Genomic DNA, 113,684 nt, shown 5'->3' with positions numbered 1-113,684 from the left:
CGGCCTGTGCCGCGTGTGCCTTCGTGAGATGGCTCACCGTGGCGAGCTGCCGGGCGTGACCAAGAGCTCCTGGTAATCCCCCCAATCAGGGATTAGCAGGGCTCTCGGTAAGCATCTGGGGCGGCAGGACGTCCAGCTCGCATGCCTTAGGCTTGTGGGGTTGGGCGTCTGCCGCCGCCCTTACGACTTACTACGCCGTAGGTCCACCGCGCCGCACCCGTCCCGTCTCGGATCGGGGAGAGGGATGGCGCACCAGGAAACCCCGGCGAGAGAGGCCGAAGGCCAATTCATGACCATGACTGATCCGATCGCAGACATGCTGACGCGTCTGCGGAACGCGAACTCGGCGTACCACGACTCCGTGGCGATGCCGCACTCGAAGATCAAGTCGCACATCGCGGAGATCCTCCAGCAGGAGGGCTTCATCACGGGCTGGAAGGTCGAGGACGCCGAGGTCGGCAAGAACCTCGTCCTGGAGCTGAAGTTCGGCCCCAACCGTGAGCGCTCCATCGCGGGGATCAAGCGGATCTCCAAGCCCGGTCTCCGGGTATACGCGAAGTCCACCAACCTGCCGAAGGTTCTCGGCGGCCTGGGCGTGGCGATCATCTCCACGTCCCACGGTCTCCTGACCGACAAGCAGGCGCAGAAGAAGGGCGTGGGTGGGGAAGTCCTCGCCTACGTCTGGTAGTTCGGGAACGGAGGAGAGACAACATGTCGCGTATCGGCAAGCTCCCCATCCCGGTTCCCGCCGGCGTGGACGTCACCATCGACGGCCGTACGGTCGCGGTCAAGGGCCCCAAGGGCGAACTGACCCACACCGTCATCGCGCCGATCGACATCGCCAAGGCCGAGGACGGCACCCTTCAGGTGCTGCGGCCCAACGACGAGCGGCAGAGCAAGGCCCTGCACGGCCTGTCCCGCACGCTGGTGGCGAACATGATCACCGGTGTGACCCAGGGATACGTCAAGAAGCTCGAAATCAGCGGTGTCGGCTACCGCGTCGTGGCGAAGGGCTCCAACCTGGAGTTCTCCCTCGGCTACAGCCACCCGATCCTGGTCGAGGCCCCCGAGGGCATCACCTTCAAGGTGGAGTCCCCGACCCGTTTCTCGGTCGAGGGCATCGACAAGCAGAAGGTCGGCGAGGTTGCGGCCAACATCCGCAAGCTGCGCAGGCCCGACCCGTACAAGGCCAAGGGTGTCAAGTACGAGGGCGAAGTCATCCGCCGCAAGGTCGGAAAGGCGGGTAAGTAAGCCATGGCATACGGGCAGAAGATCCTTAAGGGCGACGCCTACAAGCGCGCCGCGATCAAGCGCCGCCACATCCGTATCCGTAAGCACATCAACGGTACGGCGGAGCGTCCGCGCCTGGTCGTTACCCGCTCGAACCGCCACATCGTGGCCCAGGTGATCGACGACATCAAGGGTCACACCCTGGCGTCGGCGTCCACCCTGGACAGCTCGATCCGCGGTGGCGAGGGCGACAAGTCGGCGCAGGCCAAGCAGGTCGGCGCCCTGGTCGCCGAGCGTGCCAAGGCCGCCGGTGTCGAGGCCGTCGTGTTCGACCGTGGTGGTAACCAGTACGCGGGGCGCATCGCCGCCCTGGCGGACGCCGCCCGCGAGGCCGGACTCAAGTTCTGAGTCCTGGTTCCGTAGCTAGCGGAGACAGAGAGAGGTAATTCCAATGGCTGGACCCCAGCGCCGCGGTGGCGGTGCCGGTGGCGGCGAGCGGCGGGACCGGAAGGGCCGTGACGGCGGCGCAGCTGCCGCCGAGAAGACCGCGTACGTTGAGCGCGTTGTCGCGATCAACCGCGTCGCCAAGGTTGTGAAGGGTGGTCGTCGCTTCAGCTTCACCGCGCTGGTCGTGGTGGGCGACGGTGACGGCACCGTGGGTGTCGGATACGGCAAGGCCAAGGAGGTGCCGGCCGCCATCGCCAAGGGCGTTGAGGAGGCCAAGAAGCACTTCTTCAAGGTCCCGCGTATCCAGGGCACCATCCCCCACCCCATCCAGGGTGAGAAGGCTGCCGGCGTCGTCCTGCTCAAGCCCGCGTCGCCCGGTACCGGTGTTATCGCCGGTGGTCCGGTGCGTGCCGTGCTCGAGTGCGCCGGTATCCACGACGTGCTGTCGAAGTCGCTCGGCTCCGACAACGCGATCAACATCGTGCACGCCACCGTGGAGGCCCTGAAGGGCCTGCAGCGTCCCGAGGAGATCGCGGCCCGCCGTGGTCTGCCCCTCGAGGACGTCGCTCCCGCGGCTCTCCTGCGTGCGCGTGCCGGGGCGGGTGCGTAATCATGGCGCAGCTCAAGATCACGCAGGTCAAGTCCTACATCGGCAGCAAGCAGAACCACCGTGACACCCTGCGCTCCCTTGGTCTCAAGGGCATCAACACGCAGGTCGTCAAGGAGGACCGCCCCGAGTTCCGCGGCATGGTGCACACCGTCCGCCACCTCGTGACGGTCGAGGAGGTCGACTGATCATGGCGGAGAACAACCCGCTCAAGATCCACAACCTCCGTCCCGCCCCGGGCGCCAAGACCGCCAAGACCCGTGTCGGTCGTGGTGAGGCGTCGAAGGGTAAGACGGCCGGTCGTGGTACCAAGGGTACGAAGGCCCGCTACCAGGTTCCGGAGCGCTTCGAGGGTGGGCAGATGCCCCTCCACATGCGTCTCCCGAAGCTGAAGGGCTTCAAGAACCCGTTCAAGACCGAGTACCAGGTCGTGAACCTCGACAAGCTGGCCGCCCTCTACCCCGAGGGTGGCGAGGTCACCGTCGAGTCGCTGGTGGCCAAGGGCGCTGTTCGCAAGAACAGCCTCGTCAAGGTCCTCGGCCAGGGCGAGATCTCCGTGGCGCTGCAGGTGACGGTCGACGCCGTCTCCGGCTCCGCCAAGGAGAAGATCACCGCTGCCGGCGGTTCCGTCACCGAGCTCGTCTGAACACCACAGGCGTCTCGATGACCTGAGCGATCCCGACCGGGGATACCCCACAAATGGGGTATCCCCGGTTGGTCGTTCCTAGGGCGGCAGTCCCGCCGGTAAGGTGGCCTGCACTGCCCTCTTTTCACGGGGTGCTGCACTTCCGGCACTCTGAGCGGCAGTTGCCCGTTACCTATTCGTCGAACCTCAAGACCGTCACCCTTGACGCAGTTGCGCGGGGGTCGCAGGAGGCACCGTGCTCACCGCGTTCGCCCGGGCGTTCAAGACGCCCGACCTGCGCAAGAAGCTGCTCTTCACGCTCGGCATCATCGTGGTCTACCGGGTCGGTACGCATGTCCCGATCCCAGGCGTCGACTACCGGAACGTCCAGACCTGTATCGACAACGCTCAGGCCAACCAGGGCCTGTTCGGCCTGGTCAACATGTTCAGCGGCGGTGCGCTGCTGCAGATCACGATCTTCGCGCTGGGCATCATGCCGTACATCACGGCGAGCATCATTCTGCAGCTGCTGACCGTGGTGATCCCGCGCCTGGAAGCCCTGAAGAAGGAGGGCCAGGCCGGTACGGCGAAGATCACGCAGTACACCCGCTACCTGACGGTGGCCCTCGCCATCCTTCAGGGCACCGGCCTCGTCGCCACCGCCCGCAGCGGCGCCCTGTTCTCGGGCTGCCCGGTGGCCAGCCAGATCGTCCCCGACCAGTCGATCTTCGTCACCATCACCATGGTCATCACCATGACCGCCGGTACGGCGATCGTGATGTGGCTCGGCGAGCTCATCACGGACCGCGGCATCGGCAACGGCATGTCGATCCTGATGTTCATCTCGATCGCCGCCACCTTCCCGTCCGCCCTGTGGGCCATCAAGCAGGAGGGCTCGCTGGCCGACGGCTGGATCGAGTTCGCCACCGTCATCGCGGTCGGCCTCGTCGTGATCGGCTTGGTGGTCTTCGTCGAGCAGGCTCAGCGCCGCATTCCGGTCCAGTACGCCAAGCGCATGATCGGCCGCCGATCCTACGGCGGTACGTCGACGTACATCCCGCTGAAGGTCAACCAGGCCGGCATCATCCCTGTGATCTTCGCCTCGTCGCTGCTCTACATCCCGGCGTTGGTCGCCCAGTTCGCCGGCGGAAACTCCGGCTGGAAGGTCTGGATCGAGAAGAATCTTGCGCTGCCGGACGCCCCGATGCACATGGTTCTTTACTTCATCCTGATCATTTTCTTCGCCTTCTTCTATGTGGCTATCTCGTTCAACCCCGAGGAAGTCGCCGACAACATGAAGAAGTATGGTGGCTTCATCCCGGGCATCCGGGCTGGCCGACCGACCGCTGAGTACCTGTCGTACGTGCTCAACCGGATCACCTGGCCGGGTTCGCTGTACTTGGGGCTGATCGCTCTCGTGCCGACGATGGCGTTGGCTGGTTTCGGGGCAAACCAGAACTTCCCGTTCGGCGGGACCAGCATCCTGATCATCGTGGGTGTGGGTCTCGAGACGGTGAAGCAGATCGAGAGCCAGCTTCAGCAGCGCAATTACGAAGGGTTCCTCCGCTGATGCGTATCGTCCTCGTCGGGCCGCCGGGTGCCGGTAAGGGAACGCAGGCCGCGTTCCTGGCTCAGAACCTGTCGATCCCGCACATCTCCACGGGCGACCTGTTCCGGGCCAACATCAGCCGGCAGACGGAACTCGGCAAACTGGCGAAGTCCTACATGGACGCGGGCAATCTCGTGCCCGACGAGGTCACCATCGCCATGGCCAAGGACCGTATGGAGCAGCCGGACGCGGAGAACGGTTTCCTGCTGGACGGCTTCCCCCGCAACGTCTCCCAGGCCGAGGCGCTCGACGAGCTGCTCGAGACCGAGAGCATGCAGCTCGACGCGGTGCTGGACCTGGAGGTCCCCGAGGACGAGGTGGTCAAGCGCATCGCCGGCCGCCGCATCTGCCGTAACGACTCCGCGCACGTCTTCCACGTGACGTACAAGCAGCCGGCCAAGGAGGGCGTCTGCGACGTCTGCGGCGGCGAGCTGTACCAGCGGGACGACGACTCCGAGGAGACCGTCCGCAAGCGGCTGGAGGTCTACCACACGCAGACCGAGCCGATCATCGACTACTACAAGGCGCAGGGCCTGGTGGTCACGATCTCCGCGCTCGGCAAGGTGGAGGACGTCACGACGCGCGCCATGGAGGCGCTCAAGCGTGACGAGGACGGCAAGTAGTCGTTCATGCACAGCTACGGCCGCGGTTCCCCCAGGGGAGCCGCGGCTGCTGTGTGGGCGGGGTCCTCGCGCGGCCCCGTATCGTTGAAGGCGTCCATGTTCTCCGAAGGTCCAGAAAGGCCGTAGCCCCCATGGTGCAGATCAAGACCCCCGAGCAGATCGCCAAGATGCGTGAGGCGGGGCTGGTCGTCGCCGCCATTCACGCGGCGACCCGCGAAGCCGCCGTGCCGGGGGCCACGACGAAGGATCTGGACCAGGTCGCCCGCAAGGTGCTCGCCGAGCACAACGCCAAGCCCAACTTCCTCGGCTACGGCGGTTTCCCCGCGACCATCTGCACCTCGGTGAACGAGGTCGTCGTCCATGGCATCCCCTCCGACGACGTGGTCCTCAAGGACGGGGACGTGATCTCCATCGACTGCGGCGCGATCATCGACGGCTGGCACGGCGACGCCGCGTACACGGCCTTCGTGGGCTCCGGTCACTCCCCGGAGCTGATCGAGCTGTCCCGGGTGACCGAGGAATCGATGTGGGCCGGCATCGCGGCCATGAAGCAGGGCAACCGGCTGGTCGACGTCTCGCGGGCGATCGAGACGTACATCCGCCGCCAGCCCAAGCCCGGCGGCGGCCGGTACGGGATCATCGAGGACTACGGCGGTCACGGCATCGGCACCGAGATGCACATGGACCCGCACCTGCTGAACTACGTGGACCGCCGGCGCGGCAAGGGGCCGAAGCTGGTGCCCGGGTTCTGCCTCGCGATCGAGCCGATGGTGTCGCTGGGGACGCCGAAGACGGAGGTCCTGGGGGACGACTGGACGGTCGTCACCACGGACGGTACGTGGTCGTCCCACTGGGAGCACTCCGTCGCGCTGACGGAGGAGGGGCCGCTGGTGCTGACGTCTCCCGACGGGGGTAAGGCGAAGCTCGCCGAGCTGGGGATCGTCGCCGCGCCCGATCCGCTGGGCTGAGCAACTTCCGGGGAGAGTGGCCCGGATCGTCGGCGGCTGCGGGGACGTGGGGGTTGCTCGCGCAGTTCCGCGCGCCCGTTTCGGGGGCGCTTAAAGATCTCTCCGCAGGGGCAGACTCTCGATTCGTGTTTCCGAGAGGCCTGACGTAGACTGACTCGTCGGCTCTTGTGCATCCGCATGTCTGCATGCGCTCGCACTGATGAGTCGATCAAGGTAGTCGATTCGAAGGGCGAAGCGTGGCCAAGAAGCAAGGTGCCATCGAGATCGAGGGCACTGTCGTCGAGTCTCTTCCGAACGCCATGTTCAAGGTCGAGCTCCAGAACGGCCACCAGGTCCTGGCACACATCAGCGGCAAGATGCGCATGCACTACATCCGCATCCTCCCTGACGACCGGGTCGTGGTGGAGCTGTCTCCGTACGACCTGACGCGTGGCCGGATCGTCTACCGCTACAAGTAGATCTTGCCCGCGCCCCGGCTTCCGGGGTGGTGGCACTGACCCGGAGAACCTCACCCATGAAGGTCAAGCCGAGCGTCAAGAAGATCTGCGACAAGTGCAGGGTGATCCGCCGTCACGGCCGGGTCATGGTCATCTGCGACAACCCGCGCCACAAGCAGCGCCAGGGCTGACGCACGACCGATCCCTCTGCCTTCATCGCAGGGATTCGCGCGACGCAAGCTGAATATGTTCATACGCAGGGCCCAGACCCCCGGGTCTGACACCCCCGGTCGGAGGCCGGGGACCCAGTTCGTACCTCATACGGCGGCTGGGAGTCGGTTCTGTGGAAGACCTCCGTCAAGCAACTGGAGCCATTGAATGGCACGCGTTTCCGGTGTTGACATCCCGCGCGACAAGCGCGTGGAGATCGCCCTCACCTACGTGTTCGGCATCGGCCGGACCCTCTCGCAGCAGACGCTGGCCGCCACCGGCGTCGACCCGAACACCCGCGTTCGCGACCTCTCCGAGGAGCAGCTCGTCGCGATCCGCGAGTTCGTCGACAACAACATCAAGACCGAGGGTGACCTCCGTCGCGAGATCCAGGCCGACATCCGCCGCAAGGTCGAGATCGGTACCTACCAGGGTCTGCGCCACCGCCGTGGTCTGCCGGTCCGCGGTCAGCGCACCAGCACCAACGCCCGCACCCGCAAGGGCCCGCGTCGCGCCATCGCCGGCAAGAAGAAGCCGGGCAAGAAGTAGTCCTCAGCGGACGCTCGTCAGCGGTCTTCGCTGCAGGACCGACCACCTCCCGTAGGAGTTATAGATGCCCCCCAAGGGTCGTCAGGGCGCTGCCAAGAAGGTGCGCCGCAAGGAAAAGAAGAACGTCGCTCACGGCCACGCGCACATCAAGAGCACGTTCAACAACACCATCGTCTCGATCACGGACCCGTCCGGCAACGTGATCTCCTGGGCCTCCGCCGGCCACGTCGGCTTCAAGGGCTCCCGGAAGTCCACGCCGTTCGCCGCGCAGATGGCCGCCGAGTCGGCTGCCCGCCGCGCCCAGGAGCACGGCATGCGCAAGGTCGACGTGTTCGTCAAGGGCCCGGGTTCCGGTCGTGAGACCGCCATCCGTTCGCTCCAGGCGACCGGTCTCGAGGTCGGCTCCATCCAGGACGTCACCCCGACCCCGCACAACGGCTGCCGTCCGCCGAAGCGCCGCCGCGTCTGACGCTCCGGCTCAGGCGGACTGGCCTCCGGCTGGAGATGTGGGGGTTATCCCCCACATGTCGCAGCACGGCTGCCGTCCGCCGAAGCGCCGTCGCGTCTGACGCGACGCCTTCGGGTTCAGGTTTCCGGGCGGTACGGCTCCTTCGGGCCGTATCGCCCGTACCCTTGCAGTACCCGTCCCTTTTCGTCGGGGACGGTCGAGTCGGGCGTCATATAGCGGGCGCCCCCGACTGAAGGATCTGATCCACACATGCTGATCGCTCAGCGTCCCTCGTTGACCGAAGAGGTCGTCGACGAATTCCGCTCCCGGTTCGTGATCGAGCCGCTGGAGCCGGGCTTCGGTTACACCCTCGGCAACTCCCTGCGCCGGACCCTCCTGTCCTCGATCCCGGGTGCGGCGGTCACGTCCATCCGCATCGACGGTGTCCTGCACGAGTTCACCACCGTGCCGGGCGTCAAGGAGGACGTCACCGACCTGATCCTCAACATCAAGCAGCTGGTCGTCTCCTCGGAGCACGACGAGCCGGTCGTGATGTACCTGCGCAAGCAGGGCCCGGGTCTGGTCACCGCCGCCGACATCGCGCCGCCGGCCGGTGTCGAGGTGCACAACCCCGACCTCGTCCTCGCCACGCTCAACGGCAAGGGCAAGCTGGAGATGGAGCTGACGGTCGAGCGCGGCCGCGGTTACGTCTCCGCCGTGCAGAACAAGCAGGTCGGCCAGGAGATCGGCCGGATTCCGGTCGACTCGATCTACTCGCCGGTGCTCAAGGTCACGTACAAGGTCGAGGCCACGCGTGTCGAGCAGCGCACCGACTTCGACAAGCTGATCGTCGACGTCGAGACCAAGCAGGCCATGCGTCCGCGTGACGCCATGGCGTCGGCCGGCAAGACCCTGGTCGAGCTGTTCGGTCTGGCCCGCGAGCTCAACATCGACGCCGAGGGCATCGACATGGGCCCGTCCCCGACGGACGCCGCCCTCGCCGCCGACCTGGCGCTGCCGATCGAGGAGCTGGAGCTCACCGTTCGGTCGTACAACTGCCTCAAGCGTGAGGGCATCCACTCCGTGGGTGAGCTCGTGGCGCGTTCCGAGGCCGACCTGCTCGACATCCGCAACTTCGGTGCGAAGTCGATCGACGAGGTCAAGGCGAAGCTGGCCGGCATGGGCCTGGCCCTGAAGGACAGCCCGCCCGGATTCGACCCGACCGCCGCGGCGGACGCCTTCGGTGCGGACGACGACGCGGACGCCGGGTTCGTCGAGACCGAGCAGTACTGAGAGCTCGGGCCTTTTCGGTCCGTACTCGGGCGCGGGTGCGCTGTGCTTGATCGCGCAGTTCCCCGCGCCCCTTCCGGGGCGCACCCCGGATCTCCGACGGGCAACCGCTCGCTCGGATACTGACCCCGGTACCTGATACGGCCGGGGCAGACACCTAGGAGAAACACCATGCCGAAGCCCACCAAGGGTGCCCGTATGGGCGGCAGCGCCGCGCACGAGAAGCTGCTCCTCGCGAACCTCGCGAAGGCGCTGTTCGAGCACGGTCGCATCACCACCACCGAGGCGAAGGCGCGCAAGCTGCGTCCGTACGCCGAGCGTCTGGTCACCAAGGCGAAGAAGGGTGACCTTCACAACCGCCGTCAGGTGCTCCAGGTCATCACGGACAAGAGCATCGTCCACACGCTCTTCACCGAGATCGGCCCGCGCTACGAGAACCGTCCGGGTGGCTACACCCGCATCACCAAGATCGGTAACCGCCGTGGCGACAACGCGCCCATGGCCGTCATCGAGCTGGTCGAGGCGCTGACGGTGGCGCAGGAGGCGACCGGCGAGGCCGAGGCCGCGACCAAGCGTGCCGCGAAGGACGCCGAGGGCTCTGAGGCTCAGGTCGATGTGACCAAGGCCGAGGGCGCCGAGGAGTCCAAGGACGCCTAAGCGTCTGCCGGGGATTGTTTGTTGGCGGCTGCGGCTTCGTCGTGGTTGTTCGCGCCCACGCGGCGGAGCCGCAAGTCGACACAGCCCCGCGCCCCTGAGAGGGCGTTGGCGGGTCCGTTCCTTTTCAGGGGCGGGCCCGCTTTTGTGTTGCTGAGAGGATCTGTACGTGAGTGATGAAGCAGCAGCCGGTTACGTGCGTGTGCGTCTTGATCTGTCGTACGACGGGAGTGAGTTCTCCGGGTGGGCCAAGCAGGCCGGGGGGCGGCGGACCGTGCAGGGGGAGATCGAGGACGCCCTGCGGACCGTGACGCGGTCGGGGCAGACGTACGAGCTGACCGTGGCGGGGCGCACCGATGCCGGGGTGCACGCCCGGGGGCAGGTGGCGCATGTCGATCTGCCGCGTGAGGTGTGGGCCGAGCACAACCAGAAGCTGCTGAAGCGGCTCGCCGGGCGGCTGCCCCGGGACGTACGGGTGTGGGCCCTCAGGGAGGCGCCCCGTGGCTTCAACGCGCGGTTCTCGGCGGTCTGGCGGCGGTACGCGTACCGGGTCACCGACAATCCCGGTGGCGTCGATCCGCTGCTGCGCAACCATGTGCTGTGGCACGACTGGCCCTTGGACGTCGACGCCATGAACGAGGCCGCCCGGCGGCTGCTCGGGGAGCACGACTTCGCCGCCTACTGCAAGAAGCGGGAGGGGGCCACTACCATCCGTACGCTCCAGGAGCTGAGCCTGGACAAGGGAGCCGACGGGATCATCACGGCGACCGTGCGGGCCGACGCCTTCTGCCACAACATGGTGCGCTCGCTCATCGGGGCGCTGTTGTTCGTGGGCGACGGGCACCGGCCGCCGGACTGGCCCGCGAAGGTGCTGGCGGCCGGCGTGCGGGACTCGGCCGTGCACGTCGTACGGCCGCACGGGCTGACGCTGGAGGAGGTCGGCTACCCGGCCGACGAGTTGCTGGCCGCGCGCAACAAGGAGGCGCGCAACAAGCGGTCGTTGTCGTCGTCGCCGTCGGCGGGGTGCTGCTGACCGCCTTGCGCTGTTTCCTCACCGGCGGGCGGAGTTCCAGGCCGAGACCAGCCCTGAGAGGGCCCTGGTGGCGGCGTCGGCGTCGGAGCCGTCGCCGCGTGCCTTGGGGGAGAGCTCCACGTGGACGAACCTGGCGTGGTGGCGCTCCGCGGCCTTGCCCTGGACGTTCGTGGTGCCTTCCAGGGGGCAGCGAGCCGCCCAGCCCCGGCAGACCCGCAGCCCGTCGGCCTGCATGCCGTCGGCCAGGGCGACGGCCTCGGTGAGGGTGCTGCGCGCGGCTCCGGTGGAGAGGACCGCCTCGTAGGGGCGGTCCGAGTCCTTGGCGAAGCCGTGCAGTTGCACGCCCGGGACATCGCGTTTCTGGAGCTCCACGACGATGGCGTGGAAGACGCTGTCCTCCTCGTGGGCGACGTCGGCGGCGTCGCCCCGGCCCGCCTCGCGGTGCGCGCCGGCGAGGACCAGGGAGCCGCCGGGGTTGTCCTCCAGGAGCCGCACGCCGAGGCGTTCGGTGTCCCGGTCGGAGACCGGGTGCGGCACCTGGGCGTTCCAGCGGACGTCGGAGTCCGCGGTCAGGTAGAGGCGCCCCCAGCGTGCGGCCCGGCCCGGGCGGGCGGCGGCGATCTCGTCGTACCTGCGGCCGGACTCGGTGTCGGTGAGGCGGGTGAGCTTCAGGCCGAGGGGGGCGAGCAGCCGTTCGGCCTGCGTGGCGTCGCCGTCCAGGAGGTGGCCGACGCTCTCGGCGACGCGCTCGCGCTGGGTGTCGCCCGGCGGGGTGTACGCGGCGTCGGGCTCCAGATCCGCCGTGTACGCGAGGATCCTGCTGCGGAGGTCCACCAGTTCCCGGGCGCCCGGAGTGGAGTCGTCCGTTGACCGTTCTGGTGCCGACTGACAGCCGAACAAGGCGAGGACGAGTCCGAATTGGATCAAAATACGAGTCAAATGTGACTGTCTTGTGACGGTAACTTCCGTGGTGCTTGTGTGCTTCATGTGAATATGATGCGGTGACACTTCGTAATCCTCTCCGGATCGCTCGGGCGGCAACCGCTTTCGTGGCCACCGTCGCCGTCGCGACCGCGTGCAGCTCCGCGGCCTCCGCGCCGCAGGTGAAGCCGGGCGGCCGCTCGTTCACCGTCGCCGCCGCCGGTGATGTGCTGATCCACCCCGAGCTGGTCGACCAGGCCGCCAAGGATGCCAAGAAGACCGGCGAGGGCGAGGCCGGGCTGGACTTCAAGCCCTTGCTCGCCGGGATCAAGCCGGTCATCAGCAAGGCGGACCTGGCGATCTGTCACATGGAGACGCCCGTCGGAAATCCGCGGGGCCCCTTCGAGGGGTACCCGGAGTTCCTGGTGCCGCCGCAGATCCTGACGTCGCTCAAGGATGTGGGCTACGACACCTGCTCGACGGCCTCCAACCACACCTATGACCACGGTCTGGGCGCTGTACGGCGCACCTTGAACGCCATGGACAAGGCCGGCCTCGGGCACACGGGCTCCGCCCGCACGCCCGAGGAAGCGGAACGGATCAACATCCGTGACGTCAACGGCGTCAAGGTCGCCCACCTCTCGTTCTCCTGGATGTCGTTCCTGAACCCGACGCCGGAGAAGGAGAAGTGGGCGTTCAACCAGATCGACACGGACGCGATCAAGGACGCCGAGGCCCGTGCCCGCGAGAAGGGCGCCGAGGTGGTCATCCTCTCGGTCCACTGGGGCCTTGAGCACTACAACGAACCGAGTGTTCCCCAGCTGCAGCTGGCGGAGCGGCTCACCGAGGAGACCGGCGTCGACCTGGTGATCGGGCACCACGCCCACGTGGTGCAGCCGATCCAGAAGGTGAACGGCACCTGGATCGCCTACAGCCTGGGCAACCAGGTCGCCCGGCACTCCTCGCCCACCGGGCTCACCGAGGAGGGCGCGATCGGCTGGTTCGAGTTCCGCGAGACGACCGACGGCTGGGACGTCGCCGCCCGCTACGCCACGACGCTGGTGGACATCCCGCCCGAGGTGGAGGCCGGCGAGAAGCCGCCCGCCGGCGCGGTCGAGGACCACCGGGTGGTGGACGTACGGCGGGCACTCGAGACGCCGGGCGACCTCTCCGAGGAGCGGCTCGCGCGCTACCGGCTGGCGGCCGACCGCACGCGCGGCTTCCTGTACAACCGCGGGGCGCCGGGAGGCGACGGCCTGAAGGAGCTCGCGCTGGAGCGTGACTAGCGCCACAGCGCATCCGGGGCGACCGGCACAACTTCGTCGCTCCCCAACAGTCTTGTATACGGCGGTCCCTCACCCCTCCCGCGGGAGCGGTGTTCTGAGCGGCCGTTCTTCACCCAGAGAGGCCGGAGGAGACCACCGGTGACACCCACCCGCGCCGTGCGCCCCGTGAAGGGAGGACGGCGGCGCAGCCGGAGACGCGCGGACATGCCGCTGCTGGGCGGCGTCCGCCCCCCGATCGCGCTGCTGTGCGTGCTGGTGCTCGCACTCGCGGGCCTGACCGCCCAGGTGCTCGGCCCCGCCGGCGAGCAGGCCGTACCGCAGGCGGTGCTCTCCTCGCAGCAGCACTTCGCGGAGGACGGTGCCATCGCCCTGCGTGCCTCCATCGACGAGCGGGTCACCGACCTGAACCGCACCGCCGCCGCGCTGAACGCGGGGCCGCCGGTCAAGCCCGAGCGCGTCCTGTCCGACCTGGGGAAGACCTACCAGAAGTGGACGGGCACCACCGTCCTGGACCTGGAGAGCGGCAAGGTGCTGGCCGCCAGGGGTGAAACGATTCCCCTCGGATGGCTGGACAAGGACGTCCTCACCGGGGACAAGGCCCTCAAGCCCCGCATGGTGCGGCTGGAGACCGGCGACGTCCGCCTGATGACGATGGCGGTCCTGGACTTCGAGGACGGGCCGCAGCAGCTGCTTCTCGCCTCCAACAGCCTGTCCGTGCCCGCCATCAACCTGGGCCAGTTCCGCTCCATGGCGGTCGTCGCCACCGGCGGCGAGATCCTGGCCACGGCGGGCTTCGAGCAGTCCGAGGCGCTCAACTCCGACCAGGAGCGCAAGGAGCTGGGCTTCCTCCAGAAGCAGATGAGCGGGCTGTCCGCCCAGGCGGCACGGGAGACCGAGCAGGACCCGGTCAGCGCCAGGGAGCCGGGTTCCCGCGGCTACCCCGGTGTCAGCGGGACCCTGGTCGGCGGGAGCTACAACGGCCGTGTCGCCACGGCCGGTTACGCCTCCCTCTCCTCCGCCGACCCGGAGGAGAAGAAGAGCGTCGGCGCGGGCCTCGGGCTCACCGTCGTCGCCCTGCTGCCCGTGGTCCAGCAGCAGGGCGCCGCTGCGGACCGGGAGCTGTACGGGCTGCTGGCGGCCGGAGCGCTGGTGGTGCTCGGACTGCTCGCCGCGGCCGTGCTGTGGGCGACCGTGCAGCGGCCGCTGCTGCGGCTGTTCCTGGAGTCCCGCCGACTGGCCCGGGGCGACCTGACCCGCCCGGTGGACGTGCCCCGCTGGGGCGAGGCCGCGCGCATCGGCTCCGCACTGGAGAGGCTGCGCGCGCAGCTGGGCGGCCCGAGCGAGGACCCCGGCGGGCGCCAGCGCGTCAAGGGGCGGTTCGGGGTGCGCGGGCCGCTCGCACTGACCGCCGTCCTGCTGTTGCTGTGGTGTCTGCCCGTCGGCCTGCTGCTGAACCGCACCGACGACTCCGTCAGCATTCCGGCCAGCATGGTCGCGGACCAGCGGGACCGCACCGACCTGGTCGCCGACCGGGTGCGCCGGGCGCTCAACGAGGCGCAGGCGGACCTGGTGTCCACGTCCCGGCTGATCGACCCGGACGACGCCGACGCCGGCCGCACGCTGCTCGAGGAGACCCTGCGCGAGCACACCCGCTACGAGGCGCTGTACCTCCTCGACGAGGACGGCGAGGTCGTCGCCCGCGCGGGCGAGGAGCCGCGCGCCGACTTCGCCGACGGGGACGACCTGCCGCTGGTCCGGGTCGCCGGCAAGGGCGGGAAGAAGCCGGTCGTCCAGGCCGCCGCGCCCCTGCCGGGCGACAAGGGCATGACCCTGGTCGGCGAGGTCCGGGTCGAGTTCCTCAACTCGCTCCTGAAGCGGCCGGGGCTCGGCGAGGTCCGCGTGGTCGACTCCAGGACGCAGACCATCGCCGCCAGCGACGGCTTCCTGGCCTTCGAGGACCTGCCGCGCGACGCGCTCACCGACCTCGTCCGGGCCGGCAGCGTCCACGTCGGCGCCGGGCCCGTCGAGAACGGCCTGCTGATCCGCGAAGGACGCGGGACCACGGTCGCCGCGGCCGCCCCCTTCTCCGGCGGCGGTGTGGCGGCCGACATCGGCTGGACCGTGGTCAGCTGGCAGAACGCCAAGGACTTCCAGATCACCCCGTACGAGCGCGAGGACCGCAGCGTCCTGGCCGGGCTGCTCGGTCTGGCCCTGATCGTCGTCTGCCTCGGCTGGGTGTACCTGGTCGTGGCCCGGCCGATGCGGGCCCTGGCGGCCAGTGCGGAGAAGCTGGCCGACGGTGACCTCAAGTCCGTGCTCTACCCCCGCTACCAGGACGAGGTCGGCGCCGTCGTGCGCAGCCTCGAACTGCTGCGCCAGCAACTCCACGCCCGTAAGCAGACCCAGGCGCGCCGGCTCGTGGAGCCGGAAGCCGGCGTTCGGGGAAGGTGACCCAGCCGTGCTCTATCTGTACTTCGTCCTGCTCACCGGCAGCGCGCTGCTGCTCGTGGCGGGCATCGTGGAACAGCGCCGGCACTACGCCAGCCTGCACAGCATCCCGTCGCGCGTGCTCGTCAACGGCATCCGCGGCAAGTCCTCCATCACCCGGCTGTGCGCCGGTGCCCTGCGCGGCGGCGACCTGGTCACCGTCGCGAAGACCACGGGCACGGCGGCCCGGTTCATCCACCCGGACGCCACCGAGGAGCCGGTCTACCGCAAGTTCGGCATCGCCAACGTGGTGGAGCAGATCGGCATCGTGCGCAGGGCCGCCACCTACCGGCCCGACGCCCTCGTCATCGAGTGCATGGCCGTCATGCCGGCCCTGCAGGAGGTGAACCAGAGCAAGCTGATCCGCTCCACGATCGGCGTGCTGTGCAACGTCCGCGAGGACCACCTCGCCGAGATGGGGCCCACCCTCGACGACGTGGCCCGGTCGCTGTGCCGCTCCATGCCGGAGGACGGCATCTGCGTCACCGCCGAGAAGGAGCGCTTCCACATCCTCCAGGAGGAGGCGGACGCCCGTAACTGCCAGTTGATCTACGCCGACCCGGAGACCGTCACCGACGAGGAGCTGCGCGGCTTCAGCTGGTTCACCTTCAAGGAGAACGTCGCCATCGCCCTCGTCGTGGCCGAACTGCTCGGCGTGGAACGACAGGTCGCCCTGCAGGGCATGTACGACGCCCCGCCGGACCCGGGCGTGCTGTCCGTCGAGCGCTACGCGACGCCCGAGGGCAAGCGGCTCGCCTTCGCCAACGTCTTCGCGGCCAACGACCCCGAATCGACGCTGATGAACATCAACCAGCTGCTCGACCTCGGCGCCATCCACCGGCCGCTGAACGTCGTGATCAACTGCCGGCCCGACCGCGTGGAGCGCAACGGCCAGATGGGCGAGATCATCCCCGACCTCCAGCCGGACCACGTCTTCGTCATCGGGCACCCCGCCAAGAGCGCGATCGACGCCATCCCCGCCGAGTGGCGCGACCGCGCGGTCGACCTCGGGGGTGAGCGCCGGTCGGCCGAGGAGTTCATGCCCGCCCTGCTGGACCGCCTGGCCGCCGACTCCTCCCTGGTCGCCATCGGCAACATCCACGGCCAGGGCGAGGAACTGCTGGAGTACCTGGCCGAACTCCCGGCGGACGAATCCGCCCCCGCCGACACCGCGCGGCCGTCCGCCACGGCCGCACCGGCCCAGCCGGGCCGACTGGACCCCTATGCCTCGTACCCCATGGCCTACGAGGAGCGCTACCAGGCCTCCCAGACCCAGGAGATCCCGGTGGTCCGCATCCCCGCCCAGCCGTCGGGGCCGTACGCCGGCGCCGGGTACCCCGAGCCGGCCCCCTACCAGCAGGGGCCGTACGCCGCTGACGCCCAGCAGGGCCGGCAGTACGCCGACGAGCCCTACGGCTACGGGTACGTCCCGGCCGACGAGGGGGGACAGCCTCCCCGTCCCTGACGTCCACGGGCGGGACCCACGACTCACGCCCACCGCTCGCCCCGCACCCGCACCCGTGCCCGGAGACCTTCGTTGACCACCGCCGCCCTGACCCCCGAGATGGCCGCCCTCGGCATCGCCATCGGCCTGTTCTTCTCGCTGCTCTGCTACCTGACCACCAACCTGTCGCCCGGCGGCATGATCACGCCTGGCTGGCTCGCCCTGACCCTCATCGAGGACCTCCAGCGGGCGGCCATGGTGGTCGGCGTCACCGCCCTCACCTACGCGGGCACCAAGGTCATGCAGCGGCTGGTGATCCTCTACGGCAAGCGGCTGTTCGCCGCGGTGGTCCTGCTGGGCGTGCTGCTCCAGGCCACCGTGATGATCGTGCTGTCGATCGAGTTCCCGCTGCTCTACGGCAACCAGACCCTCGGCTTCATCGTGCCCGGCCTGATCGCCTACCAGATGGTCCGCCAGCCCAAGGGGGCGACGCTGCTGGCGACCGGCACCGTCTCGCTCATGGCCTACATCGTCGTCGCCGCCGGACTGCTGCTCGGCATCATGCCCACCGTCTGAGACCGGCGTCCCGGCGACTGAGAACCCAGGAGAGAACACATGGCAGGGAAGAAGAAATCGAGGCCGGTCCTGTCCGGCCTCGTGGTGCTGGGGCTCGTCGCGACCTCCGGCTACCTCACCGTGGAGCTCCGCAAGCAGGAGGAGAAGGGCGTCCCGGAGATCACGAACGTCGGCGTGCTGGACGGCTCGGACCGGGCCGGGGGTGCGACCAAGACCCGCGACCAGGGCGGGGAGACCTGGTCCCGGCTGGAGAACCCCGCCCGCTCCGTGCTGCGCGGGTCCGACGGCCAGGTCAAGGCGGTGTTCACCGACGGGGCGCGCACCGCGACCCTGACCGGACCGGCCCGCACCTTCACCGAGCCCTCCTCGACGAGCTCCAAGGTCTCCACGACGGACTGGGTCCGCCTCATGCCCGAGCCCTGGAAGAAGGGCGCGGACAAGGAGAAGTGGTTCAAGGACTGGTACAAGGAGTACCAGGCCAGCAAGGAGGACGACCTCCTGGCCATCTCCTTCCAGTACGTCGCGGGCGCCAAGCAGAAGAAGGACGAGCAGGGCACCGTCATCGCCGGCGACGCCAACTTCGGGCCTCTCAACACGGCCGGGGCCGAGGGCGGCGACCTGCGCCTGGAACAGTCCGACTTCTACGACTACCTCGGCGTCCAGTACCCCTTCCGGGACGGCGTGATCGGCCAGCCGGAGACCGCGCGCGCCCGCTCGATCGACTGCTCGGGCTACATGCGGATGGTGTTCGGCTACCGCGCCCGCTACCCGCTGATGTCCTCGGACGAGTCGGGCGACGGTCTGCCGCGCACCGCCAACGGCATGGCCCGCTCCAAGCAGGGTGCCGACATCCTGCCGCTCACCGGCATCTCGCCCAAGGACCGGCCCACCGGCATCGACCAGCTCCAGCCCGGGGACCTCGTCTTCTTCAAGCTCGACACCCGGACGAAGCAGCGCCTGGACCATGTCGGCATGGTGCTCGGCTACGACACCGAGGGCCACCTGCTCTTCGTCTCCAGCCGCGAGGAGGTCAACGGACCGACCATCGGCGACGTCGGCGGAGTGTCCCGGCTGGACGGCAACGGCTACTACGCCAAGACGCTGCGCAGCGCGAAGCGGCTGTGACCGGGCGTGCCGCGGCCGGTCACCCGTTGGCCGCGGCCGACGCCTGCGCCTGGCCGCGGCGGTGGATCTGACGGAACGTGAACAGCTGCAGGTTGTCGCCCGCGGCGAACACCTTCGTGTCCTTCTCCGTCACGTCCTTGCCGCTGGTGAAGCCGGCGTTGGTGAAGTAGGCGTAGCGGCCGTAGGAGTTGCTGGTCGTACGGCAGAACCCGGACTCGCAGAAGGGCTTCACGCCGCCGCCGGAGAGCGACTTGACGAAGCTCTTCTTGTTGGTCTGGCCCTTGGCCTTGGCGGCCTGCGCCTCGGTGTCGAAGACCGCCACGCCGACCGTCACGGCTATGCCGTCCACGGAGTAGGTGACGCGTATCAAGCGCGTGCAGTCGTTCGCCGTGAGGATCTTCCGCAGCGTGCCGCCCGAGGCCGAGGCGCAGTTCTCGGTGTCGGCCGTGGGGCCCTTCTTGTACGTCGTCTCGCCCATGGTCAGCTGCGTGCCGGGGAAGAGGGTGTCCGGGCTGAGCTCAGCCGTGTCCTTCTTCGCGCTGGCGATGAAGTCCTTGGGGTCCAGCGGGGGCGGGGCGCTGGTCGGGGCGAAGGACGGGGCTGAGGCGGACTCGCTCGGGATGTCGGCCGAGGGCACCTGGGAGGTCGGGCTGCCGGCCTGGTTGTCGCCGCCCGCGGAGACCACGGCCACGGCGACGGCGGCACCGATCGCGACGGTGGCGAGCGCGCCGCCGCCGACCAGGAACAGCCGGCGTCGTTTGTTACGGGCCTCGGACGCCTCGGCGAGCGCGGCCCAGTCCGGAGACTGGCCGCCCCCGCTGCTCCAGGGCTGCTGCGACTGCGGTTTCCATGGATCCCACTGGGACTGGGGTCCCCCCTGCCCAAAGCTCATGGGGCGCATCTTAGACGGGACATGGGGCGTGCTGGTCCGCCTGGTTGGACCCTCGAACCCCTAGCGTTCCTCCCATGCGGACGGGCAAAGGCGACATCTGCGGGTGGTTGGGGCGACTGCTGCCGGCCGGGGTGCTGCTGGTGTGCCTGTGGTCCTGGCCGTCGGCCGCGGCCGCGATCGGGGTGTGGCCGTCGGTCGGGCTCGGGGTGCTGCGGGCGCTGCGCGGGCCGCGCGGCGGCGGCTCCCTGCCGCGCCGGTGCGCCGCGGTGCTCGCCGATGTGCTGCTGCCGGCGGTGTTTCCGTACGTACGGCCGGTGCGGCGCCGGACGCTGCGCAGGGCCGTGACTGTCTGTGCCGTCCTGTGCGTCTCCGTAGCCGATCGTCGGCGATGATCCCGCGTTTTGACCCGTGTCGTGAGCCCCGGTATTCTGCTCTTTCGTTGTGTATTGGCTTGCTCATTCTCACGGGACGGGCCCTTACACCGGTCCACCGGGCCGATGACCAGCGACCAGCACGCGGTTTGCGTCACCGCAGTGCGGTCAAGGCTGTCGTGATCGTTTCGGTGACCTGTTCAGGACCATTCACTCGAAGCGAAGGCTACGAACCGTGCGTACGTACAGCCCCAAGCCCGGCGATGTGACGCGCCAGTGGCACGTCATCGACGCCCAGGACGTTGTCCTGGGTCGTCTCGCCACCACCGCAGCGACCCTCCTCCGGGGCAAGCACAAGCCGATCTATGCGCCCCACGTCGACGCTGGTGACTTCGTCATCATCATCAACGCGGACAAGGTGCACCTGTCCGGCAACAAGCGGACCCAGAAGATGGCGTACCGCCACTCCGGCTACCCGGGTGGTCTGCGCTCCGTCCGTTACGACGAGCTGCTCGACAAGAACCCCGAGAAGGCCATCGAGAAGGCCGTCAAGGGCATGCTCCCCAAGAACACTCTGGGCCGTCAGATGCTCTCGAAGCTGAAGGTCTACAAGGGTGACCAGCACCCGCACGGCGCGCAGCAGCCGCAGCCGTACGAGATCACCCAGGTCGCGCAGTAAGTCCGGCCACCCCCTAAGACTGAAGAGAATCTGAGGAGAATCGTGGCCGAGACCACTGCCGAGCAGCCGCTCGAAGAGCTTGACATCGACAGCTACACCACCGAGTCCGAGGTGCCCGTCGAGGGCGAGTACACCTCGGAGTCCATGGCCTCCCGCTTCGGCGAGCCCCAGCCGGCCGCCGGCCTGGGCCGTCGCAAGAACGCCATCGCCCGCGTCCGGATCATCCCGGGCACCGGCAAGTGGAAGATCAACGGTCGCACCCTCGAGGACTACTTCCCGAACAAGGTGCACCAGCAGGAAGTCAACGAGCCCTTCAAGGTGCTCGAGCTCGAGGGCCGCTACGACGTCGTCGCCCGCATCGCCGGTGGCGGTGTCTCCGGCCAGGCCGGTGCGCTCCGTCTCGGTGTCGCCCGCGCGCTGAACGAGGCGGACGTCGACAACAACCGCGGCGCCCTCAAGAAGGCCGGTTTCCTCCGCCGCGACGACCGTGCGGTCGAGCGCAAGAAGGCCGGTCTGAAGAAGGCCCGCAAGGCCCCGCAGTACAGCAAGCGCTAATCGCGTCGCTGTCGTTGCGACTGTCTTCGCAACGTTGCGCCTGATTTCGCAACGATCGCCCCGGCGGCACGTTCTGTGCCGCCGGGGCGTTCCCGTACACAACCCCTGCGGATGTCGGACCGTCCCCGGGGATGTACTGGAGCCGCACTCTCTCGCAATTCGGAGGACACCACAGTGGGACGACTCTTCGGCACGGACGGCGTGCGCGGTGTCGCCAACGCGGACCTGACGGCGGAGATGGCCCTCGGCCTCTCCGTGGCCGCGGCGCACGTACTGGCCGAGGCGGGCACGTTCGAGGGACACCGGCCGACCGCAGTGGTCGGGCGGGATCCGCGTGCGTCCGGGGAGTTCCTGGAGGCCGCCGTGGTCGCGGGCCTCGCCAGCGCCGGCGTGGACGTCCTGCGGGTCGGCGTGCTGCCGACGCCGGCGGTGGCGTACCTGACCGGCGAGCTCGGCGCCGACCTCGGTGTGATGCTCTCCGCGAGCCACAATGCCATGCCCGACAACGGCATCAAGTTCTTCGCCCGCGGCGGGCACAAGCTCGCCGACGAGCTGGAGGACCGGATCGAGTCCGTCTACGAGGAGCACCGCACCGGCGCCCCGTGGGACCGGCCGACCGGGGCCGGAGTGGGCCGCGTGCGCGACTCCGAGGAGGGCGCCGACCGGTACGTCGAGCATCTGCTGCGCGTTCTGCCGAACCGGCTCGACGGGCTGAAGGTCGTCCTCGACGAGGCGCACGGTGCCGCCTCGCGGGTCTCGCCCGAGGTGTTCCAGCGGGCCGGTGCCGAGGTCGTCACGATCGGGGCCGAGCCGGACGGGCTCAACATCAACGACGGGTGCGGCTCCACGCACCTGGACAAGATCAAGGCCGCCGTCGTCGAGCACGGGGCCGACCTGGGCATCGCGCACGACGGGGACGCCGACCGGTGCCTCGCCGTGGACCACACCGGCGAGGAGGTGGACGGCGACCAGATCCTGGCCGTGCTCGCCCTGGCCATGCGCGAGGCCTCCACCCTGCGGTCCGACACGGTCGTGGCGACGGTGATGTCCAACCTCGGCTTCAAGCTCGCCATGGAGCGCGAGGGCATCCGGCTCGTGCAGACCGCCGTGGGCGACCGGTACGTGCTGGAGGAGATGAAGGAGCACGGGTTCGCCCTCGGGGGCGAGCAGTCCGGCCACGTGATCATCCTCGACCACGCGACGACGGGCGACGGCACGCTGACGGGGCTGCTGCTGGCGGCGCGGGTCGCGCAGAGCGGGCGTCCGCTGCGGGAGCTGGCGTCGGTGATGGAGCGGCTGCCGCAGGTGCTGATCAATGTGCGGGACGTCGACAAGTCCCGGGTGACGACGTCGGCCGAGCTGTCCTCGGCGGTTGCCGACGCGGAGCGGGAGCTGGGCGCCACCGGGCGGGTGTTGTTGCGCTCCTCGGGGACCGAGCCGTTGGTTCGCGTGATGGTGGAGGCGGCTGATATCGAGCAGGCTCGGGCCGTGGCGGGGCGGTTGGCCGATGTGGTGAAGTCCGCGCTGGGGTAGTTGGTCCTTGCAGGTAGGGGGTGGGGGTTCTGCTGGGTGCGGGCTGCGGGTTGTTCGTGGCTTGTCGCGCCCGCGCGGCGGAGCCGCACATGGATACAGCCCCGCGCCCCTGAGGACGCTGCCCCTACGGCGTTTTCTTGCGCTGCGTGGACCAGAGCCATTTCTGCACCAGCAGGGTCAGTGTGCCGGCGACGATGATGCCCAGGAGGTTCAGCAGGAGTTGCTCCGTGGAGCCCCAGGTCTGTTTCATGTCGCCGTAGCTCAGGGCCACGGCCGCGTTCGCGGCGGCCGGGACCGTGGTCACCGAGATGGCCACGCCCACCAGGGCACCCGACTTGCTGGATGTCAGGGAGAGCGTGCCGGCGATGCCGGCCAGGACCGCCACGACGAACGAGAACCAGTCGGGGGCGTAGATGAAGCCCGTGTTGGGGCGGTCGCCCATGAGCTTTCCCTCGCTGAACAGGTCGACCGCGTCCATGAAGAGGCTGAAGCCGACCGTCACCGCCATCGCCACCGCGAAGCCCACCAGGAGGGCGATCAGCGAGCGCAGGGCCAGGCGTCCCCTGCGGCGGACGATCGCGGTGCAGATGCCGGCGAGCGGGCCGAACTCCGGGCCCACCGCCATGGCGCCCACGATCAGGATCGCGTTGTCCAGGACCACGCCGCAGGCCGCGATCATCGTGGCGAGCGTGATGAACGCGAGGTACGTGGCTGAGAGGGTCGACTCCTCGTGCGTCGCTTCGGTCAGCTGCTCCCACAGGACCGCGTCCGCGCCCTCGCCGGGTGCGTCGGCCGCTGCCTGGTCGGCCCGCTCGGACAGCGACAGGTCGATGGCCTCGACGGCGATGGAGCCGCTCGTGTCGATGCCGAGCTCCCGCAGGCCGGTGAGCAGATCGTCGCCCGCCTCGCGTGCCACGTCACACATCACGACGTCCCCGGCGGGGTCGCGGGCGGTGTCCGGCAGTACGACGAGGTGGGTCGTGCCGACCGTCTTGTCGATCAGCCGCACCACGTCGTCGGTCTTCTCGGACGGTGTGATCAGGCGCAAGTGGAGCATGGCGGCTATCTAACCGGTCTTTCCCCCGGGCGTCACAGCTTGCGCAGGCTGAGGCGCTGCACCTTGTGGTCCGGGCCCTTGCGCAGGACGAGGGTGGCGCGGCCGCGGGTGGGGGCGATGTTCTCGACCAGGTTGGGCTGGTTGATCGTGCGCCACATCGTCCGGGCGTAGTCGAGGGCCTCCTCCTCCGAGACCTGGGTGTACTTGCGGAAGTACGAGGACGGGTTCTGGAAGGCGGTCGCGCGCAGCTTGCGGAAGCGGTTGAGGTACCAGCGCTCGATGTCCTCGACGCGGGCGTCGACGTACACGCTGAAGTCGAAGTAGTCGGCGAGGCCGACCCGGGTGCGGCCGTCCTTGCCCGGGAGGGCGGGCTGGAGGACGTTCAGGCCCTCGACGATCAGGATGTCGGGGCGGCGGACCGTGAGCTTCTTGTCGGGGACGATGTCGTAGATCAGGTGGGAGTAGACGGGGGCCGTGACCTCGTCCTTGCCGGCCTTGATGTCGGCGACGAAGCGGGTCAGCGCGCGGCGGTCGAAGGACTCGGGGAATCCTTTCCGCGACATCAGGCCGCGGGCCTGGAGCTCCTTGGTGGGCAGCAGGAAGCCGTCGGTGGTGACCAGTTCGACGCGCGGGTGCTCCGGCCAGCGCGAGAGCAGGGCCTGGAGGAGCCGGGCGACCGTCGACTTGCCCACGGCGACCGACCCGGCGACTCCTATGACGAACGGGGTGCCGGACTGGGAGCCCTGCTCGCCCAGGAACGTGTTGAGCGCGCCTCTGAGGCCGTCCGTGGCACCGACGTAGAGGTTGAGAAGTCTGGACAGCGGGAGGTAGATGTCCCGCACCTCGTCGAGGTCGATGACATCGCCGAGGCCGCGCAGCTTCTCGACCTCCTCGGCCGTCAGCGGCAGCGGCGTCTTGTCACGCAACGCGCTCCACTCGGCTCGGGTGAGGTCGACGTAGGGAGTCGCCTCCGGCCGCTGCCGGTGGGCGCTCCGGGGCATCGAGGAAGCCGGAGAGATCACAGTCCATTGTTACGGGCGTACGAACGGACGGTGAGGTGGGATCCGTCACGCAGCGTCCTCGGACCCTCTGATTTGGGAGAAAAGCGACCAAGGGGAGGAATGTCAGTGGCGTGCGTCACGGTTGTGGGAGAAATGGGCCCAGGCCGGGGTCCAGGAACGCCGAGGGGTGACCCATGACGTATGCGATAGAAGCGGAGGGCCTGGTCAAACGGTTCAAGGAGACCGAGGCGCTGGCCGGTGTCGACCTGGCGGCCCGCAAGGGCACGGTGCTCGGGCTGCTGGGGCCCAACGGCGCCGGGAAGACGACCGCGGTGCGGATCTTCGCGACGCTGTTGCGCCCGGACGGGGGCACGGCCCGGGTGGCCGGTCACGACGTGGTCCGCGAGGCCGGGGTCGTACGGGCCATGGTCGGGCTGACCGGGCAGTACGCGGCGGTCGACGAGAACCTGACCGGCACGGAGAATCTGCTGCTCATCGGCCGGCTGCTGGGCCTGCCGAGACGGGAGGCGAAGGCGCGGGCGGGGGAGCTGCTGGAGCGTTTCCAGCTGACGCACGCGGCCGGCCGGGCCGTGAAGACGTTCTCGGGAGGCATGCGCCGGCGCCTGGACCTCGCGGCCAGCCTGGTGGGGCGGCCCCGCATCCTCTTCCTCGACGAGCCGACCACGGGCCTCGACCCGCACAGCCGTGGTGAGCTGTGGGACATGGTGCGCGCCCTGGTCGCGGACGGTGCGACCGCCCTGCTGACCACGCAGTACCTGAACGAGGCCGATGTGCTCGCCGACGACATCGTGGTGATCGACAAGGGCCGGGTGATCGCCGAGGGCGCGCCGGACCAGCTGAAGGCCCAGGTCGGCGGCCAGGTGCTGGAGCTGCGGCCGATCCTCGGGCAGGACCTCGCGCGGGCGCACGCGCTGGTGGCCGGGGCCGCCGGCTCGGAGACGCGGATCGAGGGCGACAGGATCACCGCTCCGGTGAAGGACCCCGAGCTGATGCCTGCGGTCGTGCGCGCGCTGGACCGGGAGGGGATCGCGGTGGGCGAGCTGGCCCTGCGCCGCTCCTCGCTCGACGAGGTCTTCCTCGCCCTGACCGGCCACCGCGCCGAACCGGGCGAGCCCGAGCAGAACGGCGGCGCGGCAGTCCGGGACAAGGACGAGGGCGAGCTGGAGAAGGCGGTGAGCCGCTCATGACCGCCACCACCGTCACCGCGCCGGTCACCGCGGCGGGCCGCGTGCCGCCCCTCGCCGGGGTGCGGCAGACCTTCACGATGGCCTGGCGGAGCCTGGTCGCCGTCAAGCACAACCCGCTCGAACTGGTCGACTACAGCATCACGCCGATCATGTTCGTCTTCCTGTTCACCTACGTGCTGGGCGGGCAGATGGCCGGATCGCCCGACGCGTATCTGAAGTACGCGCTGCCCGGGATCATCGTGCAGAACACGCTGTTCATGACGATGTACACGGCCATGGCGCTCAACACCGACCTCACCAAGGGCGTCTTCGACCGGCTGCGCAGCCTGCCCATCGCGCGCTCCGCCCCGCTGATCGGGCGGATCACCGCCGACCTCGCGAAGCATGTCTGGGCGATGCTGCTGATGATCGGCCTCGGACTGGCCCTCGGCTTCCGCGTCACCGGCGGCTTCGGCGGGTTCCTGCTCGGCACGCTGCTGCTGGTGGTGTTCGCCGCGGCCGTGTCGTGGAGCGCCGTGCTGATCGGGATGCTGGCCGGTGACGCGGAGAAGGTGCAGGCGTTCGCCTTCACCCTCATCTTTCCGATCACCTTCACCAGCAGCGCCTTCGTGGTCGTCGACACCATGCCGGGCTGGCTCCAGGCGTGGAGCGACGTCAATCCGGTCACGCACCTGTCAGACGCCTTCCGCGGGCTGCTGCTCGGCGGGGCGGTGGCGGAGCCGGTGCTGTGGTCGCTGGTGTGGGCGGCGGGGATCGCGCTCGTGTTCTATCCGCTGGCGATGAGGGCGTATCGCGCGAAGGTGTGACGGCAGGGGGCGGATCTTCGCGGGTCTTCGCGAGTCTTGCGGGTCTTCGTCAGGGGGCAGGCCTTCGTACCCCGGTGGGAATTTCCGATTTCGGGCACGCAACGGCCGGTTCGGCGACGGAATGGACCCTAAGCTGCGGCCCATGTGTGGAATCGTGGGATACGTGGGGCCGCAGGCGGCGCTCGAGGTCGTGACGGCCGGCCTGAAGCGGCTGGAGTACCGGGGGTACGACTCGGCGGGCGTCGCCGTGCTGGCCGACGGCGGGCTGGCGACGGCCAAGAAGGCAGGCAAGCTCCTCAACCTGGAGAAGGAACTGGACGGCAGGCCGCTGCCGACGGGCACGACGGGCATCGGCCACACCCGGTGGGCCACACACGGCGGCCCGACCGACGCCAACGCCCACCCGCACATCGACAACGCGGGACGGGTAGCGGTCGTCCACAACGGCATCATCGAGAACTTCGCCCTGCTGCGGGCCGAGTTGGAGGAGCGCGGGCACGAGCTGACCTCCGAGACCGACACCGAGGTCGTCGCGCATCTGCTCGCCGAGGAGTTCTCGTCGTGCGCGGACCTCGCCGAGGCGATGCGGCTGGTGTGCCGGCGGCTGGAGGGTGCGTTCACGCTGGTCGCGGTGCACGCCGACGAGCCGGACGTGGTGGTGGGCGCGCGGCGGAACTCGCCGCTGGTGGTGGGCGTCGGCGAGGGCGAGGCCTTTCTCGCCTCGGACGTCGCCGCGTTCATCGCCCACACCCGGTCGGCGATCGAGCTGGGGCAGGACCAGGTGGTGGAGCTGCGCCGGGACGGCGTGACGGTGACAGGCTTCGACGGCCGCCCCGCCGACGTCCGCTCGTACCACGTCGACTGGGACGCGTCGGCCGCGGAAAAGGGGGGCTATGACTACTTCATGCTCAAGGAGATCGCCGAGCAGCCCAAGGCGGTCGCCGACACGCTGCTGGGCCGGATCGACGGCTCCGGGGCGCTGACCCTGGACGAGGTGCGGATCCCCGCGGGGGTGCTCCGGGAGATCGACAAGGTCGTCATCGTCGCGTGCGGTACGGCCTTCCACGCCGGGATGATCGCCAAGTACGCCATCGAGCACTGGACGCGCCTGCCGTGCGAGGTGGAACTGGCCAGTGAGTTCCGGTACCGGGACCCGATCCTGGACGCGCAGACGCTCGTCATCGCCATCTCCCAGTCCGGCGAGACCATGGACACGCTCATGGCGCTGCGGCACGCCCGCGAGCAGGGCTCCAAGGTGCTGGCGATCTGCAACACCAACGGCTCGACGATCCCGCGCGAGTCGGACGCGGCGCTGTACACGCACGCCGGTCCCGAGGTGGCCGTCGCCTCCACCAAGGCGTTCCTGACGCAGCTCGTCGCGTGTTACCTGGTCGCCCTGTATCTGGGCCAGGTGCGGGGCACCAAGTGGGGCGACGAGATCCGGGCGGTGATCCGCGACCTGTCCTCGATCTCCGGCGCGGTGGAGCAGGTGCTGGGCACGATGGAGCCGGTGCGGGAGCTGGCGCGCACGCTCGCCTCGAAGAACACGGTGCTGTTCCTCGGCCGCCATGTGGGGTATCCGGTGGCGCTGGAGGGCGCGCTGAAGCTCAAGGAACTGGCCTACATGCACGCCGAGGGGTTCGCGGCGGGGGAGCTGAAGCACGGGCCGATCGCCCTGATCGAGGACGATCTGCCCGTGGTCGTCGTGGTGCCGTCGCCGCGCGGGCGGTCCGTGCTGCACGACAAGATGGTGTCCAACATCCAGGAGATCCGGGCGCGGGGGGCGCGGACCATCGTCATCGCGGAGGACGGGGACGAGGCGGTGGCGCCGTACGCGGACCACTTGATCCGGGTGCCGGCCACGCCGACCCTGCTCCAGCCGCTCGTGACGGCGGTGCCGCTTCAAGTGTTCGCCTGCGAGCTGGCGACGGCTCGTGGGAACGAGGTGGACCAGCCCCGGAATCTGGCGAAGTCGGTGACGGTGGAGTAGCGCAGCGACAGAAAAGGGGCGAACGGACGGTCGCCGTTCGCCCCTGTGCAGCCGGCGACTACCAGTTGATGCAGGTCTTCGGGACCCAGCCGTTGACCTTGTCGCCGCCGTAGTACCACATGTTGCTCTTCTTGCCGCAGGCCGTGTACGAACCGCCCTTGTAGGCCTTGCCGTCGTTGCAGATCCCGCCGCGCTTGCCCTTGCCCCAGATGCCGAGGGCGGTGGCGGACGTCTTCGGCGAGGTCCGGACCTTGACGGTCTCCTTGGCCTTGACGTTGACGATCGCCTTGCTGCAGTCCTTCGGCGGGGCCGCGGCGGCGGTGCCGGCGGTCGCGACGGTGCCGGTGAGGGCAGTGGCGAAGAGAGCTATCGAAGTGGCCGCGGTTCCCAGCGACTTGAACTTCATGGTGGTGCGTTCCTCCCGTTGTGTGCGATGCCGTTTGCACATCGCGGTCATCGCGAACTGTACAAGGGGGAGGGGGAGTTCGAGATCGGGGGTTCAGTACGGGTAGCTCCAGGGCGGCGGCGGCTGGGGGCTGTAGGGGAGCTTGGTCCAGCCGTCGGGGGTCACCCGGTAGAAGTCCCCGTTGTCGCCGTCCATCCGCGAGCTGCCGTGCACGTGCACGACGTCCGCGTGGAGGCGGTAGTGGAAGCCGCCCATCATGCCGACCACCCGGAAGAAGATCCGCACGTCCAGACCCTCCGTCAAGGGGGACAGCGGTGGCAGGAGGTGCTCGATCTCGTCGAAGCAGCTGCCGGTGCGCTCCCGCAGCATCGCGTGGAAGTGGCGCTCCAACGCTTCGGAGGGAGCGGGGAGTTGCCGCACCGCGACCGGCTCCAGGAGCTCCAGCAGATGAGTGTGACCCCGCTCACGCGCGATGTCCACCGGGCGCCGTCCGTCCCGGGTGCGCTGCGTGCGCCAGGCGCCGTGCGCGATCAGCCGGGAGACGACCGCGATCGTGGCGCCGTGCCAGGCGGCCTGGTGCAGCGGGGCGAACCCGCTGCGGTTCCCGGGGCGGGCGAGATTGACCCGCTCGGGATGCTTCACCACCTCGTCGAACACGCCGTCCCAGTCGGCGTCCCGGGCCAGGTCCGAGAACCGGTCCCGTTCCTTCAGGTACCAGTCCCCGTAGCGCTCGCGGTCGGTGAGGCCGTCCCATTCCATGCCGATCATGCTAGTCACGCCGTCGAGGCCGAAGGCGGGGGGAGTCTCACCGTAGGGTGCTGCGCATGAGCATCATCGGGGTCGGGATCGACGTCGCCGAGATCGATCGGTTCGCGGCGTCGCTGGAGCGTACGCCCGCGTTGGCCGGACGGCTGTTCGTGGAGCGGGAGTTGTTGCTGCCCAGTGGGGAGCGCCGGGGGGTCGCCTCCCTGGCCGCACGGTTCGCCGCCAAGGAGGCCCTGGCGAAGGCGCTCGGTGCGCCGCCCGGGCTGCTGTGGACCGATGCCGAGGTGTGTGTCGAGGACAGCGGGCAGCCGTGGCTGCGGGTGACCGGGACCGTGGCCGCGCGGGCCGCCGAGCTCGGCGTGCGGTCCTGGCACCTGTCCCTGAGCCATGACGCGGGTGTCGCCTCGGCCGTTGTGATCGCTGAGGGCTGACAGGGGGCCGCGTCCCGTCCAGGAGGCGTCCAGAAGGGAAGGGCATGACCACGGTGAAGGGCGTCGACCCGCGCGGTACGCAGCACTGCGAGACGTCGGCTCTGGGTGTGCTGCTGCGGCACCAGGGGATCGACCTGTCCGAGCCCATGCTCTTCGGCCTCGGGTCCGGCCTGTCCTTCATCTACTGGGACAGCAAGAAGATGGACTTCCCCTTCCTCGGCGGGCGCGTCAAGCCCTTCGAACTCACCAGGAACCTGGCCGCCCGGCTGGGGCTGGAACTCGCGGTCCAGGAGACCGGCTCCGCCCGTAAGGCGTGGGAGAACGTGGCGACCGCCATCGACGCCGGACTGCCCGTCGGGCTCCAGCTCGACAGCTACCACCTGGACTACTTCACCTCGAAGGTGCACTTCGGCGGTCATGTCGTCGCCCTGTACGGCTACGACGAGCACGACGCCTACCTGGTGGACACCGACCAGCAGGGCGGCGCGGTGTCCACCAGCCTGAGCAGCCTCGCCCGGGCCCGGGCCGAGCGCGGGCCGATGACGGCCAGGCAGCGGTCCTTCACGCTCACCGCCGGCGGGAAGGCGCCCTCCTTGGAGAGTCGGATCATCCCGGCCGTCACCGCATGCGCCGACGCCTTCCTGAATCCGCCGATCGCCAACCTCGGTCATCGGGGCATCGAGAAGGCCGGCAAGCTCGTACCCGGCTGGCTCCGGCGCACCGACGACCCGCGGCGAGACCTGCCGCAGGCGGCCCTGCTGATGGAGAAGGCCGGCACCGGCGGCGCCCTGTTCCGGAACCTGTACCGCGACTTCCTCGCAGAATGCGCTCAGGTGGTCGACAGCGGCCATCTGCGCACCGGGCACGCGCTGTACTCGGAGGCGGCCGGGCTGTGGACGGACGTGGCCGCGCTCCTCACGAACGCCGGTGAGTCGGGCGATGAGCAGTGCCTCGTGGAGGCGGGTGCTGTTCTCGCCGATATCGCCCGTATCGAACGCGAAGCCATGGAGGCGCTGAGCCACCTCCGTGCCGAAGCCCCCGCCGGGTGACGGCGAGGGCTTCGCAGGGTGCGGGCGTCAGCAGATCGTCTGGCTGCTGTTCACCCGCGTGATGTTGCGGAACGTCGTGTTCTCACCACACGGGCTCTCCCTGATGGCCGAGTTGGTGACCGTCAGGTTCTGGATGGTGATGTCCTTGTTGTTCGGGAACTCCGAGCGGGCGGCCAGGCGCAGTTCGCCGCCGCCCGAGATCGTGCCGCTCTGCGCCGCGAGGTTGACGTTGTAGCAGTTCTCGATCAGGACCGAGTTGTTGCCGGTGTTGGAGATCGTCACCTTGTTGATCGTCGCCCCGCCGCTCTCCGAGACGCAGAACACCCCGCGGCCGCCGCCGCGCGCGATGACCTCGCCGACGCGGATGTTGGTCGGGTAGCCGCTGCCGACCCGGCCGTTGCGGTTGGCCATGCGGAAGGCGGCGTAGCCGGTGCCGGTGCCGGCGTTCTCCGCGTCCACCTTGGTGACGTTGGCGTTGATGGTCTGGTTGAGCAGCAGGCCGGACTCGCCCACGTTGCGGGCGGTGACGGTGCCGATGGTGATGCCGTCGACCCCGTAGGTCTCGACCGCGTGGCTGGACGCGCCGGAGACGTAGACGTTGTCGATGCGGACGTTGCGCGTCCACTGGCTGGTGTCGCCGCGGTTGTCGATGCGGACGCCCAGGCCGCGAGAGAGGCGCATGTCTATCTGGCCGAGCACGACGTTCTGGACGTTGCGCAGGAAAATGCCGTAGAGCGGGGTGCCGGTGAGCTTGAGGTTCTGGACCTCCACGTCGCGGGTGCCGCGGGAGTAGACCGGCGCCTGGTCGCCGGAGCCGCTGCCGGTGACGTTGATGGTGCCGCAGACGTCGAGGACGGTGTAGCTCGGGAGCGAGATGCGTGAGCCCGCCGAGATCGAGCCCGAGCCGCGGACCACGACCCGTTCCTTCGAGGTGCGACCGGAGCTGAGGCTGTTGACGGCCGCTTGGACGGCCGCGCGCATGTCGGTTCCGGTGTAGACCGTGCTGCCGCCGCGCCGGGCGGTCCAGTTGCTGCCGTTCTGTACGGCTTCGGCCTGGAAGGAGCCGTCTCCGCAGGCAGCCGCTCGCGTGGGGGCTGCGGTGGCGGGGGCGGTCAGGGTGCCGGCGGCGGTGAGGACGGCGGTGGCACCGGCGGCGGCGAGGAAGGCGACTCTGCGTCCCATGGGGGCCTCGGATTCGTCGAATGTGGGGGGTCTGCAAGCGCTTTCTGCACGGCCGGTGAGTCTGGCAAAGGGCAGGCAAAGCGTCAATGGATGCGACACGGTCCGCAGTTGCCCGGGATACGGGGGAGTGGCCGGGCGGTCCTACGGGAAACTCGACCGCATGCGTAGTGCGTACAGCGTGGACACGGTCAGGACCGCCGAACGGGAGCTGATGGCGCGGCTGCCGGAGGGGGCGCTGATGCAACGCGCCGCCGCCGGACTCGCCGCGGCCTGCGCCGACCTGCTGGGGCGGGTGTACGGGAGCAGGGTCGTGCTGCTGGTCGGGAGCGGGGACAACGGCGGTGACGCGCTGTACGCCGGGGCCCGGCTGGCCCGGCGCGGGGCCGGTGTCACGGCGGTGCTGCTCGCGCCGGAGCGGGCTCACGCCGGGGGGCTCGCGGCGCTGCGGCGGGCCGGGGGGAGGGTCGTGAGCGCCGGTGGAGCCGAAGGCGTCGAAGGCGCAGGCGGGGGCGGGCAGGGTGTCGAGGGGCTGGTCGAGCGGGCGGACCTCGTCGTGGACGGGATCGTCGGGATCGGCGGGAAGGGCGAGCTGCGGCCGGACGCGGTGCCTCTGGCCGCAGCCGCCGAGCGGTCGCGGGGCGCCGTGGTCGCCGTCGACCTGCCGAGCGGGGTCGACGCCGACACCGGGGAGGTGCGCGGCGCCGCGGTCCGGGCCGATCTGACGGTGACGTTCGGCACGCACAAGCCGGGGCTGCTGATCGATCCGGCGCGGGAGTACGCGGGGTCGGTGCGGCTGGTCGACATCGGTCTCGAGCTGCCGGCCGAGCCGGAGCTGGAGGCGTTGCAGCACGCGGACGTGGCGCGGCTGCTGCCGGTGCCGCGGGCCGAGAGCGACAAGTACCGGCGTGGTGTCGTGGGCATCGCCGCCGGGTCCGCTCGCTACCCCGGGGCCGCCGTGCTCGCCGTCGCAGGGGCGCTGCGGGGCGGGGCCGGGGCGGTGCGGTACGTCGGGCCGGCCGGTGACGCCGTCCTCACACGGTTCCCCGAGACGCTCGTGTCGGACCAGGGGCCGAAGCACGCCGGACGGGTGCAGGCATGGGTCGTCGGGCCGGGGGCCGGGGACGACGCGGCGACGGTCGGGGAGGTGCTGGCGGCGGACGTCCCGGTGCTGGTCGACGCGGACGGGCTGCGGCTGGCCGAGGCGGGGGTCGTACGGGCGCGGCGGGCGCCGACGCTGATGACGCCGCACGCCGGGGAGGCGGCGGCGCTGCTCGGGGTCGACCGGGAGGAGGTCGAAGGCGGGCGGCTGGCCGCTGTGCGGGAGCTGGCCGGGCGGTACCGGGCGACCGTGCTGCTGAAGGGGTCCACGACCTTGGTCGCCGACTCGGGGGGCGGTGCGGTGCGGGTCAATCCGACGGGGACGTCCTGGCTGGCCACGGCGGGGAGCGGGGATGTGCTGTCGGGGCTCGCGGGGTCGTTGCTGGCGGCGGGGCTTTCGGCGGTGGACGCGGGGAGTGTGGGGGCGTATGTGCACGGGCTGGCCGGGAGGCTGGCGGCGGACGGGGCGCCGGTGGGGGCGCATGACGTGGCGGAGGCGGTTCCGGGGGCTTGGCGGAATGTTCTGGGCTGAGGGAGAGGGAGTGCTGCGGGCCGGTGGGGGGTGCCGTGGGGGTGAATCGCCCCCTCCTCCCCTTCCCGTCCCGAATCCGGGGGCTGCCGCCCCCGGGCCCCCGCTTCGGCTTGGACGGCCTCGTCCTCAAGCGCCGGACGGGCTGGGAGTGGCTGGGCGTCGCCGTCAGGTGCAGGCCGTCCGGGGCCCCCGCCGCGCGGCAACCCCGGGCCGCCCCGGTGTCCCGTTTCTCTGATCACATGACCAGCAGTCGCGCCGGGGTCCGGGCAGCGCCTGGTCCGTCGACACGCCCGACCAGGCGCTGCCGCCGGTGGTGTACACGCCGTCGGCCGAGGAGGAGGCCGTCGAGCCGCGCGCGGCGGTGGAGGGGACGTACGCGCTCGTCGAGTACGTGCCGTTGGGGGAGGCGGTCGCGCGGGTGAGCTGCACCGGGAAGGCCGGGCCGTATCAGCGGCAGGTCGAGCGGTGGCTGGGGCTGAGGGTGGACGGGGCGCAGTCGGCGGCCGACTGCCGGGTCATCCGGGCGTTCCAGGTGAGGCAGGGCATCAAACCGGCCATCGGATTCGCCGGGCCCGTGACATGGGGCCGGATGCAGTACCTGTCGGCGCGCCGGAACCCCAATGCCGCCGGTCGCTGCCCGGTGCGGAGCTACCCCGTGGCCTGTGTGGATCTCAGCCGGCAACTGACCTGGGTGCAGAAGGGGCGGAAGGTCGTGTTCGGGGCGGTGCCGATCCGTAGCGGGCGGGCCGGGTACCGGACCCGCGGCGGGTGGCACAAGGTCTATTGGCGGCACAAGAACCACTGGTCGACGCTGTACAACACGCCCATGCCGTACGCCCAGTTCTTCAGCGGCGGACAGGCCTTCCACGGCGTCTACGGCAGCCTCACACCGCCGTCGGCTCCAGGGGCTGCGTCAATCTCTCCGTCCCCGACGCGCGGAGGCTGTGGAGCGTGCTGAAGCAGGGGGATCGCGTGTTCGTGTGGGGGCGCAGGCCCGGGACGTAGCGGTTGCCGTCGGGGGCCGCTGCCTCGGGCGGGTCGGGCCCCTCTGAGACACTGGGCGCGATGAGCGAGAGAACAGCCCCGCGGACCGCGCCCCTGCGGGCCCGCGCGGAGATCGACCTGGCCGCCCTGCGGGCCAATGTGCGGGCGCTGCGTGCCCACGCGCCGGGCGCTGCCCTGATGGCCGTGGTGAAGTCCGAGGCGTACGGCCACGGGGCCGTGCCGTGTGCCCGCGCGGCCGTCGCCGCGGGAGCGGACTGGCTGGGCACGGCGACGCCGGAGGAGGCCCTCGCCCTGCGGGCCGCCGGGCTGCCGGGCCGCATCATGTGCTGGCTGTGGACGCCGGGCGGGCCCTGGCGCGAGGCGATCGAGGCGGACGTCGACGTGTCCGTCAGCGGGATGTGGGCCCTGGCGGAGGTCACCGAGGCCGCCCGGCGGGCGGACCGGCCCGCGCGGGTGCAGCTCAAGGCCGACACCGGGCTCGGGCGGGGCGGCTGCCAGCCCGGGGACGACTGGGCCGATCTGATCCGGGAGGCGCTGCGTGCCGAGGCCGAGGGGCTCCTGCGCGTCACGGGGCTCTGGTCGCACTTCGCCTGCGCCGACGAGCCCGGCCATCCCTCCATCGCCGCCCAGCTCGGCCGCTTCCGGGAGATGGTCGCGTACGCCGAGGAGCGGGGCGCCCGCCCCGAGGTGCGGCACATCGCCAACTCGCCGGCCACGCTCACGCTGCCCGAGAGCCACTTCGACCTGGTCCGCACCGGCATCGCCACCTACGGCATCTCGCCCAGCCCCGAGCTGGGCACCCCGGCCGACTTCGGGCTGCGCCCGGTGATGACGCTGTCCGCCTCGCTCGCCCTGGTCAAGCACGTGCCGGGCGGGCACGGCGTCAGCTACGGCCACCGGTATGTGACGCCCGGCGCGACCACCCTCGGCCTCGTCCCGCTGGGGTACGCCGACGGCATCCCGCGGCACGCCTCCTCGGCCGGGCCGGTCCTGGTCGAGGGCAAGTGGCGCACGATCGCGGGGCGGGTCGCCATGGACCAGTTCGTGGTCGACCTGGGCGGCGACGAGCCCGTACCGGGTGCCGAGGCGGTGCTCTTCGGCCCCGGGGACCGCGGCGAGCCCACCGCCGAGGACTGGGCGCAGGCGGCCGGAACCATCGCCTACGAGATCGTGACCCGGATCGGAACGCGCGTTCCTCGCGTCTATGTGAATGAGGAACAGGACGGGTAACTCGCACAGAGGACCGGTCACGCGCAGAACAACAGGCACCCTGACAACACCAGCATCATCAGCACCACCACCACGAGCAGCAGCATCGGCAGCAGCCCCGGCGAAGAGGAGCGGTACGTGAGCGAGAGCAGTGCGGAGGTCGTCGCGAACGCCGCCACCGCGGCCGTCGCGGCCTCCGCCGCGGGGGCGGCGGGAGGCTGGCGCCGGGCGACCGGCATCGCCGGTGTCGCGATAGGCGTGGTGGCCGCGGGCGCGGCCGCCGGCGTCGCCCTGGAGCGGATGACGGTCGGCCGGGGCATGCGCCAGAAGGCCCGGCTCGCCCTCGACTCCGCGGGGCCCTACGGCTCGCTGCGCGGCATGCCCGGCAAGGCCTTCGCCGACGACGGCACGGAGCTGTACTACGAGGTCGACGAGCTCGACCCGGAGGCCGCCCCCGCCGCCATCGGCCCGCGCCGCCGCAGGCTCTTCGGCCGGAAGGCCCCCGCCCCCGTCACCGTCGTCTTCAGCCACGGCTACTGCCTCAGTCAGGACTCCTGGCACTTCCAGCGGGCGGCGCTCAGAGGCGTCGTACGCACCGTGCACTGGGACCAGCGCAGCCACGGCCGGTCCGGGCGGGGCGTGGCCCAGGGGCGGGACGAGCCGGTCACCATCGAGCAGCTGGGCCGCGACCTGAAGGCCGTCATCGACGCGGCCGCGCCCGAGGGGCCGCTCGTGCTGGTCGGGCACTCGATGGGCGGCATGACGGTGATGGCGCTGGCCGACCAGTACCCCGAGCTGGTCCGGGAGCGGGTCGTCGGGGTCGCCTTCGTGGGGACGTCGTCGGGGCGGCTCGGCGAGGTCAACTACGGGCTTCCGGTGGCCGGCGTCAACGCGGTGCGGCGGGTGCTGCCCGGCGTGCTGAAGGCGATGGGGCAGCGGGCCGAGCTGGTGGAGAAGGGACGCAGGGCCACCGCGGACCTGTTCGCCGGGGTCATCAAGCGGTACTCGTTCGCGTCCCGGGACGTCGACCCGGCCGTCGCCCGGTTCGCCGAGCGGATGATCGAGAGCACGCCCATCGACGTGGTCGCCGAGTATTACCCGGCGTTCAACGACCACGACAAGACCGAGGCGCTCGGGTGTTTCGCGGACATGCCGGTACTCGTCCTGGCCGGGGTGCAGGATCTGGTCACGCCGAGTGAGCACAGTGAGGCCATCGCCGATCTGCTGCCGGACGCCGAGCTGGTGCTGGTGCCGGACGCGGGGCACCTGGTGATGCTGGAACACCCGGAAGTGGTCACCGACCGCCTCGCCGACCTGCTCACCCGCACGGGTGCCGTGCCCGCAGGAGCTACCGTGAAGGGCTATGGAAGCACCAGCAGCACCGCACAACCCGGCTGAGCCCGGATCCGTTCAGATCGTCGTCACGTCCCCCGAGCAGATGCGGGAGCTGGGTCGCAGGCTCGCGAAACTTCTGCGCGCGGGTGACCTGGTGATGCTCAGCGGGGAGCTCGGGGCGGGCAAGACGACACTGACGCGTGGGCTGGGCGAGGGGCTCGGCGTGCGCGGGGCCGTCACCTCGCCGACGTTCGTGATCGCCCGGGTGCATCCCTCGCTGGGCGACGGCCCACCGCTCGTCCACGTCGACGCCTACCGGCTCTCCGGCGGTCTGGACGAGATGGAGGACCTCGATCTCGACGTCTCGCTGCCCGAGTCCGTGGTCGTCGTGGAGTGGGGCGAGGGCAAGGTCGAGGAGCTGACCGAGGACCGGCTCCAGGTGGTGATCCACCGCGCGGTGGGCGACACGACCGACGAGGTCAGGCAGATGACGATCACCGGTGTGGGGGCACGCTGGGCGTCGGCGGACCTGAGTGTGCTCGCGGCGTAGCTCCCGGCGCGTGGTGTTTTGATGAACGTTCCGACAAGGCGTCGGCAAAATGTTGCGTTCGGCGTCTTGTGCGTGGTCACATGGTATCCAGTCCGTAGTTAGGTCTACCTAACTACGTCCGCCCCGCCTTCGGGAGGCGTCCATGTCGGCTACAGAGAGCAAGGGGCAGCCGCTGCCGTTCGCGGTCGCCGGGGTGACCATGCGCGACCTGCTGGCGGCGGGCGAGGCGGCGGCCCTGATCTCCACGCCCCCACGGGCACCCGAGCCGGAACTCACACAGCCGACGACAGACCACCGCGAAGCGGCGTAGAGGCCTTTGGCCTGGCAGCCCGGCGGAGCCCAGCGGAGGGCCACGACTCTGCGGCCGATCGTCGCGAACGCCCACATCGCGTTGCCGTCCCCGCAGGACTCCGGCCCGTCAGACGCTCGTGACCTTGCGGCCCGGCGGCCCGGCGGCCCGGCGGCCCGGCGGCCCGGCGGCCCGGCGGCCTAGCGGCTCTCCGGCTCGGTGGCCTAGAGGCCGATGGGCTTGCGGCCTGCGGTCCTGCGGCCCTGCTGCCCGGCGGTCCGGCGGCCTGGCGATCTGCGGCCCCAGCGGCTGGCGGCCCAGTAACCCAACCCCCAGCACCCGGCCGTCTAGCGGACTACGACCTCCTTGTGGCCGATCGTCGCGAACGTCCCCATCGCCTCGCCGCCCGCGCGGGACTCTGGCCCGTCAGACGATCGCGGCCTGCGCCTGCGGCCTGCGCCTGGGCCCGATGGCATTGGGGCCAGGTGGCCCTGGCTGCCGTCCCGGCGTCCCGCTGGTCTGGCGGCCTTGTGGCCCGATCCCCGCATCCCGGTAGCCTTGCCCTCCCGGTGGCCTGGCGGCCTAGGGGGACGGTGGCCTGGGAACGGCCTAGCGGCCCCGCGGCCCGGCGGCCCAACCGCCCGACGACCCGGCGGCCCGGCGGCCCAACCGCCCAACCGCCTACCGGACCACCACCACCTTGCGGCCGATCGTTGCGAACGTCCACATTGCCTCGCCGTCCGCGCGGGACTCGCGGATGCCGCCCGTGCGGGTCTTGGGGGCCGGGGCGGGGGGTGAGGCGTTTACTGCTGCGCTGAAGCCGATGACCACGCCGTCCACGTTGGTGAAGCGCACGACGTGTTCGACGGGGACGCCGTCGGAGCCGGTGACCGCGTTCGAGCGGGACGTGACCGAGTAGGAGCCCGGGGACGGGTCCACCGTGCTCGGGGTGACCTTGAACGTGCGGGTGACCGTCTCGTCCCCGCCGACCAGCCACACCCGGTCGCCGCGCAGGGAGTACACGACCCGTGCGCCCTTGCCCGAGTCGTCGGGCAGTGCGGCGGGGTCCTTCCGGGCCTGGGGCGGCGGTTTGGAGACGCCGGCCGCCGGTGCGGCGTCCGCCGGTGACCGGCCCAGGCCGGCCGGGAGGGTCTGTGAGGCCTGGTGGGCGAGGTAGCCGACCGTCGCCAGGGCCGCGGCGGTGAGCGCGGCCACGATCCCCGAGCTGCTGACTGCCACCGGCTCCCACCTCCGTGTCGTACGTCCCTGTCGCGCACGGTGCGTACGCGACGCCGTGACGGAAGGTGACGGTAGCAGCATGTGACGGCCCGACAGGTACGTCCGACACGGGGCCCGGGGAGCCGTAGGCTGTTTGCGTGCTCTTGCTCGCTCTGGATACCGCCACCCCCGCCGTCACCGTCGCGCTGCACGACGGCCGGGACGTCATCGCCTCGTCGAGTCAGGTGGACGCGCGCCGGCACGGGGAACTGCTGCTGCCGGCGATCGACCGGGTGCTCGCCGAGGCCGGTCTGAAGCTCGACGCCGTCACCGGTGTCGTCGCCGGAATCGGGCCGGGCCCGTACACCGGGCTGCGCGTCGGTCTGATGACCGCCGAGACCTTCGGGCTCGCGCTCGGCGTCCCCGTGCACGGCGTGTGCACGCTGGACGGCCTGGCCTACGCCGCCGACCTGGAGGGCCCGTTCGTCGTGGCGACCGACGCCCGCCGCAAGGAGGTGTACTGGGCCCGCTACGCCGACTCCCGCACCCGCGTCACCGACCCGGCCGTCGACCGGCCCGCCGACATCGCGGCGCAGGTCGCGGGCCTGCCCGCGGTCGGCGCGGGCGCGCTGCTGTACCCGGACACCTTCCCCCAGGCCTACGAGCCCGAGCACGTGTCCGCCGCCGCGCTCGCCCGGCTGGCCGCACAGCGGCTGGCGGCGGGCGAGGAACTCCCCGCGCCCCGGCCGCTGTATCTGCGCCGCCCCGACGCCCAGGTCCCCAAGAACTACAAGGTGGTCACCCCGAAGTGACCGGGTCCGAGACGTGTGTGCTGCGCGAGATGCGCTGGTGGGACATCGACTCCGTACTGGAGCTGGAGCGGGACCTGTTCCCCGACGACGCCTGGTCGCGGGGCATGTTCTGGTCCGAGCTGGCCCATGCGCGCGGGCCGGAGGCGACCCGGAAGTACCTCGTGGCCGAGGCGGGGGAGCGGATCGTCGGGTACGCCGGTGTCGCCTCCTCCGGCGAGCAGGCCGACATCCAGACCATCGCCGTCACCCGGGAGTACTGGGGGACCGGGCTCGGCGGCCGGCTCCTCGCCGAACTGCTGCGGGCCGCGACCGCCTTCGAGTGCGCCGAGGTGATGCTGGAGTGCCGGGTGGACAACGTCCGCGCGCAGAAGCTCTACGAGCGCTTCGGCTTCGAGGCCATCGGCTTCCGGCGCGGCTACTACCAGCCGGGGAACGTGGACGCCCTGGTGATGCGACTGACCACGAAACCCGACAGCGGCTCCGCCGCGGGTTCGGCTCCCGTACAAGGAACCCAGACCAATGACTGACTCTCGCGACGAGCCGCTCGTCCTCGGCATCGAGACCTCCTGCGACGAGACCGGCGTAGGCATCGTCCGCGGCACCACCCTGCTCGCCGACGCCGTCGCCTCCAGCGTCGACGAGCACGCCCGCTTCGGCGGTGTCGTGCCCGAGGTCGCCTCCCGGGCGCATCTGGAGGCGATGGTCCCCACCATCGACCGCGCGCTGAAGGAGGCGGGCGTCAGCGCCCGCGACCTCGACGGCATCGCCGTCACCGCCGGTCCCGGCCTCGCCGGTGCCCTGCTGGTCGGCGTCTCGGCGGCGAAGGCGTACGCCTACGCCCTCGGCAAGCCCCTGTACGGCGTCAACCACCTCGCCTCGCACATCTGCGTCGACCAGCTGGAGCACGGCCCGCTGCCCGAGCCGACCATGGCGCTGCTGGTGTCCGGCGGCCACTCCTCCCTGCTGCTGTCCTCGGACATCACCTCCGACGTCCGCCCGATGGGCGCGACCATCGACGACGCGGCCGGTGAGGCCTTCGACAAGATCGCCCGCGTGCTGAACCTGGGCTTCCCGGGCGGCCCCGTCATCGACCGGTACGCACGCGAGGGCGACCCGGGCGCGATCGCCTTCCCGCGCGGCCTGACCGGTCCGCGCGACCCGGCCTACGACTTCTCCTTCTCCGGGCTGAAGACGGCCGTGGCGCGCTGGATCGAGGCCAAGCGGGCGGCGGGGGAGGAGGTCCCGGTGCGGGACGTGGCGGCCTCCTTCCAGGAGGCGGTCGTGGACGTGCTGACCCGCAAGGCCGTGCGGGCCTGCAAGGACGAGGGCGTCGACCATCTGATGATCGGCGGCGGGGTGGCCGCCAACTCCCGGCTGCGCGCCCTGGCCCAGGAGCGCTGCGAGGCGGCCGGGATCCGGCTGCGGGTGCCGCGGCCCAAGCTGTGCACGGACAACGGCGCGATGGTCGCCGCGCTCGGCGCGGAGATGGTGGCCCGCAACCGGACCGCGTCGGACTGGGACCTGCCGGCGGACTCGTCCCTGCCGGTGACGGAACCGCATCTCCCGGGCCACCGCCACGACCACGACCATGTGCACGAGGTCAGCAAGGAGAACCTCTACTCGTGACGGTCGCCATGATGTGGGAGGCGCGGGCCGTGCCCGGCCGGGGCGAGGACCTGCTGGCCTGGGCACGGGCGCAGGAGCTGCCCCGCGCACCCCTGCGCCGGGAGACCCTGCGCGCTCCGCAGGACCGGGTCCTCGTCATCACCTGGTGGGACGCCGCCTACGACGCCGAGCTGCCGGAACTGCCGGAGCCGGACGGGGATTTGGTCATACGGGCGGTGCACCGGTGGCGGTTCGAGTCGGTGGGCGCCGACTGACCCGCACCGTCACCCGGCGTCCGTCACCTCCGTCTCGCAGCGCAGCCGCCGGTCGGTGCCGAGGACCCGGACCGGGCCGGTGAGCGTGAGGTGGGCGGTGTGGCGTACGTCCGCGCTGGACGCCGCCAACCGTAGTTCCAGGGCGCCCGGTTCGACCACCCTGCGCCCTGAACGGTCGGTGAACGCCGACAGGTCCGTGTGGAAACGGAACAGCACCCGGGCCGCCTCCCCCGGTGCCAGCCGCACGCGCTGGTAGCCGATCAGCCGTACGTCGGGGCGGGTCACCGACGCCACCGGGTCGTGGAGGTACAGCTGCACGACCTCCGCGCCCTCCCGGTCGCCGGTGTTGCGGACGGTCACCGAGACGTCGTACGTCCCGTCCGTGCCGATCTCCGCCGGCTCCGCGCCGCCCGTGCCGTCCTCCCACGCGAACGTCGTGTACGAGCGGCCGTGCCCGAAGGCGTACAGCGGGGTCGGGTCGAGGTTGCTGACCTCGCCCGCGAGACCGAGGGGCGGCTGGAGGTAGGTCCAGGGCTGGCCGCCGGGGACCTGCGGGACGCTCACGGGGAGGCGGCCCGACGGGTTCACGCGGCCCGACAGCACTCCCGCCACCGCCGGGCCGCCCTCCTCCCCCGGGAAGAACGCCTGGACGACCGCGCCCAGGCGGCCGTGCCAGCGGCCGAGGGCGTAGGGACGGCCGGTCAGCAGCACCAGCACCACGGGCACGCCCGTGGCCACCAGCGCGTCCAGCAGCTCGCCCTGGGCGCCCGGCAGGGCGAGGTCCGTCGCGTCGCAGCCCTCGCCCGAGGTGCCGCGGCCGAACAGGCCCGCCCGGTCACCCAGGACCGCCACGCACACGTCCGCCTCGGCGGTGCGGGCGACGGCCTCCTCGAAGCCGGAGGTGTCCGGGTCCGTCACGTCGCAGCCCGGCGCGAACGTCACCTTGGCGTCGGGCAGTTCGGTGCGCAGGGCGTCGAGGACGGTCGGGATCTCGATGCCGGTCGGGACGCCGGGGTGGTGGGTGAGGACGTGGGAGGGGAAGGAGTAGCAGCCCAGCATGGCCAGGGCGTCGGCCGCCCGGGGGCCGATCACCGCGATCCGGGTGTCGGGGGCGAGCGGGAGCAGGCCGTCGGGGTTGTCGAGCAGGACGACGGACTCCTCGGCCACGCGGCGGGCCAGGATCCGGTTGCCCGTGGAGTCGAGCTCGACCGTGCCGGCCGGTTCGGGGGTCCAGTCCTCGTCCAGCAGGCCCAGTTCGCACTTCTGGAGCAGTACGCGGCGGGCCGCGCGGTCCACGAGCTCCTCGGGGATCTCGCCCGAGCGGACCGCGTCCACCAGGGGATCGCCGTAGCACTTCAGGCTCGGCAGTTCGACGTCGATGCCGGCCACCAAGGCCGCGTGGGCCGCCTCGGCCGGGGTGCCGGCGACCCGGTGCAGGGTCTGGAGGAAGCCGATGCCGAAGTAGTCGGCGACGACCGTGCCGGCGAAGCCCCACTCCTCGCGCAGGAGCCCGGTCAGCAGCTCGGGGTCCGCCGAGGCCGGCACGCCGTCCCGCTCCGTGTAGGCGGCCATCACCGAACGGGCCCCGCCCTCGCGCAGCGCCATCTCGAAGGGCGGGAGGGTGACGTCCGCGAACTCGCGGGTGCCGGCCCGTACGGGCGCCAGGTTGCGGGCGCCGGCCGAGGAGGCGTACCCGGCGAAGTGCTTCAGCGTGGCGACGACCCCGGCCGACTCCAGGCCCCGCACATAGGCCGTACCGACCGTGCCGACCAGATACGGGTCCTCGCCGATCGTCTCCTCGACGCGGCCCCAGCGCGGATCGCGTACGACGTCCAGGACCGGCGCGAGCCCCTGGTGCACGCCGACCGAGCGCAGGTCGGCGCCGATGCGGCGGGCCATCTCCTCGACCAGCGGGGGATCCCAGGTCGCTCCCCAGGCCAGCGGGACCGGGTAGGCCGTGGCCTGCCAGGCGGTGAAGCCGGCCAGGCACTCCTCGTGCGCGACCGCCGGGATGCCGAAGCGGCCGGCCTCGGTGATGCGGCGCTGGGCGCGGGCCAGTGCCTGCGCGCCCAGCGCCGGGTCCACGGGGGCGGTGCCGAAGGAGCGCGTGAGCTGGCCCAGGCCGCGGGTGATCAGCTCGGCCCATGCCTCGTCGGAGTACTCGACCGTCATGTCGTGCTGATGCGGAGCGACTCCGTCGCCGTCCGTCGCGGCGCCCACCCACACGCCGTACAGCTGGGCGGCCTTCTCCTCCAGAGTCATCCGGGAGAGCAGATCGTCGACGCGGGCGGCGGCGGGCAGGGCGGGGTCACGCCAGGGCGCGGTGGTCATGAAGCTCCTGTCGGGTGGACGGACGGCCCTCTCACGAACGGTGCTCACGAGCGTTCTCACGCCCGCTTCAGCGAATGTTTCGGTAAGTATGTCGAATGTTCCGGGAACCTATGGCGCCCGGGAGACTTCGTCAAGGGGGCCCGCAGGGATACGATCGCCGCCATGACATCCCCGGAGCCGGTTGAAAGCCGGACGCAAACCCGGACGCAGGGGCGCAGCGCGCAGACCGCGACGCTCGCCGAGATCGCCCGTGAGGCCGGTGTGTCGGCGCCGACTGTTTCGAAGGTGCTGAACGGGCGGGCCGACGTCGCCCCCGCCACGCGTGCCCGCGTCGAGGATCTGCTGCGGGCCCACGGCTACCGGCGCCGCCGCGCCGAGGCGACCCGCTCACCCCTCATCGACCTGGTCTTTCACGAGCTGGAGAGCGCCTGGGCGCTGGAGGTCATCCGGGGCGTGGAGAACGTCGCCCGGGACGCAGGGCTCAGCGTGGTGCTGTCCGAGAGCGCGGGGCGGCTCACCCCCGGGCGGACCTGGGCCGACCAGGTCGCCGCGCGCCGCCCGCACGGTGTGATCCTGGTCCTGTCCGGGCTCGACGAGTCCCAGCGGGCCCTGCTGACCAGCCGCGCCATCCCGTTCGTGGTGATGGACCCAGCCGGTGACCCGGGGGCCGACGTGCCCTCGATCGGCGCGACCAACTGGCAGGGCGGTCTCGCGGCCACCCGGCATCTGGTCGAGCTGGGGCACCGCAGGATCGGCGCGATCAGCGGGCCGACGCAGATGATGTGCAGCCGCGCCCGGGTCGACGGCTACCGGGCGGCGCTGGAGACGGCCGGGCTGCCGGTCGACCCCGCGCTGATCGCGAACGGCGACTTCCACCACGAGGCCGGTTACCGGCTGGGTCTGGAGCTGCTGCGCCGCCCGGACCGGCCGACCGCCGTCTTCGCCGGGAACGACCTCCAGGCGCTCGGGCTGTACGAGGCCGCGCGCGAGCTGGGGCTGCGCATCCCGGAGGACCTGAGCGTCGTCGGGTTCGACGATCTGCCGGTGGCGCCCCTGGTCGGGCCGCCGCTGACGACCGTACGGCAGCCGCTGACGGAGATGGCGGAGGCGGCGGCCAAGCTGGTCCTCGACCTCGGCCGCGAGGCCGGCACCCCGGCGGCCACCCGGGTGGAGCTGGCGACGAGCCTGGTGGTGCGCAGCAGTACGGCGGCGGCGCCCGCGGGCGGCTGACCGCCGATGCTGTATTGACGGGTGTTCCGGGCACCTCCACACTGCACCGAAGCCAATCGGTTGCACCACCGAAACTTTCGGAGGCACCCGCAATGAGATCGCTGAGATCGGGCTTACTCACCTCCCTGCTGGCCGGAGTCGTCACGGCCGGTTCCCTGCTGCTCGCGGCCCCCGCGTCCCACGCCGCCGACGCCCCGCTGCGCGACCTGGCCGACGCCAGGGGCAAGGCCATGGGTACGGCGGTCACCGGTTCGAAACTCACCGGCACCTACGGCGAGATCACAGGCCGCGAGTTCAACTGGCTCACCCCCGGCAACGCCATGAAGTGGGGCTCCGTCGAGCCGAGCCGGGGCAGCCACGACTGGGCCGAGGCCGACCGGATCGTGGACTTCGCCGAGGCCCACGGCCAGCAGGTGCGCGGCCACACCCTGCTCTGGCACCAGCAGAACCCGGGCTGGCTGACGAACGGCAGCTGGACCCGGGACCAGCTCAGCGCCGTCGTCCAGGACCACATCGCCACCGAGGTCGGCCGCTACAAGGGCCGGCTGGCCGCCTGGGACGTGGTGAACGAGCCCTTCAACGAGGACGGCACCTATCGCCGGACCCTCTTCCACGACACCCTCGGCCAGGACTACATCGCGCAGGCCCTCACCTGGGCCCGGGCCGCCGACCCGGGTGCCCAGCTCTACATCAACGACTACAACGTCGAGGGCGTCAACGCGAAGAGCACGGCCCTGTACAACCTCGTCAAGTCGCTGAAGGAGCGCGGAGTCCCGATCGACGGAGTCGGGCTCCAGGCCCATCTCATCGTCGGCCAGGTGCCCTCGACGCTGCAGCAGAACATCCAGCGCTTCGCCGACCTGGGTGTCGACGTGGCGATCACCGAGCTGGACATCCGGATGCAGCTGCCTCCGACGCAGGCGAAGCTGACCCAGCAGGCCGCCGACTACAAGGCGGTCATGAACGCCTGCGTGGCGGTCGCGCGCTGTACCGGTGTCACCGTCTGGGGCTTCACCGACTCCGACTCCTGGATCCCGGACACCTTCCCGGGCGAGGGTGCGGCGACCCCGTACGACGAGAACTACCAGCCCAAACCGGCGTACCACGCCATCGCGGAGGCCCTCGGCGGGACGACGACCCCGCCGACGGGCGCCTGCTCGGCGACGTACAGCGTCACCAGTCAGTGGAGCACCGGCTACACGGGCCAGGTGCGGATCGCCTGCTCGGGGGCCTCGCTGTCGTCGTGGAAGGCGGACTGGACGTTCGGCGCAGGGCAGCGGATCACGCAGGCCTGGAACGCGAACTGCACGCAGTCGGGCGCGGCGGTCAGCTGTACGAACGCCCCGTACAACGGGTCGGTGCCGGACGGTGGTTCGGTCACCTTCGGCTTCAACGGCTCGTGGAGCGGGAGCAACCCGGTGCCCGTGGTGACGCTGGGGTGAGGCGGTGAGAGCGGACCCAGAAGTCTGAGAATTTCCGAAGAAAAAGCGCCCTGGGGTCCCTGCTCGTCATAATTCGGACTTACGTTCCTGCCCGTGACGGGACGTGGGCACGGGGACGGGAACGGGGACGCGGGCGAAGCGGTGGGCCGGCGGTCGAGAGCGCTGCGGATCGCCGGCCTCGCCCTGGCGGGTGCGCTGGTGCTCGGCGTCGGCTCGGCGGGCTGGGCCTACTGGCATCTCAACGACAACATCAAAAGCGTCGACATCGACAACGCGCTCGGCGACAACCGCCCGGCCAAGCCGGTGGTCACGCCGTCCCCCTCGGCATCGGCGGCGCTGCCCGGCGAGGCTCTCAACATCCTGGTCCTGGGGTCCGACTCGCGCAGCGGCGAGGAGAACCGGCGGCTCGGCGGCGGCGACAGCTCCGGCGCCCGCTCCGACACGGCGATGGTCGTCCACCTCGACGCCGGGCGCACCAGCGCGACGATGGTGAGCATCCCGCGAGACACCCTGGTCACCCGCCCCTCCTGCCCGCGCCCGTCCGGCGGCTCGACGGCCGTCGCCCACCACTCCATGTTCAACGACGCGTACGCGGTGGGCGGACCGGCCTGCGCGGTGAAGACGGTCGAGTCGATGACCGGCGTCCGCATGGACCACTACATCGAGATCGACTTCTCCGGCTTCGCGAAGCTCGTCGACGCGCTCGGCGGCGTCACCGTCACCACGGACGAGGACATCGCCGACGACGACAGCCATCTGCACCTGAAGGCGGGCACCCACCACCTGGACGGCACGCGGGCCCTCGCCCTGGCCCGCACCCGGCACGGCATAGGCGACGGCAGCGACCTGGGGCGGATAGGCCTCCAGCAGAAGCTGGTGAAGGCCCTGCTGGACCAGATCGCCGCGCAGGACCTGCTCACCGACCCGGCGAAGCTGTACCGGGTCGCGGACGCCGTGACCGCCGGCCTCACCACCGACACCGGCCTGGACTCCCTCGGCGAGCTGACCCGGCTCGGGCAGAGCGTGCAGGGCCTTTCGGCGAGCGCGGTGCGGACGGTGACGATGCCGGTCGTGCGGGCGCCGTCGGATCCCAACCGGGTGGTGGCCGAGGAGCCGGAGGCCCGGAAGCTGTGGGAATCGCTGCGCTGACCTGCGCAGACGCGCCCCGCGAAAAATCCGTGAGAAAAATCCGGCGAGCGTGTCGATCCGGAGGTCTCCCGATCGACGCAGCGGTGAGAGCGAGGAAGGACCTCGCTCCGCACAGCCCCGAGGAGTCACCATGCCGCGCTTTCTCACCCTGATCCGCATCGACGAGAAGAACGCCCCCGCCGAGGGCCCGAGCCCCGAACTCCAGGAGCGCATGGGCAAGCTCCTGGAGGAGATCATCAAGGCCGGGGTCATGCTCGACACGGCCGGTCTCACCCCGACCTCGGACGGCAGCCGGGTGACCTGGGAGGACGGGAAGCTCTCCGTCACCGACGGGCCGTTCACCGAGTCCAAGGAGGTCATCGGCGGCTACTCGATCAGCCAGTGCAAGGACAAGGCCGAGGCGATCGAGTGGACCAAGCGGTTCCTGTCTCTGCACGAGGACTACTGGACGATCACCGCCGAGGTCCGGCAGATCGCCGAGGGCTGACCGGTTCTCCTTGGCCGGGCGGCGCCGGGGGTGTCTGATGGTGGGTTGTGACCCCGCAGCCCACCTCCTCCCCGGCGCCCCGGCCCGACCGGACGGCCGAGGCCATCGAGACGGTCTTCCGCATCGAGTCGCCCCGCATCATCGCCGGCGTCGCCCGGGTCGTCCGGGACGTCGGCATCGCCGAGGAACTCGCGCAGGACGCACTGGTCGCCGCGCTGGAGCGGTGGCCGCGGGACGGAGTGCCCGACAACCCGGGCGCCTGGCTCATGACCACCGCCCGCAACCGCGCCGTCGACCTGGTCCGGCGCCGCGAGAACTACGCCCGCAAGCTGGCGGAGATCGGCCGGGACCTGTCGGCGGCGGCTCCCCCGGAGGAGCCCGCCGACCCGGACGACATCGACGACGACCTGCTCCGCCTGGTCTTCACCGCCTGCCACCCGGTGCTGTCCACCGAGGCCCGCACGGCCCTCACCCTGCGCCTCCTCGGCGGCCTGACCACGGCCGAGATCGCCCGCGCGTTCCTGGTCCCCGAGCCGACCGTCGCGCAGCGCATCGTCCGCGCGAAACGCACCCTGGCCACGAAGAACATCGCCTTCGAAGTGCCCTACGGCCCCGACCGCGAGGCCCGCCTCGGCTCGGTCCTCGACGTCATCTACCTCGTCTTCAACGAGGGCTACGCCGCGACGGCCGGCGACGACTGGCTCCGCCCGTCCCTGTGTGAGGACGCCCTGCGCCTGGCCCGGGTGCTCTCGGCCCTCATGCCGAAGGAACCCGAGGTGCACGGCCTGACCGCGCTCCTGGAGTTCCAGGCGTCCCGCACGGCGGCGCGCACGGGCCCCTCCGGCGAACCCGTCCTCCTCAAGGACCAGAACCGGGCCCGCTGGAACCGCATGCTCATCGCCCGCGGTGTCGCCGCGCTGGGCAGGGCGGAGGCCACCTCCTCCGGCGCCCCGGGCCCGTACCTCCTGCAGGCCGCCATCGCCGCCTGCCACGCGCACGCCTACACCTACGAGGAGACCGACTGGCCCCGCATCGCCACGCTGTACGGCCTGCTGGCCGCCCGTACCCCGTCCCCGGTGGTGGAGTTGAACCGCGCGGTGGCCGTCTCGATGGCCGAGGGCCCGCAGGCCGCCCTGCCCCTCATCGACGCTCTGCGCGACGACCCCGCCCTGCGGGACTACCACCTGCTGCCCAGCGTCCGCGGCGACTTCCTCGCCCGCCTCGGCCGTTCGGCGGAGGCCCGGGCGGAGTTCGAACGGGCGGCTTCGCTGACGCGGAACGAGCGGGAGCGGGAGCTGCTGCTGCGGCGGGCGGCGGAGCAGTCCTGAAGGTCAGGCCGGGTGCCCGATGAGCATCGCCGGCGCCCCCGCCACCCGGGTCAGGAACACCGTCGCCGCGTGCGGCCCCTGGGGCTTGACCTTCCTGCGGAGTTCCTCCGGCTCGACCGCCGAGCCCCGCTTCTTGACCGTGAGGTTCCCGACCTCCCGCTCCCGCAGCAGCGCCTTCAGCCTCTTGACGTTGAAGGGGAGATGGTCGGTGATCTCGTAGGGGGTGGCGTACGGGGTCGGGCGCAGTTCGTCCGCGGTGACGTAGGCGATCGTCGCGTCCAGCAGCCCGCCGTCGAGCTCCTCGGCCACCTCGGCGACCAGGTGGGCCCGGATGACGGCGCCGTCGGGCTCGTACAGGTAGCGGCCGGGAGGGCGGACCTGCGGGTCGGGCAGGCCGCGGGAGAGCAGGGTTCGGGGGCCCGGCAGCAGGGTGGCCCGTACCGCCCCGGGCTCGGTGCCGAACCACAGCACCGCCTCCTTCACGTCACCGCCGTCGGAGATCCACTCGGCCTCGGCGTCCTCGGGGACCGCCTCGTGCGGGATGCCGGGGGCGACCTTCAGCGCGGCGGCGCGGGGGGCGTGGCGGGCCGCCAACACCGCCCAGGACAGCGGCGGCGAGTACGCCTCGGGGTCGAAGATCCGGCCCCGGCCGCCGCGCCTGGCCGGGTCGACGAACACGGCGTCGTAACCGGCCGTGCCCACCTGCGTGACGTCCGCCTCCCGCACCTCGATCAGGTCGGCCAGCTCCAGCGCCTCGGCGTTCGCCCGGGCCGCCGCGGCCGCCGCCGGGTCCCGGTCGACGGCCAGGACCCGGATCCCGGCCCGGGCCAGGGCGATCGCGTCACCGCCGATGCCGCAGCACAGGTCGGCGACCGAGGTCACGCCCGACTCCGCCAGCCGCCGCGCCCGGTAGGCCGCCACGCTCGCCCGGGTCGACTGCTCCACCCCGTTCGGCGTGAAGAACATCCGCCCCGCGTCCCGCGCCCCGAACTTCACCACCGCCCGCTGCCGCAGCCGCGCCTGGCCCAGCGCCGCCGACACCAGCTCGGCGGGGTGCTCACGGCGCAACCGGGTCGCGACGGCCAGCTCCCGCGCCGGATCGGTGTTCCGCACCTCGTCGAGGAGGGCGCGGCCTTCGGGGGTGAGGAGGAGGGCGAGGTCGTTCACCGGATCATTGTGGGCCACGGGGCGGTGCGGGCGGCCGTCCGGCCCGACCCGGACCGCGTGTGGGCCACTCGGTGGATGCTGCGCCGTCCGTCGCGGTGTCGGGTCCGGTCCGGGGGAGCCGGCTGCGAGGATCCCGCATCATGCGAGCAGTCGTACAAAATGACAAAAGGCGGGCGTCTGGCGGTGTGCGGATCGGCCTCGCCGTCCTCACCCTCGCCGCCATCGCCTCGGGCTGCGCGCAGGGCGACAACGGCCGGGTCACCGCGGCCGGCGGCCAGCAGCCCCTCGACGCGCCCCCGGCCCGCGCGCTCGACTCCTACGCCTCGAAACTGCGCGCCGCGCACGCCGCCCGGGTCGCCGCCGCGCAGCGCTGGGGGCTGCGGACCGTCCCGCTGACCGCCCCGCCGGCCCCCGCGAAGAAGCCGAGGATCAGGACCCGCGAGGGCTTCGCGGTGAAGGGCCACCGGAGACTGAACCTCCCGCCCGTCTTCACCACCGTCCCCACCCGGGACAAGGTCGTCTTCCTCACCATCGACGACGGCGCCGAGAAGGACCCGGCGTTCCTGCGGATGATGAGCGACCTGAAGGTCCCGTACAGCGCCTTCCTCAGCGGCTACCTGATCCGGAACGACTACGGCTACTTCGAGAAGATGCAGGACCGGGGCGTGGTCCTGAACAACCACACCCTCCGCCACCGCCTCATGCGGGGCCTGCCCTACCGCACGCAGAAGCGCGAGATCTGCGGCATGCAGCGCCTCATCGAGAAGCGCTACGGCACGCGCCCCACCCTCTTCCGCCCGCCCTACGGCAGCTACGACAGGGCGACCCTGCGCGCCGCCAAGGCCTGCGGCATCGAGTACGCCCCCCTGTGGAACGAGGAGGTCTTCGCCGACCACTGGGAGTACCGCGAGCGGGACCGGAGACTGCACCCGGGCGACATCGTCCTCACCCACTTCCGCGGCCGCGACCACTGGCAGGGCACGATGCCCGACATGATCCGCCGGTTCCTGGACAAGGTCACGGCCGAGGGGTACGCGGTGGGCCGGCTGGAGGACTACCTGTGAGGCGGCGGTCGCCGACCGCCGTGGTGTGCGCGGGCGCGATCCTGCTGGCCGGCTGCACCGCGGCCGCGGGGGAGCACACGGGTGCGGACGGCCGGGGCCGGTCCCCGGCGCACGCGTCGAGCGACGTCCGCGGGCCGGAGCGAGGCGACCGAGACGGTCTCCCGCCCGTCGTGGACCACGTCCGCACCCGCGACCGGGTGGTCTTCCTGACCTACGACGACGGCGCCGAGCGCGACCCCGGCTTCGTCGCCCTCGTCCGCGAACGGCGGCTTCCGGTCAGCATGTTCCTCACGGACAGCGTCGTGGGTCCCGGCTACGGCCACTTCGCCCGCCTGCGCGCGGTCGGCGCGTCGATCCAGAACCACACCCTCGACCACCCCGCCCTGCGCGGCCTGCCCTACGCCGGCCAGCGCGCCGAGATCTGCGGCCAGCAGCACAAGCTCCGCTCCCGCTTCGGCATCCGCCCCCGTCTCTTCCGCCCGCCCTACGGCACGTACGACACGACGACCCTGCGCGCCGCCGCCGACTGCGGCATCCGGGCGGTGGTCCTGTGGCGGGCGTCCGCGAACGCCGAGGGCGAGCTGACGTACACCAGCGGCCGCCCCGGCCTGCGGCCCGGCGACATCGTCTCTGTGCCGTCGGGCGAGACGGCCTCCCCGACCCTGACCGAACGGACGGAGCGGCTGTTGCGGGAGATCGAGAGGAGCGGGCTTCGCGTGGGGCGGCTGGAGGACTACCTGTAAAGAGCACCTGGCCGACGCGCCGCGGCGAATTAGCAGTCCGCTTGACCGAGTGCTAATCGCAGTCATAGTCTCGGCTCTGGCACTCCCCACTGGAGAGTGCCAACACAGCGACGGGCAGGTCCGGCACCCGCGACGACGGATCCACCTGGTCGCCACCTCAGACAGTTAACCCCGTGAGATCTCCGAAGGGGGAGGTCGGATCGTGACGACCACCAGCTCCAAGGTTGCCATCAAGCCGCTCGAGGACCGCATCGTGGTCCAGCCGCTCGACGCCGAGCAGACCACCGCCTCTGGCCTGGTCATCCCGGACACCGCCAAGGAGAAGCCCCAGGAGGGCGTCGTCCTGGCCGTGGGCCCGGGCCGCTTCGAGGACGGCAACCGTCTTCCGCTCGACGTCTCCGTCGGCGACGTCGTGCTCTACAGCAAGTACGGCGGCACCGAGGTGAAGTACAACGGCGAGGAGTACCTCGTCCTCTCGGCCCGTGACGTGCTCGCGATCGTCGAGAAGTAATTCACCCCAAGCACATTGCTTTGAGCTGCGCCCCTGGCCCCCCGCGATCGATAAGAAGCCGGGCGCCCGGGGCGCAGTGCCGTTAACCCTGATTCCGGAAGAGGGCTCACGCTCCCATGGCGAAGATCCTGAAGTTCGACGAGGACGCCCGTCGCGCCCTCGAGCGCGGCGTCAACAAGCTTGCCGACACGGTCAAGGTGACGATCGGCCCCAAGGGCCGCAACGTCGTCATCGACAAGAAGTTCGGCGCCCCCACCATCACCAACGACGGTGTCACGATCGCCCGCGAGGTCGAGATCGAGGACCCGTACGAGAACCTCGGTGCCCAGCTGGTCAAGGAGGTGGCGACCAAGACCAACGACATCGCGGGTGACGGTACGACCACCGCGACCGTGCTCGCCCAGGCGCTCGTGCGCGAGGGCCTGAAGAACGTCGCCGCCGGTGCCTCCCCGGCCGCCCTGAAGAAGGGCATCGACGCCGCCGTCGCCGCGATCTCCGAGGACCTGCTCGCCTCGGCCCGCCCGATCGACGAGAAGTCCGACATCGCCGCCGTCGCCGCGCTGTCCGCCCAGGACCAGCAGGTCGGCGAGCTCATCGCCGAGGCGATGGACAAGGTCGGCAAGGACGGTGTCATCACCGTCGAGGAGTCCAACACCTTCGGTCTGGAGCTGGACTTCACCGAGGGCATGGCCTTCGACAAGGGCTACCTGTCGCCGTACTTCGTGACGGACCAGGAGCGCATGGAAGCCGTCCTGGACGACCCGTACATCCTCATCACGCAGGGCAAGATCTCCGCCATCGCGGACCTCCTGCCGCTGCTGGAGAAGGTCATCCAGTCCAACTCCTCCAAGCCGCTGCTGATCATCGCCGAGGACGTCGAGGGCGAGGCCCTGTCGACCCTCGTCGTGAACAAGATCCGCGGCACCTTCAACGCCGTCGCGGTGAAGGCCCCCGGCTTCGGCGACCGCCGCAAGGCGATGCTGCAGGACCTGGCGGTCCTCACCGGCGCCACGGTCGTCTCCGAGGAGGTCGGCCTCAAGCTCGACCAGGTCGGCCTGGACGTGCTCGGCTCCGCCCGCCGCGTCACCGTCACCAAGGACGACACCACGGTCGTCGACGGCGCCGGCAACAAGGACGACGTGCAGGGCCGTGTCGCCCAGATCAAGGCCGAGATCGAGACCACCGACTCCGACTGGGACCGCGAGAAGCTCCAGGAGCGCCTCGCGAAGCTGGCCGGCGGCGTGTGCGTCATCCGTGTGGGTGCCGCCACCGAGGTCGAGCTCAAGGAGCGCAAGCACCGTCTGGAGGACGCCATCTCCGCGACCCGCGCCGCGGTCGAGGAGGGCATCGTCTCCGGTGGTGGCTCCGCTCTGGTCCACGCCGCCAAGGTCCTCGAGGGCAGCCTCGGCAAGACCGGCGACGAGGCCACCGGTGTGGCGGTCGTCCGCCGCGCGGTCGTCGAGCCGCTGCGCTGGATCGCCGAGAACGCCGGCCTGGAGGGTTACGTCATCACCTCCAAGGTCGCCGAGCTCGACAAGGGCCAGGGCTTCAACGCCGCCACCGGCGAGTACGGCGACCTGATCAAGGCCGGCGTCATCGACCCGGTCAAGGTCACCCGCTCCGCCCTGGAGAACGCCGCCTCCATCGCCTCCCTCCTGCTCACGACCGAGACCCTGGTCGTCGAGAAGAAGGAAGAGGAGGAGCCGGCCGCCGCGGGCCACGGCCACGGCCACGCCCACTGAGGCACCGACCTCTGCGAGAGGCCCCCGTTCCGCCGCGTGCGGAACGGGGGCCTCTCCCTTGTGGCGGTCCCGTCATGAGGGTGAGGTCCCCTCACAACTCCAGCGGATCCAGCGCCCCGAGCTGCTGCATCAGCCCCAGCCGGTCGTACTGCCACCAGCCCTCGGCGAGCTTCCCGTCCGGCGTGCAGCGGTGGATGGTCGTCCCGGTCATGGTGACGTCCTTCCCGGTCGGCGGAATCCCGAGGAAGTCACCCTTGTGCCTGCCCCGGAAGGTCCACCGGGTGCAGACCCGGTCGCCCTGGGCGATCTGGTCCTCGATGGTGAACGAGAAGTCGAACCCGCCCCGCCACACCTCCACCTCGCGCCGCAACGCGTCCAGCCCGATGACGTCCTGCACATTGGCCGGATCGTGGTCGTGGTAGTCCTCGATGAACACGTCGTTGAACGCGGGCGCCGCACCCTGCCCGGGCGCCAGCTCGAAGAACCTGCGCGCCGTGGCCGCGTTCAGCTGCTCGTCCCGCACCACGTCCAGGTCCGTGAACGTCGGCGCCTCGTCGCAGAGCGCCACCATGTCCTGGAAGATCCGGTCGGTCTCCGGAAGCCCGGAGTTGCGCATCGCGTCCTCGTACGACGGGAACTCCACGATCTCGACGATGTGCGAGGAGTCGGCCCGGTCCTTCGCCACGACACTGTGCGTAGCGGTCCGTTTCCCCTTGGTCTGCTCGACCCACCTGTCCATCAGCCGGTTCATCTCGTCGAGCCGGCTGGTCCTGCATTCGATGAGCTGTACGAAGGTCATGGCCTCGCCTCCGGCCCCCCTGGGTCCGGCTGAACAGTTCCATTGTCCCCACGCGAGCCGCTCGTCGCCTCCCGGCCCTTTGGCATCATGAGGCCATGCGCTGGTGGGGGAAGCGGGGGGAGCGGTCGGTGGCCGCGGGTGGGGACATCGCCCTGGCCGTCACGGGCGATCACAACCGCATCCTGCTCGTCCCGGCGGTGCGTTCGGCGTACTGGGAGCAGGTCCGCCGCATCGCCCCGCCCCGACTCGTCGACCGCGAGGAGGAGTTGGCCGACCTGTCCGCCTTCGGCACGGCCGACTCCGGCCCCGCGTACGCCTGGTGGCGCGCGGGCGCCTGGGCCGGCAAGACGGCACTGCTGTCGTGGTTCGCCCTGCACCCTCCGCAGGGCGTACGGATCGTGCCGTTCTTCATCACGGCCCGCCTGGGCGCCCAGAACGACGTCGCGGCGTACGTGGACGTCGTACTCGAACAACTGGCGGAGCTCGCCGGAGAGGCCCTGCCCGCCCACCTGACCGTGGCGACCCGCGAGGCCCACCTCCTGTACCTGTACGGCGCCGCCGCCCGCGCCTGCGCCGAGCGCGGACAGCGCCTGGTCCTCCTGGTCGACGGCCTGGACGAGGACCGCGGCGTCACGACCGGCCCGGACGCCCACAGCATCGCGAGCCTGCTGCCCGCCCGCCCGGAGGCCGGCATGCGGGTCCTGGTCGCGGGGCGGCTCAACCCGCCGCTGCCCGGTGACGTACCCGAGGACCATCCGCTGCGCGACCCCGCGATCGTACGGACGCTGTCGCCCTCCCCGTACGCCCGGGCGATCCGCGCGGAGGCGGAACGCGAACTGAAGCGGCTGATCGGGACGGGCGGCCTGGAGCACGACCTGCTGGGCCTGGTCGCGGTGGCGCGCGGTGGCCTGACCGCCGAGGACCTGGCCGCCCTGACCGGCGCGGTTCCGTACCGGGTGCGGGACGTCCTGAGCACCCGGGCGGGACGGACCTTCGGCCTGCGCGTCGACGTCTACCTGCTCGGTCACGAGGAGCTGCAGTCCCAGGCGGAGGAGATGCTCGGCCCGTCCGAGACGGACCTCTACCGCGCGAAGCTGCACGCCTGGGCGGAGGAGTGGCGCGGGCGGGGCTGGCCGGAGGGCACGCCGGACTATCTGCTGCGGGGGTACTTCCGGCTGCTGAACGTGACGCGAGACGTGCCACGGGTGGTCGGCTGGGCGACGGACGCGGCACGGCACGACCGATTGCTGGAGGTGACCGGCGGCGACGCCGTGGCACTCGCCGAGATCCGGGTCGCCGAGGATCTTCTCATCGAGAGCGGCGTCCCCGATCTGACGGACAGTGTCCGGCTGGCCATCCGGCGTGAACAGCTCGAATCCAGGAACGAGGCGATCGACCGCACCCTGCCCTGGGCTTGGGCCGCTCTCGGGCACTTCCACCGGGCGGAGGCCCTCGCGTTGAGCATTCCGAGCCTGGCCGACAGAGCACTCGCCTTGGTCGACGTGGCGGCGCAGTACGTCGCTTGCGCGGAGACCGGCGACGCCGTACGGCTTCTGCTGCATGCCGAGCGTGCGGCCCTCGAAACGCCCTACAACATCGAGGGCGAGCAGGACCTGGCCCTGGCCGCGACGAGCCGCGGTTGGGTGAGCGCCGGCCTGTTCGACCGGGCCGAGAAGCTCCTTGGCTCCGTCGCTGACGAGGAGGTCCGAGCGGAGCTGCTGTCGGACCTGGTTCGCGCACGGGCCCGCGTCGGCGCTTTCACGGAGGCCCGTCGGCTCTGCAGCGACGAGCCCGAGCTTCGCGTACAGGCCCTCGGCAGCGCGGCCCTGGCCGTCGCCCATACCGAGGCCGGGGACGACGAGGGTGCGCGGACGCCCGCCGAGGACGTGGGCGGGGAGGCCACAGCCCTGGTGCTGGCCCACGTCGCCGGAGCCATGCTGAGCTCCGGGCGCAGGGCAGCCGCAGGCCGTTTGCTCGCGGCCGTCGACCAGGAAATGCGCCCCGGTCCGTTGCTGACGGACGTGGTCAGGGCACTCGCGCAGGCCGGCGAGACCGGCCGTGCCAAGGCGGCCGCCCTGCTGCACGAGAACAGGCAGGAACGGGACCGGGCACTAGAGGCAGCCGTAGTGGCCTGCGCGACGGCGGGCGATCCCGAGGGCGCGGCAGCGCTCGCCCAGGGCATCGAGGATGCGGAAGCCGGTGCAGCGGCGCTCTGGGGCCTGGTCACCGGACTGGTGAAGACAGGCGCCGTCGAACGGGCCGAAGAGCTCGCCCAGCGCATCGAGCAGCCGGAGTACCGGGTTCTCGCGGTGTGCGACGTGGTACGGGCGCTGACGGACAGCGGGGAATACAACCGGGCCGAGGCCCTCGCACGAGGGGAGACACACATCGGCGTCGACGACGACCCGATGGCCGTGGTGGTCGAGGCGCTGGCCCGTTCAGGAGACGTCTCCCGTGCCCGTGAACTGGTCGGCTCGGTCAAGTTCAACGCCGGATACTTCGCCCTGGTGCGGGGCGTCGTGGCCACGGCGACGGACCCGGAGTCCATGGGGAAGGCCGCCGAGGTGGTCGCCGAGGTCGAGTCCGAACTGCGGGCGCACGGCGGCCCACCGCTCCTGGACGCCGTCCACGCTGCGAAGATGCTGGCCGAAGCCGGACACATCACCGCGGCACGGCGGCTGCTGGACGGTGTCGAGGACCGCGTCCTTCCGGCTCCCGGACACGACTCGGACCCCGACGATGTGGGCCCACAGATCTGGGCGGGCGTGGCAGCCGAAGCCCTGGCGTGGGCAGGGGAGGTCGACCGCGCAGAGAGGCTGACGGACCGTATGGCGACCTCCCATGTCGTGTTCCTGGCGCAGAGCGCGCTCGTCGACAGGCTCGGGGAAGCCGGGGAGTTCGAGCGGGCCGAAGCCGTGGCGGAGCGCGCGGATCCCGGAGCTCGCGATCTCCTGTGGTGCGACATCGCCGGAAAGGCCATGGCCGCCGGTGACACGGCGAGAGCCGAATCGCTGGCCGGGAAGGTGGCCGCACCGACCGACCGGGTACGGGTCTGGGCCCGGATCGCGGCGGCCTTCGCCCGGTCCGGTGACCATGAGCGGGGGATGGAGGCTCTCAGGGAAGCACTGTCGCACTACGAGCCGGTACCGGAGGCGTCGTGGGGCATCGACGACGTGCTGCGCGCGTTCCTCCTGCTGGGACAGGAGGAAGCGGGCGAGAAGCTGTTCGCCGACATCACCGACAGACCCGAACCCGTGCCCGCCTTCTTCGACGGGATCGCTCGCGTCCTGGTGGAGGCGGGACAGACCGAGCGCGCGCAGGAATGGATCGCGGGTCTGGCCGGCGGGCGCGGCGGCGGGCTTCGTCAGCTCTCGCTGGCCACGGCACTGCTCGAAGCCGGTCACATCGACCGGGCCGAGGACGTGGTCCGCAGCCTCTGGTCCCCCGACGGGGAGCCGAGTCAGGAGGAGACGCGGGCCTGGGTTGCCCTCGCTCCCGTGGTCGAGGCCGCCCGTGGGCGCCTGCTTGCCGCGCGGGCGATGCGGCACGAGAGGCTGCTGGACACCCTGCCGGCCGTGGTCCGGATCGAACCCCGCGCCATCCCGCTGGTGATCGAGGCTCTGCGCGGGCCGGCGGCGAGCGCCGAGCCGGACCCTACTGAGGCCCGTACTTCCGACCCGTCCTAGACGACACCGCCCCGAGCACCCCCCGCGGCACCAGCTTCGCCGCGCCCATCAGCGCCTTGTAGCGCGGGTCCGGGATCGACACCGTCTTCCCGCGCGCCAGGTCGTGCAGTGCCGCCGCCACCAGCTTGTCCGCGTCGAGCCACATCCATGCCGGGATGTTGTCCGTGCCCATGCCGGCCCGCTCGTGGAACTCGGTGCGCACGAAGCCGGGGCACAGCGCCATCAGCCGTACGCCGCTGCCGGCCAGGTCGCGCGCGGCGCCCTGGGTGAACTGCACGACCCAGGCCTTGGACGCGCCGTAGGTGCCCCGCGGGACGAACGCGGCCACCGACGCGACGTTCACGACGCCGCCGCGGCCGCGCTCCCGCATGGCCTCCGTCGCCGCGGACGTCAGCCGCAGCACCGCCTCGCAGTGCACCTTGAGCATCCGCAGCTCGTCGGGCATGGGCACGTCGAGATAGCGGCCCTTGTTGCCGAATCCGGCGTTGTTGACCAGCAGGTCGACGGGGTTCTTGCGGTCGCCCAGCCGGCCGGCCACCGACTCGATGCCCTTGTCCTCGGCGAGGTCGGCCGTCAGCACCTCCGCCTCGATGCCGTGCCGGTCGTGCAGCTCGGTCGCCTGCTCCCGGAGTCGCTTGGTGTCGCGGGCCACCAGCACCAGGTTGTGCCCGTCCGCCGCCAGTCGCCGCGCGAACGCGGCCCCGATGCCTGCCGTCGATCCCGTAATCAGAGCCGTTGTCATGGCAGCAGGTTAGTGACCTGGACCATGTGCATCCGCTTGCCTGCGGGGGTCCCGCCGGTGAAGGGTCGGTGCAGACCCGCGCGGCGAGCGGCCCGTGAGGGCCGAGCGGCGAGCAGCCGTCAGACCCCGTGCTTCTCCGCGTACTCCCTCGCCAGCCTCAGGGACTCCGGGTGCAGCGCCTCACCCGCCGGCAGCAGCCGCGGCAGCAGCGTCCGCTCGGTGGTCACCGCCCGGAACTGGAGGGCCACGGTCACCTCGTGCCCCGGCCGGTGCACGATCTCCACAAGGTCGCCGGCCTGAATCTCGCCGGGCTCGATCACCCGCAGATACGCCCCGGGCGCGCCCCGCTGCGTGAACCGCTTCACCCACTGCTTCTCACCCAGATGGCTCTGGAACGTGCGGCACGGGATCCGGCCGCAGGTGACCTCCAGCACCACCTCGAGCCCGACGCGCCAGCGCTCGCCGATCCGCGCGCCCGACACGTCGAGACCCTGTGTCGTGAGGTTCTCGCCGAACGACCCGTCGGGCAGCGTCCGGCCCAGCTCGCGTTCCCACGCGTCCATGTCCTCGCGCGCCATCGCGTAGACCGCCTGGTCGTCGCCGCCGTGGTGCTCCAGCTTGCACACCGCGTCCCCGGCCAGCCCGCTCCCGCCGACGCCCTTGGGCCCGGGCGCCGAGACCCGCACCGGCCCGTCCACCGGCCGCTTGTCGATTCCGGTCACACCCTCCGGGTTGTCCGTGTACGGCACGGGCTTGGCGTGGCCCAGATTCACAGACAGAAGCTCCATGCCCGCACGGTAGGGGAACCGGGCCCAAAGCGTCGACGCATTATTCGGAGCGGCTTCAAAGGGTCGCTTATCCTCGAAGGGTGATCGAAGCCCGTCATCTCCGTGTCCTGCGCGCCGTCGCGGCCACCGGCTCCTTCTCCGCCGCGGGCCGCGAACTGGGGTGCACCCAGCCCGCCGTCAGTCAGCAGATGAAGGCCCTGGAAGCCTCCGTCGGCACACCTCTGCTGATCCGTACGGGACGCGAGATGCGCCTGACCCAGGCCGGTGAGGCGCTGGTGCGGCACGCCGCCGGGATCCTCGCCGGGCTCACGGCCGCGGAGGAGGAGGTCGCCGCCATCGCCGGGCTGCGCGCGGGCCGGGTCCGGCTCGTCTCCTTCCCCAGCGGCAGCTCCACGCTCGTGCCGACGGCCCTCGCCGCCCTGCGCGACGCGCACCCCGGCACCCGGGTCTTCCTGGAGGAGGCCGAACCGCCCGCGTCCGTCGGCATGCTGCGCGAGGGTGACTGCGACGTGGCGCTCGCCTTCCGCTACGAGGGGGCGGCGGGCGCCGAGGAGTGGGACGACCTGGTCGTACGGCCGCTGCTGACGGACCGGCTCGTCGCGCTCGTTCCGGAGCGGCACCGGCTCGCGGGCGCACAGTCCGTCGCGATCGGCGAACTCGCGCGGGAGCCGTGGATCGCGGGCTGCCCGCGCTGCCGCGGCCAGCTCGTCGAGGTGTGCGCGGCGGCCGGCTTCACCCCGCGCATCGACTTCGCGACCGACGACTACCCGGCGGTCGCCGGCCTGGTCGGCGCCGGTCTGGGCGTGGCCGTGCTGCCCCAGCTGGCCATCGAGTCCGTACGGCCCCGGGGAGTTCGGACCGTGACGCTGGAACCGGCGGTGCGCCGGGAGATCGTCGCGCTCACCCTGCCCGACCTCGCACAGGTCCCGGCGGTGGCGGCGACGCTCGGCCAACTGGCACGGGCCGCCCGCCGCTAGCCACAGCGCAGGCGCCGGCCGCGGCGCAGGTGCGTCCAATCACAGCGCAGGCGCGTCAAAAACCGACGGCACGCGTGCGCGTGCCTGCCTCGCAGAAACGTTCCTTCAATTGTTCGACGCGGCGTGCCCGCCCGATGCCGACGCCGACACCAGCCGGTTGCGCGCCCGTCCCATCAGCTCTTCGCGCTCGTCCTCGGTCAGCCCGCCCCACACGCCGTACGGTTCCCGCACCGCCAGCGCGTGGGCGGCGCACTCGGCACGCACAGGGCACCTCATGCAGACCTCTTTGGCCGAGTTCTCGCGAGCACTCCGAGCCGCACCGCGCTCGCCCTCCGGATGGAAGAAGAGCGAGCTGTCCACCCCGCGACAGGCGGCCAGCAGCTGCCAGTCCCACAGGTCCGCGTTCGGTCCGGGAAGGCGGGAGAAATCTGCCATTACGTGACCCCTTGTAGCCGTTCTGGGCGGATCTGGTGTCCACGACCGTACAACTACGATCTAAGGAGATGAAAATATGACTCATTGCGAATCTAGCTCCAGACACTGGCAAAGCGGAAGAAATGGGTCCGAACGGGGCATAGGTTGTGATGAAAGTTCGAGGGTCTGTTGCGCATGTCTGCACCGTGTCCGGACCCTCACGTAGAGTGCCGAAGATGTCAGCCGCCCCCGTAACTCTTTCGAGTGACCGTCGTTGAGAGTGCGAGGCGGTTGACGGAACAAGCGCTCGGGCAGGCGTCCGAGACGGTCGACCGCACAGGTGACGATTTCGTACCAGCCTGGAGGCTCAAGGTGACGCGCATCAGCTGCGGAGGGCGGCCATGACTTCCGTCCTCGTCTGCGACGACTCCCCGCTTGCCCGAGAGGCGCTCCGCCGCGCGGTCGCGACCGTGCCCGGCGTAGAGCGCGTGACGACGGCGGCCAACGGCGAGGAAGTCCTCCGCCGCTGGGGGGCCGACCGCTCGGACCTGATTCTGATGGACGTACGCATGCCCGGCCTGGGCGGCGTCGAGACGGTCCGGCGGCTGCTGTCCGCCGACCCCGGTGCGCGCATCATCATGCTCACCGTCGCCGAGGACCTGGACGGTGTGGCCCTCGCGGTCGCCGCCGGTGCCCGCGGCTATCTGCACAAGGACGCCTCCCGCGCGGAGCTCCGCGCGACGGTGACACAGGCGCTGGCCGACCCGACCTGGCGGCTCGCCCCGCGCCGGCTGCGCTCGGCCGAGATGGGCGCCGCGCCGACGCTCACGGCGCGTGAGATCCAGGTTCTCGAAGGCATGAGCCACGGCCGCTCGAACGCCGAGATCGGCCGCGAGCTGTTCCTCTCCGAGGACACCGTCAAGACGCACGCCCGGCGCCTGTTCAAGAAGCTCGGCGCCTCGGACCGGGCCCACGCCGTGGCGCTCGGCTTCCGGTGGGGTCTGGTGCGCTAGGGGATGTCCGCAAAGTCCCGCCCGCCCCGCGACGCCCGGCACGCCCTCCCGCCGCACCGGCCGAACACCCGCGTACAACCGGTACGCGGGCGTCCGCCCGGCCCGCCGAGAGCACGCACCGGATGCCGCAGGGCCCGCCCTCCGGGCGGACGACGGGACTTCACGGACACCCCCTAGGGCCTGTCCTTCGGATCGGGCCGGCTTCGACGCGCGGGCTCCTGCCGGGGCCGCGGAGCGGGGGCACGCGGATGCCCCCGCGCGAGCCGTACCCGCGGGTGCCGTGGCCGGCGGCCGACGACAACCCCGGAGGGGACCCGCCCGGGCGGGGACGAGGGCGCGGTGGGGTGCACGCGAGAACCCACGGCCCCCGGACGATCCGAACGACAGGTCCCAGCGGTCGCAGTGGGGGCACGGAAAGCCAGGTCGGCGGGGGTGGACCCGGGGTCCGCCGGGAGCCCGCTGCTCGTTTCGCCGCGGATGCCGCATCCTTGAGGGTGTGGAGTTCCTCGGGGACGAGTCGGTCGAGCGGAAGGGGAGGGCGCAGGGGATGAGTTCCGGCGCACCTGCTCATAACGCTTCGGTGCACAACAACGGGCGCGGTGCCACGGACCCGGCGGCCGCAAGGCACCATGGACCGATGCGCGACGACGAGGCGGTCAATGCCCAAGGGGCGATCGGCGCGCTCGTCCACCGCGCCGTCGACGGGGACGAGCAGGCCACGCACGACCTGCTCGCCCATGTCCACCCCCTGGCCCTGCGCTACTGCCGCACCCGTCTGTCCCGCCTCCCGGGCGACGCCCGGCACTTCGTGGAGGATCTCGCCCAGGAGGTCTGCGTGGCGGTGCTCCTCGCACTGCCCCGCTACCGGGACACCGGGCGCCCCTTCGAGGCGTTCGTCTTCGCCATCGCCGCCCACAAGGTCGCCGACCTCCAGCGCGCGGCGATGCGCCACCCCGGCTCGACGGCCGTCCCCTCCGACGAGATGCCGGAACGGCCCGACGACTCCCTGGGACCGGAAGAGCGCGCCCTGCTCAGCAGCGACGCGGAATGGGCCAAGAAACTGCTGGCCAACCTGCCCGAGAACCAGCGGGAGCTGCTGCTGCTGCGGATCGCGGTGGGCCTCACGGCCGAGGAGACGGGTCAGATGTTGGGAATGTCACCCGGCGCGGTCCGGGTGGCGCAGCACAGGGCGCTGAGCCGGCTGCGGGCGCTGGCCGAGCAGTAGCCCTCGGGAACAACCCCCTTTGTTGAACAGGCAGTGCGCTGATTCCGTACGAACATACGAAGCCCGGAGCCAGGCGGAACCGTGGAATGAGACAGCTGCGCTTCCCGTTAGCATGGACATCCGCACCGATCAAGGCCATTTGGGGAAGGTGTCATGACTGCCAACGTCGACGGAGTGCCCGGTAAATTCGCGACACTCGGGCTGACCTACGACGACGTGCTGCTGCTGCCGGGTGCATCGGAAGTGCTCCCCAACGCGGTCGACACCTCGTCCCGCATCTCCCGCAACGTGCGGGTCAACATCCCGCTGCTGTCCGCCGCCATGGACAAGGTCACCGAGTCGCGCATGGCGATCGCCATGGCCCGACAGGGCGGCGTCGGCGTCCTGCACCGCAACCTCTCCATCGAGGACCAGGTCAACCAGGTCGACCTGGTGAAGCGGTCCGAGTCCGGGATGGTCACCGACCCGATCACGGTGCACCCGGACGCGACGCTCGGCGAGGCCGACGCCCTGTGCGCGAAGTTCCGCATCAGCGGCGTCCCCGTCACCGACGGCAACGGCAAGCTGCTCGGCATCGTCACCAACCGTGACATGGCCTTCGAGACCGACCGCTCCCGTCAGGTGCGCGAGGTCATGACCCCCATGCCCCTGGTGACCGGCAAGGTCGGCATCTCCGGCCCCGACGCCATGGAGCTGCTGCGCCGCCACAAGATCGAGAAGCTTCCGCTGGTCGACGACGCGGGTGTCCTCAAGGGCCTCATCACGGTCAAGGACTTCGTCAAGGCCGAGCAGTACCCCAACGCGGCCAAGGACGCCGAGGGCCGTCTCCTCGTGGGCGCCGCCGTGGGCGCCAGCCCCGAGGCCCTGGAGCGGGCCCAGGCGCTCGCCGCCGCCGGTGTGGACTTCCTGGTCGTCGACACCTCGCACGGCCACAACAGCAACGCCCTGAGCTGGATGTCGAAGATCAAGTCGAGCGTCGGCGTCGACGTGATCGGCGGCAACGTCGCCACGCGCGACGGCGCCCAGGCGCTGATCGACGCGGGTGTCGACGGCATCAAGGTGGGTGTCGGTCCCGGCTCGATCTGTACCACCCGGGTGGTCGCCGGTATCGGTGTCCCGCAGGTCACCGCCATCTACGAGGCGTCCCTCGCCGCCCGTCCGGCCGGCGTGCCGCTGATCGGTGACGGCGGTCTGCAGTACTCGGGCGACATCGGCAAGGCGCTCGCCGCGGGCGCCGACACGGTCATGCTGGGCAGCCTGCTCGCCGGCTGTGAGGAGTCCCCGGGCGAGCTGCAGTTCATCAACGGCAAGCAGTTCAAGTCGTACCGCGGCATGGGCTCGCTCGGCGCGATGCAGTCCCGCGGCCAGGCCAAGTCGTATTCCAAGGACCGCTACTTCCAGGCCGAGGTCGGCTCCGACGACAAGCTCGTGCCCGAGGGCATCGAGGGCCAGGTGCCCTACCGCGGCCCGCTGGCCAACGTGCTGCACCAGCTCGTCGGTGGTCTGCGCCAGACGATGGGCTATGTGGGCGCCGCCTCCATCGACGAGATGGAGACCAAGGGCCGCTTCGTCCGGATCACCTCCGCGGGTCTCAAGGAGAGCCACCCGCACGACATCCAGATGACGGTCGAGGCGCCCAACTACAGCCGTAGTAAGTAGTCCCCAGGCCTGCCGAGGGCGGTTCCGGAGCATCCGGGGCCGCCCTCTCCATGCCCGTCGGCGATACTGGAAGACGCTGAAACGCAAAGGGAAAGGCCACCAACGTGACTGAGATCGAGATCGGGCGCGGCAAGCGCGGCCGCCGGGCGTACGCCTTCGACGACATCGCCGTCGTCCCCAGCCGCCGTACGCGGGACCCGAAGGAGGTCTCGATCGCCTGGCAGATCGACGCCTACCGCTTCGAGCTGCCGTTCCTGGCCGCCCCCATGGACTCGGTCGTCTCCCCGGCCACCGCCATCCGCATCGGCGAACTCGGCGGCCTCGGCGTGCTGAACCTCGAGGGTCTGTGGACGCGCTACGAGGACCCGCAGCCGCTGCTCGACGAGATCGCCGAGCTGCCCGCCGAGGCGGCGACCCGGCGCCTCCAGGAGATCTACGCCGCGCCCATCAAGGAAGAGCTGATCGGCGCGCGGATCAAGGAGGTGCGCGACTCGGGCGTGGTCACGGCCGCGGCGCTCTCCCCGCAGCGCACGGCCCAGTTCTCCAAGGCCGTCGTCGACGCGGGCGTGGACATCTTCGTCATCCGCGGTACGACGGTCTCGGCGGAGCACGTCTCCGGTTCGCACGAGCCGCTGAACCTGAAGCAGTTCATCTACGAGCTGGACGTCCCGGTGATCGTCGGCGGCTGCGCCACGTACACCGCGGCCCTGCACCTGATGCGCACCGGCGCGGCGGGCGTGCTGGTCGGCTTCGGTGGCGGCGCCGCGCACACCACGCGCAACGTGCTGGGCATCCAGGTCCCGATGGCGACGGCGGTCGCCGACGTGGCCGCGGCCCGCCGCGACTACATGGACGAGTCCGGCGGCCGGTACGTGCACGTGATCGCGGACGGCGGTGTCGGCTGGTCCGGCGACCTCCCCAAGGCGATCGCCTGCGGCGCCGACGCGGTCATGATGGGCTCCCCGCTCGCCCGCGCGACCGACGGGCCGGGCAAAGGCCACCACTGGGGCATGGAGGCCGTGAACGAGGAGCTGCCGCGCGGCCAGAAGGTCGACCTCGGCACGGTCGGCACGATCGAGGAGATCCTCACGGGCCCGTCCCACACCCCCGACGGTTCGATGAACCTCTTCGGCGCACTGCGGCGGGCGATGGCCACGACCGGGTACAGCGAGCTGAAGGAGTTCCAGCGGGTCGAGGTGACGGTGGCGGACTCGCAGCACCGGCGGTAGTCGGTAGCCCCCAGGACGAGGAAGGGCCTGGTCACTCATGTGAGTGATCAGGCCCTTCTGCGTGCCCAACTGGCCCTGGCGGGGCGCGTGTTGGCGTATGGGGGCGCGCGGTTGCCTTCGGGCCGGATGGCACGGTGGAGGGCGGTTCCGAGGCACTAGTGTCCGTGATCGGCGCCCCAGGTTCTTCTGGGTGCCCCCTTCCAAGGACACGGTTCCGGACCCCGGCCCCTCGGGGCCCGGCCCGATTCCGACGTGCTGCCTACCGGGCCAATGGGTGGCGTCGTGGAAGGGGGCGCTCATGGGACGCCACCGCAAGCCCACCCGCTGGGACCGACTCCGTCTTCGGATGGTGCAGTGCCGGAGGAGGTGGATCTTGCGACTTTTCGGATGGTGAGCGGCCGCCCCCAAAGAACCTAGGGGCGGACACTCCGTGATCCATCCAGGAGCCTGCCGCAGTGGCCGCTGCGGTGGGCTCCGCCGTCTCCCAAGGTACTGGCGGCGGGGTGCCCCGCGCCACCAGCCCAGGGGGCTCAGCGCCCCCACGCGCCCCTCTTCACAACCGATGCGCCGCCCCCGTGGGCGCGGCCCCCCGGGTGTCCAGCAGCAGCTGTGCCTTCACCGACAGGCCTTGCAGGTCGTACGTGCGGTGCTGCTGGAGGAGGATGGTCAGGTCCGCGTCGGCGACCGCCTCGTAGAGGGAGTCCGCGCGGGGGACGGGGCGGTCCAGGACGCTCCAGGCGGGGACGTACGGGTCGTGGTAGCTGACCGACGCGCCCAGTTCCATCAGGCGCAGGGCGATCTCCTGGGCGGGCGTGCCGTGCAGGTCGGCGAGGTCGGGCTTGTAGGTGACGCCCAGGAGCAGCACGCGGGCGCCGCGGGCCGACTTGCCGTGCTCGTTGAGGAGCGTGGCCGCGCGTTGGACGGCGTAGCCGGGCATCCGGCTGTTGACCTGCTGGGCCAGTTCCACCATGCGCAGGGTGCGGCCGCCGTGGGCGGTCAGGTCCTGCGGGACGGCGTGGCCGCCGACGCCGGGGCCGGGGCGGAAGGCCTGGAAGCCGAACGGCTTGGTCTCCGCGCAGCGGACGACGTCCCACAGGTCGACGCCCAGGTCGTGGCAGAGGACGGCCATCTCGTTGACGAGGGCGATGTTGACGTGCCGGTAGTTGGTCTCCAGGAGCTGCACGGTCTCCGCCTCGCGGGGTCCACGCGCGCGTACCACCTTGTCGGTGAGCCGTCCGTAGAAGGCGGCGGCCGACTCCGTGCAGGCCGGGGTGAGGCCGCCGATGACCTTGGGGGTGTTGGCGGGCGTGAAGTCGCGGTTGCCGGGGTCGACGCGGTTGGGGGAGTAGGCGAGGTGGAAGTCGCGGCCCGCGCGCAGACCCGATCCCTCCTCGAGGAGGGGGCGCAGGAATTCCTCTGTCGTCCCTGGGTACACAGGGGACTCCAGGATCACAGTGGTGTGCGGGCGCAGGTGCGCGGCCAGGGTGCGGGCGGCCGCCTCCAGCTGGCTCAGGTCGAGTCCGCCGTCCGCGCCCCGCGGGGTCGTCGCGCAGATGACCGCCGTGCGCACCCGGCCGAGCTCGGTGGCGTTCGTGGCCGGCCGGAAGCCCCCCGAGAGCATCCGGCGCTGTTCGGCGGCGCTGAGGGAGCCGTCCTCGGGGCCGGTCCGATAGCCGATGGTGGCGACGCCTGCGGCGACGGCGGCCTGCGCCAGAGGCAGGCCGTACGGGCCGAGTCCGATGACGGCGAGATCTGCGGGCATGGCGTGGCCGTCCTTCCCGATAGCCGAAGTGGGACAGGTGCGCAAGCCCTGTGGACAGGACGGGCGAGCGCAATGTCAGACTAGGAGTAAATATGACCGATATGCGGGATTGCTCGCCCGAGTTTCGGTGAGTGTCCCGTGGACGTTGTCCACAGGCTGATGGCCCGTGGTGGCTGAAGTAGGGCAACACGGTCAGAATTTGGGCATGGGATACGGACGGGGTCTCACCCGACGGGTGCGGCCGGCGCGACCGAGGCGGCACCAGCCGTCGCGATGAGCGGGAGGCAGCGGTGAGGACAGCGACACTCGGGCCGGCGCAACGCGCCGAGTCACTCGCATCTATGGCCGAGCGCGAGCTGGACGTGCTGGTGGTGGGCGCAGGCGTGGTCGGTGCGGGCACCGCCCTCGACGCCGCGACCAGAGGCCTGTCCACGGGACTGGTCGAGGCGCGTGACTGGGCGTCGGGCACCTCCAGCCGGTCCAGCAAGCTGATCCACGGCGGCCTGCGCTATCTGGAGATGCTCGACTTCGCGCTCGTCCGGGAGGCCCTGAAGGAGCGCGGCCTGCTGCTGGAGCGGCTCGCCCCGCATCTGGTGAAGCCCGTGCCGTTCCTGTACCCCTTGCAGCACAAGGGCTGGGAGCGCCTTTACGCCGGGTCGGGCGTCGCGATGTACGACGCCATGTCCATGGCCCGGGGTCATGGCCGCGGCCTGCCCACGCACCGCCATCTGACCCGCTCTCACGCCCTGCGCGTGGCGCCCTGCTTGAAGAAGGACGCGCTGGTCGGGGCGCTGCAGTACTACGACGCCCAGATGGACGACGCCCGCTACGTGGCGACCCTGGTGCGCACGGCGGTGGCCTACGGCGCGCAGGCCGCCAACCGCGCCCGTGTGACGGGCTTCCTGCGCGAGGGCGAGCGGGTCGTCGGCGCGAAGGTGCAGGACGTGGAGGGCGGCGGCGAGTACGAGATCCGCGCCAAACAGGTCGTCAACGCGACCGGCGTGTGGACGGACGACACCCAGGCGATGGTCGGGGAGCGCGGCCAGTTCCACGTCAGGGCGTCCAAGGGCATCCATCTGGTCGTACCGCGCGACCGGATCCACTCCACGACCGGGCTGATCCTGCGCACGGAGAAGTCCGTGCTGTTCGTCATCCCCTGGGGCCGGCACTGGATCGTCGGCACCACGGACACCGACTGGGATCTCGACAAGGCCCACCCGGCCGCGTCCAGCGCGGACATCGACTACCTGCTGGAACATGTGAACTCGGTGCTCGCGGTGCCGCTCACCAGGGATGACGTCCAGGGTGTGTACGCGGGCCTGCGGCCGCTGCTCGCGGGCGAGTCGGACGCCACCAGCAAGTTGTCGCGCGAGCACACGGTGGCGCATCCGGTGCCCGGGCTCGTCGTCGTGGCGGGCGGCAAGTACACGACCTACCGGGTCATGGCCAAGGACGCGGTGGACGCGGCGGTGCACGGGCTGGACATGCGTGTCGCCGAGTGCGTCACCGAGGACGTGCCGCTGCTGGGCGCCGAGGGCTACCGGGCGCTGTGGAACGCGCGGGCGCGGATCGCCGCCCGGACCGGACTCCATGTGGTGCGGGTGGAACACCTGCTGAACCGGTACGGCACGCTGGCCGAGGAACTCCTCGCGCTCATCGCCGAGGACCCGTCCCTGGGCGAGCCCCTGCCGGCGGCCGACGACTATCTGCGCGCCGAGATCGTCTACGCGGCCTCGCACGAGGGGGCGCGGCATCTGGACGACGTGCTGACCCGGCGGACGCGCATCTCCATCGAGACCTTCGACCGGGGCACGCGCAGTGCACGGGACGCCGCCGAGCTGATGGCGCAGGTCCTCGGCTGGGACAAGGACCAGATCGAGCGTGAGGTGCAGCACTACGAGAAGCGGGTGGAGGCCGAGCGGGAGTCTCAGCGCCAGCCGGACGACCTGACGGCGGACGCGGCGCGGCTGGGGGCGCCGGACATCGTGCCGCTCTAGGCGGCTGTTCCCGCGAACCGGGCGCGCGTTCGACACCACCCGAACGAGTGTCAGAAGCCGGGATCTCTGTTCGGAGCCCGGTCGTTCTACGAGGTGCGGGGGCAGAACTCGGCTGCGAGCACCGCGGGTTCGAGACCGGGATCCGCTATCGCGTCCGTGTTCACGCGGAAGGTGAGGGCACGCCGGCCGTCGACGGTGGCTGCGGTGCGCACGTAGCTGCCGGATATGTGCCCGTTGTGTCCCCACACCGTCGTGCCGCACGGCAGTTTCTCGGGGAACAGGCCCATGCCGTACGCGCCGTGTGCGGCACGGGTGTCGAGCATCTCGCGCAGCCAGTGTGGGGGCAGCAGCCGCCCGCCGAGCAGGGCCGAGTAGAAGCGGTCCAGATCGGCGAGCGTGGACACCAACTCGCCCGCGGCGCCGGCCACCCGCGGGTCGAGATCGGTGACGTCGGTTCCGTCGGCGGCGTAGGCGCGGGCGTGCGGAGAGGGCAGCGAGGAGCGGGATCCGGGGAAGGAGGTGCCCGTCAGACGCAGGGGAGTGATGATGCGGCGCTCGGCCTCGGTGGCGTACGAGCGGCCGGTGACCTGCTGGACGACCAGACCGAGCAGGACGTAGTTGGTGTTCGAGTAGGAGAAGCGGCCGCGTTCGGCCGGGGGGTGGGTGAGTGCGATGCGTACGGCCTGACGGGGTGTGACGGGTGCGGTTCCGCCGGTGTCCCTGGTGTAGTCGTACAGGCCGCTGGTGTGGGTGAGCAGGGAGCGCAGGGTCAGCGCGCGGCCGTCGTTGCCCGTTCCCCGCACCAGGCCCGGCAGGTGCTGCTCCAGGGTGTCGGACAGTGACAGCCGGTGCTCGGCGGCCAGTTGCAGCACGACCGTCGCGATGAACGTCTTCGTGACGCTGCCGGCGCGGAAATGGTCCGACCGGGCGATTCCCTGCCCGGCGTGGGCATAGCGGGTGGTTGCCCCCTCCCGGGCGAGCAGGGCCGCGGCCGGTGCCCTGCCCTGGGTCACCAGCAGCGGGAGCACCGCGTCCGTCGGCGGAGCCGAGAGAGCCGACGAGTCGGCCGGAAGCAGGCCGAGGAGGGCCACGGACACCGGCAGGGCCAGCAAGGTCCGAAAGGACGGCACGCGGGCTCCTCCCTGGTCGGGGCGTCGGGGGCCCATCATGCAAGGTGGCGCGCCGGGCGCCGCGCCCGGGTTCCGGGCGGGCGGGGCCGAGGGGGCGTTTCCCCAGGGGGCCCCTGGGGCGCTGGGCACTTGTCGGGTGAGAGACAATGGAGGCTCTGTCAGGGCGGGTTGTATGAGGGGACGCATGTCGGAGGCGGAGCGGGCGGGCACATCTCGTCAGGACACTCGTCAGGACAACAGGGAGCGTCTCCTCGCGGGGCGTTACCGGCTGGGCGAGGTGCTCGGCCGCGGTGGCATGGGCACGGTGTGGCGAGCCCAGGACGAGACCCTGGGGCGGACGGTCGCCGTCAAGGAGCTGCGGTTCCCGTCGAACATCGACGAGGAGGAGAAGCGGCGGCTGATCACGCGGACGCTGCGCGAGGCCAAGGCGATCGCGCGGATCCGCAACAACAGCGCCGTGACGGTCTTCGACGTGGTCCAGGAGGACGACCGGCCCTGGATCGTGATGGAGCTCGTCGAGGGCAAGTCCCTCGCCGAGGTCATCCGGGAGGACGGCCTCCTCGAACCGAAGCGGGCCGCCGAGGTCGGGCTCGCCGTCCTGGACGTGCTGCGCTCCGCGCACCGCGAGGGCATCCTGCACCGCGACGTGAAGCCGTCGAACGTGCTGATCGCCGAGGACGGCCGGGTCGTGCTCACGGACTTCGGCATCGCCCAGGTCGAGGGCGACCCGTCCATCACCTCGACCGGCATGCTCGTCGGCGCGCCCTCCTACATCTCCCCGGAGCGGGCGCGCGGGCACAAGCCGGGCCCGGCGGCCGACCTGTGGTCGCTCGGCGGGCTGCTGTACGCGGCGGTGGAGGGCACGCCGCCGTACGACAAGGGGTCGGCCATAGCGACTCTCACGGCGGTGATGACCGAGCCGTTGGAGGAGCCGAAGAACGCGGGCCCGCTGAAGGACGTCATCTATGGGCTGCTCACCAAGGATCCCGCCCAGCGGCTCGACGACGCGGGCGCCCGGGCGATGCTGAACTCCGTCATCCACGCCCCCGCGCCGGCCGAGCCGGAGCCGATGGACGCGACGAAGGTCGTGCCGCTGCCGGCGCAGCCGGACAAGTCCTCGCGCAAGGGGAGTCCGGCGGCCTCCGGGAGCAAGCGGAGCGAGGAGCCCGGCGAGCGGCTGCGCGGGGCGCTGCGTTCCGTGCGCAAGGCCGCCGTGGGGACGGCCGGGGCGTCGGCCGCGTCCCGGACCCGGTCCGAGGAGGGCACGGCCTCTTCCGGACCGGAGGGTGCGAAGGCCGGGGCCGGGGACGCGGGTGCCTCCGGTTCGACGTCGGGTTCGGCGTCGGGTTCGGCGTCGGCCTCGGGGGCGGCTGCCAGTGCCGGGGCCGGTGCGCAGGGGGCGAAGGCGACGTCCGAGGGCCGGAGTTCGGGGTGGCCCGTCATGCCTCGGCCGGACCTGCCGCCGAGGCCCGCGCCCAGGGCGCCCCTGACCGACGTGGTGCCGCGGCGCACCATGGTGATCATCGCGGCGGTCGTGGTGCTCGCCGTGATCGGCACGGTGCTCGCCATCGCGCTCAGCGGAGACGACAAGGGTTCGAAGAAGTCGGCCGGAGGGAACGGCGGCAAGTCCGTCGCCACAGCGCCCAGCAGCGCCGACACCAAGGGCGACGAGAGCGACGGCACGCGCACCGACAGCGCGGCGACGCAGCCCACGCCGTCGGCGCCCGCCTCGAACGGCACGCCCGGTGACCGGGCGAGCGAGTCCTCCACCGGCGGCAAGGGCACCACCGCGGTGTCGACGCACCAGGGCAGCCAGGGGTACTCGATCGGTCTGCCCAAGGGGTGGAAGTACGGGTCCACGGGCGCCGCGGGCGACCGGTTCACGGGGCCCAACGGGCAGAAGCTGCTCATCGCCTGGACCTCCACGCCCAAGGGCGACCCGGTGGCGGACTGGAAGAGTCAGGAGCGCTACATGCAGCGCGCGCAGTACAAGAAGATCCGAATAGAGCAGGTGGACTACCGCGGCTGGAACACGGCCGACTGGGAGTTCACCTACGTGGAGAGCGGCACCAAGTACCGGACCATCGACCGGGGTTTTGTCGTCGACGACCGGCAGGGCTACGCGCTGATGTACACGGCGAAAGCGGCCGGCTGGGGCGATGAGCTGCGCAGGGAGACCTGGCGGACGCTGACCAAGACCTTCGAACCCAAGTCCTGAGCATGAGCGGCCCCGGGTTTGGGGAGTGAGATCTGGCATCCCCACATTGCGGGTTGCCTGCGGCACGTATCGTAAATGTTTGCGGACCGTGCGCAGCCGGAACGGACCGTGGGGCGAACGGATGTGACCGACCAGGCTGCCGGGGGAGGCATCGTGGACGACTATGCGGGACGGGTGCTCGCCGACCGCTACCGCCTGCCGCTGCCGCCGTCCGACGAGTACGAACTCACCGAGTCCCGGGCCTTCGACACCTACAGCGGACAGGAAGTCCTGGTCAGGGCAGTGCCGTTGCCGGAGGTGGTCGAGGCTGAGGTCCTCGACGCGGAGGGGCTGCCCGACGGCTTCACGGCCCGTGACGGTGGGGCGCGCAGGCCCGGCGCCCGTGCGGGCATCCGGCGGCCCACGGACCCGGTCGTACGGCGCGCGGTCGAGGCCGCGCAGGCCGCGGCGGCCATCCCCGACCATCCCCGGCTCGACCAGGTCTTCGACGTGTTCGCCGAGGGCGGCTCGCTGTGGATCGTCAGTGAGCTGGTGGCCGCGCGTCCGCTGGCGGCGCTGCTCGCCGAGAAGCCGCTGACGCCGTACCGGGCGGCCGAGGTGGCCTCCGACGTCCTCATGGCGCTGCGGGTGCTGCACGCGCACGGCTGGGTGCACCGGAACATCACCGCGCGGACGGTCCTCGTCTGCGACGACGGCCGGGTGATGCTGACCGGACTGGCGGTGGGCGCTGCGGAGGAAGCGCTGTGCGGGTACGACCCCGTTCCGGCTCCGGCCCTCGGCGAGCCCGGCCAGGAGACCGGTGGCGCCGGGACGGCCGAGGGCGCCGGCGGTCCGGGCGGTGCCGCAGGCTCAGGAGGCGTCGGCGGACCGGGTGTCGCCGGTGTACCGGGCGGCGGTGGCGCGGGTGATCCCGAGGCCGCGCGGCGGGCCGCCATAGAGGCTCGGGAGGCGCGGGGACTGCCGCCGGTCGGAGCCAACGCGGGGAGCGGGGTCTCGCCCCTGCCGGCCCGCAGGAGCGAGGACGACAGCGCGGACCCGCGGGCCGCGCGAGCCGGGGCGATCGCGGCCTACCGGGCGGGTGCCCGGGCCGCGGCCCGGGTCCATGAGACGCAGCAGAACGGCCGGGCGGCACTGCCCGGCGCCCGGCCCGCCCCGGACGGCGGACCCGGGCCCCACGTCAACGGCTCGGCGCAGTCGCCGTACGTCCCCGGGCAGAGCACCGGACCCGGTGGGACCGCGCCGGGGCGGATAGCCGACCCCTACGGCGTGAGCGGTGCCCCCCGGACGACCGCCTGGCACGGCGCCACGCCCCGCGGCGGAACGGGCGGCGCACCCTCACCGGGGCAGGAGCAGACGGCGCTGCCCCCGGCCCCGGAGCCCGCCGCCTCCAGCGAGCCCACCCGGTGGGACGACCTGGTCGCCCACACCCCCGCGCCCCGGCGCGGCCCGGCCACGGCGCTGGCCGCCGAGCGGGCGCGGCAGGCGCGGATGGCCGTGGTGGGCCCCGTGACGGAGCGCTGGGCGCCGGAGCAGGCCGGGCCCGTGCACGAGAACTGGCAGTTGGCCGCGCCGATCGGCCCCGCCACCGACCTGTGGGCGCTCGGCGCGCTGCTCTTCCGGGCCGTACAGGGACATGCGCCCTACCCGGAGGAGTCGACGGCCGAGCTGGTGCAGATGGTGTGCGCGGAACCGCCCGCGTACGCCGAGGAGTGCGGGCCGCTCCGGCCGGTCGTGGAGTCGCTGCTGCGTCAGGACCCGACCGAGCGTCTCGACTTCGAGGAGCTGCGCGGCTGGCTGCGCTCGCTGGTGCGCTCGGCGCCCGAGCCGGAGGCCGGTGTGCATGTCGTCGCGGCGCCGCCCGTCGACGCGAGCCGGCTGCCCGTCGTACGGCGCCGGGGCGAGCTCGTGCGCAGGCGGCGGGCCGGACTGCCCGCGCACCACGGGCGGCACAAGCGGGCCAAGAAGGAGTCCCGGTCGCCGCACCGCCTCGGCCGCACCCTGCTCCTGCTCGTCCTGCTCGTGATGGCCGCGGCGATCGCCTACGCCATGCTCTTCATGCCCAAGTCGCAGACGGACGGCGCGCAGGGCACGGACCGCACCGGTGCCGCCGGTGAGGTCAGCCAGGCGCCCGAGCCGGAGGCCAGCGGAGAGCCCCGGCCCGACCGGGCGTCGCCCGAGCCGGAGAAGAGTCCGTCGACATCGGCCGGTTCCACGCAGACGCAGACCACCGGCCCGGAGGTCGCCGACGGCTTCACCCTGCGCAAGGACTCGGCGGGCTTCCAGGTCGCCGTCGCCAAGGGCTGGGACCGCACGCCGCGGGGCGGGAGCGGCCAGGTCGTCTACGCCAAGGGCGACTTCGAGCTCATCGTCGTACCGGGCCGGGACAGCGCGTCGGAGTACGGCAGCGATCCGATGGTCTACCAGCGGGAGAAGGAGCGCGAGTTGCAGCCCTACCGCGACTCCAGCTGGGCCACCTCCACCGGGCTGAAGACGATCGAGGTGGGCGGGCGGACCATGGCCGAGGGGCAGTTCACCTGGAGCGGCGACGACGGGGGCGAGCTGTATGTGCGCAACCTGGCGATACTGGTCGACGGGCGGTACCACGTGGTTCAGGTGCGCGGACCGGAGTCGGAGCGGGACGAGGTGACGCGGCTGTACGAGCAGGCGGCGGCGACGTACAAGGCGACGAAATGACCTTCTGACGTGACGGCCGTGCACCGGCGTTCACCTCACCGTTCCCTCCTGTCCCAGGCGGCGACAACCGTCACAGTGCGGTCACCGTGGTACCCCGCTTGTTCCCTGGGGAAGGGCGGGTCCTTACGCTGACCCTGTCAAGACCATTGCGGGGCAACGTGAATCAGATGCAGGGCCTGCTCGTCGCGGGCCGCTACCGGCTCGCCGACTCCATCGGCAGTGGCGGCATGGGCCGGGTATGGCGAGCACATGATGAGGTGCTGCACCGGTCCGTCGCCATCAAGGAGCTGACGGCCGCCCTCTACGTCTCCGAGAGCGAGCAGGCCATCCTGCTGGCGCGCACCCGGGCCGAGGCCAGGGCCGCCGCGCGGATCAACCACTCCGCGGTCGTCACGGTGCACGACGTGCTGGAGCACGACGGCCGCCCGTGGATCGTGATGGAGCTGGTCGAGGGCCGCTCCCTGGCCGACGCGGTCAAGGAGGAGGGGCGCGTCGAGCCGCGCGAGGCGGCGCGCATCGGCATGTGGGTGCTGCGGGCCCTGCGCGCCGCGCACACCGCCGGCGTCCTGCACCGCGACGTCAAACCGGGCAACGTCCTCCTGGCCCGGGACGGTCGTGTCCTGCTCACCGACTTCGGCATCGCCCAGATCGAGGGCGACACCACCATCACCCGGACCGGAGAGGTCGTCGGCTCGGTCGACTACCTGGCGCCCGAGCGCGTGCGCGGCCACGACCCGGGCCCCTCCTCCGACCTGTGGGCGCTCGGCGCGACGCTCTACACGGCGGTCGAGGGCCGCTCGCCGTTCCGCCGCACCACCCCGCTGACCACCATGCAGGCCGTGGTCGAGGAGGAGGCCGCCGAGCTTCAGCACGCGGATGCGCTCACGCCGGTCATCACCGCCCTGCTGCGCAAGGATCCGGCCACCCGGCCCGACGCGTCCGAGGCCGAGCAGATGCTCGCCGAGGCGGCGGAGGGGCGGCGGCCGAGCGGGGCGCAGGCGTATGTGCCGACGCAGTACGGGGGACCGTCGGGACCGTCGCCGTACCGGGACGCGCACAGCGGCACGGGCACGTCCGGCACGAACCCTTCCGGCACGTACCCGTCCGGCACGGGAACGTCCGCCTCTTCCGGCATGTACCCGTCCGGCACGGGTACGTCCGCTACCGGCTCGGGTTCGCACACCGGGACGCCGCTCCCGCCGCTGGCCGGGACGCCCGCCGGCGGGACGCCGACGACCGGTGCCGCCACGGCCGGCACCGCGGCAGCCGGGGCCTTCGCCACCGGGCACGGGACGCCCGATCCCACCCTGGTCGGCCCGATGGCGGCGGGTCCGCAGCCGGCCGGTCCGGGCCGGCGCCGCCGGCTTCGCACCCTCGCCCTCGTGGTCGCTCTCGCGGCCATCATCGGCGGAGGCACCGCGGTGGTGCTCCAGCAGTGGAACGAGAGCCGGCAGGCGTCGGGCTCCGCATCCGGTACGACCCGCACGGAGCGGCCCGGGGGCTCGGTGCCCGACGGCTGGACGCGCCGCGACGACCCCGTGGGTTTCAGCCTCTACCTGCCCAAGGGCTGGAAGCGTCAGACCTTCGGCCCGCAGGGCGAGCTCAAGCAGATCGACTACACGCCCGACGGCGGCCGGCACTTCGTCCGGATCGCCGTGGACACCTCCCCGGACTTCGCCGACCCCTACGCCCACCAGCTCGACCTGGAACAGCAGTTGCAGCGGCTGGTCCACTACAAGCGCGTGAAGCTGGAACGCAACGTCTACCGTGACCGGGACGGCGCGCTGTGGGAGTACACCTGGACCGCGCAGGCGAAGGACACCAAGTTCCCCGGTCCGCGCCGGGCCATCGAGGAGACGTACGTCGCCCGCGACGGCACCGAGTACGCGCTCTACATGTCGGCGCCCGCGCAGGACTGGGCGAAGGCGCGCAAGCAGTTCACGGCGCTGTTGCAGGGCTGGCACGAGAAGACCCCCTGACGCGGGAGCCCCTGACCGCCCCTGACCCAGGGCCGTGTGTTTCGGCCACCCGTCGGCCGCTGCCCCGGAGCCCGTCCCTCCGTTGGGGCATGATTGCCGCATGGGGACCGAGGGGCACAACATGCGTGTCATCGCGGGCCGTTACCGGCTCGAGGCGAGGCTCGGGCGCGGTGGCATGGGCGTGGTCTGGCGGGCGACCGACCAGCTGCTCGGCCGGGGCGTGGCCGTCAAGGAACTCCCCTTCGACGAGACGCTCTCCGCGGCGGAAGCGCGTCGGCAGCGGGACCGTACGCTGCGCGAGGCGCGGGCCGTCGCCCAGCTCAGCCATCCGCACATCATCGTCGTCCACGACGTCGTCGAGGACGACGAACGCCCGTACATCGTCATGGAGTTGATCGAGGGCGGCTCGCTCGCCGACCGGCTCGCCACCGAAGGCCCGGTCGACGCCGCCGAGGCCGCACGGATCGGCATCGCCCTGCTCGGCGCGCTGCGCGCCGCGCACGCGGCCGGGGTGCTGCACCGCGACCTCAAGCCCGACAACGTGCTGCTGGAGGACGGTACCGACCGGGTCGTCCTCACCGACTTCGGCATCGCCCAGGTCGCGGGCGCCCCGACGCTCACCGAGAACGGCTCTTTCGTCGGCTCGCCCGAATACACCGCGCCCGAGCGGATGTCGGGAGTCAGGACCGGGCCCGAGTCCGACCTGTGGTCGCTGGGCGCGCTGCTGTGCGCGGCCCTCAGCGGCGAGTCGCCGTTCCACCGCGACTCGCTGGGCGGCGTGCTGCACGCGGTCGTCGTCGGCGACATACGCCCGCCCGCGCAGGCCGGCCCGCTCCTGCCCGTCGTGCACGGCCTGCTGGAGCGCGACCCGGACCGGCGGCTGGACGCGGACCGGGCGGAGCGGATGCTGCGGGCGTTCCGCGAGACGGGCAGTACGCCACAGGCTCCGCCGCCCGGGTACGCGCCGACGGTGCGGGACGCCTCGTACGGACGGCCGCAGGACGGCGCCGATCGGCAACCGCCTAGGCCGCCGATGCCGCCGATGGACCTGCCCGGCCCGGACCAGCGGTACGAGCAGGTGCTCCGGCAGCCCACGCGCCGGGTGCTGGTGGCCGCGCTGCTGGTCGCCGCGATGGCCGGGGCCGGAGTGTCGGCGGCGGCGCTGCTCATGGACGAGGGCGGCGGGGACGGTGGCCGTACGCCGAAGAGCTCGGCGCCGAGGACGCCGTCGGCCGGCCCGTCGTCCCACGGGACGCGCACGCCCAGCACCTCCGTGGCCACCAGCGCCACCACGACCGCCGCCCCCTCACGCTCGCCCTGACGTGGGGTGCAGCCGATGAGCCACGTACCGGACAAAGGGGAGATAGCGCTCGGATCACGTCACGGGTCTGTGACCGGGACGCGTCCGTGCTGGATGCGCAAGCGCTTGGCGCGATAGGGATGACCTCATGAGCAGCAACGGGGGAGCCCGATCCGGGTCCGACGAGCCAACGAGTTTCGCTCTGCAACCACCGAACCCACCGGCGCCGGTACCAGGGAACCCGTACGCGACGCCCACCCGGGTCGTGTCCACCGAGGCCGTGCCGCCCCAGTCGGCGGCAGCGGTCCAGGATCCCGGAGCCGGGCGGCTCATCGCCGGACGTTACCGGCTGATCGCCAAGCTCGGGCACGGCGGCATGGGCACGGTGTGGCGCGCGAAGGACGAGACCGTGGACCGGGAAGTCGCCGTCAAGGAACCCCGCGTCCCGGAGCACCTTCCCGAACGCGAACGTGCCAACGCCTTCGAGCGGATGCGCCGCGAGGCACGTGCCGCGGCCCGGCTCGACCACCCGGCGGTGGTCGACGTCCACGACGTCGCGGTCGTGGAGGGACAGCCGTGGATCGTGATGGAGCTCGTGCGGGGCCGTTCTCTGGGCGACGCCCTCCAGGAGGGCACCCTGTCCGCGCGCGAGGCGGCCAGGATCGGCCTGGAGGTGCTCGGCGCGCTGGAGGCCGCGCACGCGGCGGGCATCCTGCACCGCGACGTGAAACCGGACAACGTGCTGCTCGGCCGCTATGACCGGGTCGTCCTCACCGACTTCGGCATCGCACAGATCGAGGGCGAGACCAGCCTGACCGACACCGGCGGCTTCGTCGGCTCGCCCGAGTACATCGCGCCTGAGCGGGTGCTGGGCCAGCGCCCGGGCCCGGCCAGCGACCTGTGGTCCCTCGGCGTGGTGCTGTACGCGGCGACGGAGGGCGTGTCGCCGTTCCGCCGCAGCAACACGCCGGCCACGCTCCAGTCCGTCCTCAACGCCATGCCCGCGCCGCCCGCCTCCGCCCAGGGCCCGCTCGCCGAGGCCATCACCGGCCTGCTGCACAAGGACCCGGCCCGCCGCCCGGACGCCGCCCGGGTGCGTGCCCTGCTGGAGGCCGCCGCGAACCCGCCGGCCGTCCAGGCGACGCAGGTCGTCCCCATGACGGGCGGTCAGGACCGAAGACTCCGGCTCGGCCGCAAGGGGTGGGCCGGACTCGGTGCGGCGGTCGTCGCGGCGGCGGTGACGGCGTACCTGGTGCTCGCGAACCCGTTCGCCGGGCCGCTGCCCGAGGGCTGGACGACACGCCAGGAGAAGGACCTCGCCGCGTCGCTGGCCGTCCCCGGCGACTACCAGCGGACCCTGCCCGACCGGCAGTCGGACCAGGACCACTGGGTCAGGTACACCGACTGGAGCGGCAGCATCTGGATCGGTCTGACGCTCGACAAGAAGTCGGAGGACACCGGCCGCGCCATCGCCGGCTCCGCGGCCGCCGAGATGTACGACGACGACACCGGGTTCAAGGACACCGGCAACTACGGCCTGGACATGCCCGAGAACCCGAAGACGGCTCCCAAGGACACCACCTACAGGGGGAAGAAGGCCGCCGAGAACACCCTCGAGTACTTCACCGACGACACCGAGAACCCCCGTCCCCGCGAGCTCAGGATCTTCTACTACCGGACCTCCGGCGGCGACATGTACAAGCTCACCGTCAGCTACCCGGGCAAGGGCGACTTCACCAAGCGCGGGCGAGAGGTGGCCGACACGGCGATCGCGAACCTGGACATCGACGGGACCTGAACCGGCGTCCCGCCACGGCCTCGCGTCGACAAGGTGCCGCCCCGCGGGGTACTGATGGGGCATGAGCAACGACGGGGGCGGGACGGGCGCCCAGGGCCGGTCGGTCGGTGGGCGGTACCGGCTGATCGAGCGCATCGGCTCCGGCGGGGCGGGCACCGTCTGGCGGGCCTACGACGAGCTCGTGCAGCGGGAAGTCGCCGTCAAGCAGCCCCGGTTGCCGGGCGACCCGGGCGACCCGGAGGACGACGGCCACCGGCGTGCGGCCCACCGGCTCTACCGCGAGGCCCGCGCCGCCGCCCGCGTCGACCATCCCGCCGCCGTCACCATCCACGACGTGGTCGTCGAGCCGGAGCCGCAGCCGGACGCCCGAGCCGGGCGGGCCGAACGTCCCGGCCGGCTCGGACGCGACGGGCTGGACGCGGTCGACGCGGTGCTCGACGGACTCCCCTGGATCGTCATGGAGTGGGTGCCGGGCGAGTCCCTGCACGAGGTGCTGCGGCGGGGCCCGGTCGAGGCGCGCGAAGCCGCCCGGATCGGCCTCGCCGTCCTCGGTGCCCTGCGGGCCGCGCACTCCGTCGGCATCGTGCACCGGGACGTGAAACCGGCCAATGTGCTGCTCGGCCCGCACCAACGGGTCGTCGTCACGGACTTCGGCACCGCCCACGTGCAAGGCGAGGAGTCGCTCACGGCCGGCGCGGAGTTCGCCGGCTCGCTGGAGTTCGTCGCACCCGAGCGGATGTCGGGCCGCATCGCCGGGCCCGCCTCCGACCTGTGGTCCCTGGGCGTCCTGCTGTACGCGGCCGTCGAGGGGGCGTCCCCCTTCCGCCGGGACACGCCGGAGGCCACGCTCGCCGCGATCCTCGCCCCCGAGCCGCCCGAACCGAAGCAGGCCGGACCGCTCGGGCCGCTGATCGCGCGGCTGCTGGTGCGGGACCCCGAACAGCGGCCGGACGCCGAGGAGGTCGCGAAGGCGCTGGAGGCGGTGACCGGGCGGTGGCCGACGGCGGAGATACCGAAGACGGCGAAGGAGACACCGAAGGCGGCGGAGGAGACACCGGAGGCGGCAAAGGAGACACCGCAGAGGACTCAGGATGCCGCGTACATAGGTGGGCAGTCGGTGGACGCACCCCCCAAGCGCCAGAGCCTCCTGCGCCCCGGCCCCCTCGCCCTGATGAGCGCACTGCTCGCCGGCGGCATGGGCGCCGCCGCCCGCCTGGGCGACACCAGCGGCACGGAGACCGCCGAGGCGACGGAGACCTGGACCCCGCACCGCGATCCGGACCTGGCGGCCGTACTCCATCTCCCGAGCCGCTACCGCGAACTCGACCGGACCGGCAGCGTCACCGACCAGCCCCGCACGGTGCTCTACGGCGACGAACAGGGCGGCACCGTCCAGATCCGCCTCCTCCTCTGGGACCGGGCCCCGGGCTCCCCGATGGACCAGGTCCGGAACGCACCCGTCGTGCGGGGGGACACGCAGTACTCCCGCACCAGCGTCCAGGGTTACGAGGCCGCCCTCGCCGACACCACCTACCACCTGGACGAGGACCCCAGACGGGTCATGCGGGTGCTGGTCCGCACCGACGACGACCGCATGTACGAACTGCGCGTCGACATGCCCAAGGGCACGCCCGAGGAGAACGAGGGCACCACGGTGTTCGAGGGGGCCCGGGACCGGCTCCGGATCGTAAAAGGCTGAATCACACCAACTGGTCACCGCACAACGGCCTGATCAGGGCGTTCGTTGCCAGCAGCCACTGGCGCCTTGTGTGCACTCGGTGAAGCCGTATTACCGACGGGTACCCAAAGACTCCGCCGGGGCATACCCTGCGGCTCATGACGGACGCGCACGCCCCGGAGAAGACCGGCACGGCACTGGCCGGCACGAACCCCCTCGCCCCCGCCCCGGAGGGCGCCCGCACCGCCGCCGACGTGGTCACCCCCGAGCTGGTCGCCCAGCTCACCAAGGGCGTGGCCGGCTCCGGCCGGACCGCCAACCACACGCCGTTCACCGGCGAGAAGCTGGCGGACCTCCCCGAGTCGACGCCCGAGGACGTGGCGAGGGCCTTCGAACTGGCCCGCGCCGCCCAGGCCGTGTGGGCACAGACCCCGGTGCGGCAGCGCGCGGCCGTCCTGCTGCGCTTCCACGACCTGGTGCTGGAACGCCAGGCCGAGGTGCTCGACCTGATCCAGCTGGAGACCGGCAAGGCCCGGCTGCACGCCCACGAGGAGGTCCAGGCCGTCGCGGTCGCCGCCCGCCACTACGGCCGCAAGGCCCCCGCCTATCTCCGCCCGAAGCGGCACGCCGGTGCCATGCCGACCCTCACCAAGGTCATCGAACGGCGTCACCCGCGCGGTGTCGTCGGCCAGATCGCGCCGTGGAACTACCCGCTGGAGCTGTCGGTCGGCGACGCGCTCCCCGCCTTCGTCGCGGGCAACGCGGTCGTCATGAAGCCCGACACGGAGACCTGCCTGACCGCCCTGTGGGCCCGTGACCTGTTGATCGAGGCCGGACTGCCCGCCGATGTCTTCCAGGTCGTGCTCGGCGACGGCCCGGTCGTCGGTCCGGAGGTCGTCCGGCACGCCGACTACGTCTCCTTCACCGGCTCCACCCGCACCGGCCGCGAGGTCGCCCAGGGCGCCGCCGCCCGGCTGGTCGGCGTCTCCCTCGAACTCGGCGGCAAGAACGCCATGCTGGTGCTGGAGGACGCCGACATCGAGAAGGCCGCGGCCGGCGCGGTCCGTGCCTGCTTCTCCTCGGCGGGCCAGCTGTGCATCTCCATCGAGCGGCTCTTCGTCCACGAGTCGATCGCGGACGCCTTCCTGGAGCGCTTCGCCGCCCGCACGAAGGCCATCCGCCTCGGCACGTCGCTGGCGTACGGCGCCGACATGGGCTCCCTGGTCGGCGAACGCCAGCTGGAGACCGTCACGCGGCACGTCGAGGAGGCGGTCGCCAAGGGCGCGAAGGTCGTCGCGGGCGGCGTGGCCCGACCGGACATCGGCCCGTACTTCTTCGAGCCCACGATCCTCGACGGGGTCGCCGCGGACATGTCCGTCTGCACGGAGGAGACGTTCGGCCCCGTCGTCTCGGTCTACCGCTTCACGAGCGAGGACGAGGCGATCGAGCGCGCCAACGCCACCGCGTACGGCCTGAACTCCTCGGTGTGGACGAAGAACGGCCGACGCGGCCAGGAGGTCGCCGCCCGTCTGCGCACCGGCACCGTCAACATCAACGAGGGGTACGCCCCCGCGTACGGCAGTGTCCAGTCGCCGATGGGCGGCATGAAGGACTCCGGCCTCGGCCGCCGCCACGGCGCCGAGGGCATCCTCAAGTACACCGAGGCCCAGACGGTCGCCCACCAGCGAGTCCTGCCGATGGCCCCCTCGCTGGGCATGGACGACGAGAAGTACGCCCAGTTCATGAGCAGGAGCCTGCGCCTGATGAAGGCGTTCCGGTTCCGGTGATGCAGCGAGGAGAGCACGTGCCTCAGGACGCTTACGACTACGACGTCATCGTGGTCGGCTCCGGCTTCGGCGGCTCGGTGACCGCCCTGCGCCTCACGGAGAAGGGCTACAAGGTCGGCGTCCTGGAGGCCGGCCGCCGCTTCACCCGTGAGTCCCTCCCGAAGAACTCCTGGGACCTCAAGAACTACCTCTGGGCGCCGAAATTCGGCATGTACGGCATCCAGCGCATCCACCTGCTGGGCAACGTCATGGTCCTGGCCGGAGCGGGCGTCGGCGGCGGCTCCCTCAACTACGCCAACACCCTCTACGTCCCGCCGAAGCCGTTCTTCGAGGACCCGCAGTGGCGGGACATCACGGACTGGCAGGAGGAGCTCAAGCCGTACTACGACCAGGCCCGGCGCATGCTCGGCGTCCGGCTCAACCCGACCATGACCCCGTCCGACGTGCACCTGAAGGCCGCCGCGGAACGCATGGGCTGCGGCGACTCCTTCCACCTCGCACCGGTCGGCGTCTTCTTCGGCGACGGCGAGGACGCGGACGGCACGGCGAAGGCGAAGCCGGGTCAGGAGGTGCCCGACCCCTACTTCGGCGGGGCGGGCCCGGCCCGCAGGGCCTGCGCGGAGTGCGGCGAGTGCATGACCGGCTGCCGCCACGGCGCGAAGAACACCCTCAACGAGAACTACCTGTACCTCGCCGAGAAGGCCGGCGCGGTCGTCCACCCCCTGACGACGGTCGTCTCGGTCACCGACGACTCGCGCGGCGGGTACGCGGTCGCCACCCTGCCCACCGACAACCGCCGCAAGGCCAAGGGCCGGACCTACCGGGCCCGCCAGGTCGTCCTTGCCGCCGGCACCTACGGCACCCAGACGCTGCTGCACCGCATGAAGGCCGGCGGCCAACTGCCGCGCATATCGGACAAGCTGGGCGGGCTGACCCGCACCAACTCCGAGGCCCTGGTCGGCGCCCAGACCGACGACCGGCGCTACCGCAAGGCGCACGGCGCGCCGAAGGCCGACTTCACGCGGGGCGTGGCCATCACGTCCTCGATCCACCCGGACGAGAACACCCACATCGAGCCCGTCCGCTACGGCAAAGGCTCCAACTCGATGGGCAGCCTGTCGATCCTCCAGGTCCCGTACGCCGGGAGCGACTCGGGCACCTCACGGGTCCTGGGCTTCCTCGCCCACGCGGCGAAACACCCCTTGCTGGTGCTGCGCTCCCTGTCCAACCGCCGCTGGTCGGAGCGGACCATCATCGGCCTGGTGATGCAGTCGCTGGACAACTCCCTGACGACGTACCTCAAACCGTCGGGCGTCGGCCGCGGCCTGCTCACCGCCCGCCAGGGCCACGGCGCGCCCAACCCGAAGCAGATCAAGGCGGCCACGGAGAGTGCGTCGGCACTCGCCGCCGAGATCAACGGCTTCGCCGGCTCGAACGTCGGCGAACTGATGGGCACCCCGCTCACGGCCCACTTCCTGGGGGGCTGCCCGATCGGTGACTCCCGCGAGACCGGCGTGATCGACCCGTACCACCGCCTCTACGGCCACCCGGGCATCTCGGTGGTCGACGGCGCCGCCGTCTCCGCCAACCTGGGCGTCAACCCGTCCCTCACCATCACCGCCCAGGCCGAGCGGGCCATGTCGTTCTGGCCCAACAAGGGCGAGCCGGACCCGCGACCCCGGCAGGGCGCGGCCTACGAGCGTCTCCAGCCGGTCGAGCCGAAGTCCCCGGCGGTCCCGGCGGAGGCGTTCGGCGCGCTGCGGCTGCCGTTCCTGGGCATGCCCGCCGTACCGCCGAAGAACTGACCGGCAGCGGACAGCAGAAGAGGGACCTGCGCCCCCCTCCGAGCGCAGGTCCCTCTTCCGCTGGTGCAACGGCCTGCCGGCCGCTGTGGCTTACGCCTGGACGCCGGCCTTGCGACGACGCACGACGAAGATCGCGCCGGCACCGGCGACGACCGCGGCACCGCCGACGAGGCTGATCATCGGCAGGGCGGAGCTGGAGCCGGTCTCGGCGAGGCTGCCGGTGACCTCCGGCGTGTTGCCGCTGGGCTTCTCGTCGGTGACGGGCGCCTTGCCGCCTTCGGTCGGCTTGGTGCCACCGGTGTCCGTGCCGGCCGCGACGATCTGGAACTTGTACGACACGTCGCCGAAGCCGGTGCACTCGTCGTCGTCGTCGCCGTAGATCGTCGCGCCGAGCGAGAAGCCGGCGCCGACCGGGGCGGACGGCTTGACGTTGAGGCGCAGCGGGATGTTGACCTGGTAGTCGGGCTTCAGCTCGTCGGTGTAGCCGACGTAGCCGACCGCGTAGCCGCCCTCGTTGAGGTCGACCCAGATCTTGTCCTGGGGGTCCCAGGCCTGGAGCTGGACCTGCTTGCTGGAGAACAGCTCCTCGCCGTTCTTGTCGGGGGAGGCCCCGGCGAAGAAGTCGAGGTCGTTGAGCGTGGAGTCGGAGTTGTTGACCACGTTCAGCGAGAACTTGTGCCAGCCGCTGCCCGCCGCGATCTTGCCGGGCAGACCGGAGATGCTGACGTCGACCTTGGTGTCCTCGCACACGGAGGGCTCGGGGTCGGGGGACTCCGACTCCTCGGGCTCGGAGGCGCTCGGCGCCGGGGAGGACTCGCTGGTGGAGGGGCTCGGGGACGTGGACGTGCTCGGCGCCGGGGAGGACTCGCTGGTGGACGGGCTCGGGGACGTGGACGTCTCGGGAGCGGACTCGCTGGTGGAGGGGCTCGGGGACGTGGACGTCTCGGGAGCGGACTCGGTCACGGACGTGCTCGGCGACGGCGACGTTTCGTCAGTCGCGTACGCGGCCGGTGCCGCGAGCAGTGCGACCGGGGCTATGACCGCCGTTGCGGCCGCTGCTGCCATGGCGCGGCGAAGCTTCATGAAGACCTCGGAGAGTCCGGGCGTACCGCAGGATGCGGTACGAACGTTGGGGGAGGCCTCCGCGTGTGGGGCGCGGGAGTGCCCTTGGTTCGGCAGGTTTGATCCGTGACACCTGTGAATGGTTGTGCTGGCATTCACAGAATTTTTATGTGGGCTGAGTCACACTCAAGACCTTCTTGTGAAGGCGCCGCCCACCCGCTTAGATCTTGACTTCGTGTCTGAAACGCCGTCCGACGATGAGCCGTCGGCCTCGGAGCTCCCCGACGACGTCTGGGAGCAGTTCATCCGCGACGCCGAGCGGAACAGCCATGCCTCAGCCCCGAAGGAGCCGTCCGCACGGGCGCGCATGGTGACGGAGCGGCTGAGGCAGCAGGAGGCCCGGGGCGAGTCGCCTCCCGGGTGGCGAACGGGCCCCGCCTGGCAGGAGATGAACGGCCGGACGGCGCGGCGCCGCAAGCTGTGGGCCGTCCTCGGTGTGCCCGTCGCCGTCGCCGTCGCGCTGGTGGCGCTGAAACCGTCGCTGCTGCCCGGCGACCCCTTCGGCACGGACGAGTCGTCGGCCGCTGCCTCACCGCTGCCCGACGAGACCGCGGCCCCCAGTGCCGCGCCCGGGGCGTCGGACCCCGAAATGCCCACCCTGGACAAGCCGTTCGCCGGCTCCCCGGCGCTGCGCTGGGCCGACGGCGAGGCCGGCATCGTGCTGCCCGAGGCCAAAGCCGTCGGACCGGTCCCGAAGGACCGTGTGGAGCAGGCACTGAAGCTGACGAAGAAGCTGCTGGTGGGCGCCAACCTCGACCCGAAGGCGGTGCGCGGCGCCCGTCCCGAGGCCGCGCTCTCCGTGCTCGACCCCAAGCAACCCGACGTCCTCGACGACCTCGGCATCGCCCTGCGCTCACCGAGCAGGAAGCACGACCCGGTGACGCTGTTCAGCCGCTTCGACCCCGACGAGGTACGTCCGGTCGGCGACGTGATCAAGACCCGTGGCCGCATGACCTTCGAGAAGGGATCGCACGGGGGCGTCGCCGTGCGCGCCGACTACACCTTCGTCTACCCCGTCGTACGGGCCGACGGCCCCACCGAGGTCACCCGCACCATCGTGCGCCGGGTGCTCGAGGCCGAACTCGCCGACCCCGCGCGGTACCAGGTCACCGAGGGCCGGCTGCTGCTCCTGGAGTACGACCAGGAGATCGGCAACTCCTCCTGCGACGTCTACGACGGCTATCTGCACCCGGAGTTCCCGTCGAGCCGGCCCACGGGCGCGGCGCCGAGCGGGCCGACGACGGATCCGTACGACCGGAGCAAGGACATCGACCGCGACCCGGACGAGTGCGGGACGGTCTCGCGCACCTGACGGCCTTCGGGGCGACGGCGCGCCCCGGGCCGACTGCCGGCGCAGAGCGAAAGGCCCCGCGGAGTGGAGCCGCGGGGCCTTTCTTCTCGTCAGCACCGACGTCAGGGCAGCGCCGGTGCCTGGAAGCGGCGCCGGGGGGTGCGCCGCTGGTCTGTACCTCTGGCAATGGGGCAATGCGGGTGCCCGCGGGGGGACTTGGGCTGTCTACGCATCGTGCTGGATGAACGCGGCGCCCGCAACCTTTCGATCCAGCCTTGTGCATTTTTGCAAGGTCCGCCGGTCGGCCCCGGGCGTCCCCGGAGCCGACCGTTCTCTTGGGTGACCGGGCTGCTGTCCCCTGCCGTCCGGTCACTTCCCTGGAGCGAGGTCCCACGACGCACGGCACGATCCGTACGTCTCATCGCTCCAGCGAGCCACGCGTGGTTTCTCTCGGGCCCGCGCCTGGCTGGCACGGACACCGGGACCAACGAAGCGGCCCGCGGGACGGTCACGCGCCGTACGGGTGAGAAGGGGGCGCACGTCTGTCCCGGGAACGTCTTTCCTGGGAGGTCTTTCCCGGGAGGTCTTTCCTGGGTACGGGGTTTCAGATCCGGCCCCGGCACAGCTCCAGGAGGGTCATCGCGAGGGCGGTGCCCGGCTTGCCCAGCGCCTCCCGGTAGCGGCCGAGGACCTCCATCTCGCGGGAGAGGTTCACGCGCCGGCCGCCGGAGGAGATCCGGGCCTCCTGGATGACGGCGGAGACCGCCGCCCGTTCCTGGATCAGGCCGATGATCCGGTCGTCCAGCGCGTCGATGCGCTCACGCGCGCCGCTGATCACGCCGGCGGCCTCGGGGGTACGGGCACCGGTCACGTCGGTGGCGTTCATGGGGGCTCCTTGTCGTCGAGGGGTGCCCCGGAGCGGCACGGCCCGGACGACGGCAGACGCCCCGGGCCTTGTCGGCCCGGGGCGCCTGGGAAGTCGCTTGTCAGTTGCTCAAGCAGCACGACCATGGCAGCCGGCGGGCCGGGTGCCATAGGTAAAGACGAACGTCTGGTGCTGGAGCATGGGGCAAGTATGCCCCGCTCCCCGGGGGCGTCCAACCCGGTTCGCATCCTGAGACGGCCCCGGCTCCCGGCGCCCGGACGACGCCCCCCGGCACCCCGGTAGAATCGGGTGGCACAAGACCCCCGCCCCACCGCCGGAAGGCACCCTGTGTCATCAGCGACTCCCGCTGCCAGCGCCGCCGACACCGTCCTGGTCGTCGACTTCGGCGCGCAGTACGCCCAGCTCATCGCCCGTCGTGTCCGCGAGGCGCGGGTCTACAGCGAGATCGTGCCGAGCACCATGCCGGTCGCCGAGATGCTCGCCAAGAACCCCGCGGCGATCATCCTCTCCGGCGGCCCCTCGTCGGTCTACGAGGAAGGCGCCCCGCGCCTGGACCGCGCGCTCTTCGAGGCCGGCGTCCCCGTCTTCGGCATGTGCTACGGCTTCCAGCTGATGGCGCGCACCCTCGGCGGCACCGTCGACAACACCGGAGCCCGCGAGTACGGCCGCACCGACCTGCACGTCTCCAAGTCGTCCTCCACCCTCTTCGAGGGCACCCCCGCCGAGCAGGCCGTCTGGATGTCGCACGGCGACGCCTGCTCCGCCGCCCCCGAGGGCTTCTCCGTCACGGCCTCCACGGACGTCGTCCCGGTCGCCGCCTTCGAGAACGACGAGAAGAAGCTGTACGGCGTCCAGTACCACCCCGAGGTGATGCACTCCACGCACGGACAGCAGGTGCTGGAGCACTTCCTGTACCGGGGCGCGGGCCTGACCCCCTCCTGGACCACGGGCAGCGTCATCGAGGAGCAGGTCGCCGCCATCCGTGAGCAGGTCGGCGACAGGCGCGCCATCTGCGGGCTGTCCGGCGGCGTGGACTCCGCGGTCGCCGCGGCCCTCGTCCAGAAGGCCATCGGCTCCCAGCTGACCTGCGTGTACGTCGACCACGGCCTGATGCGCAAGGGCGAGACCGAGCAGGTCGAGAAGGACTTCGTCGCCGCGACCGGCGTGCAGCTGAAGGTCGTGGACGCGGAGGAGCGGTTCCTGTCTGCTCTGAAGGGGGTCTCCGACCCCGAGGAGAAGCGGAAGATCATCGGCCGCGAGTTCATCCGGGTCTTCGAGCAGGCCCAGGCCGAGATCATCGCGGACGAGGGCCCGGCGGTGGAGTTCCTCGTCCAGGGCACCCTCTACCCGGACGTGGTCGAGTCCGGCGGCGGCACCGGCACCGCCAACATCAAGTCCCACCACAACGTCGGCGGCCTCCCCGAGGACCTCGAGTTCCAGCTCATCGAGCCGCTGCGCAAGCTCTTCAAGGACGAGGTCCGCATGGTCGGCCAGGAGCTCGGCCTGCCGGACGAGATCGTCCAGCGCCAGCCCTTCCCCGGCCCCGGCCTCGGCATCCGGATCGTCGGCGAGGTCACCAAGGAGCGCCTGGACCTGCTGCGCGAGGCCGACGCCATCGCCCGCGAGGAGCTCACGGCGGCCGGCCTCGACCGGGACATCTGGCAGTGCCCGGTGGTCCTCCTCGCGGACGTCCGCAGCGTCGGCGTCCAGGGTGACGGCCGTACGTACGGCCACCCGATCGTCCTGCGGCCCGTCTCGTCCGAGGACGCGATGACCGCCGACTGGTCGCGGCTGCCGTACGACGTCCTCGCGAAGATCTCGACCCGGATCACCAACGAGGTGCGTGACGTCAACCGCGTCGTCCTCGACGTGACCTCGAAGCCGCCGGGGACGATCGAGTGGGAGTGACCCCTACGTGCGCTTGATCGTGCGCAGGGGCTCGCCGGGCGTCCAGATCTGGACGACGAGGAACTTGTCGTCCTCGACGTAGGTCCGTACGACCTCCGTGAGCTCGGTGCGGAAGAGGTGGAACGGCTCCGGCGGTTCCACCTCTTCGACGTACCGCGCCTTCGTCTCCACGTCGTCGATCTCGATCGCCCGCCCGCTGATCCGCACGTCGCCGCCGCCCATGCCCGTGCCCTCCCCGGGGTTCGCCTGGAGCGCGAAGCGCGGGTCGCGGCGCAGGTCGAGCGCCTTGAGCGAGTCCGGCATCATGCCGAGCCACAGCTCGCCGTTCAGGAAGCGCACCTCCAGGCCGCTGGTGCGGGGCGAGCCGTCCTTCCGGAGGGTGGCGAGGACGTGGTGGGTGTAGGCGCCGAAGCGCTTCTCGACGGTGTCGGCCATGTCCGGCTCGGTAGTGGCGAAAGCCGCCCAGTTCGCTGTCATGGGGAGAGTGTCGCGCCGAAATCCGACATCTTCTGTCGGCTATTCGTGGGGTCGTGGAGACCGGGGGCAAAAGGGACGCGCACGGGTGCGCACGGGGCGTTCGCCGGTGCGCTGGTCTCATCTTCACCAAACGGTTCTGTTCTTTCCGACCCGACCGGCGGTAGCTTCCGCCCCGTACGTAGAACCATCGCTGGAGGACCTATGCACGGGCCCACCCCGCCCCTGCCGTTGCCCACCGACCGGCTGCGGTTCGCGATGCCGCCCATGCACGAGTCGGTGGAGGACGAACGCCGGCACCGCAAGGAACGGCTCGCGGGCGCCCTGCGGATCTTCGGGCGGCTCGGCTACGAGGACGGCGTGTCCGGGCACATCACCGCCCGCGACCCCGAGTACACCGACTGCTTCTGGGTCAACCCGTTCGGGATGCCCTTCCGGCACGTCACCGTGAGCGACCTGGTGCTCGCCAACCAGGACGGCCAGGTCGTCGAGGGCGGCTACCACGTCAACCAGGCCGCCTTCACCGTGCACGCCCAGGTCCACGCCGCACGCCCCGACGTGGTCGCCGTCGCCCACTGCCACTCGGTGCACGGCCGGGCGCTCGCCGCCCTCGGCGAGCTGCTGGAGCCGATCACCCAGGAGAGCTGCGCCTTCTACGAGGACCACACCCTCTACGACGCCTACACCGGCGTCGCCGTCGACGCCGAGGAGGGGCGGCGCATCGCGGCCGCGCTCGGCTCCCGCAAGGCGCTCGTGCTGCGCAACCACGGGCTGCTGACCGTCGGAGACTCGGTGGACGCCGCCGCCTGGTGGTTCGTGTCGATGGAACGGTCCTGCCAGGTGCAGCTGACCGCGCAGGCCGCCGGGCGGCCGGTCCGCATCGACCACCGGATGGCGGTGGCGACGCGGGAGCAGTTGGGGGGCGACCTGGTTGCGTGGATCAACTACCAGCCGATGTGGCAGGAGGTCAGCCGGAGCGAGCCGGATCTGCTGAGCTGAGCTGAGTCGAGCTGAGTTGAGTCGAGCTGAGGTGAATTGGCGCGGCCCGTCCGTCAGAAGCCGCGGAGCACCACTGCCTTCGTCCTCGCGAACTCCTCGTCGGTGAGCACGCCCTCCCGGTACAGCTCGCCCAACTCGCGGAGGCGGCGCAGCAGTACGTCGTGGTGGTCGGCCGCGGGCGGTACGGCGCCGGCCGGGCGGGAGCCGTGCGCGCCGTCCTCGTGGTTCCCGGCCGCGGCGCGGGTGGACGGGTGCGGCAGCCGGGCGGTGACCGCCGTCGCCACCAGTGCGGTCAGCAGGTCGCGGCGGACGCTGCCCCACAGGTCCAGGGCGTACGGGTCCTTCTCCGGCGGCAGTTTCGAGAACACCGTCTCGCGGGTCACGAAACGCAGGAAGCCGTCCTCGTGACCGGAGTTCGGCAGCCACTCGACCCGCACCAGGTCGCCCAGGTCGATGACGCGCGGGCCGGTGGCGCGCTTGACCCGCTCGGAGGTGTCGGCCCAGTCGATCCGTACCCGGGTCCCGTCGAAGGAGACCGTCCCGTCGGACGAGCGCACCGACACCGGAACCGGCGGGCCCGGCAGCAGATAGGCCTTCGCCGGTTCCTTCGGGACCTGGTCGAGAAGCAGCGCGCGCCGGATCTCCTCGGCGACGTACTCGGCGACCCCCGTACGGTCGACGTCCACCGCCAGCCGGTACGGATCGGCCGCGTCCGGCAGCCGCCCGCCGGTCGCCTGGAGCAGCGGGTCGGCGCCCTCCCGGAGCCGCAACCGGAGCCGTCCGCGTTTGCGTTCCGCTTCGAGGACGACACCCGAGACCGCCTCCAGCGGCACGGCGATCTCTCCGTACGTCTGCCGGAACAGCGGCACCGAGCGGTGCAGACCGGGCGTGATCCGGACCGTAGTGCCGTCGAAGGCCCAGGTCCCGTCACGCTGGATGATCTCGGCCATAAGGGAATTCTCGCAGCCGGGTCAACTTGCCGCGCCGAACTTCACCCGTGTTGACCAGACCGGGCGGACGCGGACCAGGTGGTGAAGGGATAATCCGCTGTCGTCGCACGGGAGTTGTGCAGCGGTGTTTCCGGGGTCCGGAAGACCGACGGTGGTTGGGTCGCGGGAAGGCGGGCGTCGGGCGTGACGGTGCGCGAGGCGGGACAGGGTGGTGCGCCCGGGGGTGTGCGGGGTGGGATGCACGGCAGTGTGGACGGTGGTGTGCACGGCAGTGTGGACGGTGGTGTGCACGGCAGTGTGGACGGTGGTGTGCACGGAGGTGGGTGCGCCTGCGGGGACTGTCCGCACGGGGCGCGTGAGGGGCATCGGAGGGCCGTCGCCGCGTTTCTGCGCAGGCGCGACGAGTTCGCGGCCGGGCAGGGGCTGCCGGCCGCGGTGGCCCACTCCGCCTCGGCCTCCCGGCAGTGGGTCTCGGAGGAACTGGCGCAGTCCGCGGAACTCGTCGCCGAGCGCGGCCGGGCCGAGGGCCGGGCCTGGCTGGCCGGCCTCTGGCGCCGCACGGCGGGGGTCGTGTGGGCGGCCGTCGTGCTGTTGCTGCTCGGGCAGGCCCTCACCGCGGTCGGCGCGGGCTGGACGGCCGCCCGTACGGCCGGGCTGGCCGCCGCACTCGTGGTCGCCGGGGCGCTGACGGCGGCGTCATGGTTCCACCGGGCGAAGGGCGGTGCGCTCGCGCCCCTCATCGGTGAGGACAACCGGCTGTCCACCTCCCGTACGGTCGCCGGGGCGTGGGTGCTCTTCGTGGCCTACTCGGTGCTCGTGCTGGCCGGGCGGCTGGCGGGCGCCTCCCGGCACGCCGACCGGGACGCGCTGATCTCCGGGCTGGAACTCGCCCGCGGGGCGGGGGTCGTGACCGTGCTCGCCGTGGTGTGCGGGATCGCCGTGCTCGTGCGGCGGGTGGTCGGGCTGCGGGTGCTGGCGCAACGGCTCCAGAAGGTACCCGCCGACCGGCCGCGAGCCGCCGACCTGCTGACCGACGACGCGGGCCGGGGCACCTTCGCCGACATCCAGTACGTCGTGATCAGCGCCGTCGCCCTGGTCTTCGCGGCGGTACGGCTGGCCCGGCGGCCGGACCAGTTGCCGGACCTGCCGTGGGGGCTGGCGGTGGTCGTCCTGGTGTCGGCGGCGACGTACCTGGCCGGCAAGTACGCGGAGGGGGGCCGGCCGGTCATCCTCTCCGTCGTGCGGTCGCGGGAGGCGGGCGATCTGGACGGGCCGATCCGCACGGGTGACGACATCGAGATCCGGGGCGCCGGGTTCGTACCGCCGGGTGCGCAGGGCGCGGACCGGCTGGCCCGGATGGTCGTCCGCGTCGGTGCCGTGCACGTCCACGTCCCGTTGGTGCCGGTGCCCGGGGGGTTCGACAACCCGACGGACACACTGCTGACCGTGCCGGTACCGGCGGATGTGGAGCCGGGACGGGTCGAGGTACAGGTGGTCACGGCGGCGGGGGTGGAGACGAACCGGTACGCGGTCGATGTGACGGAGTGACGGAGTGACGGCTGCCGGTCCCCGGCACCCACGCCGATCACCCGGAAGTGCCGGTCGCCTGGCCGCCAGTAACAAAACCCGCCGCACAGGATTGAGCGGGGTCGGTTTGTCGTACGTATGGTCGTTGAGGGGGTCTCGGCACCGGCGGGCGAGAGGCGGCTAGCAGCGATGACTCACGGCATGAGAACGGACACGCACACCCCCCACTTCGGCAGCGGAGGAGACTGGCGGGACACCGCCGTCCGCTATGCCCTCCTTCCCCTACGGCTCTTCCTCGGCGTCACCTTCATCTATGCCGGCCTGGACAAACTCACCGACAGCGCCTTCATGCAGGACTCCGGTTCCGGCTCGATCGGCGACATGATGCGCGCCGTCCGCGACTCCTCCGCCATCCCCGCCCTGGTGGACCTCTCACTGAAGAGCCCCGTCGGCTTCGGCTACGCCATCGCCTGCGGCGAACTCGCCGTCGGCATCGGCACCCTGCTCGGCCTGTTCGCCCGGCTGGCCGCACTCGGCGGCGCGCTGATCTCCCTCAGCCTGTGGCTGACCGTGAGCTGGGCGTCCGACCCGTACTACTACGGCAACGACCTCGCCTACCTCATGGCCTGGATCCCCCTCGTGCTCGCGGGCGCTCCCCTGTTCTCCCTGGACGCCGCCTTGCGGTCGCGGCGACGGCACAGGACAGGGGACTACCGGTAGCACACGCCGTGGGTTGTGCGGCGGCGTGGCCTGTGCGGCAGCGTGACCTGTGCGGCGGTGGCTTGCCCTGTCGTCAGGCCGCCATGTCCGGGCCGGGCTCGTCGGTGGTACGGCCCGCCCCCCGGCGCCGGCGTATCCGGCCCGTCAGGAACGCCACCGCGCCGGCCAGGAACAGCCCGCCCGTGACGAGGGGTATCGCCACGAACCACGGTGTCTCCCAGGCGCCGCCCGCGTCTCCCGCGTAGAGCACGCCCACCAGGGTGAGGACGGCGCCGGCGACCAGCTTTCCGGGCTGGAGTTCATGACGCAGCACGGGCCACCTCCGCCTGTCCCATGCCGACCTGGAGATCCAGGTCGATGGTGCCCGACTTCTTGACGCCCTGGGCGGGGGAGAGGGTCATCTCCTTGTGCTGGCCCGGTTTCACGTCCACGTCCTTCGCGTCGTCGCCCGGCAGCTGCAGGTCTCCGAGCCCGACGTCAACGCTCAGCCGCACGGTCACGTCCTCGGGCACCACCACCTTCACCCGGCCCACACCGACGTCGGCGCGGGTCGTGACCGTCCTGTTCCGGTCCACGTCCACCCTCGACAGGTCCAGGGTGCCGACGCCCGTGCCCAGGTCGTACTGCCGCTGCACGTCCGCCACGGTCGTGGGCTGCCATGTCGTGCGGGTCCACTGCGTGCCGATGTCCTTGGGCAGTGCCGCCGAGCCGGCGAGCAGGCCCGCCGTGATGATCGCCAGGAGGATCGAGCCGGCGCCGGTCCGCCCCAGGAAGGCGCTGACCGCTATGCCCAGGCCCAGAACGGCGAGCGCGCAGGACAGGCCGGTCTGCACACTTGTGCCGAGCGGGTGGTCGTCCCAGGTCAGGTTCGTGCCCAGGGCGCCCGCGAGCAGGGCCAGCAGGAAGACCCAGCCGCCGATCCAGCGGGGGCCGCGCGGCTCGGGCGGCTGGGTGCGCGGGACGGGTATGTCCTCGCGGTCGGGGGCCTCGGTGCCGCGGCTGATGTTGATGGCAGCGGCGACGTCCAGGTCGCGGGTGTCGCGCGGGCCCCAGAGGTAGCCCGTGCCGCCGATGTGGGTGCCGTCCTTGACGATGGGGTCGCGCCACCAGGACGGGTAGGTGATGAACACCGGCGGCGCCTGGGGTTCGGGCGGGGCGTCGGCGACGGCCTGGGCGGCCAGCGGGTCGGGGCTGGGGGCACCGCGCTGGCGCGACCAGTAGCCGGCGCCCGCGAGGAGGAGGGAGAGGACGACGGCGAAGGTCAGCACCCCGCCGTTGTTCAGCATGGTCAGGAACACGCCGCAGCCGACCAGCGCGAACAGCACCGCGGTCAGGGCCTGGCCGTCGACGCGGCCGGTCAGCAGCTTGCGCACCTCGTTCTCGTCCTCGTCGTCGTAGGGCACGACGAGCCAGGCGAAGCCGTAGAAGAGCAGGCCGATGCCGCCGGTGGCGGAGAGCACCGCGAGGGTGATCCGGAAGATCACCGGGTCCATGTCGCACCGCCGCCCGAGCCCGGCGCAGACGCCGGCCAGGGCCTTGTTGCGGCGGTCGCGCCGGAACCTGTGCGGTGGCCCGGGCGGGGCTTCCGCCGCGGGGCCGGCCGCGTCGGGCGTGGCTCCCCTCTGTTCTCCCGCGCCCGCGGGCCCGTGCGCGGGCGGAGGCGCGGGGGAGGCGGCGCCCGCGGCGGGCGCGGCATCCTGCGGCCCGGCGCCCGGTGCGGGGCGCGGGCCGGAGCCGGGTCCCGGACCCGTCGCGGCGTGCTCGTGATCGGTCATGGGTCCATGGTGACGGGCGCGGCGGCGCCGCGGCAGCCGGAATGACCCTGGCCCGACCCTGATATCGGCCCTGAGGGACGGCTCGGGAAGCGTTCGAAGGCCCGGGTCCGGAGATCAGGGGAGTCTCCGGGGCCGACCCTGATGCTCCGGCCTGCCGGCCGTGTGACCATCAATGGCATGTCGGAAGCCGCAGCAGCGCCACTCGCCGAACCGCGGCCGCCGCGCAAGCTCTACCGCAGCAGTGACGGACGCTGGCTCGGTGGTGTGGCGCGAGGGCTCGCCGGGCACCTCGGGCTGCCCGTGATCTGGGTACGGCTCGTCTTCGTCGGCCTGTTCATGGCCGACGGCCTCGGTGCGCTGCTGTACGCCGCGTTCTGGTTCTTCGTCCCGCTCGGCGTCGGCGGCGTCGAGGCGCAGAAGCAGAAGCCGCCGTCGCTGGCCGCCTCGGAGACCTCGCCCGACGGCCGCCGCAGACTCGTCGCCCGCAGGCCGGACAAGGGCCAGATCGTGGCCCTGCTCCTCATGGTCGTCGTGGCCATGGTGTTCGTGGGCAATGTGAACCTCAGCGGTGGGGCCAGGGCGTATCTCTGGCCGGCGGTGCTCGTCGGCGCGGGCGTCGCCCTGGTCTGGCGGCAGGCCGACAACGCCCGCCGGGCCCGCTGGGTCGAGGTCGGCCGCCGCCGGCGCACTGTCACGCTGCTGCGCTCGGTGGGCGGTGTGCTGCTGGTGACGGCCGGCGTCTCCGGCATCTTCGTCCTGCAGGGCTCCGCCGCCCACCTCGGCTCAGTCCTCCAGGCGGCCCTCGCGGTCCTCGTGGGGATAACGCTTCTCGCCGGGCCGTATCTGGTGCGCATGACCCAGGACCTCTCCGAGGAGCGCCTGATGCGCATCCGCGCCCAGGAGCGCGCGGAGGTCGCCGCGCATGTGCACGACTCGGTGCTGCACACCCTCACCCTGATCCAGCGCAACGCGGAGAACGCGAGCGAGGTGCGCCGCCTCGCCCGCGCCCAGGAGCGCGACCTGCGCACCTGGCTGTACAAGCCGGAGGGCACCGGCAAGGACGAGGCGGACGAACCCACCACCCTCGCCGACGCCGTGCGGCGCAACGCGGCCGAGGTGGAGGACAAGCACGGCGTGCCCATCGAGGTCGTGGTCGTGGGCGACTGCCCGCTCGACGAGAGAATCAGCGCGCAGATGCAGGCCGCGCGCGAAGCAATGGTGAACGCCGCCAAGTACGGTGGCGAGGGCGGAGCCGTACAGGTCTTCGCCGAGGTCGAGGGGAAGACGGTCTTCGTGTCCGTCCGTGACCGCGGCCCCGGCTTCGACCTCGACTCGATACCCGCCGACCGGATGGGTGTCAGAGAATCGATCATCGGCCGCATGGAGCGCAACGGCGGTACGGCGCGACTGCGCGCGGTGCCGGACGGCGGCACGGAGGTCGAGCTGGAGATGGAGAGGGCGGAGAAGACGTCATGAGCGACCCGACCGAGGCGAACGGTACGGCGGGATCGGCGGAGGCGCCCGGGCCCGCGGAGTCGGACGGCGGCACCGGCGGGCGTCGCGTGCGCGTGGTCCTCGTCGACGACCACCGCATGTTCCGTACGGGGGTCCAGGCCGAGATCGGCCAGACCGAGCAGACCGGTGTCGAGGTCGTCGGCGAGGCCGCGGACGTCGACCAGGCGGTCACGGTCATCACCGCGACCCGGCCCGAGGTGGTCCTCCTCGACGTGCACCTGCCCGGTGGCGGCGGTGTCGAAGTGCTGCGCCGCTGCGCCCCGTTGATGGCCGACGCCGAGCAGCCCGTCCGTTTCCTGGCGCTGTCCGTGTCGGACGCCGCCGAGGACGTGATCGGCGTGATCCGCGGCGGGGCCCGCGGATACGTCACCAAGACGATCACCGGCACGGACCTCGTCGACTCCATCTTCCGTGTCCAGGAGGGCGACGCGGTGTTCTCCCCGCGGCTGGCCGGGTTCGTCCTCGACGCCTTCGCCTCCACGGACGCGCCGCCGGTCGACGAGGATCTGGACCGCCTCACCCAGCGCGAGCGCGAGGTGCTGCGGCTCATCGCCCGGGGGTACGCGTACAAGGAGATCGCCAAGCAGCTGTTCATCTCCGTGAAGACGGTCGAGTCCCATGTCTCGGCGGTCCTCCGCAAGCTCCAGCTCTCCAACCGGCACGAGCTGACGCGCTGGGCGACGGCCCGCCGACTGGTGTGACCCGGGCGCCGCCCTGTCACACCACCCGGGTGGCGCCTGTGAACGGCATCTCGTCGAGCGGGGCGACCCGGACCGGGGCGGACGGGTTCGGCGCGTGGATCATCCGGCCGTTGCCCACATAGATGCCGACGTGACTGATGCCGGCGTAGAAGAACACCAGGTCGCCGGGGAGCAGTTCGGAGCGGGAGACGCGGCGGCCCGCGTCGATCTGGGAGTACGTCGTGCGGGGCAGGGCGACGCCCGCGGAGCGGTAAGCCGCCTGGACGAGGCCCGAGCAGTCGAAGGCGTTCGGGCCCGTCGCTCCCCAGACGTAGGGGCTGCCGAGCTTCTGGTAGGCGTAGGACACGGCGGCGGCCGCGCGGGAGTTGGGCGCCTGCGCGCTGACGGACCCGGGGGCGGCCAGGTGGTCACGCGCACCTGCCGAGGAGCGTGAGGCGCGGTCCGTGCCCCTCGTGTCGCCGATGCGGGCACGTTCCTGCACGGTGAGCCGGGACAGCAGCCGGCGCGCGGAGCCCAGCTTGCCGGTGATCGTCTTCTTGTGCCGTCTCAGCTCCGTCTGCCGCGATTTCAGGGAGGTCAGCTCGATGTGGGCGGCCCCGCGCAGCTGCTCGATCTCCCGGAGCTGCTGCCGTACGCGCGCGACGTCGGCCTGCTGCCGGTTTCCGGCCCGCTCGGCGAACTCGGCGTTGTCGAGGTACCGGTCGGGGTCGTCGGACAGCACGAGCTGGAGCGCGGGGTCGAGGCCGCCCGCGCGGTACTGGGCGGCGGCGACCGAGCCCAGCGCCTCGCGGGCGGAGTTGAGCCGCCCCTCCTTGCGTGCCGCCTGGTCCTGGAGGTCCTTCAGCCGCTGTCCGGCCGCCTCGGCCTTCTCCTTCACGCCGTTGTACTTCTCGGTGGCGACCTCCGCCTCCTGGTACAGCTCGTCCACCTTGGCCTTGACCTGGCCGGGGGTGAGCTCGGGTTCGGCGTGTCCGGTGCCGTCGAAGCCCGTCGCGGTCGCCGCGCCCGCGAGGGCGATCGTGGCGGCCGTACGGGCCGTGTTGCCGCTCGCGGAGCGCCGGCGGGGCTTGCGGTGCGCTGCCACCTGGGGGGCACGTCCTTTCCTGCGACCGCCGGCGGGTGCGTGCGGCCGCCGGGGGAGCGGACGGGCGGCGCGCGTCCGGCGGCGGCCCGCACAGGGGAAGCGGACCGCCGCCGGACCTTTCGGCGGTGGTGTCCGACTGCCGCCCCTGGCCCGGGCGGCGGTGGGGAGCCGGGCACCTGGTGGAGGACGCTAAACCTCGCCGCGGTGGCCCGGTGGCGGGTGCGCGGAAGTGTCCCGAGAGGACCGGTGGTGACCGTATGCGACCGTGATCCCGTCTCCCCGCCGTCGACTTAACTCAGTGTGATGACCGATGCGCCGAATCACGGGCGCAGGGCGGCGGACGGGTGCTATGGGGCGCATATATGCATCCGACGGGCCGGTGCGGGCGGCTGTGGAGGCCCTGATTAGGCTCCGGCCTCATGGACGTACTCATCCACCTCTTCGTCGGCCTCCACATCATCGGCATCGCAGCCCTCCTGGGCGGCTTCCTCTCCCAGATGAAGGCGATGGGCGCGGGCACCGCCCGCTACACCCCCGCGATGCTGCACGGCGCGCTGACGATGCTGGTCACCGGTGTGATCCTGGTCGGCCTCAACCAGGCCGACGACCAGTCCGTGAACAACATCAAGATCGGCGTCAAGCTGGCCCTGCTGATCGTGATCCTCGGCCTGGTCTACGTGAAGCGGGACGACGAGAAGGTGGACAAGGGCCTGTTCGGCCTGGTCGGGGCGCTGACCGCGGCGAACGTCTTCATCGCTGTGCTCTGGACCTGACCCGCCCGGGCGCGGCATAGGCCCGGGCGGAGGCGACCGCCCAGGCGGTGGCCCCGAGCCACGCGGCCACCGCGATCCACAGCAGCACCTCCCCGAGGCCGTCGAGCCAGGAGACGTCGAGGGCGGCGGCGACGGCCAGGGTCGCCGCCGCCGTCTTGGCCCAGGTGAACACCGTCGCCCAGCGGCGGATGTCGGTGCGGGGGCGGGGGCGCAGGAACTCGGCGGCGAGCAGGACGGCGCAGCCGGCCAGTGTGACCACGAGCAGCACGACGGTCACATCGCGCAGGACACCGCGGTCGTCGACGTTCCACAGGTACAGGCGCGCGCTGTCGGAGCTGATCAGCCGCGCCCCGGCCAGCGCCGAGAGGGCGAGCGCCCCGCCCGCGAGCCAGTGGTCACCGCGCCCCTCGGCCACCTGCCGCACATCGAAACGGGCCAGGGCGAGGACGTACAGCACGAGCCCCAGCCAGAACAGCACCAGCGCCGCGTGCGCGAGCCAGGCCGCCGACTCGGCCGCGGCGAGCGTGGCACCGAGCACGGCGAGCCCCTGCGTGGCCATGCAGCGCGCGAACACCGTCCCGGGCCTGCGCCGCTGCCCGTCCTGCGCCGGGAGGACCAGCGGCACCGGCCAGAGCAGCACGGCCAGTACCAGCAGGACCGCGGCCAGGGACTGCGCGTCGGCCGCCGAGAAGCCGGTGCCCAGGACGGCCGTCGCCGCCACGGTGGTGAGGGCGGCCGTCGCCACGGTGTCCACCAGGCCCGGAACCCCCGCGTACGCCCGCCATCTCGTGCCCGCCAGCAGCAGCCGCAGCGTGAAGTCGGCGGCCAGCAGCAGCCAGGCAGCACAGGCCAGACCGAGGGCGATACGGGAGAGGCCGTCGTACCCCGCCAGGTCCAGACCGACCGACAGGGTGCCCGTCGCCAGCACGGCGGCGGCGGCGGACGGCGCGCGCTGTGCCCACCAGGCGGTGGAGGGGGAGGGGCCGGCCATGGGCCCGATGCTAGGAGGCGCCGCGCGCGTTGCGGGCGGGGCACGCGCGCGGGCGCCTCAAAAACGCGAGAGCACCCTCACGCGCGCGTGCCCGCCATGACGTACGGCCCTCAGGCCGGCCGCACCACGCTGTGGATCGCCGACTCGCCGTCGTAATAGATCGACTCCTCGCGCACGTAGGTGCCGGGCTTCGGGGCGTGGATCATCATGCCGTTGCCGATGTAGATGCCGACGTGGGTGACGTCGTCGTAGAAGAAGACCAGGTCACCGGGCTGGGCGTCGGCCAGCGGGACCGTGGTGCCGGCGTTGACCTGGTCGTAGGTCGTGCGCGGCAGGGTGACGCCCGCGGCCTTCCAGGCGGCCTGGGTGAGCCCGGAGCAGTCGTAGGAGCCGGGTCCGACGGCACCCCAGACGTACGGCTTGCCGATCTGGGCGCGGGCGAAGGCGAGCGCCTTCTCGGCCTTGGTGGCGTACGAGGAGTCGGCCGGGGCGGTCGAGGTGGACGAGCCGGAGCCCGTGGACGAGGACGAGCCCGTGGACGAGGAGCCGCTGTCCTGCTGCTGGGCGGCCTGCTCCTGCGCCTGCTGCTGCGCGGCCTGCTGCCGGGCCAGCTCGGCGGCCTTGCGGGCGGCCTCCTGCTGCTTCTCCCGCTCGATCGCCGCGAGCCGTGCCTTCTCCTCGGCGGTCAGCTTCGAGAGCAGGTCGCGCGCGTCGGCGAGCTTCCGCTGGACGGTGGCCTTGGCCGTCTTCAGGTCGCCCTGGGCCTCGGTGAGCGTCTCGAGGCTCTCGGTGGCCTCCTGGCGCTTCTTCATCGTCTCGGACTGCTGGGTGACGTAGTCGTCGACCGCGACCTTCTGACGGCCGGTCATCCGGTCCATCAGCTGGGTCTGGTCGAAGTAGTCCTGCGGGGTGTCCGCGAGCAGGAACGTCGCCGTGTCCGGGGCGGAGGCGCCGGTGCGGTACTGGGCGGCGGCGAAGGAACCGAGTTCCTCCCGTGCCTCGTTGAGCTTCTGGGTGCGCTTGGCGACGTCGTCGAGGAGGGTGTCGACGCGCTTGCGCTGCTTGGTGGTCTTCTCCTTGGCCGAGTTGTACTTGTCGGTCGCCGACTCGGCCTGGCGGTACAGGTCGTCGACCTTCTTCTCGACTTCCTCGAGACTCGGCTTGTCGTCGGCCTCGGGGGCGGCGTTGGCCGACTGGGACAGCAGGGCGACGGACGTGAGGGCCGCCGTTGCCAGGGCGGGGGTCCGTATGCCTGCGACGCGCGTACCAGCGGGACGCGACTTGCGGTGCGACGCCAAGGGAGGCGACTCCTTCCATGCTCCGCCTACCGGGTTAGCTGTCGGGTTCGGGCGGGTACATCGGAAGGGTTGCCCTACGGCCGTCTCCGCGAAGGGAGTCCGGCCGATTCACCCCAGAGTTCTCGGTTGGGTCCCCGGCTCCGGCTGCCGCTGCGGCACACCGGACTCGGCGGAGGCCGCGCGGCCCGGCGACGTTCGCCGGTGGGGGTCGTGCGGCCTGCCCGCACGGTAGCCAACTCGTGTGGCCCTTGTGAAGGTTGATGGGTGATATGCCCGATACATTTTCGTGACCTTATCCCGGAGCGTTGCCGAGAGTGACCGGTCAAGAGGGTTTGGTCATGAGTCGTCCATGATTGTGACGCCGTAGCAGCCCGTGATCACACAGGGATGCAGGGTGACGAGGGGCTCCTTTCGGTGATGTTCTCAGGGCGGCGGCGGGCTGTCAGTGGGGCGCCCTAGACTCGGAGAGCGATGAGCAGCCTCTTTGACGACAGCTTCCTGGCGGACCTCCAGGCCCAGCGGGGCCCCGCGGACGAGCCCCCGCCGCCACCCGAGGACGAACACGTACCGGAGCCGGTTCCGGACGATCTGTTCGGCGGGAAGTTCGACGTGCCCCCGGACCGGGACGCCTACTACCGCGACGGCGCCCCGCGCCCGCCGGTGGACACCGCCGCCCTCCTGGAGGGGCTGAACGACAACCAGCGCGCCGCCGTCGTCCACTCCGGCTCCCCACTGCTCATCGTGGCCGGTGCCGGTTCCGGCAAGACCCGCGTGCTCACGCACCGCATCGCCCACCTGCTCGCCGAGCGGGGCGTGCACCCGGGGCAGATCCTCGCGATCACCTTCACCAACAAGGCCGCAGGCGAGATGAAGGAGCGCGTCGAGCAGCTCGTCGGCCCGCGGGCGAACGCGATGTGGGTGATGACCTTCCACAGCGCGTGCGTGCGCATCCTGCGGCGCGAGAGCAAGAAGCTCGGTTTCACGTCGTCGTTCTCGATCTACGACGCCGCCGACTCCAAGCGCCTGATGGCCCTGGTCTGCCGCGACCTGGACCTCGACCCCAAGCGCTTCCCTCCGAAGTCCTTCAGTGCCAAGATCAGCAACCTGAAGAACGAGCTGATCGACGAGGAGGACTTCGCAGCCCAGGCCACGGACGGCTTCGAGAAGACCCTCGCCCAGGCCTACGCGATGTACCAGTCGCGGCTGCGCGAGGCGAACGCCCTCGACTTCGACGACCTGATCATGACGACGGTCAACCTGCTGCGCGCCTTCCCGGACGTCGCCGAGCACTACCGCCGCCGCTTCCGCCACGTGCTGGTGGACGAGTACCAGGACACCAACCACGCCCAGTACGCCCTCGTCCGGGAACTCGTCGGCACCTCCGAGCACCCCGTCGACGTACCGCCCGAGGCCGAGGTCCCGCCCGCCGAGCTGTGCGTCGTGGGTGACGCCGACCAGTCGATCTACGCCTTCCGCGGCGCGACGATCCGTAACATCCTCCAGTTCGAGGAGGACTACCCGGACGCGACGACGATCCTGCTGGAGCAGAACTACCGCTCCACCCAGACGATCCTCAGCGCGGCCAACGCGGTCATCGAGCGCAACGAGTCCCGCCGCCCCAAGAACCTGTGGACCAACGCGGGCGCGGGCGCCACGATCACCGGCTACGTCGCCGACACCGAGCACGACGAGGCGCAGTTCGTCGCCGACGAGATAGACCGCCTCACGGACGCCGGCGAGGCGAAGGCCGGTGACGTCGCCGTCTTCTACCGCACCAACGCCCAGTCCCGCGTCTTCGAAGAGGTCTTCATCCGCGTCGGCCTGCCCTACAAGGTCGTCGGCGGCGTCCGCTTCTACGAGCGCAAGGAGGTCCGGGACGTCCTGGCCTACCTGCGGGTGCTGGCCAACCCGGAGGACTCGGTGCCGCTGCGCCGGATCCTCAACGTCCCCAAGCGGGGCATCGGCGACCGCGCCGAGGCGATGATCGACGCCCTCTCCCAGCGGGAGAAGATCAGCTTCCCGCAGGCGCTGAAGCGCGTCGACGAGGCGTACGGCATGGCCGCGCGCTCCACCAACGCCGTCAAGCGGTTCAACACGCTGATGGAGGACCTCCGCACGATCGTCGAGTCCGGCGCCGGACCGGCCACGGTGCTGGAGGCCGTCCTGGAACGCACCGGGTACCTCGCCGAGTTGCAGGCCTCCACCGACCCGCAGGACGAGACCCGGATCGAGAACCTCCAGGAACTCGCCGCCGTCGCCATGGAGTTCGAGCAGGAGCGCGGCGAGGAGGCGGAGACATCAGGGGCTGCCGCCCCGGGGGGCACGCTGTCCGACTTCCTCGAACAGGTCGCCCTGGTCGCCGACTCCGACCAGATCCCCGACGAGGAGGACGGCGACGGCGTCATCACGCTGATGACCCTGCACACCGCCAAGGGCCTGGAGTTCCCGGTCGTCTTCCTGACCGGCATGGAGGACGGCGTCTTCCCGCACATGCGCGCCCTCGGCCAGACCAAGGAGCTTGAGGAGGAGCGGCGCCTGGCCTACGTCGGCATCACACGCGCGCGGGAGCGGCTGTATCTGACGCGGTCCACCCTGCGCAGCGCCTGGGGCCAGCCCTCGTACAACCCGCCCTCCCGCTTCCTGGAGGAGATCCCGCCGGCCTACGTGGAGTGGAAGCGGACGGGAGCCACCGCGCCCGCGTCCTCCGGGCCGGTCTCCGGTGTGGCGGCCTCGCTGTCGTCGTCCCGTTCACGTTCGTCGGCGTCGGGCGCGTCCGGTTTCGCCACGCGCCGGACCTCCGAGAAGCCGGTGGTGGGGCTGGCGGTCGGGGACCGGGTCACGCACGACCAGTTCGGGCTCGGGACCGTCGTGGCGGTGAAGGGAACGGGCGCGAACGCCGAGGCGACGGTCGACTTCGGGGACACCAAGCCGAAGCGGCTGCTGCTGCGCTACGCGCCAGTGGAGAAGCTGTAAGCCGGAGAGGCCAGCCCCTGCCGGGCCGACCGGTGGGGGCTGCCGGGACGTTACGTCGGGTCGATGCCGTGGCTGCGCAGCCACGGGAGCGGGTCGATCGCCGAGCCGCCGGCCGGGCGCACTTCGAAGTGCAGATGAGGGCCGGTCGAGTTGCCGGAGTTGCCGGAGCGCGCGATCGGATCGCCGGCCTTCACGGTCGTACCGGAGGGGACCGTGTAGGTGGAGAGGTGGCAGTACCACGTCTCCGTGCCGTCCTTCGCGGTCACGATCATCATGTTGCCGTAGGCGCTGTTCCACTGCGTACGGACGGTGCCGTCGGTCGCGGCCATCACGGTCGTGCCGTACGAGACGGGGAAGTCGATGCCGGTGTGCAGGGACATCCAGTTGATGCCGGACTGGCCGTAGTAGGCGCTGAGTCCGTGCCGGGCGACCGGCAGGGCGAACTTCGGGCGCAGCCGCTCCTTGCGGGCCGCCTCCTCCGCCGCGCGCTTGCGCTCGGCCGCCTGCTGGGCCTTGAGGTCGATGCGCTCCTGCGTACGGCTGGCCCGGTCGGCGAAGTCGTCCGCGCCGGCGGCGAGGCTCTGGAGCTGCGTGTCCAGCTTGTTGTTGGCGGTGGCCGGTTTCACCGGCTGCACGTCCGCCGCTGTCGTCTGCGCCTCCGCGGCGCCGTCGTCGGAGAAGGTGCCGACGGAGGCGGCGGCGATGCCCGCGACGCCCATCACGCAGGCCGAGGGCACCGCGATGGTCAGCAGCGCCGAGCGCTTGGGCGGCGTACGGCGGCGGGAACGGGATCCGGCGCGTGCGGCCGCCCGTGAGCCGGCGCGCGGGCCGAACTCTTCCTGACCGTCCAGCAACGGGGCGACGGTGGGCAGTTCGCCGGTGGTGGCCGGCTCGCCGTCGTCCGGAGCGGGGTCGTGGTAGGCGGCACCGTCGGTTTCGTCGAATGCGGCCTGCTCGAACGTCGCGGTCTCGTGCTGCTCGAAGGTTTCGGCGTGGTCCTCGTACGCGTCGGGGGCCGGGGCGCCGGCGGCGTCGGTGTTCCACTGCGTGGCGTCGTAGGCGCCGGTGTCGAAGGCCTGGGTGCCCCATTCCCACTGCTGGGTCCGGTCGGCCGGATTGCCGGACTGGTCGGGCTGGAGCCAGGCGCCGGTGTCCCACTGCCCGGTGCTGTCCGGGGAGGTGGCCTGCGGGGGGATGACGGAGAGCGGCTGCTGCTCGGCCGTCCAGGACGTCGTGTCGTAGACGCCGGTGTCGTAGGCGGCGTGGTGCTGGGCCGCGTACGCGTCGAAATGCGGGTTGTCGTGCGTGCCGGTGGGCCAGTGGCCGGTGTCGTACGCGCCCGTGTCGTGGCCGCTGCCCGGCATGTCGCCGAAGAGGGGGTCGGCGGCGAACGTAGCGGTGGTGTGGCCGGTGGCGGCGAAACCGGTGCCGTCCGTACCGGTGGTGTCAAATCCGGTGGCGGCGTAGTCGCCGTACGTGGTGAAGTCGCCGTACTGGGCTTCCTGGGTGCCGTACGACGCGTAGTGCGCCGAGTCGGCGTCGGAAGCCGGAGCCGGGGTCATGGTCCCCGACGGGTGACGGTCGTTCACCAACTTCTCTTTCGCCTCGACAACAGGGGCTGCCAGAGCAGTGCGGCGACTGTACCCGGCGGTACGCGGGCACGACAATCTTCGGCAGGTTTCGCGCGCGCAGGAAACGGGCATTCGGCCGTGATTTGGCGGACGGCGGGCACGGGTTTGGCCCTGTGTTCGAAGTTTGTTCGAGGCCGATCGGTGCTTGGACGCTGTGTGCCCGCTGTATGACGAGTTTCAGGCCACGGTCAGACCGCCGGTCCTGCCGACGGCCGGTTCACCCTCGTGGGCCGTGTCGAGAACCTGCCGTATTCCGTTGGCGACGGCGGGGTGCACCGGCAGGGCGAGATGACCGATGCCGGTCACCTGCACGTTCTGCGCCGTCAGATCGGGATGGTCGATGCAGGCCGTCTCCAGCGGGTCCATCACATGGTCGAGGTCGCTCCAGAAGCTGACGAAGTGCGTACGGCAGCCCGGGGCCGGCCGAGTGAGCTCCTCGAGCACCGGTGAGCCGGGGCGCATCTGGCGCACGATGGGGTGCGCGTTGGCCAGGGGCACCACCCGGGTGCCCGAGTGCGGCGTGCCGAGTGTCACGAGAGTGCGCACGCGCGTGTCGCCGCCGAGCCGCTGCACGTAGTAACGCGCTATCAGGCCGCCGAGGCTGTGCCCCACGACGTCGACCCGCTGGGCCCCGGTGCGCTCACAGACCTCTTCTATATGGCGGCCGAGCAACTCGGCCGCGGCGCGTATGTCGCAGGTGAGCGGCGAGTAGTTGAGGGACTCGATCTGCTGCCTGCCGTGCTGGGCGAGGCTGCGGCGCAGCAGGACGAAGACCGAGCGGTTGTCGATGAAGCCGTGCAGCAGGACGACCGGGGGCTTGGCCTCCGTGGGCAGTTGGGCGGCTCCGGCCGTGGGCAGCGCCGGGGTGGGAGTCCGTCGCTCCTGCGTGATGCCGGAGGGATAGAGGAGGAGATGTCCGGCCAGAATCGCGATCTCCAGAGCCGTGGCCTTCAGGAGTGCCAGCGAGAGTCCCGCCAGGCGGCTCGGCAGCAGACGCTGGCAGAACGGAAGAAAGGGCAGAGCAGCCCTGGTGACCTTCATGGCCGACCTCCTGTCGGCACGCGGGAGGCCTGCCGCCCCCCGTATGCCCTCGTGGAAAGCAGCGGCGAAGACGGCTGATGACTGCGTGAGCGGCGTGAGCCGCGGGGAAGGAGCGCGGCTCGTGGCGCATGTGACGCCAGTGATGCGGCGAGGTCCCCTGCCGGTGTGGCGGCGAGGCTCCCCGCTGGTGCGCCGTGTCTGCCCTGCGTGCTGTGCGTGCCCTGCGTGTCCCGCGTGCCTTCGCCGAAGTGCCGTACCGCCGCTGTGCGTGGTGGGTGGGGCGGCGGTACGGCGACCTCGTCGCGGCTCCCCTTGCGCTTGTCCCATCGTGTGATTTCCCCCTCGGTCCGCATCGCGAAACTGCCGGTCGCGGGATCCTGGAGATAACGTTCGTTCACTTGCCGGGATGAATCGGGGCAGGGTGTCCGTGCGGTGCGGCGTGTACGACGAGCGCGATATGTGCGGTACTTGTCGATACGGATGGATGTAGTCGCTTCATGGAGGCAGTGATGGGTGTGGCAGCCGGTCCGATCCGCGTGGTGGTGGCCAAGCCGGGACTCGACGGCCACGATCGCGGGGCCAAGGTCATCGCGCGGGCGCTGCGCGACGCCGGTATGGAGGTCATCTACACCGGGCTCCACCAGACTCCCGAGCAGATCGTCGATACGGCGCTCCAGGAGGACGCCGACGCGATCGGGCTGTCCATCCTCTCCGGCGCGCACAACACGCTCTTCGCCGCGGTGATCGACCTGCTCAAGGAGCGGGACGCGGAAGACATCCTGGTCTTCGGCGGCGGGATCATCCCAGAGGCGGACATTCCCCTGCTGAAGGAAAAGGGCGTCGCGGAGATCTTCACGCCCGGCGCGACGACGGCGTCGATCGTGGACTGGGTCCGGGCGAACGCGCGCCAGCCGGCCGGGGCGTAGGCCTCCGGCGGTGGTGCCGGGGGGTGTGCCGGTGGTCCGGGGGTTTGTCTGCCGGTGATGATCGTCTGCCCGGGGTGTTGTCTGCGGGTGGTTTGTCTGCGGCTCGTTACGGTCTGCCTGCGGGTGGTTATGGTCTGCCGGGGCCGGGGCCGGGGCCGGGGCCGGGGCCGGGGCCGGGGCCGGAAGCGGAGCCGGTGGGTGGCCACCGGGCTCCGTGACGCGGGCCCGGGTCAGGAAGTGTTCAGCTCCTCCGTCATCGCCGCGCGCAGGCGCAGCGTCGTGACCAGACGCTGGAAGGCCTCCGCCCAGTAGCCGCCGGCGCCGGGAGACGCGTTCTCCGGCTCGTCCGGTACGGCCAGCAAGGCGTCGAGTCGACCGGCCTCGGACGGGTCCAGGCAGCGCTCGGCCAGGCCCATGACTCCGCTGAAACTCCATGGATAACTCCCTGCGTCCCGCGCGATGTTGAGCGCGTCCACCACCGCCCGGCCGAGCGGCGGCGCCCAGGGCACCGCACACACTCCGAGCAGCTGAAACGCTTCGGACAGGCCGTGCGTCGCGATGAAGCCGGCCACCCACTCGGCCCGCTCGGCGGCGCCCAGCGTGCCGAGCAGCTTGGCGCGTTCGGCCAGGGACACCGCGCCCGGGCCGCCCGCTTCCGGTGCCGAGGGCTCTCCGAGCAGCGCGCGCGACCACTCGGCGTCCCGTTGGCGCACGGCGGCCCGGCACCACGCCGCGTGCAGTTCGCCCTGCCAGTCGTCCGTGACCGGCAGCGCCACGATCTCCCGGGGTGTCCGCCCGCCCAG

102 protein-coding genes, 1 pseudogene and 1 riboswitch (2 of these 104 cut by a window edge) are annotated in these 113,684 nt (G+C 71.4%); of the genes and pseudogenes, 75 read left to right on the top strand and 28 right to left on the bottom strand.

Annotated elements, in window-relative coordinates; all coding sequences use genetic code 11:
* The 17 genes from ABZ192_RS16315 to truA form a co-directional block, all read left to right on the top strand.
* Positions 1 to 76, top strand: the 3' end of a protein-coding gene (locus ABZ192_RS16315; RefSeq protein ID WP_003948630.1) for a type Z 30S ribosomal protein S14. Its footprint begins 110 nt before the window's first position; the window shows 76 of its 186 coding nt (coding positions 111-186); the start codon falls outside the window, past its left edge; the stop codon is at positions 74 to 76.
* Positions 77 to 289: 213 nt separating this feature from the next.
* Positions 290 to 688 carry a 30S ribosomal protein S8 gene (gene rpsH / locus ABZ192_RS16310; protein WP_003992367.1) on the top strand — a complete coding sequence of 133 codons (399 nt, stop codon included), beginning with the start codon at positions 290 to 292 and terminating at the stop codon, positions 686 to 688.
* A 23-nt stretch (positions 689 to 711) separates the two neighbouring features.
* Positions 712 to 1,251, top strand: coding sequence for a 50S ribosomal protein L6 (rplF, locus tag ABZ192_RS16305; protein WP_010036705.1), 540 nt, complete (start codon positions 712 to 714; stop codon positions 1,249 to 1,251).
* A gap of 3 nt (positions 1,252 to 1,254) precedes the next feature.
* Positions 1,255 to 1,638: a 50S ribosomal protein L18 gene (gene rplR, locus ABZ192_RS16300; protein WP_003992369.1), complete on the top strand. Its 384-nt coding sequence runs from the start codon at positions 1,255 to 1,257 to the stop codon at positions 1,636 to 1,638.
* Between the two features lie 43 nt (positions 1,639 to 1,681).
* On the top strand, positions 1,682 to 2,287 hold the full coding sequence (gene rpsE, locus ABZ192_RS16295; RefSeq protein ID WP_009190144.1) for a 30S ribosomal protein S5: 606 nt from the start codon (positions 1,682 to 1,684) through the stop codon (positions 2,285 to 2,287).
* A gap of 2 nt (positions 2,288 to 2,289) precedes the next feature.
* Positions 2,290 to 2,472, top strand: a complete 183-nt coding sequence (rpmD, locus tag ABZ192_RS16290) for a 50S ribosomal protein L30 (protein ID WP_003974250.1) — start codon at positions 2,290 to 2,292, stop codon at positions 2,470 to 2,472.
* Between the two features lie 2 nt (positions 2,473 to 2,474).
* Entirely contained in the window at positions 2,475 to 2,930 is a 456-nt protein-coding gene (gene rplO / locus ABZ192_RS16285; RefSeq protein WP_338782542.1) for a 50S ribosomal protein L15, read from the top strand.
* A 235-nt stretch (positions 2,931 to 3,165) separates the two neighbouring features.
* Positions 3,166 to 4,479: a preprotein translocase subunit SecY gene (gene secY / locus ABZ192_RS16280; RefSeq protein ID WP_356925158.1), complete on the top strand. Its 1,314-nt coding sequence runs from the start codon at positions 3,166 to 3,168 to the stop codon at positions 4,477 to 4,479.
* Positions 4,479 to 5,141: an adenylate kinase gene (locus ABZ192_RS16275; protein WP_356925157.1), complete on the top strand. Its 663-nt coding sequence runs from the start codon at positions 4,479 to 4,481 to the stop codon at positions 5,139 to 5,141. Before secY ends, ABZ192_RS16275 begins: the two co-directional genes overlap by 1 nt.
* 131 nt (positions 5,142 to 5,272) lie before the next feature.
* Positions 5,273 to 6,109 (top strand): type I methionyl aminopeptidase, encoded by an 837-nt coding sequence (gene map, locus ABZ192_RS16270; protein ID WP_356925156.1) that lies wholly within the window; start codon positions 5,273 to 5,275, stop codon positions 6,107 to 6,109.
* A 236-nt stretch (positions 6,110 to 6,345) separates the two neighbouring features.
* Positions 6,346 to 6,567, top strand: a complete 222-nt coding sequence (gene infA / locus ABZ192_RS16265; protein ID WP_003948620.1) for a translation initiation factor IF-1 — start codon at positions 6,346 to 6,348, stop codon at positions 6,565 to 6,567.
* Positions 6,568 to 6,623: 56 nt separating this feature from the next.
* Complete coding sequence (rpmJ, locus tag ABZ192_RS16260; protein WP_003974245.1) at positions 6,624 to 6,737, top strand: 50S ribosomal protein L36; 114 nt, start codon at positions 6,624 to 6,626, stop codon at positions 6,735 to 6,737.
* Positions 6,738 to 6,924: 187 nt separating this feature from the next.
* Positions 6,925 to 7,305, top strand: coding sequence for a 30S ribosomal protein S13 (gene rpsM / locus ABZ192_RS16255; RefSeq protein ID WP_003992375.1), 381 nt, complete (start codon positions 6,925 to 6,927; stop codon positions 7,303 to 7,305).
* Between the two features lie 64 nt (positions 7,306 to 7,369).
* A complete protein-coding gene (gene rpsK / locus ABZ192_RS16250; RefSeq protein ID WP_003956432.1) occupies positions 7,370 to 7,774 on the top strand; it encodes a 30S ribosomal protein S11 in 405 nt (134 codons plus the stop codon).
* A gap of 249 nt (positions 7,775 to 8,023) precedes the next feature.
* Complete coding sequence (locus ABZ192_RS16245) at positions 8,024 to 9,046, top strand: DNA-directed RNA polymerase subunit alpha (protein ID WP_003966937.1); 1,023 nt, start codon at positions 8,024 to 8,026, stop codon at positions 9,044 to 9,046.
* Between the two features lie 168 nt (positions 9,047 to 9,214).
* On the top strand, positions 9,215 to 9,700 hold the full coding sequence (gene rplQ / locus ABZ192_RS16240) for a 50S ribosomal protein L17 (RefSeq protein WP_356925155.1): 486 nt from the start codon (positions 9,215 to 9,217) through the stop codon (positions 9,698 to 9,700).
* A 166-nt stretch (positions 9,701 to 9,866) separates the two neighbouring features.
* Positions 9,867 to 10,730: a tRNA pseudouridine(38-40) synthase TruA gene (gene truA, locus ABZ192_RS16235; RefSeq protein ID WP_356925154.1), complete on the top strand. Its 864-nt coding sequence runs from the start codon at positions 9,867 to 9,869 to the stop codon at positions 10,728 to 10,730.
* An 18-nt stretch (positions 10,731 to 10,748) separates the two neighbouring features.
* On the opposite strand, the gene ABZ192_RS16230 is transcribed toward truA, so the two are convergent.
* Positions 10,749 to 11,567 carry a hypothetical protein gene (locus ABZ192_RS16230; protein WP_356925181.1) on the bottom strand — a complete coding sequence of 273 codons (819 nt, stop codon included), beginning with the start codon at positions 11,565 to 11,567 and terminating at the stop codon, positions 10,749 to 10,751.
* Between the two features lie 266 nt (positions 11,568 to 11,833).
* Between ABZ192_RS16230 and ABZ192_RS16225 the strand changes: the two genes are divergently transcribed.
* From ABZ192_RS16225 to ABZ192_RS16205, 5 genes are all read left to right on the top strand, one after another.
* Positions 11,834 to 12,937 carry a CapA family protein gene (locus ABZ192_RS16225; RefSeq protein WP_356925180.1) on the top strand — a complete coding sequence of 368 codons (1,104 nt, stop codon included), beginning with the start codon at positions 11,834 to 11,836 and terminating at the stop codon, positions 12,935 to 12,937.
* Between the two features lie 204 nt (positions 12,938 to 13,141).
* On the top strand, positions 13,142 to 15,388 hold the full coding sequence (locus tag ABZ192_RS16220; RefSeq protein ID WP_356925179.1) for a HAMP domain-containing protein: 2,247 nt from the start codon (positions 13,142 to 13,144) through the stop codon (positions 15,386 to 15,388).
* 7 nt (positions 15,389 to 15,395) lie between these two features.
* On the top strand, positions 15,396 to 16,889 hold the full coding sequence (gene pgsB / locus ABZ192_RS16215; protein WP_356925153.1) for a poly-gamma-glutamate synthase PgsB: 1,494 nt from the start codon (positions 15,396 to 15,398) through the stop codon (positions 16,887 to 16,889).
* A gap of 72 nt (positions 16,890 to 16,961) precedes the next feature.
* Positions 16,962 to 17,444, top strand: coding sequence for a poly-gamma-glutamate biosynthesis protein PgsC/CapC (locus ABZ192_RS16210; protein WP_020276280.1), 483 nt, complete (start codon positions 16,962 to 16,964; stop codon positions 17,442 to 17,444).
* 39 nt (positions 17,445 to 17,483) lie between these two features.
* Positions 17,484 to 18,569, top strand: coding sequence for an NlpC/P60 family protein (locus tag ABZ192_RS16205; RefSeq protein WP_356925152.1), 1,086 nt, complete (start codon positions 17,484 to 17,486; stop codon positions 18,567 to 18,569).
* A gap of 19 nt (positions 18,570 to 18,588) precedes the next feature.
* On the opposite strand, the gene ABZ192_RS16200 is transcribed toward ABZ192_RS16205, so the two are convergent.
* The gene (locus ABZ192_RS16200) at positions 18,589 to 19,461 is read right to left on the bottom strand and encodes a hypothetical protein (RefSeq protein ID WP_356925151.1); all 873 of its coding nucleotides are present in this window, start codon (positions 19,459 to 19,461) and stop codon (positions 18,589 to 18,591) included.
* A gap of 74 nt (positions 19,462 to 19,535) precedes the next feature.
* Here ABZ192_RS16200 and ABZ192_RS16195 point away from each other — a divergent pair, with 74 nt between their 5' ends.
* The 4 genes from ABZ192_RS16195 (at position 19,536) to glmM (ending at position 22,599) form a co-directional block, all read left to right on the top strand.
* Positions 19,536 to 19,853: a hypothetical protein gene (locus ABZ192_RS16195; RefSeq protein WP_356925150.1), complete on the top strand. Its 318-nt coding sequence runs from the start codon at positions 19,536 to 19,538 to the stop codon at positions 19,851 to 19,853.
* A 214-nt stretch (positions 19,854 to 20,067) separates the two neighbouring features.
* On the top strand, positions 20,068 to 20,511 hold the full coding sequence (rplM, locus tag ABZ192_RS16190) for a 50S ribosomal protein L13 (protein WP_010036634.1): 444 nt from the start codon (positions 20,068 to 20,070) through the stop codon (positions 20,509 to 20,511).
* A gap of 42 nt (positions 20,512 to 20,553) precedes the next feature.
* A complete protein-coding gene (rpsI, locus tag ABZ192_RS16185) occupies positions 20,554 to 21,066 on the top strand; it encodes a 30S ribosomal protein S9 (RefSeq protein ID WP_356925149.1) in 513 nt (170 codons plus the stop codon).
* 174 nt (positions 21,067 to 21,240) lie between these two features.
* The gene (gene glmM, locus ABZ192_RS16180; RefSeq protein ID WP_356925148.1) at positions 21,241 to 22,599 is read left to right on the top strand and encodes a phosphoglucosamine mutase; all 1,359 of its coding nucleotides are present in this window, start codon (positions 21,241 to 21,243) and stop codon (positions 22,597 to 22,599) included.
* 124 nt (positions 22,600 to 22,723) lie between these two features.
* On the opposite strand, the gene ABZ192_RS16175 is transcribed toward glmM, so the two are convergent.
* Positions 22,724 to 23,656 carry a DUF389 domain-containing protein gene (locus ABZ192_RS16175; RefSeq protein WP_356925147.1) on the bottom strand — a complete coding sequence of 311 codons (933 nt, stop codon included), beginning with the start codon at positions 23,654 to 23,656 and terminating at the stop codon, positions 22,724 to 22,726.
* A gap of 32 nt (positions 23,657 to 23,688) precedes the next feature.
* Positions 23,689 to 24,678, bottom strand: a complete 990-nt coding sequence (gene coaA / locus ABZ192_RS16170) for a type I pantothenate kinase (RefSeq protein ID WP_356925146.1) — start codon at positions 24,676 to 24,678, stop codon at positions 23,689 to 23,691.
* A gap of 173 nt (positions 24,679 to 24,851) precedes the next feature.
* Between coaA and ABZ192_RS16165 the strand changes: the two genes are divergently transcribed.
* The 3 genes from ABZ192_RS16165 to glmS all read left to right on the top strand — a co-directional run bounded on the left by ABZ192_RS16165 (position 24,852) and on the right by glmS (position 28,661).
* A complete protein-coding gene (locus ABZ192_RS16165) occupies positions 24,852 to 25,865 on the top strand; it encodes an ATP-binding cassette domain-containing protein (protein WP_356925145.1) in 1,014 nt (337 codons plus the stop codon).
* Positions 25,862 to 26,671, top strand: coding sequence for an ABC transporter permease (locus ABZ192_RS16160; protein ID WP_356925144.1), 810 nt, complete (start codon positions 25,862 to 25,864; stop codon positions 26,669 to 26,671). The genes ABZ192_RS16165 and ABZ192_RS16160 overlap by 4 nt, the downstream gene beginning before the upstream one ends.
* A gap of 142 nt (positions 26,672 to 26,813) precedes the next feature.
* Positions 26,814 to 28,661, top strand: coding sequence for a glutamine--fructose-6-phosphate transaminase (isomerizing) (glmS, locus tag ABZ192_RS16155; RefSeq protein WP_356925143.1), 1,848 nt, complete (start codon positions 26,814 to 26,816; stop codon positions 28,659 to 28,661).
* Between the two features lie 58 nt (positions 28,662 to 28,719).
* Here the strand turns inward: glmS and ABZ192_RS16150 are convergent, their stop codons facing one another.
* Positions 28,720 to 29,067: a hypothetical protein gene (locus ABZ192_RS16150; protein ID WP_086565406.1), complete on the bottom strand. Its 348-nt coding sequence runs from the start codon at positions 29,065 to 29,067 to the stop codon at positions 28,720 to 28,722.
* A 93-nt stretch (positions 29,068 to 29,160) separates the two neighbouring features.
* Positions 29,161 to 29,826: an ankyrin repeat domain-containing protein gene (locus tag ABZ192_RS16145; RefSeq protein ID WP_356925142.1), complete on the bottom strand. Its 666-nt coding sequence runs from the start codon at positions 29,824 to 29,826 to the stop codon at positions 29,161 to 29,163.
* Positions 29,827 to 29,891: 65 nt separating this feature from the next.
* Between ABZ192_RS16145 and ABZ192_RS16140 the strand changes: the two genes are divergently transcribed.
* Positions 29,892 to 30,263 carry a holo-ACP synthase gene (locus ABZ192_RS16140; RefSeq protein WP_150482540.1) on the top strand — a complete coding sequence of 124 codons (372 nt, stop codon included), beginning with the start codon at positions 29,892 to 29,894 and terminating at the stop codon, positions 30,261 to 30,263.
* A gap of 44 nt (positions 30,264 to 30,307) precedes the next feature.
* The gene (locus ABZ192_RS16135; protein WP_356925141.1) at positions 30,308 to 31,312 is read left to right on the top strand and encodes a BtrH N-terminal domain-containing protein; all 1,005 of its coding nucleotides are present in this window, start codon (positions 30,308 to 30,310) and stop codon (positions 31,310 to 31,312) included.
* A gap of 27 nt (positions 31,313 to 31,339) precedes the next feature.
* On the opposite strand, the gene ABZ192_RS16130 is transcribed toward ABZ192_RS16135, so the two are convergent.
* Positions 31,340 to 32,494, bottom strand: a complete 1,155-nt coding sequence (locus tag ABZ192_RS16130) for a hypothetical protein (RefSeq protein ID WP_356925140.1) — start codon at positions 32,492 to 32,494, stop codon at positions 31,340 to 31,342.
* A gap of 160 nt (positions 32,495 to 32,654) precedes the next feature.
* Between ABZ192_RS16130 and ABZ192_RS16125 the strand changes: the two genes are divergently transcribed.
* The 6 genes and pseudogenes from ABZ192_RS16125 to ABZ192_RS16100 all read left to right on the top strand — a co-directional run bounded on the left by ABZ192_RS16125 (position 32,655) and on the right by ABZ192_RS16100 (position 38,533).
* Positions 32,655 to 34,124, top strand: coding sequence for an NAD(P)H-hydrate dehydratase (locus ABZ192_RS16125; RefSeq protein ID WP_356925139.1), 1,470 nt, complete (start codon positions 32,655 to 32,657; stop codon positions 34,122 to 34,124).
* Positions 34,125 to 34,398: 274 nt separating this feature from the next.
* Positions 34,399 to 35,129: pseudogene (locus ABZ192_RS16120) on the top strand (L,D-transpeptidase); the annotation flags it as partial.
* Positions 35,130 to 35,189: 60 nt separating this feature from the next.
* A complete protein-coding gene (gene alr, locus ABZ192_RS16115) occupies positions 35,190 to 36,359 on the top strand; it encodes an alanine racemase (RefSeq protein ID WP_356925138.1) in 1,170 nt (389 codons plus the stop codon).
* Positions 36,360 to 36,476: 117 nt separating this feature from the next.
* Positions 36,477 to 37,736: an alpha/beta hydrolase gene (locus ABZ192_RS16110; RefSeq protein WP_356925137.1), complete on the top strand. Its 1,260-nt coding sequence runs from the start codon at positions 36,477 to 36,479 to the stop codon at positions 37,734 to 37,736.
* A complete protein-coding gene (gene tsaE, locus ABZ192_RS16105) occupies positions 37,702 to 38,223 on the top strand; it encodes a tRNA (adenosine(37)-N6)-threonylcarbamoyltransferase complex ATPase subunit type 1 TsaE (protein WP_356925136.1) in 522 nt (173 codons plus the stop codon). The genes ABZ192_RS16110 and tsaE overlap by 35 nt, the downstream gene beginning before the upstream one ends.
* Positions 38,224 to 38,365: 142 nt before the next feature.
* The gene (locus ABZ192_RS16100) at positions 38,366 to 38,533 is read left to right on the top strand and encodes a hypothetical protein (protein WP_356925135.1); all 168 of its coding nucleotides are present in this window, start codon (positions 38,366 to 38,368) and stop codon (positions 38,531 to 38,533) included.
* Positions 38,534 to 39,193: 660 nt separating this feature from the next.
* On the opposite strand, the gene ABZ192_RS16095 is transcribed toward ABZ192_RS16100, so the two are convergent.
* Positions 39,194 to 39,751 (bottom strand): hypothetical protein, encoded by a 558-nt coding sequence (locus tag ABZ192_RS16095; RefSeq protein WP_356925134.1) that lies wholly within the window; start codon positions 39,749 to 39,751, stop codon positions 39,194 to 39,196.
* 137 nt (positions 39,752 to 39,888) lie between these two features.
* Here ABZ192_RS16095 and tsaB point away from each other — a divergent pair, with 137 nt between their 5' ends.
* Genes tsaB through ABZ192_RS16075 form a run of 4 tightly spaced genes read left to right on the top strand, consistent with a single transcriptional unit; the run spans position 39,889 to position 42,422 of the window.
* Complete coding sequence (tsaB, locus tag ABZ192_RS16090) at positions 39,889 to 40,542, top strand: tRNA (adenosine(37)-N6)-threonylcarbamoyltransferase complex dimerization subunit type 1 TsaB (protein ID WP_356925133.1); 654 nt, start codon at positions 39,889 to 39,891, stop codon at positions 40,540 to 40,542.
* Between the two features lie 29 nt (positions 40,543 to 40,571).
* On the top strand, positions 40,572 to 41,069 hold the full coding sequence (gene rimI, locus ABZ192_RS16085) for a ribosomal protein S18-alanine N-acetyltransferase (protein WP_356925178.1): 498 nt from the start codon (positions 40,572 to 40,574) through the stop codon (positions 41,067 to 41,069).
* Positions 41,062 to 42,168 (top strand): tRNA (adenosine(37)-N6)-threonylcarbamoyltransferase complex transferase subunit TsaD, encoded by a 1,107-nt coding sequence (tsaD, locus tag ABZ192_RS16080; RefSeq protein ID WP_356925132.1) that lies wholly within the window; start codon positions 41,062 to 41,064, stop codon positions 42,166 to 42,168. The genes rimI and tsaD overlap by 8 nt, the downstream gene beginning before the upstream one ends.
* Positions 42,165 to 42,422: a hypothetical protein gene (locus ABZ192_RS16075; RefSeq protein WP_356925131.1), complete on the top strand. Its 258-nt coding sequence runs from the start codon at positions 42,165 to 42,167 to the stop codon at positions 42,420 to 42,422. The genes tsaD and ABZ192_RS16075 overlap by 4 nt, the downstream gene beginning before the upstream one ends.
* A 9-nt stretch (positions 42,423 to 42,431) precedes the next feature.
* Here ABZ192_RS16075 and ABZ192_RS16070 read toward each other — a convergent pair whose 3' ends face one another.
* Positions 42,432 to 44,753, bottom strand: coding sequence for a glycoside hydrolase family 3 N-terminal domain-containing protein (locus tag ABZ192_RS16070; RefSeq protein WP_356925130.1), 2,322 nt, complete (start codon positions 44,751 to 44,753; stop codon positions 42,432 to 42,434).
* 162 nt (positions 44,754 to 44,915) lie between these two features.
* Between ABZ192_RS16070 and ABZ192_RS16065 the strand changes: the two genes are divergently transcribed.
* From ABZ192_RS16065 to ABZ192_RS16045, 5 genes are all read left to right on the top strand, one after another.
* A complete protein-coding gene (locus tag ABZ192_RS16065; RefSeq protein ID WP_356925129.1) occupies positions 44,916 to 45,983 on the top strand; it encodes a LacI family DNA-binding transcriptional regulator in 1,068 nt (355 codons plus the stop codon).
* Between the two features lie 92 nt (positions 45,984 to 46,075).
* A complete protein-coding gene (locus ABZ192_RS16060) occupies positions 46,076 to 47,425 on the top strand; it encodes an endo-1,4-beta-xylanase (RefSeq protein ID WP_356925128.1) in 1,350 nt (449 codons plus the stop codon).
* A gap of 141 nt (positions 47,426 to 47,566) precedes the next feature.
* Positions 47,567 to 48,574, top strand: a complete 1,008-nt coding sequence (locus tag ABZ192_RS16055; RefSeq protein ID WP_356925177.1) for an LCP family protein — start codon at positions 47,567 to 47,569, stop codon at positions 48,572 to 48,574.
* A gap of 130 nt (positions 48,575 to 48,704) precedes the next feature.
* Positions 48,705 to 49,061 (top strand): YciI family protein, encoded by a 357-nt coding sequence (locus ABZ192_RS16050; RefSeq protein ID WP_356925127.1) that lies wholly within the window; start codon positions 48,705 to 48,707, stop codon positions 49,059 to 49,061.
* Positions 49,062 to 49,108: 47 nt separating this feature from the next.
* Positions 49,109 to 50,389 (top strand): RNA polymerase sigma factor, encoded by a 1,281-nt coding sequence (locus ABZ192_RS16045; protein WP_356925126.1) that lies wholly within the window; start codon positions 49,109 to 49,111, stop codon positions 50,387 to 50,389.
* A 3-nt stretch (positions 50,390 to 50,392) separates the two neighbouring features.
* Here the strand turns inward: ABZ192_RS16045 and ABZ192_RS16040 are convergent, their stop codons facing one another.
* Entirely contained in the window at positions 50,393 to 51,556 is a 1,164-nt protein-coding gene (locus tag ABZ192_RS16040) for a methyltransferase domain-containing protein (protein WP_356925125.1), read from the bottom strand.
* Between the two features lie 140 nt (positions 51,557 to 51,696).
* On the opposite strand from ABZ192_RS16040, the gene ABZ192_RS16035 reads away from it, so the two are divergent.
* The 4 genes from ABZ192_RS16035 (at position 51,697) to groL (ending at position 55,616) form a co-directional block, all read left to right on the top strand.
* The gene (locus ABZ192_RS16035) at positions 51,697 to 52,620 is read left to right on the top strand and encodes a polysaccharide deacetylase family protein (protein ID WP_356925124.1); all 924 of its coding nucleotides are present in this window, start codon (positions 51,697 to 51,699) and stop codon (positions 52,618 to 52,620) included.
* Positions 52,617 to 53,363: a polysaccharide deacetylase family protein gene (locus ABZ192_RS16030; RefSeq protein ID WP_356925123.1), complete on the top strand. Its 747-nt coding sequence runs from the start codon at positions 52,617 to 52,619 to the stop codon at positions 53,361 to 53,363. Before ABZ192_RS16035 ends, ABZ192_RS16030 begins: the two co-directional genes overlap by 4 nt.
* 202 nt (positions 53,364 to 53,565) lie before the next feature.
* Positions 53,566 to 53,874: a co-chaperone GroES gene (groES, locus tag ABZ192_RS16025; RefSeq protein ID WP_003974211.1), complete on the top strand. Its 309-nt coding sequence runs from the start codon at positions 53,566 to 53,568 to the stop codon at positions 53,872 to 53,874.
* 116 nt (positions 53,875 to 53,990) lie between these two features.
* Positions 53,991 to 55,616 carry a chaperonin GroEL gene (gene groL, locus ABZ192_RS16020; protein WP_356925122.1) on the top strand — a complete coding sequence of 542 codons (1,626 nt, stop codon included), beginning with the start codon at positions 53,991 to 53,993 and terminating at the stop codon, positions 55,614 to 55,616.
* A 91-nt stretch (positions 55,617 to 55,707) separates the two neighbouring features.
* Here groL and ABZ192_RS16015 read toward each other — a convergent pair whose 3' ends face one another.
* A complete protein-coding gene (locus tag ABZ192_RS16015; RefSeq protein ID WP_356925121.1) occupies positions 55,708 to 56,415 on the bottom strand; it encodes an ester cyclase in 708 nt (235 codons plus the stop codon).
* A gap of 95 nt (positions 56,416 to 56,510) precedes the next feature.
* Between ABZ192_RS16015 and ABZ192_RS16010 the strand changes: the two genes are divergently transcribed.
* Positions 56,511 to 60,101 carry a hypothetical protein gene (locus ABZ192_RS16010; RefSeq protein ID WP_356925120.1) on the top strand — a complete coding sequence of 1,197 codons (3,591 nt, stop codon included), beginning with the start codon at positions 56,511 to 56,513 and terminating at the stop codon, positions 60,099 to 60,101.
* Here the strand turns inward: ABZ192_RS16010 and ABZ192_RS16005 are convergent.
* Both ABZ192_RS16005 and ABZ192_RS16000 read right to left on the bottom strand, forming a co-directional pair.
* On the bottom strand, positions 60,070 to 60,843 hold the full coding sequence (locus ABZ192_RS16005; RefSeq protein ID WP_356925119.1) for an SDR family oxidoreductase: 774 nt from the start codon (positions 60,841 to 60,843) through the stop codon (positions 60,070 to 60,072). The genes ABZ192_RS16010 and ABZ192_RS16005 overlap by 32 nt on opposite strands.
* Positions 60,844 to 60,962: 119 nt before the next feature.
* Complete coding sequence (locus tag ABZ192_RS16000) at positions 60,963 to 61,631, bottom strand: MOSC domain-containing protein (RefSeq protein ID WP_356925118.1); 669 nt, start codon at positions 61,629 to 61,631, stop codon at positions 60,963 to 60,965.
* 80 nt (positions 61,632 to 61,711) lie between these two features.
* Here ABZ192_RS16000 and ABZ192_RS15995 point away from each other — a divergent pair, with 80 nt between their 5' ends.
* A complete protein-coding gene (locus ABZ192_RS15995) occupies positions 61,712 to 62,608 on the top strand; it encodes a LysR family transcriptional regulator (protein ID WP_356925117.1) in 897 nt (298 codons plus the stop codon).
* A gap of 105 nt (positions 62,609 to 62,713) precedes the next feature.
* On the opposite strand, the gene ABZ192_RS15990 is transcribed toward ABZ192_RS15995, so the two are convergent.
* On the bottom strand, positions 62,714 to 63,043 hold the full coding sequence (locus ABZ192_RS15990; RefSeq protein ID WP_107455880.1) for a WhiB family transcriptional regulator: 330 nt from the start codon (positions 63,041 to 63,043) through the stop codon (positions 62,714 to 62,716).
* A 380-nt stretch (positions 63,044 to 63,423) separates the two neighbouring features.
* Here ABZ192_RS15990 and ABZ192_RS15985 point away from each other — a divergent pair, with 380 nt between their 5' ends.
* The 4 genes from ABZ192_RS15985 (at position 63,424) to ABZ192_RS15970 (ending at position 68,148) form a co-directional block, all read left to right on the top strand.
* Positions 63,424 to 64,035, top strand: coding sequence for a response regulator transcription factor (locus tag ABZ192_RS15985; protein ID WP_003948568.1), 612 nt, complete (start codon positions 63,424 to 63,426; stop codon positions 64,033 to 64,035).
* Positions 64,036 to 64,672: 637 nt separating this feature from the next.
* Positions 64,673 to 65,260 carry a sigma-70 family RNA polymerase sigma factor gene (locus tag ABZ192_RS15980; RefSeq protein WP_010036508.1) on the top strand — a complete coding sequence of 196 codons (588 nt, stop codon included), beginning with the start codon at positions 64,673 to 64,675 and terminating at the stop codon, positions 65,258 to 65,260.
* A gap of 153 nt (positions 65,261 to 65,413) precedes the next feature.
* Positions 65,414 to 66,919, top strand: a complete 1,506-nt coding sequence (gene guaB / locus ABZ192_RS15975; protein ID WP_356925116.1) for an IMP dehydrogenase — start codon at positions 65,414 to 65,416, stop codon at positions 66,917 to 66,919.
* A gap of 104 nt (positions 66,920 to 67,023) precedes the next feature.
* Positions 67,024 to 68,148 carry a GuaB3 family IMP dehydrogenase-related protein gene (locus tag ABZ192_RS15970; protein ID WP_020276389.1) on the top strand — a complete coding sequence of 375 codons (1,125 nt, stop codon included), beginning with the start codon at positions 67,024 to 67,026 and terminating at the stop codon, positions 68,146 to 68,148.
* A gap of 553 nt (positions 68,149 to 68,701) precedes the next feature.
* Here the strand turns inward: ABZ192_RS15970 and ABZ192_RS15965 are convergent.
* Entirely contained in the window at positions 68,702 to 69,910 is a 1,209-nt protein-coding gene (locus ABZ192_RS15965) for a nucleotide sugar dehydrogenase (protein WP_356925115.1), read from the bottom strand.
* 290 nt (positions 69,911 to 70,200) lie between these two features.
* On the opposite strand from ABZ192_RS15965, the gene ABZ192_RS15960 reads away from it, so the two are divergent.
* The gene (locus ABZ192_RS15960; protein ID WP_356925114.1) at positions 70,201 to 71,907 is read left to right on the top strand and encodes a glycerol-3-phosphate dehydrogenase/oxidase; all 1,707 of its coding nucleotides are present in this window, start codon (positions 70,201 to 70,203) and stop codon (positions 71,905 to 71,907) included.
* An 86-nt stretch (positions 71,908 to 71,993) separates the two neighbouring features.
* Here ABZ192_RS15960 and ABZ192_RS15955 read toward each other — a convergent pair whose 3' ends face one another.
* The gene (locus ABZ192_RS15955) at positions 71,994 to 73,037 is read right to left on the bottom strand and encodes a serine hydrolase domain-containing protein (protein WP_356925113.1); all 1,044 of its coding nucleotides are present in this window, start codon (positions 73,035 to 73,037) and stop codon (positions 71,994 to 71,996) included.
* A 184-nt stretch (positions 73,038 to 73,221) separates the two neighbouring features.
* Here ABZ192_RS15955 and ABZ192_RS15950 point away from each other — a divergent pair, with 184 nt between their 5' ends.
* The 8 genes from ABZ192_RS15950 (at position 73,222) to ABZ192_RS15915 (ending at position 88,296) form a co-directional block, all read left to right on the top strand.
* A complete protein-coding gene (locus ABZ192_RS15950) occupies positions 73,222 to 75,255 on the top strand; it encodes a protein kinase (RefSeq protein WP_356925112.1) in 2,034 nt (677 codons plus the stop codon).
* 153 nt (positions 75,256 to 75,408) lie between these two features.
* A complete protein-coding gene (locus ABZ192_RS15945; protein WP_356925111.1) occupies positions 75,409 to 77,949 on the top strand; it encodes a protein kinase in 2,541 nt (846 codons plus the stop codon).
* Positions 77,950 to 78,116: 167 nt separating this feature from the next.
* Positions 78,117 to 79,928 carry a serine/threonine-protein kinase gene (locus tag ABZ192_RS15940; RefSeq protein WP_356925176.1) on the top strand — a complete coding sequence of 604 codons (1,812 nt, stop codon included), beginning with the start codon at positions 78,117 to 78,119 and terminating at the stop codon, positions 79,926 to 79,928.
* Positions 79,929 to 80,028: 100 nt separating this feature from the next.
* Positions 80,029 to 81,249 carry a serine/threonine-protein kinase gene (locus ABZ192_RS15935; RefSeq protein WP_356925109.1) on the top strand — a complete coding sequence of 407 codons (1,221 nt, stop codon included), beginning with the start codon at positions 80,029 to 80,031 and terminating at the stop codon, positions 81,247 to 81,249.
* 127 nt (positions 81,250 to 81,376) lie between these two features.
* The gene (locus ABZ192_RS15930) at positions 81,377 to 83,026 is read left to right on the top strand and encodes a serine/threonine-protein kinase (RefSeq protein ID WP_356925108.1); all 1,650 of its coding nucleotides are present in this window, start codon (positions 81,377 to 81,379) and stop codon (positions 83,024 to 83,026) included.
* Between the two features lie 61 nt (positions 83,027 to 83,087).
* Entirely contained in the window at positions 83,088 to 84,725 is a 1,638-nt protein-coding gene (locus ABZ192_RS15925; protein ID WP_356925107.1) for a serine/threonine-protein kinase, read from the top strand.
* 137 nt (positions 84,726 to 84,862) lie between these two features.
* The gene (locus ABZ192_RS15920) at positions 84,863 to 86,491 is read left to right on the top strand and encodes a succinic semialdehyde dehydrogenase (RefSeq protein WP_356925106.1); all 1,629 of its coding nucleotides are present in this window, start codon (positions 84,863 to 84,865) and stop codon (positions 86,489 to 86,491) included.
* Positions 86,492 to 86,508: 17 nt separating this feature from the next.
* A complete protein-coding gene (locus tag ABZ192_RS15915) occupies positions 86,509 to 88,296 on the top strand; it encodes a GMC family oxidoreductase (protein ID WP_356925105.1) in 1,788 nt (595 codons plus the stop codon).
* Between the two features lie 90 nt (positions 88,297 to 88,386).
* On the opposite strand, the gene ABZ192_RS15910 is transcribed toward ABZ192_RS15915, so the two are convergent.
* Positions 88,387 to 89,379, bottom strand: coding sequence for an LAETG motif-containing sortase-dependent surface protein (locus ABZ192_RS15910; protein WP_356925104.1), 993 nt, complete (start codon positions 89,377 to 89,379; stop codon positions 88,387 to 88,389).
* Positions 89,380 to 89,593: 214 nt separating this feature from the next.
* Here ABZ192_RS15910 and ABZ192_RS15905 point away from each other — a divergent pair, with 214 nt between their 5' ends.
* Positions 89,594 to 90,730, top strand: coding sequence for a hypothetical protein (locus tag ABZ192_RS15905; protein WP_356925103.1), 1,137 nt, complete (start codon positions 89,594 to 89,596; stop codon positions 90,728 to 90,730).
* A gap of 583 nt (positions 90,731 to 91,313) precedes the next feature.
* Here the strand turns inward: ABZ192_RS15905 and ABZ192_RS15900 are convergent.
* Positions 91,314 to 91,634: a chorismate mutase gene (locus ABZ192_RS15900; RefSeq protein WP_356925102.1), complete on the bottom strand. Its 321-nt coding sequence runs from the start codon at positions 91,632 to 91,634 to the stop codon at positions 91,314 to 91,316.
* Between the two features lie 288 nt (positions 91,635 to 91,922).
* On the opposite strand from ABZ192_RS15900, the gene guaA reads away from it, so the two are divergent.
* Complete coding sequence (guaA, locus tag ABZ192_RS15895) at positions 91,923 to 93,503, top strand: glutamine-hydrolyzing GMP synthase (RefSeq protein WP_356925101.1); 1,581 nt, start codon at positions 91,923 to 91,925, stop codon at positions 93,501 to 93,503.
* A 3-nt stretch (positions 93,504 to 93,506) separates the two neighbouring features.
* Here guaA and ABZ192_RS15890 read toward each other — a convergent pair whose 3' ends face one another.
* A complete protein-coding gene (locus ABZ192_RS15890; RefSeq protein WP_356925100.1) occupies positions 93,507 to 93,980 on the bottom strand; it encodes a pyridoxamine 5'-phosphate oxidase family protein in 474 nt (157 codons plus the stop codon).
* A 201-nt stretch (positions 93,981 to 94,181) separates the two neighbouring features.
* Between ABZ192_RS15890 and ABZ192_RS15885 the strand changes: the two genes are divergently transcribed.
* Entirely contained in the window at positions 94,182 to 94,976 is a 795-nt protein-coding gene (locus ABZ192_RS15885; protein ID WP_356925099.1) for a class II aldolase/adducin family protein, read from the top strand.
* 53 nt (positions 94,977 to 95,029) lie between these two features.
* Here the strand turns inward: ABZ192_RS15885 and ABZ192_RS15880 are convergent, their stop codons facing one another.
* Positions 95,030 to 95,926 carry a DUF4429 domain-containing protein gene (locus tag ABZ192_RS15880; protein WP_356925098.1) on the bottom strand — a complete coding sequence of 299 codons (897 nt, stop codon included), beginning with the start codon at positions 95,924 to 95,926 and terminating at the stop codon, positions 95,030 to 95,032.
* Between the two features lie 237 nt (positions 95,927 to 96,163).
* Here ABZ192_RS15880 and ABZ192_RS15875 point away from each other — a divergent pair, with 237 nt between their 5' ends.
* A complete protein-coding gene (locus tag ABZ192_RS15875) occupies positions 96,164 to 97,474 on the top strand; it encodes a hypothetical protein (RefSeq protein ID WP_356925097.1) in 1,311 nt (436 codons plus the stop codon).
* A 168-nt stretch (positions 97,475 to 97,642) separates the two neighbouring features.
* The gene (locus ABZ192_RS15870) at positions 97,643 to 98,173 is read left to right on the top strand and encodes a DoxX family protein (protein WP_356925096.1); all 531 of its coding nucleotides are present in this window, start codon (positions 97,643 to 97,645) and stop codon (positions 98,171 to 98,173) included.
* 73 nt (positions 98,174 to 98,246) lie between these two features.
* On the opposite strand, the gene ABZ192_RS15865 is transcribed toward ABZ192_RS15870, so the two are convergent.
* Positions 98,247 to 98,486 (bottom strand): hypothetical protein, encoded by a 240-nt coding sequence (locus tag ABZ192_RS15865; protein WP_356925095.1) that lies wholly within the window; start codon positions 98,484 to 98,486, stop codon positions 98,247 to 98,249.
* The gene (locus ABZ192_RS15860) at positions 98,473 to 99,948 is read right to left on the bottom strand and encodes a PspC domain-containing protein (protein ID WP_356925094.1); all 1,476 of its coding nucleotides are present in this window, start codon (positions 99,946 to 99,948) and stop codon (positions 98,473 to 98,475) included. The genes ABZ192_RS15865 and ABZ192_RS15860 overlap by 14 nt, the downstream gene beginning before the upstream one ends.
* A gap of 177 nt (positions 99,949 to 100,125) precedes the next feature.
* On the opposite strand from ABZ192_RS15860, the gene ABZ192_RS15855 reads away from it, so the two are divergent.
* Positions 100,126 to 101,424, top strand: coding sequence for a PspC domain-containing protein (locus tag ABZ192_RS15855; RefSeq protein WP_356925093.1), 1,299 nt, complete (start codon positions 100,126 to 100,128; stop codon positions 101,422 to 101,424).
* Positions 101,421 to 102,164 carry a response regulator transcription factor gene (locus ABZ192_RS15850; protein WP_356925092.1) on the top strand — a complete coding sequence of 248 codons (744 nt, stop codon included), beginning with the start codon at positions 101,421 to 101,423 and terminating at the stop codon, positions 102,162 to 102,164. The genes ABZ192_RS15855 and ABZ192_RS15850 overlap by 4 nt, the downstream gene beginning before the upstream one ends.
* A 16-nt stretch (positions 102,165 to 102,180) precedes the next feature.
* Here ABZ192_RS15850 and ABZ192_RS15845 read toward each other — a convergent pair whose 3' ends face one another.
* Positions 102,181 to 103,248, bottom strand: coding sequence for an NlpC/P60 family protein (locus tag ABZ192_RS15845; protein ID WP_356925091.1), 1,068 nt, complete (start codon positions 103,246 to 103,248; stop codon positions 102,181 to 102,183).
* Positions 103,249 to 103,667: 419 nt separating this feature from the next.
* On the opposite strand from ABZ192_RS15845, the gene ABZ192_RS15840 reads away from it, so the two are divergent.
* Positions 103,668 to 104,021: a hypothetical protein gene (locus tag ABZ192_RS15840; protein ID WP_356925090.1), complete on the top strand. Its 354-nt coding sequence runs from the start codon at positions 103,668 to 103,670 to the stop codon at positions 104,019 to 104,021.
* Here the strand turns inward: ABZ192_RS15840 and ABZ192_RS15835 are convergent.
* Positions 103,999 to 105,012 carry a hypothetical protein gene (locus ABZ192_RS15835; protein ID WP_356925089.1) on the bottom strand — a complete coding sequence of 338 codons (1,014 nt, stop codon included), beginning with the start codon at positions 105,010 to 105,012 and terminating at the stop codon, positions 103,999 to 104,001. The genes ABZ192_RS15840 and ABZ192_RS15835 overlap by 23 nt on opposite strands.
* Positions 105,013 to 105,122: 110 nt before the next feature.
* On the bottom strand, positions 105,123 to 106,310 hold the full coding sequence (locus ABZ192_RS15830; RefSeq protein ID WP_356925088.1) for an NlpC/P60 family protein: 1,188 nt from the start codon (positions 106,308 to 106,310) through the stop codon (positions 105,123 to 105,125).
* 8 nt (positions 106,311 to 106,318) lie between these two features.
* A riboswitch (cyclic di-AMP (ydaO/yuaA leader) is annotated at positions 106,319 to 106,492 on the bottom strand.
* A gap of 289 nt (positions 106,493 to 106,781) precedes the next feature.
* Here ABZ192_RS15830 and pcrA point away from each other — a divergent pair.
* Positions 106,782 to 109,283, top strand: a complete 2,502-nt coding sequence (pcrA, locus tag ABZ192_RS15825; RefSeq protein WP_356925087.1) for a DNA helicase PcrA — start codon at positions 106,782 to 106,784, stop codon at positions 109,281 to 109,283.
* A 50-nt stretch (positions 109,284 to 109,333) separates the two neighbouring features.
* Here pcrA and ABZ192_RS15820 read toward each other — a convergent pair whose 3' ends face one another.
* Positions 109,334 to 110,986 carry a M23 family metallopeptidase gene (locus ABZ192_RS15820; RefSeq protein ID WP_356925086.1) on the bottom strand — a complete coding sequence of 551 codons (1,653 nt, stop codon included), beginning with the start codon at positions 110,984 to 110,986 and terminating at the stop codon, positions 109,334 to 109,336.
* A gap of 105 nt (positions 110,987 to 111,091) precedes the next feature.
* Positions 111,092 to 111,955, bottom strand: a complete 864-nt coding sequence (locus ABZ192_RS15815; protein WP_356925085.1) for an alpha/beta fold hydrolase — start codon at positions 111,953 to 111,955, stop codon at positions 111,092 to 111,094.
* A gap of 509 nt (positions 111,956 to 112,464) precedes the next feature.
* Here ABZ192_RS15815 and ABZ192_RS15810 point away from each other — a divergent pair.
* Entirely contained in the window at positions 112,465 to 112,881 is a 417-nt protein-coding gene (locus tag ABZ192_RS15810) for a cobalamin B12-binding domain-containing protein (RefSeq protein ID WP_037673345.1), read from the top strand.
* A gap of 230 nt (positions 112,882 to 113,111) precedes the next feature.
* On the opposite strand, the gene ABZ192_RS15805 is transcribed toward ABZ192_RS15810, so the two are convergent.
* Positions 113,112 to 113,684: the final stretch of a DUF5691 domain-containing protein gene (locus ABZ192_RS15805; protein ID WP_356925084.1), read on the bottom strand. The gene runs 1,113 nt beyond the window's last position; only the last 573 of its 1,686 coding nucleotides appear in the window; its start codon lies beyond the right edge, outside the window; it ends in the stop codon at positions 113,112 to 113,114.

Origin of the sequence: Streptomyces sp. NPDC006235 (assembly GCF_040613735.1) — a bacterium.
Taxonomy (GTDB): Bacteria; Actinomycetota; Actinomycetes; order Streptomycetales; family Streptomycetaceae; genus Streptomyces.
The sequence above is the reverse complement of the archived record's forward strand: the minus strand, read 5'-3'. Positions and strand labels throughout refer to the sequence as shown.

Bases quoted from the DNA above. Each gene is read 5' to 3' on its own strand.
- rplO (WP_338782542.1), top strand. From the start codon at position 2,475: ATGGCGGAGAACAACCCGCTCAAGATCCACAACCTCCGTCCCGCCCCG.
- rpsH (WP_003992367.1), top strand. From the start codon at position 290: ATGACCATGACTGATCCGATCGCAGACATGCTGACGCGTCTGCGGAAC.
- ABZ192_RS16050 (WP_356925127.1), top strand. From the start codon at position 48,705: ATGCCGCGCTTTCTCACCCTGATCCGCATCGACGAGAAGAACGCCCCC.
- ABZ192_RS16130 (WP_356925140.1), bottom strand. From the start codon at position 32,494: ATGGGACGCAGAGTCGCCTTCCTCGCCGCCGCCGGTGCCACCGCCGTC.
- ABZ192_RS15950 (WP_356925112.1), top strand. From the start codon at position 73,222: ATGTCGGAGGCGGAGCGGGCGGGCACATCTCGTCAGGACACTCGTCAG.
- ABZ192_RS15990 (WP_107455880.1), bottom strand. From the start codon at position 63,043: ATGGCAGATTTCTCCCGCCTTCCCGGACCGAACGCGGACCTGTGGGAC.
- ABZ192_RS15840 (WP_356925090.1), top strand. From the start codon at position 103,668: ATGGACGTACTCATCCACCTCTTCGTCGGCCTCCACATCATCGGCATC.
- ABZ192_RS15820 (WP_356925086.1), bottom strand. From the start codon at position 110,986: ATGCCCGTTTCCTGCGCGCGCGAAACCTGCCGAAGATTGTCGTGCCCG.
- ABZ192_RS16005 (WP_356925119.1), bottom strand. From the start codon at position 60,843: ATGACAACGGCTCTGATTACGGGATCGACGGCAGGCATCGGGGCCGCG.
- ABZ192_RS15985 (WP_003948568.1), top strand. From the start codon at position 63,424: ATGACTTCCGTCCTCGTCTGCGACGACTCCCCGCTTGCCCGAGAGGCG.
- ABZ192_RS16150 (WP_086565406.1), bottom strand. From the start codon at position 29,067: ATGAAGTTCAAGTCGCTGGGAACCGCGGCCACTTCGATAGCTCTCTTC.
- ABZ192_RS15935 (WP_356925109.1), top strand. From the start codon at position 80,029: ATGGGGACCGAGGGGCACAACATGCGTGTCATCGCGGGCCGTTACCGG.
- ABZ192_RS15850 (WP_356925092.1), top strand. From the start codon at position 101,421: ATGAGCGACCCGACCGAGGCGAACGGTACGGCGGGATCGGCGGAGGCG.
- tsaD (WP_356925132.1), top strand. From the start codon at position 41,062: ATGACTGACTCTCGCGACGAGCCGCTCGTCCTCGGCATCGAGACCTCC.
- ABZ192_RS15885 (WP_356925099.1), top strand. From the start codon at position 94,182: ATGCACGGGCCCACCCCGCCCCTGCCGTTGCCCACCGACCGGCTGCGG.
- ABZ192_RS15855 (WP_356925093.1), top strand. From the start codon at position 100,126: ATGTCGGAAGCCGCAGCAGCGCCACTCGCCGAACCGCGGCCGCCGCGC.
- ABZ192_RS16175 (WP_356925147.1), bottom strand. From the start codon at position 23,656: ATGCTCCACTTGCGCCTGATCACACCGTCCGAGAAGACCGACGACGTG.
- ABZ192_RS15940 (WP_356925176.1), top strand. From the start codon at position 78,117: ATGCAGGGCCTGCTCGTCGCGGGCCGCTACCGGCTCGCCGACTCCATC.
- ABZ192_RS16010 (WP_356925120.1), top strand. From the start codon at position 56,511: ATGCGCTGGTGGGGGAAGCGGGGGGAGCGGTCGGTGGCCGCGGGTGGG.
- rplF (WP_010036705.1), top strand. From the start codon at position 712: ATGTCGCGTATCGGCAAGCTCCCCATCCCGGTTCCCGCCGGCGTGGAC.
- ABZ192_RS16200 (WP_356925151.1), bottom strand. From the start codon at position 19,461: ATGAGCTTTGGGCAGGGGGGACCCCAGTCCCAGTGGGATCCATGGAAA.
- ABZ192_RS15875 (WP_356925097.1), top strand. From the start codon at position 96,164: ATGCACGGCAGTGTGGACGGTGGTGTGCACGGCAGTGTGGACGGTGGT.
- ABZ192_RS16140 (WP_150482540.1), top strand. From the start codon at position 29,892: ATGAGCATCATCGGGGTCGGGATCGACGTCGCCGAGATCGATCGGTTC.
- ABZ192_RS15925 (WP_356925107.1), top strand. From the start codon at position 83,088: ATGAGCAACGACGGGGGCGGGACGGGCGCCCAGGGCCGGTCGGTCGGT.
- ABZ192_RS16205 (WP_356925152.1), top strand. From the start codon at position 17,484: ATGGCAGGGAAGAAGAAATCGAGGCCGGTCCTGTCCGGCCTCGTGGTG.
- ABZ192_RS16125 (WP_356925139.1), top strand. From the start codon at position 32,655: ATGCGTAGTGCGTACAGCGTGGACACGGTCAGGACCGCCGAACGGGAG.
- ABZ192_RS15860 (WP_356925094.1), bottom strand. From the start codon at position 99,948: ATGACCGATCACGAGCACGCCGCGACGGGTCCGGGACCCGGCTCCGGC.
- ABZ192_RS16275 (WP_356925157.1), top strand. From the start codon at position 4,479: ATGCGTATCGTCCTCGTCGGGCCGCCGGGTGCCGGTAAGGGAACGCAG.
- rplQ (WP_356925155.1), top strand. From the start codon at position 9,215: ATGCCGAAGCCCACCAAGGGTGCCCGTATGGGCGGCAGCGCCGCGCAC.
- tsaE (WP_356925136.1), top strand. From the start codon at position 37,702: ATGGAAGCACCAGCAGCACCGCACAACCCGGCTGAGCCCGGATCCGTT.
- rpmJ (WP_003974245.1), top strand. From the start codon at position 6,624: ATGAAGGTCAAGCCGAGCGTCAAGAAGATCTGCGACAAGTGCAGGGTG.
- alr (WP_356925138.1), top strand. From the start codon at position 35,190: ATGAGCGAGAGAACAGCCCCGCGGACCGCGCCCCTGCGGGCCCGCGCG.
- ABZ192_RS16245 (WP_003966937.1), top strand. From the start codon at position 8,024: ATGCTGATCGCTCAGCGTCCCTCGTTGACCGAAGAGGTCGTCGACGAA.
- ABZ192_RS16145 (WP_356925142.1), bottom strand. From the start codon at position 29,826: ATGGAATGGGACGGCCTCACCGACCGCGAGCGCTACGGGGACTGGTAC.
- rpsE (WP_009190144.1), top strand. From the start codon at position 1,682: ATGGCTGGACCCCAGCGCCGCGGTGGCGGTGCCGGTGGCGGCGAGCGG.
- glmS (WP_356925143.1), top strand. From the start codon at position 26,814: ATGTGTGGAATCGTGGGATACGTGGGGCCGCAGGCGGCGCTCGAGGTC.
- rpsM (WP_003992375.1), top strand. From the start codon at position 6,925: ATGGCACGCGTTTCCGGTGTTGACATCCCGCGCGACAAGCGCGTGGAG.
- map (WP_356925156.1), top strand. From the start codon at position 5,273: ATGGTGCAGATCAAGACCCCCGAGCAGATCGCCAAGATGCGTGAGGCG.
- ABZ192_RS15835 (WP_356925089.1), bottom strand. From the start codon at position 105,012: ATGGCCGGCCCCTCCCCCTCCACCGCCTGGTGGGCACAGCGCGCGCCG.
- rpmD (WP_003974250.1), top strand. From the start codon at position 2,290: ATGGCGCAGCTCAAGATCACGCAGGTCAAGTCCTACATCGGCAGCAAG.
- ABZ192_RS16070 (WP_356925130.1), bottom strand. From the start codon at position 44,753: ATGACCACCGCGCCCTGGCGTGACCCCGCCCTGCCCGCCGCCGCCCGC.
- ABZ192_RS15815 (WP_356925085.1), bottom strand. From the start codon at position 111,955: ATGAAGGTCACCAGGGCTGCTCTGCCCTTTCTTCCGTTCTGCCAGCGT.
- ABZ192_RS15930 (WP_356925108.1), top strand. From the start codon at position 81,377: ATGAGCAGCAACGGGGGAGCCCGATCCGGGTCCGACGAGCCAACGAGT.
- ABZ192_RS16035 (WP_356925124.1), top strand. From the start codon at position 51,697: ATGCGAGCAGTCGTACAAAATGACAAAAGGCGGGCGTCTGGCGGTGTG.
- ABZ192_RS16160 (WP_356925144.1), top strand. From the start codon at position 25,862: ATGACCGCCACCACCGTCACCGCGCCGGTCACCGCGGCGGGCCGCGTG.
- ABZ192_RS16065 (WP_356925129.1), top strand. From the start codon at position 44,916: ATGACATCCCCGGAGCCGGTTGAAAGCCGGACGCAAACCCGGACGCAG.
- ABZ192_RS16060 (WP_356925128.1), top strand. From the start codon at position 46,076: ATGAGATCGCTGAGATCGGGCTTACTCACCTCCCTGCTGGCCGGAGTC.
- ABZ192_RS15870 (WP_356925096.1), top strand. From the start codon at position 97,643: ATGACTCACGGCATGAGAACGGACACGCACACCCCCCACTTCGGCAGC.
- rimI (WP_356925178.1), top strand. From the start codon at position 40,572: ATGCGCTGGTGGGACATCGACTCCGTACTGGAGCTGGAGCGGGACCTG.
- pcrA (WP_356925087.1), top strand. From the start codon at position 106,782: ATGAGCAGCCTCTTTGACGACAGCTTCCTGGCGGACCTCCAGGCCCAG.
- ABZ192_RS15810 (WP_037673345.1), top strand. From the start codon at position 112,465: ATGGGTGTGGCAGCCGGTCCGATCCGCGTGGTGGTGGCCAAGCCGGGA.
- ABZ192_RS16220 (WP_356925179.1), top strand. From the start codon at position 13,142: ATGCCGCTGCTGGGCGGCGTCCGCCCCCCGATCGCGCTGCTGTGCGTG.
- guaB (WP_356925116.1), top strand. From the start codon at position 65,414: ATGACTGCCAACGTCGACGGAGTGCCCGGTAAATTCGCGACACTCGGG.
- ABZ192_RS16100 (WP_356925135.1), top strand. From the start codon at position 38,366: ATGTCGGCTACAGAGAGCAAGGGGCAGCCGCTGCCGTTCGCGGTCGCC.
- ABZ192_RS15920 (WP_356925106.1), top strand. From the start codon at position 84,863: ATGACGGACGCGCACGCCCCGGAGAAGACCGGCACGGCACTGGCCGGC.
- ABZ192_RS16135 (WP_356925141.1), top strand. From the start codon at position 30,308: ATGACCACGGTGAAGGGCGTCGACCCGCGCGGTACGCAGCACTGCGAG.
- rpsK (WP_003956432.1), top strand. From the start codon at position 7,370: ATGCCCCCCAAGGGTCGTCAGGGCGCTGCCAAGAAGGTGCGCCGCAAG.
- ABZ192_RS15880 (WP_356925098.1), bottom strand. From the start codon at position 95,926: ATGGCCGAGATCATCCAGCGTGACGGGACCTGGGCCTTCGACGGCACT.
- ABZ192_RS16195 (WP_356925150.1), top strand. From the start codon at position 19,536: ATGCGGACGGGCAAAGGCGACATCTGCGGGTGGTTGGGGCGACTGCTG.
- ABZ192_RS15980 (WP_010036508.1), top strand. From the start codon at position 64,673: ATGCGCGACGACGAGGCGGTCAATGCCCAAGGGGCGATCGGCGCGCTC.
- ABZ192_RS16000 (WP_356925118.1), bottom strand. From the start codon at position 61,631: ATGGAGCTTCTGTCTGTGAATCTGGGCCACGCCAAGCCCGTGCCGTAC.
- groL (WP_356925122.1), top strand. From the start codon at position 53,991: ATGGCGAAGATCCTGAAGTTCGACGAGGACGCCCGTCGCGCCCTCGAG.
- ABZ192_RS16015 (WP_356925121.1), bottom strand. From the start codon at position 56,415: ATGACCTTCGTACAGCTCATCGAATGCAGGACCAGCCGGCTCGACGAG.
- rplR (WP_003992369.1), top strand. From the start codon at position 1,255: ATGGCATACGGGCAGAAGATCCTTAAGGGCGACGCCTACAAGCGCGCC.
- ABZ192_RS15890 (WP_356925100.1), bottom strand. From the start codon at position 93,980: ATGACAGCGAACTGGGCGGCTTTCGCCACTACCGAGCCGGACATGGCC.
- ABZ192_RS16165 (WP_356925145.1), top strand. From the start codon at position 24,852: ATGACGTATGCGATAGAAGCGGAGGGCCTGGTCAAACGGTTCAAGGAG.
- ABZ192_RS15910 (WP_356925104.1), bottom strand. From the start codon at position 89,379: ATGAAGCTTCGCCGCGCCATGGCAGCAGCGGCCGCAACGGCGGTCATA.
- ABZ192_RS15965 (WP_356925115.1), bottom strand. From the start codon at position 69,910: ATGCCCGCAGATCTCGCCGTCATCGGACTCGGCCCGTACGGCCTGCCT.